This window comes from Paludibacterium purpuratum (assembly GCF_004363805.1).
Lineage (GTDB): Bacteria > Pseudomonadota > Gammaproteobacteria > Burkholderiales > Chromobacteriaceae > Paludibacterium > Paludibacterium purpuratum.
Window position 1 is genome coordinate 1 of record NZ_SNZP01000005.1, and the last position, 112999, is coordinate 112999.

Below are 112999 nucleotides of genomic sequence, written 5' to 3' on the forward strand. Positions count from 1 at the left end.
CGAAGAAACCCGAAGGTTACTTTCTGTCTCTTGCAGTGCAAGTGTCGGCTCTTCCCGGCACTCACACCTATCGGTTGTTCTGTTTGTTAAAGAGCGGTGCTGCGTTTGTTGCTGCAGCGGAGAAGGCGAACTATACGCAAGGAAGAATGCGCCGTCAAGCACATCTTCAGAAAATATCTAGCGCCATGGGAAATAGTCTTGTCGAATGCGCCGGCAGACCGCTACGCTTCGCTTGATATCACTATGGAGCATCGGTTTGCACCCTACCTGGATCTTCGACCTCGACAACACACTACACAATGCCGATTTCGGCATTTTTCCCCACATCAATCGCAGCATGACGGATTACATCATGCGCCAGCTTGGGCTGGACGAATCCGCCGCGCAAGCCTTACGTCACCGCTACTACCAGCGCTACGGCGCCACCATGCACGGCATGCAACGACATCACGCCATCGATCCGGATCTATTTCTCAAAGAAACGCATCGCGTGGCGGAATTGATTCCGCTATTACAGTGGGATCGTCATGTCGGCACGTTGCTCGCGCGCTTGCCGGGCCGAAAAATCCTACTCTCCAACGGGCCACAAACTTACGTGGAGCAAATCACCCGCAAAATGGGCATCGATCGATTGTTCGACGCACTATACGGCGTCGAGCGTGTCGGCTACCGCCCCAAACCGCACTCGCTCCCGTTCGTCACCGTATGCGCACGCGAACGACTGATCCCAGCACGTTGCATCATGGTGGAGGACAGCCTGGACAATCTGCGCACCGCCAAATCGCTCGGCATGCGCACCGTCTGGATCACCCGGCAGCCGCGCCGCCCGGTCTACGTCGACCTGCGCATCGGATCGCTGCGCGATTTGCCGCGCGCAACTTGGCAATAAACGCCAAGCATGAAAAAAGGGCTGCCGAAGCAGCCCTTGTTCAGATCTAACCGATGGATATCGGATTAGAAGCTGTGCGCGAAGGTCAGACCGAAGGTCTTCGCGGTCAGGTCCGAACCGGCTTGGTTTTGCTGAGCCAGGAAGGTACCCTTGCCGAAGTTGATGCGACCATACGACACGCCAGCGGTGGTGCGCTTGGACAGAGCATAGTCAACACCGACGATGTACTGGGTATAGCCCGAGTTGTCGATGGTGTTGCCGTCTTGCTTCAGGTTCCAGCCCTTGGCATAGGTAGCCTTCGGCGTGAACGCGCCGATGGTGTAGGCCACGGACAGAGCGGCTTGGCGAGCCTTCAACTTACCGGCAACCGGGTTCAGGCCATTGTAGGAAGCCTTGGTGCCATCGGTGCTGGCATCATTGGCCATGCCATCGATCCAGTCATAACCGGTCGATTGTTGATAAGCGGCACCGACAAACAGGTTGTTGGCACTGTAATCAACTTCGAAATAGTGACGGGTAGCAGCTTGGTTGCCGGTATCGCCGTTAGCAGCACCCAGCGCACCAGCCGGATTGCTTTCATGCTGATAGGCATAGTGACCAGAGACATCGCCGTAGGTGTAGTTCAAGCCCAGGCCGTAAACATCCGAAGCCTTATTGGAGCTGTTAGCCGCAGCGGTTTGCGTCTTGTTTTCGCCCATACCGTAGAACAGGCTACCTTGGAAACCAGCGAAGGTCGCGGAATCATAACGCAGAGCGTTCTTCAGGCGCTGCCCGCCATTGGTAAAGATGCCCAAACCATTGGCACCACTAGTTTGAGAGGTACCGTAGTTGCTGTTGTATTGCCATTGGTCAACGGCAGCCAGATCGTTTTGGGTGTTGTTGATGTAACCCATGCGGATCACACCCAGGTTGCCGCCATCCAGACCTACGAAGGTTTGACGCGAACCCAGCGTACCGCCAGAAGAACCATCCATGTACAGACGGTTTTCAACTTGCCATACGGTCTTCAGGCCGTTACCCAGGTCTTCGGTACCCTTGAAACCAACGATCGAGGTGTTGTCGTCAACGCGGTTTTGGCTAGCTTGGTTGGAGACGGTGTCGTGCTGCACGGAACCCTTCAGGGCACCGTAGAGGGTCACGTCAGCCATAGCTGCAACCGGCAAAGCAGCCAGTGCGACAGCGATCAGCTTTTTGTTCATCGCTCATTCCTTTCGAAGTCAGTTAAATTTGTCCGTAACGATGATCTGTCCGAACATTTTGTCACCACCGTTACACTTCGGTGGTTTGTGAGCGGAATATAAAGCGCCCGTTGCTAAAATACAAAATAGACATGGGCGACATGACCTTGCCGCAAGATAAAATCGCAACAAAAGCATGTAACACGTTGATTTTAATGAATTTTGCAGAAATCATCGTTTGTTGCCAATTAACAACAAAATAGCCACACCGACGATATAGTGTTGTAAAAACAACAACAGCCCCATCGCCGGCAGCAACGTTTCCTGGGCAAAAATAAAGGAGCGAGCCGCATGTCATGCAGCCCACTCCTTATATTAATATATATATCAAACAGTCATCGACGCGATTCGACGACGGTCGGCCCGGAAACGATCAGATCCGCCTCTAGCTTGCGCACGGTTTTCTCGCCAAAGCCGGGCACCCTGCGCAGATCCTGCGCTGTCGCGAACGGACCGCGTTGCTCACGATATTGGATGATGGCGCGCGCCTTGGCCGGACCGACACCCTTGAGCGTCTCCAATTCCTGCTGACTGGCGGTATTGATATTGACGGCCGCCAGGGCGGCGGCCGACATGAACATCAGAAACACGGTAAGAAAAGGCTTCATGGCCAGCTCCTTCGCTTGAGGGCGGCCAGTCGACGCGGCTAGCCGCGGTGGAGAATCAACTCGAGAACAACCTTGCTGCCGATGTATGCCAACAGCAACGCGACGAACCCGGCCAAGGTCCAGCGAATCGCCACGCGACCGCGCCAACCGTAGCGCTGGCGGCCAAGCAGCAACGCGCCGAACATCAACCAGGAAATTACACCGAAGACTGTCTTGTGAGTAAACGCCGCCGGACGGCCAAGCACCTCTTCGGAAAACACCACGCCGCTGATCAGCGTGGCGGTCAGCAGCACAAACCCAACCGACAGCACCTGGAACATCATGCGTTCCAGCGACAAGAGCGGCGGCAACTGACTGAGCAACCGGGTAGCGCGGCGCGCATGTAGCGCACGTTCGAGCCACAGCATCAAAATGGCCAGCATGGCGCCGATGGCAAACAGGCTATAGGCCAGCATCGACACTAAAATGTGTAAGGCGAACGCAGGATTGAACAAGTCGTGCACGGCATGACTGCCCGGGAACAGCAAGGCAAAAGCCAGCGTCAGGCAGGCAAGCGGCATCATGAACAGCTGCAACCCCTCGACCCGGTAGAAGAATCCGCATGTCCAATAGATGGTCAACATCAGCCACACCACGGCGGCGAGCGCATGCCCGACCCCCAGCGCCACCAACTGGCCTTGCAGCATCGGACCGAACACCGCCACGGCATGCATCAGCAGCATAAGACCCAGCAGCGTATGCTCGGCACGTGCATTACGCGCAAATCGGGCATGGCCTTTCCAGTGGCCGATGAAATGCCAGGACAGGGCGGCGTAGGCCATGATCAGGGTCAGGCTGAGTGCGGGCAGAAAACCGGTCATCGTTGTAATTTCGTCGGCGGCCGGACACGGGGTGGGCCGCTAGTGTAAAATGGACTGTTTGAGAGTCTACACCAAGCCGCCCTCCGTTGGCAGACACAAGGAAGTACCATGCTCGACAACCTTTCCAATCGCCTCTCCGGCGTCGTCAAGAGTTTGCGCGGTCAGGCGCGATTGTCGGAAACCAATATCACCGACGCCCTGCGCGAGGTGCGCATGGCGTTGCTGGAAGCCGACGTGGCGCTTCCGGTCGTCAAGACATTCATCGCCGAGGTCAAGCAACGCGCTCTCGGCCAGGAGGTTATCGGTAGCCTGACGCCGGGCCAGGCGTTGATAGGCGTGGTCAACGAAGAACTGACCCGCCTGATGGGCGAGCACAACGATGCGCTCAACCTGGCGGCCGTCCCCCCGGCCATTATTTTGATGGCCGGCCTGCAGGGTGCAGGCAAAACCACGACCGTCGGCAAGCTGGCCAAGCTGTTAAAAGAGACGCAGAAGAAAAAGGTTCTGGTGGTCTCGGCCGACGTCTACCGCCCCGCAGCCATCGAGCAGCTCAAGATGCTGGCGGAACAGGTCGGCGTCGAGTGGTTCCCGTCCGACGCCAGCCAACAACCGGATGCCATCGCCCGCGCCGCGGTCGATTACGCCAAGCGCCACTATTTCGATGTTTTGATGGTCGACACCGCCGGCCGGCTGGCCATCGACGAAGCGATGATGCAGGAGATCAAAACCCTGCACGCCACGCTCAACCCGATCGAAACGCTGTTCGTCGTCGACGCCATGCAAGGCCAGGACGCCGTGCATACCGCCCAGGCGTTCAACGAAGCCCTACCGCTGACCGGCGTCATTCTCACCAAGATGGATGGCGATGCGCGCGGCGGTGCCGCTCTGTCGGTGCGACACATCACCGGCAAGCCGATTAAGTTCATCGGCGTCGGAGAAAAAACCACCGGTATCGAGCCATTCCATCCCGAGCGGATGGCTAGCCGCATCCTCGGCATGGGCGACGTGCTGTCGCTGATCGAGGACGTGCAAAAAGGCATCGACCAGGAAGAGGCCGCCCGCGTAGCCAAGAAGCTCAAAAGCGGCAAAGGTTTCGACCTGGAGGACTTCAAGGCCCAAATGCAGCAAATGAAGAAAATGGGCGGCATGAGTAACTTGATGGAGAAGATGCCGGGACAGATCGGCCAGATGGCCAAGGGCATCCAAGGCGCAGAGGCGGAGAAGAGCATGGCGCGCATCGAAGCCATCATCAACTCCATGACCCCGCTGGAACGTCGAAAGCCGGAAGTCATCAAGGCAAGCCGCAAGCGTCGCATCGCCGCGGGCTCCGGCACTTCGGTTCAGGAAGTCAATCGCCTGCTCAACCAGTTCGAGCAGACGCAAAAACTCATGAAGCAGTTCTCCAAGGGCGGCTTGATGAAGATGATGCGCGGCATGAAGGGCATGATGCCCGGCATGTAAGCCATCGAAATACCCGGGCGCCACGCGCCCCGATTTGAATCCCAGATTGGAAGCAAGCCATGAATCTGTCGACGATGACCGCACTCTCCCCGCTGGACGGCCGTTACGCCGGGCAAACCGAGCCGTTGCGCAACCTGTTCTCCGAATACGGACTGATGAAAGCCCGCATCAAGGTCGAGCTCGAATGGCTCAAGATGCTTGCCGCGGAACCCGGTATCGAGGAAGTTCCGCCGTTCTCCGCCGCCACCATCGCCGAAATCGACGACATCATCCTGCACTTCAGCGAAGCCCATGCCCAAGCGGTCAAGGCCATCGAAGCGCGCACCAACCATGACGTCAAGGCGATCGAGTATTGGTTGAAGGAGCGCCTGTCCGACAACCCCGAGGTCATGAGCGCCAGCGAGTTCATCCACTTCGCCTGCACCTCCGAAGACATCAATAACCTGTCGCATGCGCTAATGCTCAAGACCGCGCGCAACACCGTCATGTTGCCGGCGCTTGACGCACTGATCGCCCGCTTGAGCAATCTCGCTCACGAACTGGCCGACGCGCCGATGATGTGCCGCACGCACGGGCAGCCGGCCACCCCCTCCTCGATGGGCAAGGAATTGGCCAACGTCGTCTACCGCCTAGAGCGCCAGCGCGAACAGCTGATGAACCAGGAGATTCTCGGCAAAATCAATGGTGCGGTCGGCAATTACAACGCCCATCTTGCCGCCTATCCGGACATCGACTGGGAAAGTCTGTGCGGCCGCTTTGTCGCCAGCCTGGGCCTGACGTTCAATCCGTACACCATCCAGATCGAGCCGCACGATTACATGGCCGAGCTGTTCCAGACGCTGTCGCGCGCCAACACGGTGCTGGTCGACCTGAATCGGGATATCTGGGGCTACATTTCGCTGGGATACTTCAAACAGAAGGTCAAGGCTGGCGAAGTCGGTAGCTCGACCATGCCGCACAAGGTCAACCCGATCGACTTTGAAAACGCCGAAGGCAACTTGGGTTTGGCCAATGCTTTGTTGGCGCACCTGGCGGAAAAACTGCCGATTTCGCGCTGGCAGCGCGATCTGACCGACTCCACGGTACTGCGCAACATGGGCGTAGCCATGGGCTACACCCTGCTCGGTTTCAGTGCCTGCCTACGCGGACTGAATAAACTGGAAGCCAACCGACCGGCCATGGCGGCGGATCTCGACCGCAGTTGGGAACTGCTGGCGGAGCCAATCCAGACGGTAATGCGCCGCTACGGCATCGCCAACCCGTACGAACAACTCAAGGAACTGACGCGCGGCAAAGAAGGCATTACACGCGAAACACTGGCCGCCTTCATCCGCTCCTTGGATCTGCCAGACGCCGAAAAGACCCGCCTGCTTGCCCTGACACCGGCCAGCTACATCGGCAAAGCAACCGAGCTGGCCCAACGCATCTAAGCAACGGGGCACTCACCATCAAAAGGGACGGAGACGTCCCTTTTTGCATGTCGGCGTCCCCATAAAAAGAAAAGCCATGCCGCCTGGCATGGCCAAAAACATGACTCTAAGGAACGCGCTCAACCAGCTGAAGATGAACGCGAGCTAACGCGGCACAAGCAAACAGCCAGAGCCACTATTTAAAATGGCTCTGGCTAGAATTCTTGGTTGCGGGGGCAGGATTTGAACCTACGACCTTCGGGTTATGAGCCCGACGAGCTACCAGACTGCTCCACCCCGCGTCCGTTAGAGAGACGCATATTAGCGCGATCTTTTGATCATGTCAACAAATTCAGTTCGACCAAACCACCCAGCCGTAATGCCAACTCGCCAGGATCGCCAAACCAAAGACGATGCGATACCAAGCAAAGACATTGAACGAATGGTGCGAAACATAGCGAATCAGGCCACGCACCGCCAGCAAGGCACTGAAGAAGGCCGCGACGAAGCCGATGGCAAAAACCGGCAGGTCCGCCAGCGAGAACAGTTTGTAATGCTTATAGACGTCGTAGAGCGTCGCGGCGAACATGGTCGGCACCGCCAGGAAGAAGGAGAACTCCGTCGCCACCCGTCGCTCCAGCCCAAACAACATGCCACCAATGATGGTGGCACCGGAACGCGAAGTGCCGGGCACCAATGCCAACACTTGCGCCAACCCGACCTTCAGGGCATCTTTCCAGCCCATGCTGTCCACCGAGCGCACTCTGATCGTCCGTGGGCGGCGCTCGACCCAGAGAATCACCAGGCCCCCTAACACCAGGGCCACCGCAACACTCGGGGCATTGAACAGCCACTGCTTAATCCCTTTTGCCGCCACAAGCCCGACGATGGCGGCCGGCAGGAACGCCAAGAATAGGTGGCCCGCAAAGCGCTGCTGCTCGCGCTGAACCAACATGCCACGTGCCAGATCGGCAAAGCGCTGACGATAGACCCATAGCACAGCCAGGATTGCGCCCAACTGTATCACCACTTCAAACACCTTCGCCGTGGCACCATCGAATCCGATCAGATCCGCGGCGACGATCAGATGCCCGGTGCTGGAAATTGGGAAAAACTCAGTCACTCCTTCAACCACACCAAGCAAGAAGGCCTTACCTAGCAGCAATGCGTCCATGCGCTCCCCCAAAAAAGAATCGGGCGCCATATAGCGCCCGCCAAAGATGAATTCGATTGACTTACTTCAGCTTGCCGCCATGTACCACCGCCACCATTTCGCTCAGATGTTGCAGCAGTAGATCCGGCTTGACCGGCTGCAGGGCGAACTTGCCGTTAATGACCAGTGTCGGCGTGCCCTGGATAGCATAATCGCGCGTCATCCGCTGAGCACTCGACGCCTGGGAGCTGATGCCGAAAGACTTGTAGGTTTGCATAAAGCGATTGACGTCGATACCGGGTTGGCTCTTGAGCCAGGCCGTCAATTGGCTCTCGTCACCCAAATTGATGCGCTTATCCACCATAGCGACGAACGCCGGATGATGCAGCTTTTCGGTCAGGTTCAGCGCATTCATGGTGGCAAACAACTTGGCGAACGGGACGAACTGTGGTCCCCATACGATTTGTACCCGCTTGAAATCGACGTAGGCAGGCTTGTTCTTGACCCACTGGCTCAGGGCGACATCCAGGTCATAACAATGGATGCAGGTGTACGAGAAGAACTCGATGACTTCCACCTTCTTGGCATTGGCCACCGGCTGGGGCGTCGCCAGCCTGGTGTAATCCTTGCCATCACCTTCCACCAGCGCCGCATGGGCGAAACCGGCGACCGTCAACAGTACAGCAAATAGCCACTTCTTCATGCTTTCTCCTGAAACCGGGTTATCACGTGCGGATAGCGCCGGCCCCCGGCCGGCGCCAGTTCTCGTCAGTTGGCCGGGCGCGCGCCCAGCTCAATGCCATTTTGCTTGAGCAGGCTGCGAATGCGGTCTGCATCGGCTTGGGTCGCGAACGGGCCGACGCGCACGCGATGGACAATACCCTTGCCCGGCACGTCCGCCGACTGGATCGTCGCCTCAACGCCGATCAAGGCCAGCTTGGCCTTGAGGTTGTCGGCATCGTCCTGATTCTGGAAGGCCCCGAGCTGCAGGTAAGGCTTCTTGATGCCATTGTCGGCGTGCGCTCCGGCAGGCGCATTACCGTCCGCCGTCACCGCCTCGACCTGTCCCGGCAGTATCTTATAGAAGTCGAAGCGCTGTCCGCTCTTATCCTTGCCATTGGCCGATGCCGCCGGCTTGGCAGGCGTCGTTGCCGACGGCGCCGCGGCGGATGGCGCCGGTTGCGAGGCGGCCTGCTGCCGAGCCGGTTGTGCCGGGGGTGCCTCGACAGGGCCATCGGCACTACTGGCATCGTTGAGGGTAATGCCCGGGGAAAGAATCTGCGTCGGCGTGGACGAAGCCGTGCCGCTCGCCGTGCGTTCCAGTTTCTGCAAATTAGTAAACGGCGTGCCGGCCTTGCTGAAATACATGACGACGCCAACGACGGCTGCCACACCGACAATCAGGCCGATGATGACCCCCATCATGACGCCGCCTCCGCCGCTCTGTTTGCGAGAGGCGCTGGCGCGTGCCGGCCGGGAAGAATTCTTCAAATCGCGATGACCCATCTAAAGACATACCAGGTTGATTGACCCAGGCATTATCCAACGTAACGCCCGTATGGACTACTGCCGCGCAAAAGCCTGCCTCCTCAGTTGCACCGCTTGCAACACATGCGCCCGCCCGATCCGCCCGGCCTCGGCCAGATCGGCAATCGTCTGCGACAAGCGCAAGATACGATGCAGAGCACGGGCCGATAAGCGCAAACGCGCCAGTAGCTCGGATAAAAATTCGAGCAAACCGGGTTCGACTTGGCAAATTTGCTCAAGTTCTCCCACCCTCAATAGGGCATTGACTTTCCCTTGGCGGGCACATTGCCGTTCGCGCGCCGCCATGACGCGTTGCAAGATCGCGCTGGAAGATTCCGGCACCGGCGAGCGCAACAGTTCGGCTGAGGAGTGCGAGGCCATTTCCACCTGCATGTCGATACGATCCAGCAGGGGGCCGGAGATTTTACCGCGATACCGTGAAATTTGCTCGGGCGTACATTGACAACGGCCGGTTTCATCGCCGGCATAGCCGCAGGGACAAGGATTCATGGCCGCCACCAGCTGGAACCGTGCCGGGTAGCTGACGCGGCGTGTCGCACGCGCCAGGTGCACCTGTCCGGTCTCCAGCGGCTCGCGCAAGGCCTCGAGCGCACGACGTTCGAATTCCGGCATTTCGTCGAGAAACAGCACCCCGTGATGCGCCAAACTGATCTCGCCGGGCTGAGGGACACTCCCACCGCCGACCAATGCAGCTACCGACGACCCATGGTGCGGCGCCCTGAACGGCGGCTGGCGCCAGCAGGCCGGATCGAAGCCCTGGGCACTCAACGAGTGCAATGCCGCGCACTCGAGCGCTTCGTCGTCGCCAAGCGGCGGCAAGATCCCCGGCAGACGCGACGCCAGCATGCTCTTGCCGGTGCCCGGCGCACCGATCATCAACAGGCTGTGTCCTCCCGCCGCCGCCAATTCCAGCGCATGGCGCGCGCTGGCCTGGCCCTTGACCTCCGACATGTCCGGCATGGGCCACATCGCTCGCGCCTCGTCCGATTCGGCGATGGGCAGCGGCTGCCGGCCATTCAGGTGGGCACAGACTTGCAGCAGCGAGTCGGCCTGCAGCACCGTCACGGAGGACACCAGCGCCGCTTCGCGTGCGCTGGCGGTCGGCAGAATCAGCACCCGGCCGGCGTGTCGCGCCCGCCAGGCCATGGCAAGCGCGCCGCGCACCGACCGAAGCCCGCCGGACAAGGCCAATTCGCCGGCGAACTCGCACTGCGTCAACGGCTCGCTGGCAACTTGGCCGGAGGCGGCGAGAATACCCAGCGCGATCGGCAGATCGAAACGACCTGAGGCTTTGGGTAAATCGGCGGGAGCGAGACTGACGATGATCTTGCGGGCGGGGAACTCGAAACCGGAGGTTTGGATAGCACTACGTACTCGATCGCGGCTTTCCTTCACCTCGGTATCCGGCAATCCGACGATGTGGAAGGCGGGCAGCCCGGTACCAAGATGAACCTCGACCGCCACCTCCGGCGCGGCGGCGCCATCGAGCGCGCGGCTATGAACGACGGCCAGGTTCATCCGCCGAGTCAAGAATGACCTTGGACGGCCTGCTCGTCGTCGCCTGGCGCAGCTGCCGGTCCACCCTCTAGACGAGCCAGACGGTCCTCCAGGCGCGCCAGCTGCTCGCGCGTGCGTGCCAGCACCTCTTGTTGGACGTCGAACTCTTCACGGGTCACCAGATCCAGTTTACTGAAGGTCGAGGCCAGCATTGCACGGATATTTTTCTCCACATCGCGCACGGGGCTGGCGGCAATGGTTTCACTGATCTTGTGGCTCAATTCTTCGAAGATTTTCTGGCTCAGCATGGCGCGCCCTTTGTTCATGGTCGATCGGAAGGAAATCCGGCATTGCAGTGTAGCAAAAACCGCCTGTCGTCGCAGCGGGCGTGGTCATGCACCATGCGCGCTCCTGTCGCACCAATATAGTGCGCCAACTTGCCCCATCATCGCGCTGCGCTGCAACATCCGGCGATTGCCCGGGCTATATTTGCATTGGGCAAAAAAAGACAACCCGTCTAAAGATCCGTTCGGTAAGGCTTCCTCACTGATAGTACGCATTTTTTTGCCTCAGCCATGACATCTGGCACGCTTTCTGCAATGCAGCATGCGAAGTCAACAAATCCAGCAAGAACAGGGACAGCAAAGGAGAGGTCATGAAATTGGTCACAGCGATTATCAAGCCGTTCAAGCTTGACGAAGTACGCGAGGCCCTCTCGGCCATCGGCGTGCAAGGTATCACGGTCTCCGAGGTCAAGGGTTTCGGCCGTCAGAAAGGACACACTGAACTCTATCGCGGCGCGGAGTATGTAGTGGACTTTCTGCCCAAGGTCAAACTGGAAATCGCCATCGACGACGCACTGCTCGATCAGGTGGTGGAAGCCATCGAAAAATCGGCCCGCACCGGCAAGATCGGCGACGGCAAGATCTTTGTCGTCGACCTACTGCAGGTCGTGCGGATCCGCACCGGCGAAACGGGCGTGGATGCGGTCTGACATATTTGACAGGGGGAAGAGAGATGAAAAAAGCAATGACTGCGCTGGGCCTCGTCGGGCTATTCCTTGCCCTGCCGGCGCTGGCGGATGTACCGGCGGGACCGGCACTGCAAGACTTCAAAGTCATCAATTCGGGCGACACCGCCTGGATGCTGACGTCGACCGCACTGGTATTGTTCATGACCATTCCTGGTCTGGCATTGTTTTACGGCGGCATGGTACGCAAGAAAAACGTATTGGCCACGCTGATGCAAAGCTTCGCCATCACCGCGCTGGTCACCATCCTCTGGGCGGTCATCGGTTATAGCCTGGCCTTCACCGTCGGCAACCCGTACATCGGCGATCTGAGCCGGCTGCTCCTCAACGGCATGGATTACATCCAGGACAGCAAAAAGTTGTCCGTGCATCCGAGCGCCGGCACGATTCCCGAGTCGGTCTTCATGATGTTCCAGATGACCTTCGCCATCATCACGCCGGCGCTGATCACCGGCGCCTTCGCCGAGCGCATGAAGTTCTCGGCCATGCTGGTCTTCATGTCGCTGTGGTCGATCCTGGTCTATGCACCGATTGCGCACTGGGTATGGGCGCCGGGCGGCTGGATGGCCGACAAGGGTGTGCTGGATTTCGCCGGCGGCACGGTCGTGCACATTAACGCCGGTGTAGCCGGCCTGGTCTGCGCCTTGGTTCTGGGCAAGCGCGTGGGGTTCGGCAAAGAAGCCATGCCACCGCATAACCTGGTACTGACCCTGATCGGCGCCTCGATGCTGTGGGTCGGCTGGTTCGGCTTCAACGCGGGTTCCGCCGCGGCCTCCGATGGCCGCGCCGGTATGGCCATGGTCACCACGCAAATCGCCACCGCCGCCGCGGCACTCGCCTGGATGTTCGCCGAATGGCTCACCAAGAAGAAGCCGTCGGTACTGGGGATCGCCTCGGGCGCCGTCGCCGGCCTGGTCGCCATCACCCCCGCCTCCGGCTTCGTGGATGCGCACGGCGCGTTGATCATCGGTCTGGCAGCGGGTGTGGTCTGCTTCTGGGGCGCTACCGGTCTCAAGCACATGATGGGCTATGACGACTCGCTCGACGCCTTCGGGGTGCATGGCGTAGGCGGCATTCTCGGTGCGCTCTTGACCGGCGTCTTCGCCGTCAAGCATATCGGCGGTGCCGACGGCAGCCTGGCCACCCAGGCGCTGGGCGTCGGTGTGACCGTGGTCTACTGCGCAGCGATCACCTTCGTCCTGCTGAAGATTATCGACCTGGTGATCGGCCTGCGCGTCGCGGAAGAAGAAGAGCGCGAAGGCCTGGACGTGGTGCTGCACGGCGAGCGCATCGAATAAACGACGAATTCGTGGTAAGGGACTTTGGGGCGCGACAAGCGCCCCTTTTTTTAGCCAAAATAAAAACGGGAGCCTAAGCTCCCGTTTCCATCAACTACTTGACGATGCGCAGGCTGGGCGGCCCCTTGGGCTTATCGGACGATTCGGGCTCGTTGCCTTTCTCGCCCGGCATGGCTGCAGGAGCATGATCCACCGCATGCAAGTGCTCGGTATTGGCCAGTTCGACGTCGAACCCCATCCCCTCGCCGGTTTCGCGCGCAAAGATCGACATGATATTGCCGATCGGTACGAACACCTGGCGCGCCACCCCGGCAAAACGAGCCGAGAAGGTGATCAGATCGTTGTCGATGCGCAGCTCCTTGGTGGCATCGATGCTGATATTCAGCACGATCTCGTTGTTTTGCACATACTCGCGCGGCACATCGGTCCGCTCGTTGACCCAGACGACGATATAAGGCGTATGGCCATTGTCGGTGCACCACTGGTGCAGGGCACGGAGCAGATAGGGCTTGGTGCTGGTGGTCATGAAAAATCCCTCTTACTTGCGCATGGCCTTTTCGGACGGCGTCAGCGAGTCGATGAAAGACTGGCGCTGGAAAATACGCTCGGCATACTTGAGGATCGGCGCCGCATTCTTGCCAAGGTCGATGTTGTAGTGCTCGAGGCGCCACATCAGCGGCGCGATGGCCACATCGATCATCGAGAAGTCGTCGGCCAGCATGAATTTCTGTTTGGCGAAGATCGGCGCGATAGTCGTCAAACCGTCACGGATGGCTTCGCGCGCCTTGGTCGCTTCCTTACCGCTCGCACCGGCTTCCAGCGTCTTGACGTGGTTGAACAGTTCTTTCTCGAAGCGGAACAGGAACAACCGGGCACGAGCGCGCATTACCGGATCGGCCGGCATCAGTTGCGGATGCGGGAACCGTTCGTCGATATATTCGTTGATGATGTCGGATTCATGCAAGATCAAATCGCGTTCGATCAGCACCGGCACCTCATTATACGGATTCATCACTGCGAGATCTTCCGGCTTGTTGTGGATATCCACGTCGATGATCTCGAAGTCCATCCCCTTCTCGTATAGCACGATGCGGCAACGGTGGCTGAAGGGGCAGGTAATGCCGGAGTACAGGGTCATCATGGCTTGGCACTAATCCTTGACAGGTCGGGTTGGAAAATTGCATCGATTCTAGCATTTTCCCACACCCTGTTTCCAGTTATTCAATCTAAGTCATTGACATAAAAAGAAAAAAGGCAAGGTTCCCACCTTGCCTTTTGCCAGTTGCAATCGCCGATCAATGCACGTCGCGCCAGAATTCCTTTTTCAGGAAATAGGCCAACGGCAGCAGCAACAGCGCTAGGAACATCAGTACGCCGTAGCCGATCTGCAGGCGCTTCACTTGCGCCGGTTCCGACATATAGACCAGGTAGTTGGTCAGGTCGGCCATGCGCTGATCGAACTCCACGGTATTGGCGCGACCATTGTCGAGCTTAGTCATGGTGCCCGGCTTCACCAGCACCAGCTTCTGCTCTACCACGCCCTCGCTGTTCTTCACACTCTGCAGTTGTTGTTCGCCCTGCCATTGCCACAGCACATGCGGCATCGCCACTTTGTCGAACACCTGGTTATTCCAGCCGGTAGGCCGCGTGTCGTCGCGGTAGAAACCGCGCAGATAGGCATACAGCCAATCGGCACCGCGGGCGCGCGCCTCGACCGACAGATCCGGCGGATTGTTGCCCAGCCAAGTCTTGGCATCCTGGGACGTCATCGCCACATGCATGGTGTCGCCGATCTTGTCGCTGGCGAACATCAGGTTCTTTTTGATCTGATCTTCCGACAGACCGATATCGGTCAGCCGGTTATAGCGCATGGCCGTGGCCGAATGGCACGACAGACAGTAGTTGACGAAAATCTGCGCGCCGCGCTGCAGCGATTCGGTGTCTTGAATATCGATCGGCGCCTTCGGCAGCACCGGGCCTTCCTCGGCGGCGGCCGCCAGCGGCAGTACCAGCACCAGCGCCGCGAGCAGATGACGGATTTGCTTTTTCATGATGGTCATCCCTTCGGTCAGATATGCTTGGCAAACACGGCCGCGGCCACGATCAGCACCGCCCACAGTACGAAAAACAGTACTTTGCCGCGCGTCGTCGACTCGGTCACGCGGCTCGGTACCGGCGTGCGGCCGACATCGTTCTTGGTGTAGAACGGCATGCCGAGGAAGAAGACGAAATAAATCACCGACAGCGTGCGCGCCACAAAGGTGCGCAGATCGGTCGGCGGCAATGCGCCGAGAATCCCCAGACCGACGAAAGCGATCACGAACAGCGTCAGCATGATCTTGAACTTCGGGCCGCGGTAACGCACCGATTTGATCGGAGAGCGGTCAAGCCACGGCAAGAAGGCGATCAACACCACCGCAGCGCCCATGGCCAGCACGCCCCAGACCTGAGTACCCAGGAACGACGGCACTGCGCGCAAAATGGCGTAGAACGGCGTGAAGTACCATACCGGCGCGATATGCGGAGGGGTCTTCAGCGGGTCGGCCGGGAAGAAGTTATTGGCCTCCAGGAAGTAGCCGCCCATATCCGGCATGAAGAATACGATGGCGGAGAATACGATCAGGAACACCGCCACACCCAACACATCCTTCACCGTGTAATACGGATGGAACGGGATGCCGTCCAGCGGCAGATGGGTCTCGGGATCCTTGAGCGCCTTGATCTCGACACCGTCCGGGTTGTTGGAGCCGACCTCATGCAGCGCCATCAAGTGCGCCACGACCAGCGCCAGCAGCACCAGCGGCACGGCAATCACATGCAACGCGAAGAAGCGATTGAGCGTCGCACCCGACACCACGAAATCGCCACGAATGAAGACCGACAGATCCGGCCCGATCACCGGGATCGAGCTGAACAGGTTGACGATGACCTGCGCGCCCCAGAACGACATCTGGCCCCACGGCAGCAGGTAGCCCAGAAACGCCTCCGCCATCAGGCACAGGAAAATCAACATACCGAAAATCCACACCAGCTCGCGCGGCTGCTTGTACGAGCCGTAGATCAGACCGCGGAACATATGCAGATAGACGACGATGAAGAACATGGACGCGCCGGTGGAGTGCATATAGCGAATGATCCAGCCGCCGCTGACGTCGCGCATGATGTACTCGACCGACGAGAACGCCACCGACATCTTGGTACCGGGCACCAGCGAGGCGTCCGGCATGTAGTTCATGGTCAGAAAGATCCCGGTCAACAACTGCATCACCAGCACCAACAGAGCCAGCGAGCCGAAGAAGTACCAGAAATTGAAGTTTTTGGGCGCGTAATACTCGGTTACGTGCTCCTTGAGCATCGACGTCAGCGGAAAACGCGCGTCGACCCAGTCCAGCAACTTTTGTCCCTTGCTCATGGTTTCGCCCTCGGCTTATTTATCGTCGCCGACCAGGATGCGCGTGTCGGACAGGTATTTGTGGGGGGGAATCAATAGATTCTTCGGCGCAGGCATACTCTTGTACACGCGCGCGGCCAAGTCGTACTTGGAGCCATGGCACGGGCAGTAGAAGCCACCTTGCCAGTCGGGCCCGAGATCCGCCGGCGCGAGATCCGGTCGATAGGTTGGCGAACAGCCCAAATGGGTACAGATGCCGACGGTCACCAACAAGTTCGGTTTGATCGAGCGATGACGATTCTTACAGTAGTCCGGCTGTTGATCCATGTCGGACGTCGGGTCGGCCATCTGATCGTCGAGCTTGGCCAGATTCTTCACCTGGACGTCGGTGCGCGACAGCACCCACACCGGTTTGCCCTGCCATTCGATGTTGATCATTTGTCCCGGCTCGATCTTGCTGATATCCACCTCTACCGGCGCACCCGCAGCCTTGGCACGCTCCGAAGGCAGGAAACTCAGCACAAACGGCGTGGCAATGCCGACCGCCGCGACTCCCCCTACCGCGCTGGTTGCCACCGTCAGAAAACGACGGCGCCCTGCATCGACTTGTTGTTCACTCATTACAGTCATCCTCAATCATGGAAACTCGAGCGTCTATCCCCGCAAATTCTACCTGATTACCCATATTTCCTAGAAGGGTTTATGCAAATAAATTGCCACTACCCACAATGATTATCTTTATACCGGATTTTCCAGATCGACAAAGGCCACCTCAATGCCAAAGTCATCTTTCACGCAGCGACCAAGCGCCTTGATACCGAAGCGCTCGGTGGCATGATGCCCGGCGGCGACGAATACACAGCCAGACTCCATCGCCATATGCTGATTTTTCTCGGAAACCTCGCCTGTTAAAAAAGCATCCACGCCCATGGCGATCGCGGCATCGAAGAAATCTTGTGCGCCGCCAGTGCACCAGGCTACGCGCCGGATCGGCTTATGGGCGTCGCCCAACAGCAATGCCTGACGCCCCAAGCGCCGCGAAACATCCTCGCACCAAGCACCTGCGGTCATCTGCAATGCCAGTTTGCCGTGCCACAGCAGATCTTGCTCGCCCCCCTGCCCGTCCACACGTAGATCCAGCACTTCGGCCAGTTGGGCGTTGTTGCCTACGAGCGGATGCGCATCCAGCGGCAAGTGATATGCCAGCAGACTGATGTCGTTGCTCAGCAAAGCCTGCAAACGACGCTTCTTCAACCCCACCACCCGGCTATCCTCGCCTTTCCAGAAATAACCGTGGTGCACCAGGATGGCATCCGCCTTTTGGCGCAGCGCCTCGTCGATCAACGCCTGCGAGGCGGTCACCCCGCAAATCACACGCTGCACTTCCGCGCGGCCCTCCACTTGCAGGCCGTTGGGCGCATAGTCCTTAAAACGCCAGGGCTCCAGCATGCCATCGAGGTAACCCACCAATGCCGTCAATAGCATATCAACCTCGAAATTTGAAAATTCCTGTCATTAAAGCCTACCCCGGGCAGAAACGAAAGCTCGCTCCTCCCGGACGCGCCCCGATTTAACACAAAGAAAAAGCGCACCCACGGTGCGCTCGACGTCTGTCGGCATGGCGATTAGAACTTGGTGCCGATACCGATACCGTAAACCCACGGGTTGAGGGTCAGGGTGCCGATCGGCGCACCGCCCAGGCGAACATCGGTCTTGACGTACAGTTTCTTGACGTCGACGTTGACGTACCAGTCCTTGCTGACCGCATAATCGGCACCGACTTGCAGCGCGCCGCCCCAGCTATTCTTGTCCACGTCCACCGTGGTGCCGCCAAGCTGCAGGCCATTGTTATAGAAACGGGTATAGTTGACACCGGCACCGACATACGGGCGGAAGGTACCTTGCGGGTTGAAATGGTATTGCAGCGTCAGGGTTGGCGGCAGCACGCTCACCTTACCCAGGCTGGTGCTGCCCAGCTTCACTTCGTGGCGCGAGGTGCCCAGGATCAGCTCGGCGCCGATGTTGTTGGTGAGCATGTAAGTGAAGTCGACTTCCGGCACCACGTCGTTGTTGACCGAAGCATTCAGGCCACTCAGCGTACCACTGGTCGACACTTCGGGGTGAACGTCGATGACGCGGAAACGCGCCAGGATGTCGCCTTGGTCGGCGAAAGCGGAAGCGGACAACAGGCCGGCCACAGCAACAAAAGCGATCTTTCTCATTATGTTTTCTCCTGGAATACAATAGTTGGAATCCCGCCACGCCTGTTCTCAACCGGATCATGCATCGGGCTGCGCAGCGTTCACGAGCAATGTAGTGAACGTACAAAATTAAGACTTTGTCCTAGATCATGAGAGCGTCATGAAATACACGGATCTACGTGATTTTGTTGCACAACTTGAACAACAAGGGGAATTGCGGCGAATCAGTCAGCCGGTTTCACCCCATCTCGAAATGACTGAAATCGGCGACCGCGTGTTAAAAGCCGGCGGTCCCGCGCTGCTATTCGAGCATCCGCGAAACGGCGATCGCACTTACGATTTTCCGGTGTTGACCAATCTTTTCGGCACACCGCGCCGGGTTGCCATGGGCATGGGCGCGAACGATGTGATGGCTTTGCGCGAAATCGGTCAGTTGCTCGCTTATCTGAAGGAGCCCGAACCGCCTCGGGGCTGGCGAGATGCCTGGGACAAGCTGCCATTGCTTAAGCAAGTGCTGAGCATGGCGCCCAAGGAAGTCAGCAAGGCGCCATGCCAGCAGATCGTCTGGGAGGGCGACGAGGTCGATCTGTCGCGCTTGCCGATCCAGCACTGCTGGCCGGGCGATGTAGCGCCGCTGATCACCTGGGGTTTGACCGTCACGCAAGGGCCGAACAAGAAGCGACAAAATCTCGGCATCTACCGTCAGCAAGTCATCGATAAGAACCGTGTCATCATGCGCTGGCTGGCTCATCGCGGCGGCGCGTTGGACTTCCGCGACTTCCAACTCGCGCACCCCGGCCAGCCGTTCCCGGTGGCCGTCGTGCTTGGCTGTGACCCTGCCACGATCCTGGGCGCCGTCACCCCGGTTCCAGACGCTTTGTCCGAATATCAATTCGCCGGCCTACTGCGCGGCGCACGCACCGAGCTGACCCAATGTATCGGATCGGCGTTGCGCGTGCCGGCGCGAGCGGAAATTGTGCTAGAAGGCAACATTCATCCAAATGACATGGCGCTGGAAGGCCCTTATGGCGACCACACGGGTTACTACAACGAGCAGGATCGCTTTCCGGTCTTTACCATCGACCGCATGACGATGCGCGAGAATCCGGTCTACCACAGCACCTACACCGGCAAGCCGCCAGATGAGCCGGCCGTGCTGGGCGTGGCGCTGAACGAGGTTTTTGTGCCGATCCTGCAGAAGCAGTTTCCGGAGATCGTCGACTTCTATCTGCCGCCGGAAGGCTGCAGCTACCGTATGGCGGTGGTCAGCATCAAGAAGCAGTACCCCGGCCACGCGCGGCGAATCATGATGGGCTGCTGGAGTTTCCTGCGGCAATTCATGTACACCAAGTTCATCGTGGTCGTGGATGACGACGTCGACACGCGCGACTGGAAGGAAGTCATCTGGGCCATCACGACACGCATGGATCCGGTGCGCGACACCATGCTGGTGGAAAACACCCCGATCGACTACCTGGACTTCGCGAGCCCGATTTCAGGGCTGGGCGGCAAGATGGGGCTTGATGCCACCAACAAGATGCCGGGCGAGACCTCGCGCGAATGGGGGACGCCTATCGTCATGGATCGAGCCGTCAAGGCGCGTGTCGACGCCATGTGGCAAGAGCTGGGACTTTGACCCGTAGGCGTGGGAAGGCTGGTATGATTCGCGCATCGTCAAACTGGAGTGCACCATGCGAAAAACCCGCAACCCATCCCTGTCCAGCCACGTCAAGCGCATGAGTCCGCGCTTGCGCAAGAAACTGCGCGTCGGCGAATTCCGCGAATTGGGCTTCAGTCTGAAAGCCGCCATCGCCGCCGATCTGGACATAGCGGCACAGGACGACCTGCTTGAAGCCTGGCTCGGGGTGGTCGACGACCACGGCGTCAGCTTCGGCGGTCAATTCGATGCGCGCGGTGCGTTGGAAGGCGTGGTATTCCCGATTGGCGGCCAGCCGGTCACAACCGCCGTGCGCACGGCTTTGCTCGACTGGCTCAAGGCGCGCGCCGAGGTCGGCGATCTGCAAGCCAGCGAGCTGTACGACATCTGGCACAGCGCTTAACCGGTCTATGCGCGCCTGCGCCCCAAATTCACCGACAAGGCTGCCAGCCGCCATCTGGCTGCTCGGCTTGGTCAGCATGCTGATGGACATCTCTTCCGAGATGATCCACAGCCTTCTGCCGCTGTTCATGGTGACCTCCCTGGGGGCCAGCGCCCTGGTCGTCGGTTTGGTCGAGGGTTTGGCCGAATCCACCGCATTGATCGTCAAAATCTTTTCCGGCATGCTCAGCGACTACTTGGGACGGCGTAAAGGGTTGGCGCTTTTCGGCTACTTGCTCGCCGCGCTGACCAAACCGCTGTTCGCCATCGCGTCATCCGCCGGCATCGTATTGACCGCTCGCTTGCTTGACCGCATCGGCAAAGGCGTGCGCGGCGCCCCGCGCGATGCCCTGGTGGCCGATATCACACCGGCGCCAATGCGCGGGGCGGCATTCGGCTTGCGTCAGTCGCTCGACACGGTGGGCGCGTTCCTCGGCCCATTGTTGGCCACCGGCCTGATGTTGCTGTGGCACGACCGATTCCGCGCCGTGTTCTGGGTCGCTGTGGTACCCGGTATGGCCGCCGTCGCGCTATTGGCGTTCGGATTGCGCGAACCGACCCCCACCGCCGCCGGCAAACGCGCCAATCCTATCCGGCGCGACAATCTGCGCCGGCTGCATGCGCCGTATTGGTGGGTGGTCGGCGTCGGTACGCTGTTCACGCTGGCGCGGTTCAGCGAAGCCTTTTTGGTACTGCGTGCGCAACAAGCCGGCATACCCATCGCCCTGGTGCCGCTGGTCATGGTCGCCATGAATGCGATCTATGCGCTGGCCGCCTACCCATTCGGCAAACTCTCCGATCGCATGAGCCATCGCCGACTGCTGGCGCTCGGCCTCCTGGTGCTCCTCGTCGCCGACCTGATGTTGGCGTCTACCCCCCATTGGCCGCTGCTGCTGGCCGGCGTCACACTGTGGGGCGTCCATATGGGCATGACTCAAGGCTTATTGGCGACGATGGTGGCCGACACCGCCCCCGCCAACTTGCGCGGTACCGCATTCGGCCTCTTCAACTTAGCCAGCGGCCTGGCCATGCTGTTCGCCAGCGTGATCGCAGGCTTTCTGTGGGATCGGGTCGGTGCCGGTGCCACCTTCCATGCCGGAGCCCTCTTTTGCATGATCACCCTGGCGGGGTTGGCGTGCATACCATCGAAATCCCGCGAAAATTAAATCGCCCATGTCACAGCGATAAGGCTTTGCAGAACCCGCTCAAGATCTTGTTTCTCTATGGGTTTGTATAGCACTTCGTCAAATAAATGACTTCCATTTTCATCGACAAATGATTGTGGGAATGCAGTAATGGCAATAACCGGGATATTGAATTGTTGCATCACGCGAATTTTTTTCGCCAATTCGTACCCATTCATAACTGGCATCTGAATGTCGGTCACGATGGCCGCGTAATTATTTTGCTCAATCAGGTTCAATGCCTCCTGACCATTACTGGCCGTATGGCATTCATAGCCCATATCTTTGACCAATAGGGACATCACCATCCGCAAAGCAGCATCATCGTCGACAAGCAAAATACGGAGAGAGTCGCTAGCGTGCGCAGTCGACAGCGTTTCGCAAACAAGGGGTAATGATCTTGCTGTTTCTTCAACTGGAATCTCCACAGGCACACTGACGCAAAAAACACTTCCCGTACCCAAATGGGAGGTCATAGAGATTGTGCCATGCGCCAGCCTGACCAAATTCGCGACAATAGCCAACCCAAGACCCATGCCATCTTTTGAAGTTTCAAATTTACTTAATTGTGTAAATGGTTCAAATATCGCATCGGCATCGACATCCGCAACGCCGCATCCCGTGTCGGACACTTTGAGCAGCAATAAACCTTGGCGCGGCGGAAGTTCCATAACGAACGAATACTCCACCTTAACGAAACCCACGTCGGTAAATTTAATTGCATTAAGTACGAGATTAGAAACAATCTGACTTAGACGTTCACGATCAAATATTATTTGATCAGGCACATTTTCACTACAAGAATAAAATTCCAGTTTTTTCAGTTCGGCATGAGGCCGCAAAGATTCAAAAATCGACATGCGCCAATCAAAAAACACAAACGGCGCCATATTCAATTTCAGCTGCCTATTCTCCAACCCACTCAGATCAATCAAATCATCGACCAATTTTTTAAGTTGGCAACTTGACTCTTTGATAACACCGACAATGGATGAATGCTGGTTCGCCATCGCCGTATTTTCCAATAGACTGACCGCACCCAGTACGGCCTGCAAAGGGCTGCGTAACTCATGGCTAACAGTTGCCAAAAACTGACTTTTAGCTTTACTAGTGCTTTCAGCAATACATTTTGCTTTTTCGGCCAACTCAAGACATCTTGTTTGCTCCTTTGTCTTTTTCTGTTGCCATCTAAGCTTCAAAACAGAAATAACGAGAAATGCAAAGCAGCATATCACTGAAAACTGCATCAAGCGCAGCTGATTTTCTCTATATCTATCATTGGCCCGACTAATCTCAGCATAGCGAACTGCCAATTTCCTTCCTATGATATTTATTTGATTGACTTGGTTTTTTATTGAAAAAAGCGCATGACTCACGGCCTGCAATGCGGACTTATCAAACTTTTTCAAGCCATGAACCTGAGATTCCAATTTATTTCTTGTGCTAATTATTTTATTTATTGCATCTGAAAAACCTTCGTTTGCAGTCAGCTCTTTAGCGTATTTTGTATCGGCCACCAACATATCCACACGAGACAAAAAAATTCCAATTTTCAAATCCACACTTGAAACATCTATATTTTCGTCAATCATTTCTTTCTGAACGGCAACCAGCAATTTTTCATAGCTAATCAACAATTGCGATGTTTGCCAGTAGTAGCTTTCATGTGCATCGACCACAAATTTTCTAGAGCGATTATTTTCAAAATAAAGCAGAGACATTAAAAACAACATAGCCATAATAATAGAAATCAAGAAGGCAATGATTAAATAATGAAATCTATGGCTCATGACTCCTCCTTGAATCAACGCACAAAGATTTGATTGACATACCATATCATTTTTGAATCGGTATTCATTGTCTGCAATTCTTTGAATTGTTCCATAGGGTAAACCACCCTTACCGGGCCTTTTTCTCTAACAGTCAGCGGCTTACCATTCTTTTTTATCGCCAGAATGACTTGGTATTTATTGAAATCGGAGACAGGAATTGTGACACTATAATCATCGTATGCAGAAAAAATCACGGCTTGGCCGTGCGCACCGACCCACTCCAACACATCCTTTAGCAGCGGGCCCGTATAGGAGGCGCGTGCTGCCCAAGGCGTTCTGGTCGTAATAGTGTGCATAGGCAGTGCATTTAGCGCATCAATTCTAATGACGACCGGTCTTGCCACATTGCCACCAATGGTCAGCATCAGCGGTGATTTAGGTTCAGCAAAACATATTGATTGGATAAATAAGCAACAAAGAATAAATTTATTTTTCATCGAACTTAACCCTAACTAACATATACCTAAAACCTGCTGTCGCACTCATATTTTTTCGTTGTAATCGACACACAAGCCGATAGCTTTGATAGTGCGCAATTGGCATTATTTACAGCATAGAGATATTAAAATCTGATTCGCAGTTAAAACATTTAGGTTGGACTATTTTTAATAAAACAGTTCATTAGGCATGGCCATACCTGTCCGGTGGCCACCTAGACCACGACAAGCAGTACAACGTGTCAGTACACGGCGGTTATTGCGGTGAAATCCTGCGGAGATGAAGTACTTTGAGCTTGCGGCCGAGAGTCGGCCATTGATGACGGCCCATGCCGTGTCTTTGAGCGGCACGCCGTCAGGCCAGCATCATTGGACTTGGCCTGGTGGCGCGGGGAGAACGATTAGAGGCAGCCGGCAGTCAAGAGGCCATGCGGAAAATGCGGTAACCGACATACAACCAGGTTTCACGCGACAAGAAGGCGATGCGCGCCGACAAGGTGCGATAGCGCGTCGAGCGGGTGGGCGACGGTGTCGCGGCCAAGCCGAGATCGCGCGCCATGAGTACGGCGCGACGCATGTGCCAAGGATCGCTGACCAACAGGTAGGTATGAATGCCGAACGGCTCAGCCAGCTGCTTGGCGTTTTGCAGATTTTCCCAAGTCGTGCGCGAATCGGGCTCGGCCAGCATTGCCGTCATCGGCACCCCTGCCTTGAGGGCGTACTCGCGGCCGACATCGGCCTCGGAAGGATAGCCCGGTACCGGCGTTCCGCCGGTGAATACGATCCAGTGAACCTGCCCCGCCTTGTACAGCTCGACCGCATGGCGGATACGCTCGCGAAAGACCGGCGACGGCTTATCGCCCCACGCTGCGGCGCCAAGCACCAGCGCCGCATCGGCTTTGGCAGGGTAATCCGGCGGTTCCCCATCGCTGACGATGCTCCACGCCACGCCGCCCATTGCCAGCAGCACCAGCAGGAAGGCCAGCAACACGCCTTTGAGCACCAACCACAGATAATGCATTCTCGACTCGTTCCGCTAAACACGCGGATATTATAAACGGCTTACCCGCCCTCCGGGTCGATTCCTCCCGCCGGTGTGCACAGCAGGCATCGACCGACATCGACCAAACCATCCAGCGACTGCCGCTGACTTCGCTCGACAGCTTCTAGCCATGGCCACCACTCGGGTACATCGACAGCCTGCATACGCCGACAGCCGAGACGCTGCGTTTCGCCCCAGTCATACAACAGGGACAGAACATCGCCGAGCCAACGCCGCTGGATACGCGCGAACTTATCGGACATGGGCGCAGCGCCGAACGCGGTTCGACCATTGAAGAACCACTGCGAACGCAGAAACACCTGCTGGCGGCGCAGACAATCGAGCTGACAGGAGAAAGCAATCGGCCATGTGTTGGCCAGGAGACGAAGAATAGGCATGGCAAACTCCTATGTTGCACTGCACCATAGGAGTTTAAAATGGCGTTAGCCAAGAAACAAGTGCGACCTAACGTGTCTGTGCCAGGCAAACCCAGTCCTGGGTTCGCTCGGCGGCATTGAATTCCTGCACCGCTTCCCGCATCAGCGCGAATGCGCTTTCGGCATCCAGTCGATCGCAGGTTGCCTTGAGCCGGTCGAGCAGCGCGCGCAAGTCGGCCTCGGGAATCAACGACTCCTGGGCGCGCAAGATGCGCTCGTGATCGGTATCCAGCACGTTGTCGCCGATCAGCAATTCTTCGTACAGTTTCTCGCCGGGGCGCAGACCGGTGTAACGAATTTCGATATCGCCCAGCGGCCGGTTGCCGTCTTTCACCTCCAACCCGGAAAGATGCACCATGCGGCGTGCCAAATCGGCAATCCGTACCGGTTGCCCCATATCGAGCACGAACACGTCGCCGCCTAGCCCCATCGCGCCGGCTTGGATCACCAGCTGTGCCGCCTCGGGAATGGTCATGAAGTAGCGGGTGATGTCAGGGTGCGTCACGGTCACCGGCCCGCCCAGCTTGATCTGCTGCTTGAATAGCGGCACCACCGAGCCGGATGAGCCCAGCACGTTACCGAAGCGCACCATGACGAAACGCGTGCGACTACCTCGCGCGTGGCGGGCCTGCAGCACCAGCTCGGCCAAACGCTTGGTGGCCCCCATGACATTGGTCGGCCGCACCGCCTTATCGGTGGAAATCAGCACGAAGGTATCGACGCCGCACTCCTCGGCAGCCTGGGCCGCCGTATCGGTGCCGAACGCGTTATTAAGAATACCCGACACCGGATTATGCTCGACCAGCGGTACATGCTTGTAGGCCGCGGCATGGTATACCGTCTCGACGCCGAACGTGCGCATCACCTGGGTCAGACGCGCATGATCGGCTACCGACCCCAGCAATGCCACGCGCGGGCAATCCGGCGCCTTACTCGCCAACGACTGGTCGATGGCATACAGGTTGTACTCGGCCTGTTCGAACAACACCAAAAGCTTCGGCCGACATTGCGCGATCTGGCGTACCAGCTCGGAACCGATCGAGCCGCCGGCGCCGGTCACCATCACCACACGATTTTCGATATTGGCGGACATCAGCTCGCGGCGCGGCGGCACCGGTTCGCGGCCGAGCAAATCCTCAATGTCGACTTCCTTCAACTCCTCGACCCGCACCTCGCCGGAAACCAAATCGGCCATGCCCGGCAAACGCTTGATCGGCACCCGCAGAGACTCCAGACTCTCCAGAATCTCACGTTGACGCGCACGGTTGACGGACGGCAGCGCCAGCAAAATCAGCTTGGCGCCGGTCTCCTTGACCAGAATCGGCAGCTCTTGCGGGCCATGCACCGCGACGCCGCGGAAAGTGCGGCGCCACAGGGAGGGGTTATCGTCGACGAATGCCATCGGCCGATATTCCCGTCCGGCCTGCAACGCCAACATCAACTGCACCCCGGCGCGGCCGGCGCCGTAGATGATGACGTGTTCGCGCGGCGCATCCACCGCGTCGATGCGACGCACTAGCCCACGCAGCAGGAAACGGCTCCCGCCGATATAGGCCATGGCGAACACCCAGAAAATGACGATCGACGAACGCGGGAACGGATGCATGCCGGCCAGCGCGATCACGGCGGTCAAAACCAGTACCGCCAACGTCACGCCGGAGAGCACGGTGTAGACGATCTTATCGTCCAGGTACTTGAGCACCGCACGGTAAAGCCCGAGATGGATGAAAATCGGAAGCACCCAGAACGGCGGGACGAAGAAGATCCACAGATAGGGATTGAGTTTGGGATCCCAACTGCCGCCCAAACGCAGGATTACGGCGCTCCACAGCGCTAGCGGCAGCAGCACGGCGTCGAGCAACATCAATAGCGCCATCTTATTGTGGCGCGAGAACGAGAGCATTTTTTCCAGCATGTCGGTCAGCGTGAAACGATTTTCATCATAGTGGCGAAGATGATGCGGATATCCTCAAACAGCGTGTGACTATCGGCATACTTCGCATAATAGGCCAGCTTCTCGGGCAGCACCTGCTCGATATAGGCCCGCTCCGGATCCTCGGCCCGGCCGAGGATCTCGTTTTCGTCGATCATACGAATCGACGCCCAATCCGTGATACCCGGCCGTAGCGCCAACACTTTGGCGCGCAAGTCACCCGGATAATACGCGACATAGCGCGGCACTTCCGGGCGCGGCCCGACCAGGCTCATCCGCCCCAACACCACGTCGAGTAACTGCGGCAGCTCGTCGAGCTTGGTTTTGCGCAACCAGCGGCCGGCGCCGGTCACGCGGACATCCGTCCCAACGGTCAACTGCCCTTGGCGCTCGGCATCGACACGCATGGTGCGGAATTTGTGAATACGGAACGGCACGCCGAAGCGCCCTACCCGCTCCTGGCGGAAAAACACCGGGCCGGGCGAATCGAGCCGTACCCACAAAGCCAACAGCAACAGCAGCGGCGACAATAGCGCCAGCCCCATGCCGGCGGCCAACAAATCGAAGCCTCGCTTGACCCGGTCCGAGCCGGGTGCGCGGCTGGCGCTACCTACCGCCATCACGCACCCAGAATCTGGCGGATGGCAGCGATGACCCGAGTCTGATCCGCCTCGGTCATGCGGGTATACAGCGGCAGCGAAACCTCGGCTTCGAACGCCTGTTGCGCATGCGGGAATTGCGCCGGCGACAGTTGATAGCTATCGCGCCAGATCGGATGCAAGTGTAGCGGGATGAAGTGCACCGAACAGCCGATCCCCAGATCGGCCATGCGCTGGATGAACTCGCCACGTTCGACGCCGGCTTCCGGCTTGAGGCGCACCGGGTACAGGTGCCAGGCGTGGGCGTCGCCGACGTGCGGCTTGGCCGGGAGGATCAACGGCAGATCGGCCAACTCGATGTCGTAGCGCTCGGCCATGTCCATGCGCGCCAAGTGGAAGCGACGCAACTTCTTCAACTGGTGCAGCCCCAGCGCGGCGGCGATGTCCGGCATGTTGTACTTGAAGCCCGGCTCGATCACTTCGTAGAACCAGGCCGGCGACTTGGATACATACCGGTCGAATGCATCGCGGCTGATACCGTGCAGGCGCATCACCTTGCAGCGCTTGATCAGATCGGGGTTCTTCGACACCACCATGCCGCCCTCGCCGGTGGTCATGGTTTTGTTGGCATAAAAGCTGAATACGGTGGCATCGGTGTCCAGCGTGCCGATCAGCTTGCCGTTGTAACTGGTGGGCAGCGAATGGGCGGCATCCTCGACCACCTTCAGGCCATGCTCGCGCGCAATCGCGATGATCTCGTCCATCTCGCAGGCCAGGCCGGCGAAGTGCACCGGCACGATGGCGCGGGTCTTGTCGGTGATGGCGCGGCGGATCGCCTGCGGGTCGATGTTGAGCGTCTGCGGATCGACGTCCACCAGGACCGGGTGCGCGCCCAGATAGCGCACGACCTCGGCCGTCGTGGTGAAGGTATACGTCGGCACGATCACCTCGTCGCCCGGACCGATTCCCACGGCCTCCAGCGCCAGGTGTAGGCCGGAAGTGGCCGAATTCACGGCAATGGCCTCGACGTCATCGCCGATGAAGGCGGCGAAGTCGGCCTCGAACTGCTTGGTCTTCGGGCCGGTCGTCACCCAACCGGAGCGCAAGGCATCGACGACTTCGTTGATCTCTTCCTCGCCGATTTCCGGCAAGGCAAACGGTAAGAATTTCTCGCTCATGATTTTCGTTATCCCAGATATGCGATCATATCTCGCGTAAGTTGGCTATCCGTTGCTTCCTATGCGCTACTTGGCCGCGTTCGCCTTGAACAGCTTCTGAAAACGTTTGGCCAGTACGCGGTAATCGTGGTTTTCCAGCACGTAACGCTTGCCGTTCTCCCCCAGCCGCTGACGGTCTTCCGGGGTCATCGCCATCAGTTGACGCACCGCCTCGGCAATCGCCGCCGGATCTTCCGCCGCGACAGACAAGCCGGCATCGGCCTCGCGCACGCTGTCGTTGCCGGCGTCGACCGAATGGATCACCGGCCGAGCCGACATCATGTAATCGAATAGCTTGTTGGGGTTGATACCGAAGCGGTAGATCGGCAGCTTGCGCCAGCCGATGAACAGCGCATCCATGCGCGACAGCAGCGCCGGCACGGCCGCCTTGCTCACCGCCGGCAAGAAATGGACATGGTCGAGCCCCAAATCGCGCGCCATCTGCTCAAGCGCCATCTTGTCCGGGCCATCGCCCACGAGCACGAACGACACCGGAGCGTCGCGCAGCCAATCGGCGGCCTTGAGCAATTCCTGCAGCGCATTGGCCAAGCCATGACCGCCGGCATAACCGACCAGGAAGCGCCCTTCGCTCTTCAAGCGCTCAATCAGGGCTGCATGCTCGTCCGGCAGCGTGGCTGTCGCATTCTCCCACTCGGACACCACGATGCCATTGGGTACATAGTGGAACTTTTCCGGCGCCATGCCGTGCGCCACCATATGCTCCTTGGCACAAGGCAGCATCGAAACCACCGCATCCGATACTTTGTAGGCGAAATTCTCCGCCTTCTGCAACAGCCATATCCACGGATGCCGCGGCGACATGCCGCCCACTTCGACCGGCGTCAACGGCCACAGATCGTGCACCTCGAAAATCAACCGTGCCTTGGCGTGCTTGGCGATGAAGCGTGCAGGATAGATATCCAGCGGATAGGTGCTGGAGGCGATCACCACATCCGGCGTCCACTTATTGACGAAGAAGCGGCTCATATTCCACACCTGGAAGAGATAGGCGAAGATGTTGAGTACGCGCTTGATGCCGTTGCCGGCATACTTCGGGGTGGCATACCAGGAATAGATAATGCCGTCGATTTCCTCTTCGCCAAACAGGCCGGGCAGATCGCGCGGGTTGTTTTGGCGCAGATGCGAAAAACTGGCCGCCAGGATGTTGACCTTGTCGCCGGACTTCAACCACTCGCGCGACAGATAATACGGACGGTATTCCATGCCATGCTTCGGCGAGCCGGCATAATGATTCAGATAGAGAATGCGCATATTCAACCCGGTTGCGGGATTCGGGATCAGCTACCCGGGAATAGTACTCCCGACCGTACGCTGCCTCTATCCCAATAAAATCAAACGACTTTCAATGACTAGGTGCCGGACGTCCGGCCTCCAACTGTTGGTACAACCCCACCAGTTTTTCCCCTTCGGCCTGCCAGCTATATTTCGCCAACACCGCGCGTTGCCCGCTGGCGCCCATGGCGGCGGCGCTCTCGTTATCCGCTAGCAACGTGCGCAGTGCGGCGGCGATTGCGGCCGGATCCTGCGGGTCGACCAGCACACCGCAACCGGCGTCCTCGACGATGGCGCGCCAGACAGGAAAATCCGAGGCCACCACCGGCAGACCGGCGGCCATGTATTCGAACAGCTTGATCGGTAGGGCATCGACGTAATTGGGCGTCGGGAATAAGGTCACCAACCCGACCTTGGAGCGCGCCAGCACATCGGCCACACCCGCCCGATCCAGCACGCCCAGGTCGTTGACCTTGCCCCAGCCGGGCGCGGCAGCCAACTCTTCCCGCAGGCCGGATTCGCCCCAGATGCCGGCAAGGTTCAGGCGGGCCGGTACATCCGGCATGGCGTCGACAATCGGACCGATACCGCGGATACGCGTAATTCCGCCCAGATAGCAAACCTCGTTCTTGCGGCTGTCCCATGCGGTATCGCGCACCAGTTCGGACAAAATCGGAAAATTGCAGACATCGAGCGCGCGCGCATTGACCGCGGCGAAGCGGGTTCGGATGTGCGGCGTCGAGGTCACGATGGCATCGAAGCGGCTGGCGACACGGTTCTCCAGCAACTCGAACACGCGCGACACCAGCGGCCGCATCAAACCCGGGATCCAGTGCTTGGCCAGCAACTGCCGCGGCAGATCCTCATGGACATCGTAGATCACGCGGATGCCGGCATTCTTCAGTTTTAGCGCAGCCAGCATCAGCTCGGGATCGTGAAAATGCGCCACATCGGGCTTGAGCTTCAACGCAGCCTGAATCACGCGGTCGACCGTCTTGGTCATGCGGCGCAAACGTCCGCCGGTTTTGGCACCGACGTCGTGGATGCGCACGCCGTCGCGGATCTCTTCGCCCTGCCCGTCGGCGACGATCAAGGTCACGTCATGGCCGGCGCGGGCCAAGGTGCCGCATTCCTTGATGAAAATGCGGATATCGTGGCGCGGATGGGCGCTGGTCAGGTGGGCAACTCTCATTTTTTCTTCTTGGCGTTCTGTTTTGGGCCAGCTTGCAGTGTCCGGGTATAAAGCTCGGCGAAGCGGCGCATATTGTCGGCATGCAATGCCTTCTGCGTCACCAATTGACGGTTGATATCGGCGACGAACTGCAGCCGCTGATCATCTGCCGCCTGCTGCATCGCCGCCACGAGGTTGTCCGACAAGCGACTCATATCCTCGGCGATGCAACCATTAAGCCCATCGATGATCCATTCGCCATTGGCCGGCAGATTCGACAACACCGGCAGGCAGCCATGGCCCATGGCCTCCAGCAGGCTGATACTGGTGGCATCGGAACGCGGGACGCTGATGAACACCCGGCTCTTGCGATACAACTCGGCCAGTTCGTGCCCCGGGATAAAACCAGGGAAATCGACACGCCGCAATGCGAGCGTTTCGGCCAAGCGCTTGAGTTCCGGCGTCTGATCGCCGCTGGCGGCCACCGTCAGACGCCAATCGGGAAAACGGCCGCTGGCCTCAACCGCCGCCCAGGCATGCAAAATGGCATCGATGCGATACAGCGGCTTATGCAGCCGGCAGGACAGCACGCGCTTCTCCTTGGCGGCAAGATCCGGCGTGAGCGGCAAGGCATCCATACCATAATTGAGCAATTCGATTCGGCAATCGTCGCCGGCCAGTTCGCGAATGCGCGCCGCCATATAAAGCGAATCGGACGTGATCACGTCGGCCGACTGCAAATTGCTGCGCACCATGCGGCCGAACAAGGCATTGGAAGCGGGCAATAGCAGAATATCCGACCCCCAGGCTGTCAGCACCTGCGGGATAGCCAGGCCGCGCATCGCACGGCTGGCATGCCAGGCAACGCTGTTGGCCTGATGCACATGCACCAGCTCCGGCTTGATGGCTTTGATCCAACCTCGCAGCCGCCCGGAGGCCACCAGAGAAGACAAGCGAAAGTCGATACGTTGAAAGCCGGCCAGATTGGCCGGCCGATATTGCTCCGGGGCGTCGCGGTTGCTGGCCAGCCAGACCTCGCCCACATAGGGGGCGATGCCAGCCAGGTAACGCCAGGTATGCACCGAGGCCGACCCGACGATCAAGAGACGCGACGCAACCTGCTCAGTCACGATCCCACTCCTCGTAAAGCGCCATCAATTCCGGATGGGCACTCAGCCACTCCTGATCCATCGTACGGGTATCGCCCACAACTTGGGCCGGGTTACCGGCCAGCACGGCATAATCCGGATAGTCGCCCGCCGCGACAAAACTATAAGCAGAAACCAACGACCCTTTACCCAACCGTGTTCCCGGCATCAGTACCGAATGCGGGCCGATAAAGCTGTAACGGCCGATCACCGACGACTTGCGCAGATAGCCGGCATGATTGCGGTGATCGAGGTAATGCCGGCCATACAGCCGGATGGCAATATGGCTGGAATGAGTCAGAATCGATACATAGTTGGTGATCTGGCACCCCTCGCCGATGGTCAGCCCACCAGAGGCATCGACAAAGTTGAAATGGCCGATATAGACGTTATCGCCGATATCCAAGCGATGTGCATGCTCTACCCGCGTCAGATTTGACAAACGGGTTCTGCGCAAATACACCCCATCATAGCGACGGAAGCCGTACACCATGCGAGGCTGGATCCAGGCCGATAGTCGGAAACGCAGACGGTTCAGTAGTTTGGTAAAAATCATTTATTAGCTGCGTGATATAGCCAGGTGAAATAGAAAATAAAATACCCGACCATCACCCAGGAAACCAGTCGAAACGCGCGAACCGGATCGTCCCAGAGGTGGAACCCGGACCACAATGCACCGACGAACAGCGCGGTTTGCACCAAGGAAAGCAGGAAAGCCGTGCGTTGGCGCTCGATGACCAACGGCACCATCGCCAACGGCGACGCAATAAAATGAAACAAAATAAATGGCGACATGGCCTCGGCGTAACGTCCGGCTGTGCGCCATGTCTGGCCCAGCACCAGCCCGAACAACGGCTCGCCGGCGAGTTGGATCACCAGAAACGGCACCAGCGCCATGCCACCCAGGGCGAATGCCATGCGCTTGATGATCGGCCGCAGTGGCCGACCGGCATTACGCGCCTCGGCAAGCTCCCGATAAGCGACTTGCGCCACCGCCTGGCCGATCAAGGCCGCCGGCAGCTTCAATAGCCGCATCATCATGCCGTAAAAACCCACCGTGGCCGTGCCGGACAAGGCGCCCAACAGAGACAGCGTCAGCGAGTCCTGCAAGGCGGTGACGAACGCATGCGGCGTATTGACCTTGGGGAACTCGGAATAGTCGCATGCCACCTGCTTCATCGAGGCGCGATCCACCTCATGCCGCCAGGCGAAACGACGCTTGAAGTCTTCTCGCGCTTGCGCCAGCAACGACGAGACCTGGCCGGCGAACTGCCCCAGAATCAGGCCGCCCGGACCGGCGTGCAGCATGCCGCCCGCCAACTGCGTCACCGACATGCCCAGCGATTGACTCATGCGGCCAGAGGCATTGGCGCGATAGCGGGAATGGCGGTTGTTCCAGTTGGTCCACGCCTGCATCATCCCCGCCAGCCATAACGACAGCGGCAACAGGTACAGCCAGAGCGCGATATCGTGCTCGCTACCGGCATCGCCCATCAGCTTGAGCAACCAATGGTTGACCCCGAGCAACTGCGCCACCAGCACCAGCACGGCCAACGCCGTGGCGAAGCACATCGACAATGCCATCAGGTTGCTGGCGCGGCGCTCCTCGGCCGGCAGCACGATGGCCAATTCGTAACGTGCCGTCGCCAACACCGCCAAGTTCGACATCAGCGCCACGTACAACGACAACACGCCAAAGGCATGCGGCGTATACAGGCGCGTCAGAATCGGCTGCGCCAACAGCGGCACGATCTGGGCGAGCGCCGCACCGGTGGCCAACGTCACGATGTGGCGCACGAACCCGGAGCGAACAAAGCGCTGGTACGAGGCAGCCAGCGCCGAGGGCCGAAGATTAGCCAATGGCACGCTTTACCGCCTCGACAACCGCGTCTTGGGTCGCCTCGTCCAGGAATGGGTGCATCGGCAGGCTCATCACACGTTGCGCCGCCGCTTCCGAGCGCGGGAAGCTACCGGCCGGCTGGTTCAGATGCGCAAAGGCCGGCTGCAGATTCAGCGGCACCGGGTAATGCACCGCGGTCGGCACGCCAGCCTCTTTAAGCGCCGCCTGCACCGCTTCGCGTCGGTCGACTTCGATGGTGTACTGGGCATAGACGCAATCGCAACCCTCTGCCAATCGCTGCGTACGCACCACACCGCCCAGCAATTGGTTGTAACGGGCACCGATGCGCGCGCGTGCCGCCAGCTCCTGCTCGAAGGTCGGCAGCTTGGCCAGCAGCACCGCCGCCTGCAGCGTATCCAAACGGCCATTGATGCCGATGACCGGGTGATGGTAGCGACGATCCTGGCCATGCACACGGATCTGGCGCATCTTGCGCGCCAATTCGTCGTCATTGGTGAAGCAAGCGCCGCCGTCGCCGTAGCATCCCAGCGGCTTGGAAGGGAAGAAACTGGTGGTGGCGATCGTCGTGGCGCCACAGGAACGGCGATCCTTATAACGAGCGCCGAAGCTTTGTGCGCCATCCTCGATCACCGCCAGGCCATGACGCTCGGCCACGGCGTTGATCGCGTCGAAATCGGCGCACTGCCCGTACAGGCTGACCGGGATGATGGCGCGCGTGCGCGGCGTGATGGCCGCCTCGATCAGTGCCGGATCCAGGTTGTAGGTATCCGGATCGATGTCGACGAACACCGGCGTCGCGCCCAAAAGCGCGATCATTTCGCCCGTGGCGATGAAGGTGAACGGCGTGGTGATGACCTCGTCGCCCGGGCCGACGCCCAGCGCCATCAGCGCCACCTGCAGCGCAGTGGTACCGTCGGACACGCCGATCGCGTGCTTGACGCCGACGAAGGCGGCCAACTGCGCCTCCAACTCCGCCACTTCCGGCCCCATGATGTATTGCCCGTGATCAAGCACCGACTGGATGCGGGCGTCGATCGCCGGTTTCAGATGTTGGTATTGCGCTTTCAGATCGATGAATTGAATGCTCATTACATGTCCTCAGGCCAACGGCGTGCAGTGGTTGCCGCCGATTTCAAAACGTTGCGCACAAACCGGGCAGGTATGCTCGCCAATCTGGGTCGGCAGGCGTTCGCCACACTGGCACATCCAGCCCAAGCGGCGCGCCGGCGTACCGACCATCAACGCATACGGCTGCACGTCGCGCGTCACCACGCTGCCGGCGCCGATGAACGCGTATTCGCCCACCGTATGGCCGCAGACCACGGTGGCATTGGCGCCGATGGTGGCTCCGCGCTTGACGATCGTGCGACGATATTCATGCTTGCGAGAGACATGGCTGCGGGGATTGTTGACGTTGGTGAACACCATGCTCGGCCCGCAGAACACGTCGTCCTCGAGCGTGACCGCATCGTAGATCGACACGTTGTTCTGCACCTTGACGTTATTGCCGATGATCACGTCGTTGCCGACGAACACGTTCTGGCCGAACGAGCAACGCTCGCCGATCTGCGCGCCGGCGCAAATATGGCTCCAGTGCCAGACCCGGCTATCGGCGCCGATCACGGCGCCCTGGTCGACGATGGCGGTTTCATGCACGGTGTAGTTCATGACGTGCCTCTCAGTAGTCCAACGGCAACGACACGCGACGGCCGTCGCGCGCCGACAGGTACATGGCGATCAACAGTTCCAGCGACTTCAGGCCTTCGCGCCCGTCGGTCTCCGGCTCGGCCGTACCCTGCATGACGTTCAACACGTTGTCGTAGTACATCGGATGGCCAAAGCCGTACACACTGGTGGTGGCGTAACTGGCGTTGTTGATGTCCTCATCCATCGGATGCGGCTCGGCGAACTCCCAGTGCTGGATCTCGTTGACGGCCATGCCGCCGACCCGCACCGAACCCTTCTCGCCCAGAATGGTGATCGAACCTTCCAGATTCTTCGGATAGGTCAGCATGGTCACATTCATGCTGCCCAAGCAGCCAGAGCGCCATTTAAGGCTGACCACGCCAGTATCTTCCACTTCGATATTGCGTTCCAGCGTGGCGGTATAGGCCTGTACGCTCTCCACCGGGCCGACCAGCCAGTCGAGTAGGTCGACATAGTGGCTGGCCTGGTTCATGAACGCGCCGCCGTCGAATTCCCAGGTACCGCGCCAGGCAGCCGAATCGTAGTAAGCCTGCGGCCGGGTCCAGAACACGTTGACGTTGACCATGAACAAACGGCCGAAACGGCCTTCCTGCATGGCGCGTTTGAGCAGTTGCAGCGTCGCGTTGCGACGGTTCTGCTTGACCACGAACAGCCGCTTGCCGGCGCGGTCGCAGGCCTTGACCATTTCCAAACCATCCTGCCAGCGAGTGGCCATCGGCTTTTCGGTCATTACATGGAAACCGGCTTCCGCGCACTCGATGGCCTGTTGCGGGTGCAGGCCGGACGGCGTGGTCAGGATCACGATATCGGCCGTGCTTGCCGCCAACATGGCGGTCAGGCTGCTATGGCCACGGGCGCCGGTACGTTCTACCGCGGCGGCCAGCGCGGCGGGATCGATATCGCACACGTCGACCAACTCGGCACGGTCGGCATGCTTTTCCAGCGAACCGAAATGGTTGGCGGCGATACGGCCACAACCGGCTAACGCAAAGCGGATCTTGCGGCCGGTGATGGGGGAATGTTGGACGGTTTGCATGGTAACGGCCTCGGTAAATGGCAAAAGGCGACCCCATAGGTCGCCTCGTTCAGCGTTAAACGGTTATGCCTTAACGATATGTTCGGCAGGTTCGAGGAACTTGCCGCGCGAGTCGACGATCAACTTCGCCGCTTGCTGGAGCAAGGGATAATCGAACTTGTCGTGATCAGTCGCCAGTACCACGCAATCGTAGCTGGCCAAGGTCTCAGCATTGAACGGCACGCTCTTCAGATCGAACTTGTGTTCGCGCATTTTCGGGAACACCGGCACATGCGGATCGGAATAAGCGACAGCAGCGCCCAAATCGCGTAGCTTTTCCATCAACATGACCGACGGGCTTTCGCGCATATCGTCGACATTCTTCTTGTAAGCGATCCCCAACACCAAGACACGGCTGCCATTGATCGCCTTTTGGCGCTTGTTGAGCGCGGCGGCCACCTTGCCGACCACGTAATCCGGCATATTGGAGTTCACTTCGCCGGCCAGTTCGATGAACCGGGTGTTGACGCCGTATTCGCGCGCCTTCCAGGTCAGATAGAACGGGTCGATCGGAATGCAGTGGCCGCCCAGGCCAGGGCCCGGATAGTAGGGAACGAAGCCGAACGGCTTGGTGGCGGCGGCGCGAATCACTTCATGGATATCGATACCCATGCGATCGGCGACGATCTTCATCTCGTTCACCAGACCGATGTTGACCGCGCGGTGGATATTTTCCAGCAGCTTGGTCATTTCCGCCGCGCGCGTCGACGACACCGGCACCACCTTGTCGATCACCGCCGAATACAGCGCGACGCCGACTTCCTGGCAGGCCGGCGTCACGCCGCCACACACCTTGGGAATGGTACGGGTGGTGAAGTTGGGATTGCCCGGATCTTCGCGCTCGGGCGAGAACACCAGGAACGCATCCTGACCGACCTTCAGACCGCGCGACTCGATACGCGGCAGCAACTCTTCGTCGGTGGTACCCGGATAGGTGGTGGATTCCAGCGAGACCAGATGCCCCGGACGCAGGTGAGGCACCAGCGAGTCGATGGTATTCAGCACAAAGGACAGATCCGGCTCGCGGTATTTATTGAGCGGCGTCGGCACGCACATGATCAGCGCATCGGCCTCGGGCGCGCGCGCAAAATCGGTGGTGGCCTCGAAGCCGCGGCCACGAGCCTCGGCGATCGACTCGGCCGAAATGTGCTCGATGTAGGATTTGCCGGCCATCAGGGCATCGACCTTGCTGTCGTCGATATCGAAACCCAGCACCTTGTAGCCGACTTCGGCGAAACGCAGCATCAGCGGCAGGCCGACATAGCCCAGACCGACGATACCGATCACCGCGGACTTGTCCGCAACCCGGTTGAGTACTTGCTGCTTGATCACAATGACTTTCCTTAATAAAAATCCGAGGACTCCCACCTCCACGCGGCAAAAGCCCATCAATCTGAAGGCGTTTAGTCTGACGCAAGGTCCGTCGTCGGCTGCTGATCTTGCTCAACACCCTGACGGATTAAAAAACGGGCATTATACGCCGCATTAGCGCTACGCATAACGCCTTGTGCTAATACATGCTCACCAACTAATAACCAAGGCAATGTTCGCCTTGCGGATTCATCAGCCGCATGCGCGCCACAAACTCGCCGAACTCCAGCCCGAAACGCTCTTCCATCGCCTCCGCTCGCTTCTCAAGCAAGGCCCAACGCGTGAGCTTGGGCGTGCGGTTGAACGCCATCACCGCCACATTGCCGTGACTGGCCGACGGCAGCTCCAGCACCCGCCCTTCGAACACGCCGAGCAGACGCTCGAGGAAGCTCATGTAGCGCTTGTCGCCGCTCCACCAGTTGGTGACGAAGATCCCGTCCTCGGTCAACGCGCGGCGACAATCCTCGAAGAAGTCCTCGGTGGTCAGCGCGTCGACAATCTGCAGGCCATCGAAGCCATCGACCAGGATCACATCGGTGGAGTCGCGGAAGATCTTCACATAGTCGGCGCCATCGGCCTCGACAATTTCAAAGCGTTCTCCCTCTTGCGGCAACTCGAAGAAAGCACGGGCCACGGCGATGACCTGAGGGTTGATATCCACCGCGACGCTCTTCGCGTCGCGCAGGTAGAAATCGATGAAACGCGACAACGAACCGCCGCCAAGGCCGATTTGCAGCACATGCGCTGGCGCGTCGTTGAACAACAGGAATCCCATCATCGCCCGGCTGTATGACAGCACCAAGTCGGTCGGGTCGTCCAGGTTCATCGAACTTTGCACAGTTTCCGAGCCCAGGTGCAGCGAGCGAATACCGTCGGCCTCGCTGATCTCCACCTCAGGCATGGCGTCCACGCCCGGCCGCACCCGGCGCCGGAACGGATGTCGTGCCTTACTCGCCACAGACGGACTCCTTCGGGCGCGAATCGAGGATGCTGATGCTCTTGGGCGGCTGGAACTCCTCGCGATCGAACGCCAGATCGCCACCGCCGGCCGGTACCTCGCCCAACTGCAGCCCGGCGAAGTTGTACAACCCGGTGTCGGCCAGGTGCGACGGCACAACGTTCTGCAGTGCGCTGAACATGGTTTCCGCACGTCCTGGGAAACGTTTTTCCCAATCCTGGATCATTTGCTTGACCGCTTGCCGTTGCAAATTGGGCTGCGAGCCGCACAGATTGCACGGAATGATCGGGAAGGCGCGCAGCGCCGCATAGCGCTCAAGATCGCTTTCCCGGCAATAAGCCAACGGACGGATCACCATGTGACGCCCGTCGTCCGACACCAGCTTGGGCGGCATGGCCTTGAGCTTGCCGCCATAGAACATATTGAGGAACAGCGTTTCCAGAATGTCGTCGCGGTGGTGGCCCAATGCGATCTTGGTGGCGCCCAACTCGTCGGCCACGCGGTACAGAATGCCGCGACGCAGGCGCGAACACAGCCCACAAGTCGTCTTGCCCTCGGGGATCACCCGCTTGACGATGGAGTAGGTATCTTCTTCGATGATGCGATATTCGACGCCGAGATCGGCCAGATAAGTCGGCAGCACGTCGCCCGGGAACCCCGGCTGTTTCTGGTCCAGATTGACCGCCACCAGGGAAAAATCGATCGGAGCCGACTTCTGCAGGCCCAGCAGAATATCCAGCAGGGCGTAGCTATCCTTGCCGCCGGACAGGCAAACCATGATGCGGTCGCCCTGCTCGATCATGTTGAAATCGTTGATGGCATCGCCAACGTAATGACGCAGCCGCTTGGTCAGTTTGCCGGCCTCGAAGGCCGCCTTTTTCGCCTTGGCGTCCGCATCGGAAACGGGAGTTTGCATGGTCGCGCGTAACAGATTGAAAAACGGGAGATTTTAGCGCAAAAAAACCTGACTAGGCCAGAAAAACGGGCAAGAAGGGGTCAACAGGTAAGCCAATGCCTTACAACACCACGCTACGCCCACCGTCCACCGCCAGCACCTGGCCGGTCACATAGGCGGCCTCCGGCGACAACAACCAGGCCACCGCGCGCGCCAAATCCGCCGGCGAGCCGACCCGCCCAAGCGGAATCGACGCCTCGATCGCCGCACGCGCGTCGACAGAGAAGTGCGCACCGCCTTCGGGCCAAATATTGGCGCCCGGCGCCACGCCATTGACCCGTACCCGCGGCGCCAGCTCCAACGCCAGGGCGCGGATCAACTGTGCGTGCCCGGCCTTGGCCAGACTGTAAACCAGAAAATCCTTCAGCGGCCGTTCGGCATGGATGTCGACGATACCGACAATCGCCCCGCCGTTGGCCGCCAGATGCGGGGCGGCCGCCTGTGACAGCAGCATCGGCACCAGGAGGTTGCTGCCCATCAGATCCTGCCAGGCGGCAAGGTCGATCTTACCCAGCGGCGTCGCGAAAAAACTGGAGGCATTGTTGACCAGTCCGTCGAGGCGGCCAAAGCGGCGCACACAGGCATCGACCAACTCGGGCAGGCACGCGGTGTCGAGCAGATCGGCCTCGACGGTATCGACCGAATCCGGCCGCTGGCTGTTGAGATCGGCAGCCAGCGCCGACGCCTCGGCGGCGGAGTGGCGATAGTGCAGCATCAATCGGGCGCCGCGCCCATGCAACTCGCGCGCGATCTGGGCCCCGACCCGCCGCGCCGCGCCGGTAATCAACACGACTTTATTCTGCATCGCTGGCCACCTTTTTCTGACCGGCAACCGCGTCGCTGCACGGCGCCAGAACGTCGCGCATCACAGAAACATCGGCGGGGAAGACGAAGCGCGCTTCCAGATTACCCTGCCCGCGACGCAAGCCGTCGAGCACGATCAACGCGCCATCGTTCTGGCGCGCCAGTCGCGACAGCAACGCCTCGTTCGGCTGCCAACTGAACATGAAGCTGGCGTTCTCGCCATCGATACCGGTAAAACGGGGGCGATCCAGCACCCGGCGATTGGACGCCATCACCGTCAGGAATCGACGCCGCGGCGCCATGTTGGTAGCGGCGCTGTCATAGGCATGGAAATCCCAGTCGGCCACCATGCTCGGCACGCGCAACACCACACGCGGCACCCCGGCAGCGGGATGGCAGGAAAACTCCAGCGATACCGGGAAGGTATTGCCCGACACCGTCCCCTCGCCCGTCAGCACCGCCACCTTGAGCGGGTTGTCCTGAAACGGCGTCGCGACGCGCCACTGCGTCTGCGCAAAACCCCAATCCGACAGCGCCAATAGCGCCGCCCCCCCGGCCAGCGCCATGCGGAAAAATCGGCCCACCCTCTTCTCCTTATTCTCGCTTTCGCCCACAATCGCGTGTCATTGTAGCAGGACACCGATGATGAACACTTTACCCGAACCCGCCGCCGACGCGTTGATCATTAGTCAACGTTTGCAGGCGGCTCTCCGTCAGGCCATCGGCGAGCGCGGTGGCTGGATACCCTTTTCGTATTATATGGAACAGGCGCTTTATGCGCCCGGACTCGGCTACTACGCCGCCGGCAGCCACAAACTCGGCGGCGCCGGCGACTTCACCACCGCGCCGGAAATGACCCCCTTGTTCGGCGCCGCGCTGGCGCGCCAACTGGCGGAACTGCTACCGCAAACCGCCGGCGACCTATACGAATTCGGCGCCGGCAGCGGCCGCCTGGCCGTCGACCTGCTGGCCGAACTCGAACGACTCGACGCGCTACCCGAGCACTACTATATCGTCGACCTGTCGCCCGATCTGATCGCACGCCAGCGCGACACCCTGACGCGCGAAATGCCGCATCTGCTAGAGCGCATCGTCTGGCTGTCCGCCCTGCCCGAGCGAATCGACGGCATCGTCATCGGCAACGAAGTGCTCGATGCCATGCCCTGCGAGCTGATCCATTGGACCCCCGAGCCCATGCAACGCGGCGTGTCGCTCGGCGAAAACGGTTTCGAATGGCAGGATCGCCCGATCGACGACCCGGCACTGCGGGCACAGGTCGAAGCGCTCGGCATCGCCGAGCCGGGCTATCTGTCGGAGATCAGTCGGAGCAACCAAGCCTTCATCCGCACCCTGGCCGGCCGGCTCGCACGCGGCGCCATCTTGCTGATCGACTACGGCTTCCCGGCGCGCGAGTACTACCACCCGCAACGCCACATGGGCACGCTGATCGGCCACTACCGCCACCACACCGTCGACGACCCGTTCTACCTGCCGGGCCTGATGGATCTGACCTGTCATGTCGACTTCAGCGCCGTCGCGCAAGCCGGCATCGACGCCGGGCTCGACCTGATCGGCTACACCGCCCAGGCGCAATTCCTGGTCAACTGCGGCATCGCCGACGTCATGCAGCGCCTCGACCCGACCGACGTTCGCCAATGGGCGCCAGAGGCCTCCGCAGTGCAGAAGTTGATCTCCCCGGCGGAAATGGGCGAACTGTTCAAAGCCATCGGCTTCGGCAAGAACGTCGCCATCGACTGGCAGGGCTTCGCTCAAGGGGATCGCTGCCACACCCTGTAAAAAATCGCAGCAAGGGTGTTGACAGTAAAAAAGGGGCACGGCATAATTCGCCCCACTTCGCGATTTCGCGAGGAAACAAGTGGCGAATTAGCTCAGTTGGTTAGAGCGACGGAATCATAATCCGCAGGTCCCGTGTTCGAGTCACGGATTCGCCACCAAAGAATTTTAAGCCCTTGATCTGACGATCAAGGGCTTTTTTCATTTCTGCACATTCCTGCGCGCATCTAACAGACGCACAGACTATTCCTCCTCTCCCTTTCAGCTGTGAACGACATCAACCTTGGTCAGTCGAACACGCGATGCATCCGCACCAGCCCACCCCTGATGCCGAATACAAGCGCAGAAAACGAGCTATCGCAGCTGAAGCAAAAACAGGCAAACGAAAAAGGTGAACCGCATGGCACTGACACGCGACTTCAAGCAAACCATGGTCGAGCGCGTCGAGCGCGACCCCGCATTTGCCAAAGCACTACTCGATGAAACCGCAACGCTCTTTCTTAATGGAGAACCGGAAACCGCACGCTTGATCTTGCGCGATCTTGTCGATGAGGAGCGCACGTAAGGTGGGTTCGCCGCAGGCACTCCGCCAACAGCACTCCGCTAGAGGTGCTTGGTGCGTTGCTGCGCGAACGCACCCTACGGTTCCTGTTCGTCAAACTGACTGCGGTATTTGACGAACCCCTTCTTTGCCGATCCGAGAAAGCCCACCTTTTCAAAGAAGCGATGTGCCTCGCTCCGTTCGGCAGCGCTGAGCAGCATGATCTTGGAACACTGCGCAGACCGGGCATAATGCTCGACCTCCCGCATCAGTGCTGCCCCCACCCCCAACCCGCGGCAGCGAGGCATCACGATAATGTTCTCGACAACGGCGAATGGCTGATTTTGGAACATGACGTCCAAGCACAACGAGACATGCGCCGTTGCCGCCACGGCACCGTCGAGCTCCGCGACAAATAGTGCGGCGTTCGCGCTTTGCGCGACTTCGGCAATGCGCTCAGGCAATACGCAGACAGCGGGATTGGCGACCAGCTCTCGATATAAGGCTTGAATCGCCGCCGCGTCTGCGGCCACGGCGCGCCTGATCATCACTTGCGGCATCGGATTTTTTCCCAGAACTTGCCCATCAATCGACGATAAACAGCTTTGCCCCGATGGCGGTGAATGAGCGATGCGGCTCGGCATGATCGGCGACTTGATAGCTCATGCCGGGCTTAAGCACAAATTGCCGGCCATCTTCCAGCTCGGTATGCAACTCCCCTTCGAGGCAGAGCAAGATATGCCCTTTGACGCACCAGTGGTCGGCCAAATATCCCGGGGTGTACTCCACCATGCGAACGCGAACGTCGCCAAAATGTTTGGTGCGCCAATAAGCGCAGCCGGTCTCTCCTTGATGCTCGGTTTTTTCAACCAAAGACCAATCCGTGGTACCGAAAGGAATGTCATTCATCTGCATCATCATGCTCCCCAATATTTGACGCTGGCTTATGGGTCAACATGCTAACCCATTGGCATGGCACAGAGAGATTTGCCGTTCGCGGGTTGGTGCGTTGCCTTCGGCGAACGCACCCTACGCAGAATTTCGGCATTTTCTGACGGTCACGCACTGTTGTCAGTGGCAGGGGGGCTCGGATAAGGTTGTGGCGCGGCGCTTGCCGCATGAGGCGCGGGCCCGGGGTGATTCCAGCACCACCGAACCCGCTGACCACACCAACTCTCCACCGGAGCTAGTATGGCTATTTGCGATAGTAATGCACCCCTTGTCTTTTTTCCAAACCAGGACTCCCGCCAGCAGCGTCTCTTTTCGCTGATTGCCCAGCAGTGCGTGCCGCGCGGCAGTCGTCCAAATTCCGACGAATGCCGCCTGATCGTCGATAGCCGCTTGTCTTGGGCGTTCGAGCCGATCGATGCCGACACCTCGTGGCTCTATCTACCCGAGGCCGCGCAAGCGCGTCATATTGCCGGTTGCCTGGTGCTAACGGCCCACTAAGGCCTTCACATGGAGGCGGAGGGCGCGGCCCTCCGACTCGTTCCGGGCCTAGCCGGTTTTCTCCTCAGTGGATCGGACAAATCCGCTTCGCGTCGCCGTTCGTGCGCCACAGCGACCGTTCGATCGCCCATTCTGCCGTTCGGAACATTCTCAATTTTTGTAGATAAAACCTGACTACACTTCGCGGCGTCAGAAATCCACACAAGACGACCACTGAATCATCAGGGAGAGAAAAATGTCTTCGACAACCGAAGTAATTCAAGACGGCAGTGCGGTACGCACCGCAGCCGCACAGGGCTGGAGTTCCCACGACACCAGTTGGGTACTGGGCCTGTTTGCCACCGCCATCGGCGCGGGCACGCTGTTTTTGCCGATCAACGCCGGGCTCGGCGGTATCTGGCCGCTGCTGGTCATGACCGTGCTGGCCTTCCCGATGACCTATCTGGCCCACCGCGGGCTGATCCGCTTCATTCTGTCTTCGTCCAAGCCCGGTAGCGACATCACCGAAGTGGTGGGCGAGCATTTCGGCGCCACCGCCGGCAAGCTGATCACGCTGCTGTATTTCTTCACCATTTTGCCGATCCTGTTCCTGTACGGCGTCGGCCTGACCAATACGGTCGAAAGCTTCGTCACGCACCAACTGGCGATGCAAGCCCTGCCGCGCGCGCCGTTGGCCTTCGTGCTGACCGCCATGCTGATCGCCATCGTCGCCAGCAGCGAACAGATGGTCGTCCGTGTCATGGGCTGGCTGGTTTATCCGTTCATCTTCGTGTTGCTCGGCCTGGCGTTGTACCTGACCAAATCGTGGAACGGCGCCGTGCTGCAAGGCGGCGTACCGAGCGCCGGCAAGTTCAGCTACACCCTGTGGCTCAGCATTCCGGTTCTGGTGTTTGCCTTCAACCACTCGCCGGTGATCTCGCGCTTCGCCGTGGCTCAGCAGGAGCGCTATGGCAAGCAAGCCGTCGGCAAAGCCCAGCAGATCGAAAAATATGCGGTGATGATGATGGTCGCCGTGGTGCTGTTCTTCGTCTTCAGCTGCGTTTTCGCGCTGTCGCCGGCTGATCTGGCGCTGGCCAAGTCGCAGAACATCTCGATCCTGTCCTACCTCGGCAACAAGTTCCAAACCCCGGTCATCGCCTGGGTCGCTCCGGCCGTGGCTTTCGTCGCCATGTCCAAGTCGTTCCTCGGCCATTATCTGGGGGCACGCGAAGGCCTGCATGGTCTGATCAGCCAACAAATCGGCGCCGAGAAGGTCGACCGTCAGGCCAAGAACATCAACCGCGGCATCATGGCGTTCCTGTTCCTGTCGATCTGGGGCGTGGCCACGGTCAACCCGAGCATCCTGGATATGATCGACTCGCTGTGCGGCCCGATCATCGCCGCCATGCTGTTCATCATGCCGATGTACGCCATCCGCAAGGTGCCGGCAATGCGCAAGTACGCCAATCAGCCGGGTAACGTACTGGTGACCTTTATCGGTGCCGTCGCCATGTCGGCCATCCTCTACAAGCTGCTCGGTCTCTAAGCCTCGTCTCGCGCGTCGCCCGGCTCCGGTATGCGCCCTGTGCGTCCGGAGCGCCCGGTCGGCGCGCGAAATGCATAAGGAAATCCAATCATGATCAGCATGTTCCAACTGTATAAAGTCGGTATCGGCCCCTCCAGCTCGCACACGCTCGGCCCGATGAATGCCGCGCGCCGCTTTGTCGACGACCTGCGCGCCCGCGGCCTGTTGTCCCGAGCCAGCGCGCTGCGGATCGACGTCTTCGGTTCTCTGGCCCTGACCGGGCTCGGACACAAGACCGATGTGGCGCTGCTGCTGGGACTGATGGGCGAATTGCCCGATACCGTGGATGTCACCGCCATTCCCGGGCTGATTCAGCAAGTGCGCAAAACCGAGCGGATCCGTTTGGGCCATGACGGACCCGAAGTGATGTTCGCCCACTCGGCCATGACCTTTCATCGCTCCAATCTGCCGCGGCACGAAAACGGGCTCACGATCAAAGCCTTTGCCGGCGATGAGCTGTTGCTGGACAAGAATTACTACTCCATCGGCGGCGGTTTCGTGATCGAAGATGGCGATGGCGCGGCCGCGGAGGACAGCAGCGGCGAAGGACCATACCCGTACGCCAGCGCAGCCGGCCTGCTGGCACATTGCCACAGCAGCGGCCTGTCTTTGTCCGGCCTGGTACATGCCAACGAACGGCATCTGCACTCGCAAGAGGAAATCAACGGCTATTTCGGCCATATCTGGCAGACCATGCAGGAATGCATGGCACGCGGCATGAAAGCCGAAGGGGTGCTGCCCGGGCCATTCCGTGTGCCGCGCCGTGCATCCGCGCTGCACCGCCGGTTGACGACTGGGGGATCGCTTACGCGCGATCCGATGAACATCGTCGACTGGGTGAATATGTTCGCCCTGGCCGTGGCGGAAGAAAACGCCGCCGGGGGACGGGTCGTGACGGCACCGACCAATGGCGCCTGCGGCATCGTGCCGGCGGTCCTGGCTTACTATAATCAATTCATCACCCCGCTGGACGAAGAAAGCTGTGTCCGCTTCTTCCTGGCGTCGGCCGCCATCGGCACGCTGTTCAAGACCAATGCGTCGATCTCGGGCGCGGAAGTCGGCTGCCAGGGAGAAATCGGCGTCGCGTGCTCGATGGCCGCAGCCGGGCTGGCAGAGCTGCTTGGCGGCTCGGCAGAGCAGGTATGCATTGCTGCTGAAATTGCCATGGAGCATAATCTTGGCCTCACCTGCGACCCGGTCGGCGGTCAAGTGCAGATACCCTGCATCGAGCGCAATGCCATGGGTGCCGTCAAGGCGATCAACGCCGCGCGCATGGCCCTGGCCCGCACCAGCGCCCCTATCGTCCCCCTCGACAAGGTCATCGAAGTCATGCTGGAAGTCGGCAAGGACATGAGCGCCAAGTACCGGGAAACCTCTTGCGGCGGTCTCGCCATCAAGCTGGCCGCGCCGACGCCGGCCTCTGCGGCGGAAAACGAGGAAGAATGCGTTTGCTGGGCACCGTAAGGCCCCGGTAAACACCAGCCAGACGCACGCATCCGGCGGCGGGCGGCGATCGAATCAAGGGAAGGGAATAGGACAGGATGGATTTGCACTCGGTGATCACGCTATCGGTGATGCTGTTGCAGCAGATGTGCGTGTACCTGGCCGTGGCGTATGCCCTCAGCCGGACCAAGCTGTTCATCCCCCTCACCCGCGCCACCATCCGCTGGCCGCACCGCCTGGCGTGCTACGTGATTTTCACGGCGTTCTGCATTATGGGGACGCTGCTTGGCTTTCCGGTGGTCAGCGGCAATGCCATCGCCAACACCCCGGCGATCGGGGCGGTGTTGGGCGGCCTGCTGGGCGGTCCGGTCGTCGGCCTGGCGGTCGGCGTCACCGGCGGCATTCACCGTTATTTCCTCGGTGGTTCGTTCGGACTGGCGGCGGCGCTCGACATCGTCATGCAGGGGCTGATCGGCGGTTTCACCCACCGCTATCTGATACGGCGCGGCAAGACCCGCCTGCTGTTTAGCCCCCTCTTGGCCGGTGGACTGACCTTCGTCTCCATCGTGCTGGAAATGGGCATCGACCTGGCGTTGTCACGACCGCTGACCCAGGCCTTACATATCGTTTCCCTGATCGCGCTGCCGGAACTGATCGCCAATACGGCCGGCGCCGCAATTTTCGCCAAGATTCTGCTCGATCGGCGCGATAGCCTGGAGCAGCACTCGCGCGCCTTTTCCGCCAAAGCGCTGGAGATCGCCGCCCATGTCGACGGCGTGTTGCGCGATGGCTTCGATCAGGAAAACAGCATGCGGGTGGCTCGCATCATCTATGACCAAACCGGGGTCGGCGCCGTGGCGATCACCGATTGCCACAAGATCCTGGCGTTTATCGGCATCGGCGCCGATCACCATCTGCCCGGCACCCCCATTACCTCGCCCCACACCCTGTATGCCATTGCCAACAACGAGGTGTTTTTCGCCGATGGCAACGAGATCCCCTACCAATGCTCGCTCAATCCGCACTGCAAGCTCGGTTCGTCGCTGGTGATTCCGCTGGTGGGCGAAGACCGGCAAGTGATTGGCACCATCAAACTGTACGAACCGAAAACGCGGATCTTCTCCACCATCAACCGCACCCTGGGCGAGGGGATCGCCAAGCTTCTGTCCAACCAGATTCTCGACGGCCGTTACGAGCGCCAGAAAAGCCTGCTCTTGCAATCGGAGCTCAAACTGCTGCACGCGCAGATCAACCCGCACTTCCTGTTCAATACGCTGAACACCATCATCGCGGTCACCCATGACGACGTCGCTCAGGCGCGCGCGCTGCTGACCGATCTGGCGGTCTATCTGCGCAAAAACCTCAAGCGCCCGGCCGAGGACGTACAACTTTCGGACGAAATCGAACATATCGATGCCTACCTGCGCATCCAGCTGGCGCGCTTTGCCGATCGCTTATCGGTCGTGTTCGATATCCCGCCACCGTTGCTGGGCATCCGCCTGCCGGCCTTCACCTTGCAGCCACTGGTCGAAAATGCCATCAAGCACGGCACGTCGCAGATGATCCGGCCCGGCCAGATCCGGATTAGCGCCAGCCAGGATGAGCAGGGCGTCCAACTGGTGGTGGAAGACAACGCCGGGCTGTACGATGCCGACAACGGAGGCGGGCTGGGCATGAATATCGTCGATCGGCGAATCAAAAACCGCTATGGCGAATCGTTTGGCGTCACCATGAGCTGCGAAAGCAATGTTGTCACCCGGGCAACGGTCCGGATTCCTTTGGAGGCGACGAGCTGAAATGATCACCGCATTGATTGTCGACGACGAAGTCCACGCTCGTCTGGCGCTGCGCCGCGCCCTGGAGCCTGCCCGCGATATTCACATCCTGGCCGAGTGCGGCAATGCGCTGGAAGCATTGGTGCGGATCCGGGCCGACAAACCGGATGTGGTCTTCCTGGACATTCAAATGCCGCAGGTCACGGGCCTGGAAATGCTGAGCATGCTCGACCCCAAGGACATGCCCTCCATTGTGTTTCTGACCGCTTACGACGAATACGCCGTCAGTGCATTCGAGAAAAACGCCTTCGACTATCTATTGAAACCGGTTACACCCGATCGCCTGGAACTGACCTTGGAACGCCTGCGCCATAGCCAGTTCCACCCGGATTTCAGCGTCCTGCCCGAAGTCAATCACTTGCGGCAGATCCCTTGCTTCAGCTCGCAATCGATCGTGTTTCTCAAACTGGATCAGGTCGAATACATCGAATCGCGGGCCAGCGGCGTCTATGTCGTGGATACGTTGGGCCGGGAGCATCTCACCAGTTTGCGCCTCAACGTGCTGCAACTGCGCACGCCGTTGATGCGCTGCCACCGCCAATACCTGGTGAACGTCGACCAGGTGGCGAAATTGCAGTATATCGACAGCGGGCTGGCCGAATTCGTCACCCATAGCGGGCGCATCCTGCCGATCAGCCGTCGCTTGCTGCCGGAGATCAAAGAGCAGCTGGGAATCGCCTGACTTCCTGCTCCTGGCATTGCAAGGCCAAGCATTTCCCCTTAGCCCAACAGGCATTAGGCCCCCTCATCACCCGCTCTCGGCGGGGGCTGTTTCATGGCATCGACATGAATCGGATTTGGATTATCCATTTTCAAAATTACACATCCATAAAATGAGCGAACCATCCAGATTCTCTCGTTCAGGGCGCCGCGTCATCGGCCCACAAACGAAGAAAATACCCGATGTTTCGTTCACTCCAGTTCTAGAGGTAATGCCATGCCCAAAGATCGAAACCCCGCTGAGTTACAAAGAGAGTTAGCCAAAACCAGACTTGAGTTAATGTCCGCCCATAACAAACGCGTCCATGGTGTCGAGCAGGAAATGCAGACGGCGGCGGCACTTGCCGCCGCCAAGGCGGAATGGGCGGACGAAATCGCGGCCGAGAATAAAGAACTGCGCTACACGGATCGCATGGACGCCATTTATGGCGTCATCCACTTTCTCAAGAACCGTTCAGCCTCAACCGGCCAGAGCTATCAGTCGTTTAAAACCCAAGCCACGCAGTTGAAGCGGCAGAACGCGGGAAACACCTTCGACTATATCGACAAGCATGGCAGACCCGCGTTGCCGCTTAGAGCACTGGGCACCGTAGCCAAGGGGCTGCCCATCGTCGCCAACCCGGCGGGTGCGGCGCTGGAATACATCGCCGGTAAAGTGAAGTCCCTGGCCAAGATCGCCAATGTTGCCAGCACAGGGGTCAACACCCTCGGCGCGGGCATCACAGTGGCCTCCCCGGTTTTGGGCATCGCCGGCATCGCCCCGCCCTCGGTAACGGGGGCGATCGATGGGATTCCCTTGGGCCCTATCGATCTCGCCGACAATATCTTCGACGGCTCCGGTGCGCATCAAGAGCCGTCGATCATCGCCGGCACATTGCTCGCCCATCTGGTTTTGACCGCAGATTACGAGGTGCCGCGCCTGGACAGCAAGCTGCACGGTATCTATGAGATGCTATGCAACTGGTATGGCGTGCCACACGCCGATCCTTATGCCGCCGATAGCATAAAAAACGCGGTGTGCCCCTGCGTATCGCAGGCGCTGCCTTGGCTGATCGATCGGCAAAAAGAACGCGCATTTGGCGCGGGCTCCAGCCTCAATGGGCATTATGCTTCGACCACGACCCTGATCGGCGCGGGCAGTATGGCCGTGGAGGGCGTGCGGGGCATCGCGCACAAGGCCGCCCATCGGCTGGGACTTAGCGCGCCGCGTTCAACCGGACAACGGGCGTTGGCCCCCAATGAACAAGCTGCGCAAATTCTCTGGGAGGGGGCCAACGGCATTGCTCAGCACCGCCCGCCCATGCGCCTGTCCTTCCTCGCCCAGGTGCAGGAAAAAGAGACGATTCAAACGCAGTGGCGTAACCACTGCCCCAGTGCGTTGATGATTTTGTCGGTATTGGCCAACAGCGACGGCCGCAACGGTCTGGGCAACGCCTGCATGACTGCGTCGCTCTTGGCGCTGTGCGACCGCGATAGTGCGATGGAAAAGATCGTCAAAATGATCAAATAAGCTCGGCGCGGGGCCGGCCCTACCGTCGCTGGCCCGCCAGAGCTAATATGGCGGTTCCGATCCGCCATGGAGAAGCTTAGATGTCCGATACCGCATTGCTTGTCATTGATATGCAGGTTGGGGTTGTCGAGGGCGAGTTGCGCGCAGCCAGACTCGACGCTGTGCTCGACAACCTGAATGCCGCCATCGCCAAGGCCCGTCAGCGCGGCTACCCCGTTATCTTTATCCAGCACGAGGATGAAGAGCTCGAACGTGGCTCAGCCAGTTGGCAGCTTCACGCCAAGCTCGCCGACCAAGAGGGCGATGCCCGCATTGGCAAACGTTACGGCGACAGCTTCTGCGAAACCGAGCTTGCCGGGCTTCTGGCAGACAAGGGGATCGATAAGCTCTGGATAGGCGGCTGCGCAACCGATTTTTGTGTCGACAGCACCTTGCGTAACGCCGTGTCGCGCGGCTATCAGGTCACCGTCGTCAGCGATGCGCACACGACGCTCAGTGCGTTCGAGCTTAGCGGCGAACAAGTGATCGATCACTTCAATGCGGCATGGCACGCCACAGGGGCCACGCCGAAACCGCTACGCGTCATTCCCGCAGCGGAACTCTGATTGATTGGTCGAAAGCGGTGCCGCTGCGGGGCATCGACCTGGGTCACAGCCGGAATCGCGCAGTGATGTCCTGCAGGTTGTTGGACAGCGCACTGAGCTGGCTTGAGGTGGTGGCCAGTTCCTCGACCGTGGCGCTGTTGCTTTCGGCCATTTGCGAAACTTTCTCCATGTTCTGCGCCAGGCTTTGGCTGGCGATGCGCTGTTCGCCGAGTGCCGCCGTGATGTTGCCGATGGATTGCTCGATGGCAAGGGTGCTACGACCAATGCGTTCGATGGTTTGCGAGGCCTGCTCGGTGCTGCCGGAGACAGCCTCGACACTCTCCAAACTGGCCCCCATGCTATCCACGACCCGTTCAACGCCTTGCTGGATCGAGTGGATCATCTGGGTAATTTCCAGTGCCGAGGCAGTGGTACGCTCCGCCAATTTACGCACCTCGTCGGCAACCACGGCAAAGCCGCGTCCGGTCTCGCCGGCGCGCGCCGCTTCTATCGCAGCGTTGAGCGCCAGCAGATTGGTCTGATCCGCCACCTCGCGGATCACGGTGACGATACTGCCAATCTGCCGAATTTCATCGGTCAGCATATTCATCTGCGTCGAGGTACCGCTAACGGAATGGCTGACGTCCTGAATCCGGGCGACGGAATCGATCACTTCCTTGCCGCCATGACGCGCCAGACTGCCGGTGTCCTGCGCCTGCCGGGAGGCTTCGCCCGAATTGTCCGCGACGTGATTGATGCTGACAGTCAGTTGTTCGATCGTCGCAGCCGCTTCCGAGGTGGCTTCCGCTTGCTGTTGCGCACTGCCGGCGACGCCTTCGGCCATACCGGACAGCTCGTGCGCAGAGTCCGAGACATTGTGCGCATTCAACTGGATCGCTTGCACGATGCTACGTAGGCCGCTGCGCATCTCCTGGATGCCGCGGGTAATTTCCAGGGCTTCGTCGCGCGCGGGCGGAATGACCTCATCGGCACCGGACAGATCGCCATTCTGGATATTCCGCACTAACATGGCCGACTTCTGCAGCGGCACGGAAATCAGGCGGGCAATCCACAACGCACTGCCCGCAGCCAGAACAATGGCAATGCCCGACACCAGCATCATATTGATAATGGCCTGGTGGGAGGAGTCTTCCGCATCGGCGATCCCCTTGTGCATCTGCTCTTCCTGATAGTCGGTGAACGCCTGCAGGCTAGCCATGTAGCGATTGTTGGCCGGGGCGATCTTCTGCTTGACCACTTGGGCCGCCTCAGCCATTTTATGGCTCCGGATCAGCGGGTAGGATTCCGCCAGTGCCGCACGCAATACACCGCTCTTTTCTCGTACGTCGGCAAACAGTTCCTTACCCCTGGGCGCGAACAGCAGCGTTTCCATCCTATCCATATCGGTGGTTTGAGCGGCCAGCAGGTTATCCACTTTAGTCAGGTACTCCTCGGTGTCGCCGGCACTAAAAATCACCGCGCTACGTATCTGTCGGCCGATATCCATCGACTTGACGGTAATGCTGCTCGCGAGAGCGATTTTGGGGTAGCGCCCCTGCGTCATATCGTGGATCTTGCCATTGACGTTCTGCATATTGTTAATGGCGGCCAACAACAGAAGCAGCAACAGCAGAATGACGAATGAAAAGCTGGCCAACAGCTTCTGTCTAATCGTGAATCTATGGAGCATCGTCGTTCCTAGGCGCTAAGTTCCGAGGGAAGGCCATGACCGCGGGCGGAGAAACACTCGATCATGTGCTAGCGCATCGGTCGTCGCATTCAAACCGGGCTGGTTTTCTTTAGATAGAAGACAAACGACAGGAGTGCAAGCGAGCTGTCGGACAACCCGGCCGCCGCCGGGAAAGACCTGACGCGATCTCCCGATCCCAGCCACAAGGCGATGGGCGCTGTGCCATGGCCCAGCGCGAAATACGCGCCCTATACTGCGAAGCCACGGTCGATTCGGCAGTGCGGAATATCGCGCAAGCCATCCGATGCCATCGCCACCCGTCGTTGGTCAACCTCTGGAATTGAACATGGCAGAACCCATCACAACCATGGTCGTCTCGGCAGGAGCCGGCGCGAGCCTTTTGACGCTGATCCCCGGCACGGATGCCAGCACCGTATTGGGCGCCTTCGCCGGAGCATCGATATTCGTCATGTCGAGCCGCGAATTAGGCCCATTCAAGAAATTGGTCTTTCTGATCTTGGCCTTCGTCGCCGGCCTGATCGCGGCACCGATGTCGGCCGAATTATTGTCGGCTCTGCTACCTCAGCATGTGCAGGTCTCGCTTGCGGTCGGCGCGCTGCTCGCCTCTGCGCTGGTGATCAGGGTGCTGACCCGGTTGATCGCCCGGGCGGAGAACCCGTCTACGCTGCTGTCCGGCCTCAAGGATGACAAAGAATGAACCTCCTCGATCTGATCAACGACCTGCTGTGCGGCGCCTGCTGCCTGCGGCTGATCCTTTTCACCCGCAGCGAGCCCTCCCGCCATCGGCCTTGGGCCAGCGCACTGGCCTACCTGCTGATTGTCGCCTTCTGCGCCATCGTCATCCTGCCCTGGCTGGATCGATCCATCGGCATCGGCGTGGCCCAGCTACTGCTCAACGGCGTACTGGTCGCGGCGCTTTTCTCCAGCGGCGGCAATGTGACGAGGTTGTTCCAACCGCGCATCGGCGACAGGCCATCGATCTTTTCACGCGTACTGGAGCGCAAAACCTGGCTTTGATCCCGGGCGCGCCCAAGGCTCGCATGTCATTTCGTTCGGCGCCGACTCATGGCTTACACTGAAGCCATGAAGACGCCTCCTGCCCAAGACCGCTCCGATTTCTTCCGCGCCGACGACATCGGCCGACTCGAATGCCTCGATGCCAGCTATCGTGCGCGGATTTTCCCGCCGCACTTTCACGAGGAGTACGTGGTCAATGCGTTGACGCAGGGCGCCCAATCGTATCGTTATCGCGGCGGCACGCATCTGGCGGGGGTGGGGGCGCTGGTGCTGATCAACCCAGGAGAAGTGCATACCGGCGAAACGGCACACGAGCAGGGTTGGGCCTACCGCGGTTATTACCCCGAGGCGGCGCTGCTGCGGCAATTGACGCAAGATATCTGCGGCCAGACTGGCGCCACGCCCTATTTCCGCCAGACCGTGGTCGAGGATCTGCCACTGGCCCGACGGCTTAACCAGCTCCATCTATTGTTACGCAGCAGCCAGGATCGACTGCTGCGGGAAGCGGCACTGCAAGCGGTTTTCGCCCAGGTGCTGCAACGACACATGGCGGTACGTCCGCGCGATGAAGCCTCCGCCGCCAATGCGGTCGCGCGGGTACAGCAAATGCTCGCGGACTGTTTGAGCGACAATTTGTCGCTACAGACACTAGCGAGTGCGGTGGGGCTGTCGCCTTGGCAGTTGTGCCGCCAATTCAAACGGCAAGTCGGACTCTCGCCGGTCGCCTGGCGCAACCAACTGCGCGTCAGCCGCGCACGCGGCCTGCTCGCATCGGGCATGCCGCCCGGAGAGGTCGCGCTGGCCCTGGGCTTTGCCGACCAACCCCATCTGACTCGAGCCTTTCGGCTGATCGTCGGCGCACCGCCCGCCAGCTATCAACGCGCCATGCGGCCACGCGCGGCATAACGCGCAAAATCGTTCAAGACATCTCCCGACTCGGCCGTCAGACTGGTCAAGCATGTGTCGCAACCCCACACATGGGCAAGCAAGGAGATCTCCCCATGAATTCGCTTTCTGCTCGTAGCGCGCTAATGCAAGGTGCGCGGGACACGCTGCCGATGATGATCGGCGCGGCGCCGTTCGGTACCATTTTCGGCACCTTTGCCATCGCGATGGGGTTATCGCCCACGGTGACGCTGGCCATGTCCGCGCTGGTCTTCGCCGGCTCGTCGCAATTCATCGCCATCAGCCTGCTCGGCACGGGCGCCGCGCTGCCGGTGATCTGGTTCACCACCTTGGTGGTGAATCTGCGGCATATGCTCTACAGCGCCACCCTGCTGCCTTATGCCCGCCACTGGTCGTTAGCCTGGCGCGGGTCGCTGGCCTTTTGGCTGACCGACGAAACGTTCGCGGTGGTGGAGCACCGCTTACGCACCCATGGTGCGCAAGCCGGCCAGTGGTATTGGCTCGGCTCGTCGCTCGCCATGTACTTCAACTGGCTGATCTGGACACTGGCCGGCGTACTGCTAGGCCGCGCGGTGCCGAACTTGGCGCACTGGGGGCTGGATTTCGCCATGGTCGGCACCTTCTCAGCCATCGTCGCCCCGCAGTTGAAGCGGTTCCCCTATTTGATGGCCGCCATAGCGGCCGGTAGCGTCGCACTGCTGGCCCGCGGTCTGCCTTATAAACTCGACCTGATGCTGGCGGCGGCAGCGGGCATTGCCGCCGGCATGCTAAGCCAAGCCAAGGAGATGCCGCGATGACGAACTGGTGGATGATTTTGGGTATGCTGCTGGTCACCCAGGCGGCACGGACCAGCTTTTTGGTTTTCGGCGGCAAAGTGACCTTCCCCGACTGGCTAAACCGCGGGCTGCATTTCGTACCAGTGGCCGTCCTCACCGCGCTGATCGTCCCCATGGCGCTGGCACCGCAAGGCCGCATCGATGTTTCGCCGCACAATGCCTATCTGCTGGGCACACTGGTCTCGATCGCGATCGCACTGCCGCGCGGCAAGATTTTGCCTGCCATCATGCTGAGTTTCTGTGTCTACGGGCTTGTGCGCTGGCTGATCTAGTCAAGTTGCTAGAACGCCAGCAAACACATGCCCTTGCCCAGCGCCCAGTTTATTGGCGCATGCCCACGCCCAGCCGGTTGAAGGCATTCATCAACGAGATGGCGAAGGTCAGGTCGGAGATCTCCTGATCGGAGAAATGCGCCAACAGCGGCGTATAATCGGCGTCCGCCGCGTGGGAGGTCGGCAGCGCGGTCAGCGACTCGGCCCACTGCAGCGCAGCGCGTTCCTTTTCACTGAATAGTCCGTTGCTATGCCAACCGGCCAACACGTCCAACTTGGCCTGCGGCACATCGCGCTGTCGTAGTGCCTTGCTGTGCATATCCAGACAATAGCTACAGCCGTTGATCTGTGAGACGCGCAGATAAACCAGCTCGATCAGTTCCAAACCCAACGGGCTTTGCTCCAGCGCTTGCTTGGCCTGGCGAAAACCGGCCAAGACTTGCGGCGACAGGGTGAAATAGCTTTGGCGAAGTGTTGTCATGATGATTTCCTTGTTGAAGCGAGATTGATACGCAGCAGATGCTGCGTGGCTTGCTGCACCCAGGGTGCCAGCAGAACCACCGCGACGAAGGCCGCCGGCCACGCTCGGAGAAAAGCATGCAGCCAACGCGCCAGGAAGTCCGGGCGCAGACCGAGATTGAGCCAGGTGATCCAACCGCACATCAGCACGGACATGATCGCGGACATCAAAAAGCCGAAGGTCAGTCGGTATCGCAGGGATGGAGACATGCCGTTTTCTCGCTAGTGGTTCTGGACGACAAGATAACTTGCTGCATATTTCAAAAAAAGCGCTAAAATTTCAGAATTAAATTGCAAAAATGGAATCATGCTCGACGATTTGGCTTTATTTGTTTGCATTGTGGAGAACGGCAGCCTGAACGCGGCCGCCGCCAAGCTCGACATGCCGGCGGCGACCCTGACGCGGCGTCTACAGAAGTTGGAACAGGCGCTGGGTTGTCGCCTGCTGCATCGGAGCGCACGCCGCCTGATCCCTACCGGCGAAGGTTGGCAGTACTTCGAGCGCTGCCGCCCGCTCTTGGCCTCGCTACAGCAGGCCACCGCCTCGCTCGACGCCGAACTGAACCGACCGGCCGGCACAGTGCGCGTACTGGCGCCGATCACCCTGGCCGGCATCATGTATCGCGATGCCTGGGCGAGTTTCCTGGCGCGCTATCCGGAAATCCAGCTGGAATTGCGGCTCGCCAACGAGCGGGAGGATTTGCTGACGCAGGGGGCGGATCTGGCGCTACGTGTCGGAGAGCTGGACGACCCGCTGTTCGGGCAACGCCTCTTGGGCTGGGGTCATACCACGCTGGTTGCATCGCCAGACTACCTGGCTCGCCACCCGGTTTTGCGCGCACCCAACGACCTGAGCGGCCATACCCTACTCATGGCCGAGCCGCTTACCTCGTGGCGCTTGCAGCATGAAAGTAGCGGCGAGCGGATGACGATCCAGCCGGATGGGCCGGTTCGCTTGCGCGTCAACGATATGCAGTTGGCCATCGAAATGGCGGTCGCCGGGCAGGGAATTCTTTACTGTCCCTTGCGCGCCGCCGAAGCGGCGCTCGCCGACGACCGGCTACGCAACCCGCTACCGGGCTGGCGCGGCATCTCGCTACCGGTCTATGCCCTGTGGCCGCCGCAGCGCACCCTGCCCGCCCGGGTTCGGGTACTGCTCGATCACCTGCTGGCCTACTCGGCCGGCAGCGAACGCCTGATCTAACCGTAAAACGGCGCAGCCCGGAACGCCGGCAATGCTTCCGCCGTCTCGCTCCATTGCGACAGCGCCGGGAAGCGCTGCCATTCGAAACATTGCGGCAGCCGCTCTCGCGCGAAACGCCAGGCCACCGCCGCGGTAATGCCGGCCTGATCGAGCGCGCCGGCATCCAGGGGCTGTGCCGCCAGTTCGATTTCCAACAGCGCAAAGGCAGCCGCCGCTTGCTCGACGATACGCTCGAGCCAAGGTTCGTGCTGTTTATCGCTCGGACGCAGGTTCTGCTCGTAGTAGATTTGCACGCTCTTCTCCGCTGCGATCAGGGCCAGGCCGATAACGCGCAGGGCATGCCGCCGCGCCGACAACTCGTGCGGCATTAGGCTCTTGCCGGTCTGCGCCTCGACAGCATCCAGAATCAGCGTCGAGTCCATCAGCACCGTACCGTCGTCGCAGACCCATGTCGGCACTTTGATCACCGGGTTGATCTGGCGAAACAGATCCATGTCGCGAAAGACAGAAATGGCACGGTGTTCGAACGTGCACTGCAGTTGATGCAGTGAAATGGCCACACGGCGGACGAATGGCGAATCGAGCATACCGATCAATTGCATTGAAAACCCTCCTTGGCGATTAGGCCCCACCGGGCCGAGCACGGATCATGTCGCGCACAATGACATATACATACACCATTCACACTTTTGCTGCTATCACGATTCCAACCAAGCCGACTTGAAATCGAACCAACCCAAACTGTTCAGACGCACCCCCTGCATCCGCTGACTCCCCTGCAAGCGGAACCAATGGTGAAACAACGGCAGCAGCCAGCCTTGGCGCACCACTTCGGCAGCCAGTTGCTGCGCCGTCATTTCGCCGCTACGCCAGGCCGCGTGCCATTGTGTCACCGGCAAGGCCGAGGACGAGTCCAGGCAATGCCGCACCAGCGGCGTGCCCAACAGCCAGGCCGATACCGCGTAGTCGGGGTTGCCGGAAAAATTGATCGAGCCTTGCCACAAGTCGAAATCGCCGAGGCCCTGATCCCAATCGGCGTAGGAAATGCAATGACACTCCAGCAGAACACCGCGCTCGGCCAGACGCCGGGCCATCGCGTCGACAACCAGCGGATAGTCGGGCTGATCGGCATGGTAGGCCAAGCGTAGCGTCAGTCCATGCTCCTGCGTACCGACGGCCGCGGGTGGCGGCGTATGGAACCATTGCGGCAGCAGACTGGTCGCCGGGGTCCAATAACGCCGTACCGCCGGCGACAAATCGGCGATCAAGTTCTGCGGCGCCAATTCGCGGCTCAGCCACTGACGTAGCGCCGGCGAGCGCATCCGCGAGGAACGGGCATCGAACAACAGGAAGTGGCAGCCCTGCTCGCTGACCATTTCGTCAGGCGCCAGATTGTCCGTACCGGATTGAACCAGTACTTGCAGTTCGCAAGAGGAGCGCCGCTCGTGCAGCGCATCGCCAGCCAGGTCCGGCACGATCAGGATGTCCACTTCATCCAGTTGCGCGCGATAACCGAAATAATCGTCGAAAGCCTGCAGCCGCAGTTGGTAACGGTCGTTGGCCAGCACCCGATAGGGGCCTGTGCCGATCGGCAGGCTGGACAGCGACTCGCGTACGATCATGGCGTTGGCATCGGCCACCAGCCAGGGCAGCCAAGCGTCGGGCTCGGCCAAATCGATGGCTAGACTACGCGGCGAGAGCGCACGCACCCCGCGCCAGTGCCGATATAGCGGCCAACGCCGCAACCGTTGCAACGAAGCCACCACCTGCTCGACCGTCAGCAAGGTGCCGTCATGCCATCGCACGGCGGGACGTAGATGGAAATGCCATTCAGTCGGAGAAACCTGGCGCCAATGATGCGCCAGGTCAGCCTCTATTTCCCCTTTTTCCTCGTTATGCCGCAGCAGTCCGTTGAAGATCTGGCTGGCCAGATGGCGCTCGGTACGGCGTAGCGGCTGGCCGGGCTGTAGATCCGGCAGTTGCCGGTAATAGGGCACGGTCAAGACCTGCCGCCCCTGCTCCCAGCGTTGACCGAGGCGCGACAACAGCAAGGCGGACAAGGCGTCGCGATCGTCGATCAGGTCGACCGCCTGGTCGATGCGCCCCTGTGTCAGCAAGTGCTCGGCCCGCTCGCGCTGCAGGCTGTCGACCGAACGCAGGAACGTCAACCGCGAACGCCCGCCGCGCCCAGGCGTCGCCTGCCAGTCGATCCAGCCGTGCGTCTGCATTTGCTGCAGCAGATTGCGCATATGGCGCCGGGTACAGTGCAAGGTGTCGGCCAAGGTCTGCAAAGACGTCTGCACCGATGGCTCGGGCATGGCCTGGCGCAAGCGGGTGTACTGTTGAGTCAATCGTGGCTGGGGCATAAAGGGGAAATTCCTTGCAAGTAAGTCAGCAATTTTTCTTGCCTCTTTTATCGGCAAAAATAGCGCATCATCACTGCAGGCGTCCACCATGCAAATACAAACGCAAACGCTACTCGGCGATTACGCCGACACTCTGAGCCGGCACTTGCCGCGCTTCGGCATCCGTGCCGATGACGTTCAAGCACTGTTGCGCGACCTGATCGCCGGCCAGGCCAAGGAACCCTCGGCCACAGTCTCTCCCCTTCAACCCGCTTCCCGCAGGAAATAATCAGATGCAATGGCCAATCGAGATGTCCCTGAATGCCCGTGCCCTACTGTTCGATATGGACGGCACCTTGGTCGATTCGACCGCCGTGGTGGAGAAAATTTGGCGTCGCTTCGCGCAGCGCCACGGCATCGATGTCGACCAACTACTGGCCAATATCCATGGTCGCAAGACCGAGGACAGCGTTGCGGCCTTCGCGCCCCCGGGGTTGGACGTCGCCGCCGAAGCCGCGCGCCTGACGGCAGAGGAAGTCGCCGATACCGAGGGCGTGGTTGAAATTGCCGGCGCATCGGCGCTGCTATCGTCACTGCCGCCAGAACGTTGGGCGCTGGTCACCTCGGCACCGCGCGCGCTGGCCGAGGCTCGGCTTGCGGCAGCCGGCCTGCCGCTGCCTGCGGTGTTGATTTCCGGCGAGGACGTGACGCGCGGCAAGCCCGATCCGCAAGGTTATCTGGCGGCGGCACGTCGGCTTGGCGTCGATCCGGCCGATTGCGTGGTGTTCGAAGATGCGCCGGTCGGCTTGCAGGCCGGCCACGCCGCGGGCATGCAGGTGGTGGCATTGGCCACCACCTTACCGACCGAAGCGCTCGGACAGGAGTATTGGCTGTACGACTACCGCTCGCTGCGCATAGACGCCGAGCACAGCCGGCTGAGGCTAGACGTCGGGCTCGACCAGGCGCGCAGTCCGGCTAGCGCGACACATCCTGGCCAAAGTATTTGAGCGAGATGCGCCGATAGGTGCCGTCTGCGCGAATTTGCGCCAGTGCCCGGTTGACGGCATCGAGTAGCCCCGGGTTGCCCTTGCGCAGCACGATGCCGGCCGATTCGGCATGTTGCTCGTAGGCGACCGCCTTCAACGGCGCTGTCGGTTGATGGCGCTTGAAATCGAGGAAAGACAGGCTGTCGTTGATGGTGGCGTCGGCACGGCCGGACACCAAGAACTCGACGCTTTCGTTGAATCCCTGCACCGGGATCACCTCGGCGCCGTTATCCTTAGCTAGCTTGGCGAAATTACTGGTCAGCGAGTTGGGCGACTTCTTGCCCTTCAAATCGGCGAACGACTTGATACTGGTGTTATCGTTGCGCACGATCAGCGCGGCGCGCGAGACGATGTACGGTTGGGAAAAATCGTACTTTGCCTGGCGCGCCGCGCTGATCGACACCTCATTGACCACCACATCGTAGCGCGCCACATCCAGTCCGGCGATCAATCCATCCCACCGGCCTTCGACGAATTGCGCCTTGACGCCCAACTGCTGCGCCACGGCCTGCGCCAATTCGACATCGAAGCCGACCAGTTGGCCCGCCGCGTCGTGATAGGTGAACGGCGGGTAGTCGCCTTCGGTGCCGATTTTCAGCACGCCGGCCGTCCGGATCTGTGCCAGTGCCTCCTGGGCCGAAACCGGCAGAGCGAGAGCCAGCAGCAAGAAGGCGAGTAGACGTGTCATATGCAACTCCTATGCAATAGTGGTCAACAGTAATGACATCAATCTACCAGCCGATTTATATTATGATAAATAATCAAAATATCCTCTGTTATACCATCAGAGAATATGACAACAGCCGGCGCCAGCGGATGAATTACGCTAAGATAACCGTCCAACCGTTTTCGCGGATCGCCGCACCATGCGCTTTCCTGCCTACCGTCCCGCCAAGCTCGCTTACCTACTGAGCTTCCTTGGGCTCGTGATCGCCTGCGCCGCCATCACCGACAAGCTAGTACTCAAGCGCGAAGTCGAGACTCTGCGCAATGACGGCGATCAGCGCCTGGCGCAATACAGCAGCACCCTGGCTCGCGATATCGGGCAGTACGCGGTGCTGCCCAAAACGGTCAGCCTCGATCCGCGCATCGCCGCCTTGCTGACCGATCCGAACAACCGCGCACGTTTGCGGCAAGTCGACGACTATCTACAAACCTTGAACGACCAGGTCGGCACGCTCGACATTTACCTGATCGCCCATGACGGCCACGTGCTGGCCAGCAGCAACTGGAACCAGCCCGACAGTTTTATCGGCCGCGATCTATCCTACCGGCTCTATTTCCGCGAGGCCCAGCCAGGCAAAGTGGCCGAGTTTTACGGCATCGGAACCACACACAATACCCCCGGCTATTACCTGTCGAGCGCAGTCAGCGTCGCCGGCCAACCGCTGGGCGTGGTCGCGGTCAAGGTCAGCTTGGATCAGTTGGAGAAATCCTGGCTGCAGGCCGAATCGCCGGCGCTGTTGTCGGACGAGAACGGGGTGATCGTGCTGTCCTCGGTGACGGGTTGGAAATACAGCACGCTGCGGCCGCTGAGCCCGACTTTGCAACGTCAGCTGGACGACACGCAGCAATACAACCGCCGCCGGCTGCAGCCTCTGGGCCTGATCACCCGGCAGACGCTGGACGACAACACGCATATCGTCGAACTGCGCAACATTCAGACTCAGCCCCCCGCCTTCGCCACCACCGGCCTGTTCCTGACCAAAACGCACGCCATCAAAGGGACCCCCTGGCAGCTGACCGTGTTCTACGACCTGGCTATCAGTCGCAATCTGGCGCATACCAGCGCCGCCTTGGCCGCGGCCGGTGTGGCACTGCTATTGGCCGGCTCGCTGTTGATCGCCGCGCGTCGGCGCGCGCGGCGCACGGCTTTACGTAACGTCGAATTGAGTGCCAGCAATACCCGTCTACAGCAGGAAATCCGCGAACGGCGCGAGGCGGAGCGCCATCTTAAAGCCGCACAGGATGAGCTGATCCAGGCCAGCAAGCTGGCGGTGATCGGTCAAATGGCCGCCGGTGTCGCTCACGAAATCAATCAGCCGCTGGCGGCGCTTGGCACGCTGTCCGACAACGCGCGCGAATTTCTGCAACGCGGAGACAGCCAGACGGCACAGTTCAACCTGGAACGCATTTCACAGTTGGTGCTACGCCTGGGTAACATCACGGGCCAATTGCGCAGCTTCGCCAAACGCGCCGGCACGGAGCTCGGCGCCGTGGATCTGGCCGTAGCGGTCGAGCACGCGCTCTCCCTCCTGGATAGCCGACTGCGTAAAACATCGGTGGTGCTGCGCCGCACGGCGCCGGACGAAACGCTCTATGTGCACGGCAATGCCCTGCGGCTGGAACAAGTGCTGATCAATCTGCTGGGCAATGCCCTCGATGCTTGCCAGGATCATCCATCCGGCAGCATCGACATTGGCTGGCAATGTACGGGCGCGCGGGTACGCCTGTGGGTCGCCGACAATGGCCCGGGACTCAGCGATGAGGCGTTGTCGCACCTGTTTGAACCGTTTTTCACCAGCAAGCCGCAAGGACTGGGACTGGGGCTGGCCATCTCGGCCAGTATCGTGCGGGATTTCGGCGGCAGCCTGACAGCCGGCAACCGGCCGCAAGGCGGCGCCGAATTTGAATTGGATCTGCCTGTGGGGAATCAGCATGAAGCCCATTGACGTACTGGTCATCGAAGACGACCCCGATGTGATGTTGGGCTGTTTGCAAGCCTTGGCGCTGGCAGGTATCGGCGCGCATGGCGTTGACTCGGTGGAAGCGGCGCGCCAATGGCTGACCGATGACTTCGACGGCGTACTGGTCAGCGACATCCGCCTGCCGGGCATGGACGGCCTGACCTTCCTGCGCGAACAAACGGCCGTGGCGCCGCAACGCGCGGTGATTCTGATCACCGGCCACGGCGACATCGCCATGGCCGTGCAGGCGATGCGCGACGGTGCCTGGGATTTCATCGAGAAACCCTTTCTATCGCCGCACTTGGTCGAAGTGGTCAAGCGCGCACTGGAGAAATGCCAGCTGAGCCGGGAAGTGCGTAATCTGCGCCGCCAAGTCGCGGCACAGGGCGGCTTGGCGGCGCGGTTGATCGGCAACACCGAACCGATGACCCGGCTACGCAAACAGATCGAACACATCAGCAAAACCTCGGCTGACGTGCTGATCCAGGGAGAAACCGGCACCGGCAAGGAATTGGTCGCGCGCTGCCTGCACGACCTGAGCGGTCGCAGCGGGCCGTTCGTGGCCCTCAATTGCGCCGGCCTGCCGGAAACGCTGTTCGACAGCGAAATGTTCGGCCACGAGGCCGGGGCCTTCTCCGGCGCCAGCAAACGGCGCATCGGCAAAATCGAGTTCGCCGACCACGGCACCCTGTTTCTGGACGAAATCGAAAGCATGCCGCTGAGCTTTCAGGTCAAGCTGCTGCGGGTATTGCAAGAACGAACGCTGGAAAGGCTGGGCGGCAACCAGAGCATCGCCGTCGATTTCCGCGTCATCGCCGCCAGCAAGGAAGATCTGCTGGCCGCCAGCGATGCCGGCCGGTTCCGGCGCGACCTCTATTACCGGCTCAACGTCGTCACCTTGCGGCTGCCGACCCTGCGCAGCCGGCGCGAGGACATTGCGCTACTGTTCGACCATTTCACGCGGCAGTTCGCACTACGTCATGACTGCCCGCCGCCTACGCCGAACGCGACGGTCATCGCCGACCTGATGCTGCACGACTGGCCGGGCAATGTGCGCGAGCTGCGCAACATGGCCGAACGCTACTTGCTGGGGCTGGACTTGCAACTAGACGACGAGACGCCCGTCAAGCGGGCGCCGCTGGCCGAAGCCGTCGATGCCTTCGAGCGTATGCTGATCGAGCAGGCGCTGCGGCAGCACAACGGCAACTTGTCGCGTGCCGCCGAAGCGCTGGCCGTGGCGCGCACCACGCTGCACGACAAGATCCGTAAGCACGGGTTGGATGGCAAGGACGGCTGACGCCGTCCATTTCACAAAACGTGCAATTGCGTCAAGCAGGCTGGAGGAGCCCTCTAGTGGACTCACATTGGTCTCGGAGGAGCAAAAGAGGAAAGTTACCCACAACATCAACAGTATGCCAACTAAAAAAATACCGGTCAGTGTTGGTAAGGCCGTTGCGCGAGAAACATAAACTGCTAGAATCGAACCACAGCGTATCTGGTATCAAGACCTGCAATGATCTTTTGAAACCTGAGACGCATATGCATGTCACAGTGGTCGTAGCTAGGGCATGTACACATGCTACTTGGGTTTTTGCGTTACTGGAGCTAATCCATGGTGTTCACTCGTAGACCAAATGAAGAAACGCAAAAACTTGTCGCAATGCTCGACAAAAGCACTGGCGTGCATATCAATAAATCCAATGGCAAAATGAGTCTCAACCTTTCCGATCCAGAAGCCCGCCAGAAAATTCTCAACTCTGCCCACGCATTTTACAAAACAGTACAGAAGACAGCTTAATGGCCGCAATAGCATTATTGATTGTCGTCATTTGTGGCCATCTGTTTGTTGGAAGGCGGCCACTTTCACGTTTTAAGCAAGCCAAATCATCTGGGTGGGATGCATATTTCCACGTCGGTGCCTGGGGAATCCTTTTCTCGATGCTGGCTGGCCTTCTTGTGTTGGCAGGGGCATGGATTATCGATGCGCTGGGCTACGGCCCAATGAAAACGGCCAAAGGGTTTAGTCCAATCGTTGCCGAGGCAATAAAACCTGAATGGTTGGCACTTTTCTACTGGGCCATTCTCTCATGCATCCTTGGCTGGATTTGTGGATTGGCAGCCAATACGCAAAGACAAATCAAACTTGCCATTGTCAATGTCACCCTGGAAGACGAGCTTGAGACAATTTTATATATCTCTATAACTAGTACTATTCCTATTCAAATAACAACGAAATCACGGAAAATATACATTGGCTTTGCCATGACTCAAATCACGAGGGATGATTTCTCCAGGCGAGAATATACATCAATCCTCCCTCTTCTGAGCGGCTATCGAGATAAAGACACAATGAAAATCATGCTCACAAACGATTATCAGGAATTCTATAAAAATACTGATAATGTTGACTTGGGCCAATTCAGAGTTGTGATTCCGGTATCAGAAATAACCAATGTTGCATTCTTTGACCATGCGGCCCATTCTTACATTTCGCGAGCGGATCAACCAATTTTCACAGAGCTCTCGGAAGAAATTCTTGAAACGCCATAGCAACCCACGTTGAAATACATGGCCAGCTTTTAAGGAATAGGGCTAACACCGTTCTTGATCGGGGGATGGCTACGCCATCCCCTTTGCATATCTACTAATATTCAAGCCAGCGCGTAAGGTTGATATACCGGCTGCCATTGGGTGGCGTCGATGGCTTCGGCGATCTGCCGATCGGTCATCGTCGGCATCGCCCCTTCCGCCCGGGCTTGGTGCGCCACCGCCAGCGCCACGTGGCGCGACACTTGGCGCATATCGGCCAGATCCGGCAGCAGCTTACCGCCCGGTTCATGCATGGCCGGCGACAATTCGGCCACCGCGCGCGAGGCGGCGATGAACATCTCGTCGCTGATGCGGCACGCACCGACGGCGATCACGCCCAGCCCGACCCCGGGGAAGATATACGAGTTATTGCACTGGGCGAAATAGTGGCGCGTGCCCCGATAATCGAACGGCTCGAATGGACTGCCGGTTGCGACGATGGCGCGCCCCTCGGTCCACTCGACGATATCCGACGGCAACGCCTCGACGCAGGAAGTCGGGTTCGACAGCGGGAACACGATCGGCCGCTCGCAATGGCGCGCCATTTCGCGGATGACCGCTTCCGGGAAGGCGCCCGACTGGCCCGACACCCCCACCAACACCGTCGGCCGGACATTGCGCACCACATCGAGCAACATCGCTGGTCCCGGCCGATCCAGCGTCCAGGCACCGAGCTGTGCGCTATCTTGCGCCCAGGCTTGCTGGAACGGCTCGAGGCCGGTGGTCTGCTCGGTCACCAGACCGCGGCTGCCCACCACATAGAATCGGCGACGCGCCTCGGCTTCCGTCAGCCCTTCCTGCATCATGGTGCGCTTGATCAGCTCGGCGATGCCGATACCGGCCGAACCGCCGCCGAGAATCGCAATGCGTTGCTCGGTCAGCGACGCGCCGATCTGGCGCACCGCGGCGAGCAAGGCACCGGCGGCGATCGAGGCCGTTCCCTGCACGTCGTCGTTGAAGGTACATAAGCGATCGCGGTACTTCTCCAATAGGCGGGTGGCATTGTTTTTGTGGAAATCCTCCCACTGCAGCAACACGTTCGGCCAGCGCTTGTTCACCGCGCGCACGAAGGCCTCGATGAAATCGTCGTAGGCCGCCCCGCGCGCCCGTTCGTGGCGCTCGCCCAGATAAAGCGGATCGGCCAGCCGTTCCGGATTGTTGGTGCCGGTATCGAGCATGATCGGCAAGGTGGTGGCGGGGTCGATGCCGCCGCAGGCGGTGTAGATCGCCAGTTTACCGATGGGGATACCCATGCCGCCGGTCCCCTGATCGCCTAGGCCGAGAATGCGTTCGCCATCGGTCACCACGATGCAACGCACGGCATCCAACCTGGGGCTGGCGAAGATCTCGTCCAGCCGGTCCTGATCGGCCATGCTCAAGAACAAGCCGCGCGGCCGGCGGAACAGATGGCTGAACTGCTGGCAGCCGGCGCCGACGGTCGGGGTATAGATCAGCGGTAATATGCCGTACAGGTCGCGCGACACCACGGCGTAGTACAGCGTTTCGTTGATGTCCATCAGACTGCGCAGATAAACGTAGCCCGCCAGCGGGTCGGGCTGGGCGCGCAAAGTCTGCAGCGCCCGCTCGACCTGTTCTTGCAGCGTTTCCACCCGCGCAGGCAGCATGCCGTTGAGCCCCAGCATGTCGCGCTCTTCCTGGGTGAAGGCGGTGCCTTTGTTCAGTAACGGGTGTTCCAGCAGTTCATGCCCGGTGATCCGAACCTGCTTCACTTTCACGGTAGTGTTCATTTTTCAAACCTCGTTCTAAAACTTGCAGACACGCCCTCAGACACCGACCAGCATCATGCACACGGTCAGGGTCAGGAAGGACAGGATGGTGCCGAGAATCGCGGTGCTGGTGCTTTCCATCTGCAGCGTGTCGTACTTCAACGCGAACATGGTGGTCATGGTGGCCGTCGGCATGGCGGTCAGCAGGAAGGCTTGCTTGGCGAAGGTGCCGCTCAGGCCGAACAACAGGATCAAACCCATCATCAGCGCCGGATGGACGATGTTCTTCAGCAGGATGTTGATGCCGACCAGCCGGGTGAACTTGATGGTGAAGCTCGACATGATCAGGCCCAAGGCGAACAGCGAGACACCGGAAGTCGCACTGCTGATCAGGGTCAGCGAACGCTTGAGCATTTCCGGCAGCGGGAAGCCTGCCAGCGAGAACAGAATGCCGAGCACCGGCGCGAACACCAGCGGCTTACTGACCACCTTCCACAGCAACTTGCCCAGGCTCTCCTGTTCGGCGCCGCGCGCATTCATGAACCAAGTCACCACCGGGATCATGATCAGACTAGTGCAGATATTGCCGATGGCCACCGAGAGCACGGCCTCCTTGCCCAAAAGCGCGGTGAAGATCGGAATGCCCATGAACGCCATATCAGGGAAAGAACAAACGAAGGCACCCTGCGCGCTTTCGTGGCTCTGGCGGCCCAGCAGGAACTTGTAGATCAGGAAACTGATGGCGTACATCCCCATCAGGCCGAGCCAGAACGCCAGCACGAAGCTACCGTTGAACAACTGTGCCGGCTTGCTGCCGGCGGTCAGCAGAAACAACCCGCACGGGAAACTGAAATTCATCACATAGGTCGCCAGGCTGCTACTGTGTTTGTTGTCGATAATTTTCTTGTAGCCGGCGAGCCAGCCGAGCACGATGACGAAAGTCACCGGAATCAGCGATAGAAAGATCTGGTTAAGAGAGGCAAACATGGGTCACGCTCCTGTTTTGTGCTGTGTGTTGTGGCGAACAAGTACAACTTGCCCACTTGCATACAGCACGGCGCATGCCAGCTGACACACACCAAACAGAAACAATGCAACCCATTGATACCAATGCGTTTTATATAAAAACGAATTGTATACCTGGCTACCCGATGACGGATTCCCGACAATACGCACTTGCGGGTGTCGGATTCCCGATAATCGGGGCGACACTACCCCGGCAGCGACAATGCAAATATCATAGAGCTTTGACCGTTCGCTAAAGACCGCACAGAAACATGCCAACGCCCGTAATCGTCCGCCCAGCCAGCGAGCATGACTGGCCGGTGCTCGAGCTCATTTTTCAACTGTCGCGCCAGGCGGCTTTCCACTGGCAATCGTCTGCCGACTTCATCCAGGGACAACTACGCGCGCAAAGCGAGGGAGAGTGTATCTGGGTGGCAGAGGAGAACGATGGCAGGATTGTCGGGTTCGTCAGCGTCTGGCCCGCCAACGACTTCATCCACCACCTATACACCGCGCCCGACCGCCAGGGTCTCGGCATCGGCCCCGCGTTATTGCGGGCGCTACCGGATTGGGGACAGCGCCGCTATACGCTCAAATGCCTAGCGCTAAATCTGCCGGCACGGCGCTTCTACGATCGACAAGGCTTTCAAGCCCTGGAACTCGGAGATGGCGAGGATGGGCCGTACTGGCTGTTGGCCCATCCCGCGTAGGGAGGGTTCGCCGGAGGCAACCCGCCATCGACGGTGGTGGGTTGGTGCGTTGCTTCGCGAACGCACCCTACGACCGTTTTAGCTCGCGCACCGCCTCCGGCGCGAGCTGCAGCCGTAGCCAGGAAACACGGCCGTCCGCCTCTTCGGCGCGCCCCACGCTCAAGACACCCGTCAACTGGATTGGGCCCGACGTGTACGGCACCAGATGGTGCGCCTGCGACGGGTCGAGATGCACCATGACCCAAGTCGGCGGGAGGTCGTCGGCAGCGCCGTCCGAGTCTTCGCTCATCTGCACCGGACGCGGGGTCAACATAAAGCCGCCGGCCGGCGGCGACTCCTGTTTGACCATATAGCCGACCAGTTGCACGGAGCGACCGTCGGCCGCCAAGAGCGCCGGACTCCAGCGGATTCCCTCGCGCCCCATGGGCGCGGCGAGGAAGTCGCGGAAATCCAGCCGGATCGCAGGGTCGTCGCCAGCCTGCGCCGCCCCTAGCCACAGCCCTGCCGACAAGAGCAACCACGCACGCCTATGTATCTTCCTATTCAAATCAGCCTCCGCTGCTTCAGTTTGTTCAGCTCCTTGCGCACGGCGTCCAGACCGCCGTTGCTGTAGAGGATGAACAAACGCTCGGCCGACAAATAGCTCAATACCGGATGACGATAGGCGAAGAGGTAGTCGGCGTCCTGCGGCGTATGGCCGTACTCCGGCGCCAGGCGGTCGATCACCTGGCCGACGGCGGCCGCGGCCGGGCCGGTGAAGTTGAAGTCGGCATCCGACAGGTTATGCAGGATGTACTCGACCAAGACGTTGGGTTGCGTCTTCGGCGCGGCATTCAGATCGACTTCGCCCAGCGCGCGCACGGCGGGCAGGCGTGGCACCCCCAGGGCGTCGCGTCGCAGATAGCCCCGCGCGTAGGGATCGATGCCGGCCAGGATGGCCGCCGCGCGTAGCCAGTTGACCACCTTGTACTCGCCGCCGTAAGTGGGTACGGCATGCGCGCTAGCCACGGTCACCACGAAGTCGGGCGGCATGCCGCGCTTCATCGCCTCGGCCAAACCCAGGATGTGGTGGGCACCGGTCTTGCTATTGCCCTCCTGCCCCTGGTTGTCGGTTTTGCCGTTGCCGCCGAAATTCAGCTCGGGGAATTCCGTGCCGTCGGCGTTCCATTGGAACACCAGCGTCTTGGCCCAGTCGTGCCAGATCGGCGCGGCGGCGACGATATCGCTATCGATGACAAAAGCGCCTCGGTTCACCCCGCGACTCGGTGTGCGCCGGCCGCGCACCACGATCGGCAAGCCGTCGGGACCGAGCTGACCGTACACGGCGTCATAGTTGTCGGCCAACGACAGGGCGCTCAGATCGTTGAAGGCCTCATGCACCGGCAGGCCGCCCGGCTCGGAATGGTGGCCGCCGTTGGCGCCGCCCGGTGCGGCATAGAACGGCTGCGGCATGCGCGGACAACGGCTACCGTCTTGCGACACCGGCGGGAAGATACCGGCCATCAAACCGCCGGGAAAGGCCGCCCCCTCGGCCTCGTCCACCAGGCCGGCCGCTTTGAGCGCGTCGACGATGCGTTGTTTGTCGGCTTCACCCAGTCCGGCGCGATGGCGAATGCACGCCCGTTCCGCATGCATCAATTCGTCGAGCTCGGCCCTGAGCGTGGTCGAACGCAGCGATTTGAGCCGCTCTTGCAGCATATCCATGGCGGACATGACCAGCGGCGACGAGTGCGCCAACGTCGCGGCGCGGGCATTGCCGGCACCGGGTTGGGGCATGTCCGCCGCCGTCGCCGGCCGGCAGACGAGTAGCAGCGCCAAAACCGTCAGGCTGGCGCCGAGAGTCGATCGTTTCATCCGGTTTGTTCCTTTAGTCATCGAAAGAGGCCAGCGGGCATCACCACGCCGCGCGTGGCCTGCACCAACTTGAAAAACACATCGGTATTGTCCTGTACCCCGGTGAACGACCAAGCGCCCGGCCCATAAGCCGACAGCGGAATATCGGTGGCGGTGTGCACCGCGCTTTCACCCGGCACTTGCCCAATCAACAGCAGCTTGCCCTCCAGGTCGCGCTCGCGCGCCGAGGCCGGATAAGTCGCCAGCGGCGTCTGTTTGACGAAGGGTTGCTGTGAATCCTGCAACGGGCGATCGTTGGTGCGATAGTCCTCATGGCGGTCGGCGTTGGCGCCATAACCGACCAACAGCCGATAGTCGATATCGGTGGTTTCCGGATAACCGTCCGCGGCAATACGGTATTTGGGGAAGCCCGCCTGTTCATAGACGCCGACCACCTTGTCGCGCAACGTCGTGCCGCCCCCCTCTCGCACCAGCGCCTGCAAGCGGGCATCGGTCACGCGCGATGCACCGATCAGCGAGGCGCCGGCGCATTCATGATCGGCCGTCACGATGACCAGGGTGTCGCCGCGCTGCGCGGCGAAATCCTTGACCCGGCGGATGGCGCGGTCGAATTCGAGGGTTTCCAGAATCCAGCGCTCGGTATCCATGTTGTGCGCCTGCTTGTCGATCGACGCGCCCTCCACCATCAGCACGAAGCCCTGCGGTTGCCGCGCCAGAACGGCCAGTGCCTTATCGGTCATCTCGTCCAGCATCGGCTGATCCGGAAAACCATAGTCGTCCACCACTGAGCCGGTCGCACCGCGTGCCTTATCGCGGCGGCCCGCGATCTTATCCAGCGCCACATTCATGTTGGACAGCGCGAACAGGCCGAGCAAGCGGTCGGTCTTGGTCGGATCGATGCGATCCAGGGCGGTTTTGTCGGGGGCGTAGGCGAAACCGGCCGATTGGAACTCGCCCAACAGATCGCGCGCCGGATTGCGCGTGCCCGGCGCAGCGCCCCAGCGACGGACGATTTCCGCGGTATGCGCGTCGCTGGCGGAAAACGCGTAGCCATTCTTTTCGCTACGTGCCGACCCCGGCATGCTCGACGGCAGGAACCACTTGCGCCCCCCGCCCATCAGCACCGTCAGACCGGTCAGCCCGCGGTCGTCGAAGAATTGGTCGACGATACCGGTACCGGCGCCGCGGTTGCTGGTATGCACTGCGTTGCCGGCCGGGGTGGCATCGAATACGTCGGCGGTGGTCACCAGCCCCAGCGCCTTGCCCTGCGTGCGATGCAGGTATTCGCTCAAATATTCGATACGCGGATTGTCGAACGGGTCGACGGTATCGTCCGGAAACACGCCCTCTTCGTTATTGTTGTTCTTGTTGCCGGAGACGTAGCTGGTCATGCCGGGGGAAGAGTCGGTCACCACCGAGTTGAGCGAGGCGGTCTTGACCATGCCGGTCACCGGGAAGCTATCCATGGCCAAGGGCCGGATGGTCTTGCCCTGCGCATAACCGCCACCGACGATGCGCGCCGCGGTTCGCTGGGACGCGCCCATGCCGTCGCCCAACATGATGATGATGTTCTTGACCTTGCGGCCACCGGTCGTCAAGGGAACGACCTCGAAGTTACCCCGGGCCGTCACGGTCTGACCGTCGTTTTGCGTGGCCGTCAGGGTCAACGTATGCCGGCCGGGCGCCGTCACGCTGACGGCCCGGAGGGTGGCGATGGTGGCATTGGCCGGCATACCGGCCACGCAACCGCTGTCGCAAGTCTTGTAGGCGACGCGCAATGGCAGCTTCTGGCCATCGATGGCGAAATCGGCCTGGATAATCGATTTGCCGGCGGCATCCGGCCGGATGGTGGCCTGCAGATCGAAACGCTGACCCGGCAGGAAGCGGGCCACTACCGGGTCGCTCTGGCCGCTGGCGAACAGTTCGCTTGGCGGCGTCAGGCGCGAAATGACCGGGGCGGCGTTCGCACCGGCGAGCCATCCGCTCGTCAGCGCCGCCAATATCAAGGTGCAAAGAGAGTTATCGTTATTCATGGACATCCCATCCTGAGTCGTCGAAGGGGCACCATGATAAATACATAAACATGACCGCCAGATGGCGATTACTTTTCAGAGACGTTTCATATCGCATGTTCGGTCATTCCACCGAACGTCGCGCTTTGTTAGCATGGCGCTTTAACTTGCCGGCATATCATGCTGTCTCAAGCCATTTCCCCGCGCCGTGCGCTTGATGCGGCCACCGTCGCCGCGCTGCTGTTGATCCTGTTCAACCCCTTGGGCATCGATCTTTATCTGTCGGCCTTACCGGCGATCGAGCGGCATTTCCAGGCCAACGTCTCGGCCAGCATCAGCGTATTCGTCTTTAGTCTCGGACTGGGCCAGTTGCTGTTCGGCCCGCTAGCCGATCGCTTCGGCCGACGCCCGGTCGCATTGCTTGGGCTGGTGCTGTATGCCGCCAGCGCTGGGCTCGCCAGTCTAACGACACATCTGAGCGCCTTTCTGTTATTGCGTCTGGCACAGGGGCTGGGCGCCAGCGCCAGCTCGGTCTGCGCCTTCGCGGTGATCCGCGACCGTTTCGCGGGCGATGCCGCGGCACGGCGCTACAACTTACTCAATGGCGCGCTCAACATCGTACCGGCGCTCGCACCGGTACTGGGCGGCTGGCTGAGCCTGCAATTGGGTTGGCAGTCCTGCTTCTGGTTGCTGACGGTGTCCGCGCTAGCCGCGGCCGGCCTGCTCGCCTGGCAGATGCCGGAGACCCGAATCGAGCAGCCGGGGAATCGGGCGCCACTGCCACTGATCAAAGTACTGGCCCACCCGGCCATGCTGCGACATGGTTTCTGCTGCTGTACCTCGCTGGGATTGATCATCAGCTACGTCACGCTGGCGCCGACCGTACTGATCGCACGCGGCGGAGTGGGTACCACCGATTTCGGCTTGCTATTCGGCGGCAATGCTTTGCTGATCATGGCGGCGAGCTTCGTCAGCCTGCGCACCATCGGCCGTTTCAAGCTGCGCCATGTGTTACGAACCGGTCTGGCATGCATGCTGCTGGCAGGGGGGGTGATGCTGGCGCTGTCGGGTCAGGCGGGTGCCTGGCATTACATGCTGCCGGTGGGAATCTTGGGGATAGGGTTCGCCTGTACCCTTGGACCGGCCGGTAGCCTGGCCATGGCCCCCTTCGGCGCCATGGCCGGCCGAGCCGCTGCCGTACTGGGCTGTAGTCAGATGCTGTTCGCCTCGGCATTATCGGCCACACTGGCGGCGCTGCCGCTGCCGCCCGAATGGGCGTTGGGCGGGGCCATCATCCTGCTGGTCGGAACAAACCTGCTGCTACAGGCGACGGATCACGCCTGAGCCCGCATCAGCTCGGCGGGCGCGGCAAGGGCTGGACTTGGCGCAAACGCAGCGCAGCCGCCAGCGCCGCCAGTTGCACCAGCGCCAACAGTCCGATGACGCCGTGCCAGCCGTACATGCCGAAAGCCACACCGGAAGCCGATCCGACGATGCTGCCGCCCAAGTAGTAACAGGCCAAATACAAGGCGGAAGCCAATGCCCTGCCCTGGCGGGCGCGCAAGCCAACCCAACTGCTGGCCACCGAATGACCGGCGAAGAAACCCACGGTACACAAGGTCAGCCCGGCGACGATCGCGACCAAGGGGACCGCCAAGGTCAATCCCAGGCCAGTCAATACGATACATTGCGTCAGCCACAGCACGTTGCGCCGCCCGAGCCGATCGGACAACCGCCCACCCCACGCCGAGGCTAAAGAGCCGACCATGTACAGGGCGAACACCAGGCCGATGGTACCCGGACTCAACGAATAGGGCGGCGCCGCCAGCCGGTAGCCCAGATAGTTGTAGACACTGACGAAGCAGCCCATCAGCGCGAAAGAAGTGAAAAATAGCCAAGGCAGACCGGCGTCGCCGGCATGCGCCCGCGCATCGCGCCACATGCCCCCCAGGGAGCCGCGCAGCGGCCGAAAGTGGCGCGACGGCGCCAAATTGCGCCAGAACACCAACGCCGTCAGCACCCCGAGCACCCCGATCAACACCAGGGCGACGCGCCAGCTATAACGCTCAACCACCAGCGCGGCCAGCAGGCGCCCACCCATACCGCCCAGCGCATTGCCGCCGACGTACAGTCCCATCACCCGGCCTAGCGAGGCGGGCTCCATTTCTTCGGCCAGATAGGCCATGGCGGTGGCGGGCAAGCCAGCCAACGCCAACCCGACCAAGGCGCGCAACACCAACAATTGACCGAAGCTGGAAGCCAGCGCACATCCCAGCGTCAGTAGCGCCGACAAGCTCAATGCCGCCACCATCAGCGGTTTGCGTCCGACGCGGTCGGCCAGCCAACTGGCGGGCAGCAATCCCAGCGCCAAGCTGGCGGTAGAGGCAGACACCACGCCACTGGCCTGGGCGGCGCTGACGCCGAATGCCTGGCTGAATTGCGGCATCAGCGGTTGCAAGCAATAGAGCATGGCGAAGGTGCCGAAACCGCCGGCGAACATGCCGCGCGCGCTGCGCCAAAATGCCGGCGAACCGGCCACGAGTTTGCTACTGGTCGAGGATGAAGAGGGGGTGGTCATGACAAGGCGACGGCTAGCGAAACACTGTCATTGTACTCGCATATGCGCCAGGCCACGCGCTGTAGCGGCTTGAGCCGCGATTCCTCCCGGTCCGCTATTCGCGGCTAAAGCTGCTCCTACAGAGTAATGGTGGGCGCACAATTTCAGCATTTTCTGACGGCCGCGCTTGGTTGTCAGTTGGTGTGCGGCTGGGTAGGCTACCGGTGCGGCATTTGCCGTATGAGGCGCGAACCCGGGGTGCGGTAACACCGCCGGATCCGCTGACCAAACCAACTCACACAAGGAGTTAGCGTGGCTACTCGAAATGTTAATCCAGTCCCTGTCTTTTCTCAAAATCAGGATTCCCACCCGCAGCAGTTGTTTTCGCTGTTTTCCATGTTGAGCTTGCCGCGTCGGAGTCGTCCAAATTCCGACAAGTGTCGTTTGATCGTCGATAACCGGTTGTTTTGGGCGTTCGAGCCGATCGATGCCAACATGTCGTGGATGTTTCTGCCCGAGGGCGCGCATGTGCGCCGGCTGGCGAATTGCCTGATTCTAACGGCCGACTAACGGCCTTCAACCAGAGGCGGAGGGCTCAGCCCTCCGGCCGGGTGCGCTCGCACCACCCCATGACATATTCATGACAGCCATTGCATTGCCCAGCATAATGAGGCCTGACCTAACAGGGACCCCATGTGAGCAAATACGGCGAATTGGTTCAGCACCTGATCCACAGTATCGAACACGGCGATTACCTACCCGGCGAACTGATCCCCTCCTTGCGCCATTGCGAACAACGTTTTGCCGTCAGCCTGAATACCGCGCGCCGCGCTTACGAGGAGCTGGAGCGACTCGGCTATGTCGAGGCGCGGCCGCGCAGCGGTTATGTGGTCGCGCATGGCGCGGCCGGCGCGAACGATCATCTGGCGGCGCCGCTGGGCGCGCCTTTCATCAATCCGCAACTGCACGATACCCGCGTACTGACCCACGCTTTTTTCAATGCCATGCGCCACTACCAGCGTGTGCTGGCCGACCCGGCGCTGGCTGGTCTGCCGGCGCTGCGACGTCAGATCGCCCGGCTAGCGCACGATGAGGGCTGGGAGGTTCACGCCAATGAGGTGCTGGTGACGTGCGGCGGCATGGAGGCGCTGTCGCTCGCCATCTCGGCGGTCACGCAGGGACAGGCGCACCCCGGGGTGGCCGTGCTGCTGCCCGCCTTCCCCGGCCTGCTCAGCAGGCTCTCCGAACAAGGGGTGCGCATCTGGCCGTTCGACTTGCAGCCTGACGGCATGCCGGCGCTGGACAGCCTCGAACAGGCGCTGGCGCAAGGGCGCATCCAGGCCATCGCCCTGATGAGCACCTACGGTCATCCGCATGGGCTGACTCTCGGGCCGATGGCACGGCAGGCGTTGCTGCAATTGGCCGAGCGACACGACGTGGCGATCATCGAGGACGACGCTTACCGCTGGCTCGGCTTTCACTCTGCGACGCCGGTACCGCTCAAGGCCGCCGACCGGGACGGCCGCGTATTGCTGTGCGCAACCTTTTCCAAGACCTTGACGCCGGGTTACCGGCTGGGCTGGTTGCTGCCGGGACGCTACGCCGATATCTGCCGCCGGCTGAAACTGGCGCAGACGCTGGCCTCTCCCCTACCGAATCAGATGGCACTGGCCGAGCTGCTGGCGCAGGGCAAGCAGCGCCCGCTGCTCGATGCGCTGACCAGCAAATTGGCGGGCAAGGTGCACCACCTGGAAAGCCTGCTGTCGAGCCACCTGCCTTGGCTGCGCCATACGCCGGCACAGGGGGGCTACTTCGTCTGGCTGCGCGACCTGCCGGTCGACACCACGGCGCTCGCCGCCCAGGCGCAGCAACACGGCATTCAACTGGCACCGGGATATTGGTGCCAGCCGAACGAGGCAGGACAACGCGCATTGCGCATCAATGCCAGTTATTACGACCCGGCGCAGCAAGCCGGCGCCTTCGACTGGTTGATCCAAGCGTTAGGGTCTGCGCCGCTCAGGGCATCAGCAGGCGACCCGGCTCGCTGACGCGATGTTGCGGTTCGCTCAAGTCGACCAGTTCGAAGGTCAAGCGATGGCTGCCGCGCGCCAGAATCGACGGATCGGCGGCCACCGCCAATTGCACGCTGGCGGTCCCGTCGGCCGGCGCCAGCAACGGCTGGCGCAAGTCGGTGCGCACCACCCCCTCCCCTTGCACCTTGAGTGCGTAACGCCGCGCTTGCGGCCGCGTGTTCTGAATGCGCAGGGTATACAGGTTTTCGATCAGGCCATCGTCGGTCTCGCGCGCCATCACCGCCCGGTCGCGCAAGACATCCACTCGGAAGGGCTCGCGCACCGCCAATCCCCAGACCATCAACAGCACCAGCACACTCATCGAGCCGCTGTACACCGCCACGCGCGGCCGGCGCCAAAGCGGCTTGGCTTCGGCTTGTGCCGCCGGGGCCAGGCGATCAAGCCGGATCAGCCCGCGCGGCTGGCCGATCTTGTCCATCACTTGGTCGCAAGCATCGATACAGGCGGCACAGCCGATGCATTCGTATTGCAGCCCCTGCCGGATATCGATGCCGGTCGGACAGACCTGGACGCAAATTCCGCAGTCGATGCACGCGCCGCCAGCCTGCCGGCGCAGACTGCCGCGCGGCTCGCCGCGCTCGGCGTCATAGGTCACCAACAAGGTGTCGGCATCGAACATGGCGCTCTGGAAACGGGCATACGGGCACATGTGCTTGCACACGCTTTCGCGCAGGTGGCCGCCCAGCAGCCAGGTGAAGCCGGCGTAGCCGAGCGCGAACATCGCTTCCCATTGCCCGGGGGCCCCGTTCAATAGCCGCGGCGCCAGTTCGCGCACCGGCGTGAAATAGCCCACCAGCGTCCAACCGGTCGCGAGCGAAAAGGCGATCATCACACCCTGGGTCAGTCCCTTGCGGCCTAACTTGCTTAAGCGCCAGGGCGCGGCATCCAGTTTGCGTCGCGCATTGGGCGGCCCCTCGATCCAACGTTCGATCCACAGCATGATCTGGCTATAGACGGTCTGCGGACAGGAGAAACCGCACCACAACCGACCGGCCAGCGCGGTCCAAAGGAACAGGCCGAGCGCGCACAAGATCAGCGTGCCGGCCAGGTAGATCAGATCACCCGGCAGCAAGGTCAACCCGAACAGGTAACCGCGCATGCTGGAGAAATCGAAGCGCACCGCCTGGCGGCCCTGCCAGTCGATCCACGGCAACAGAAAAAAAACCGCTTGGGTCGACAGCACGAAGCCGACGCGCCAGCGGTTGTAACGGCCGGTGGTCAGCCGCGGATAAAGCTTGATGGACTGGAATTGCAATGGCGTGGCCATCGGGATCTGCCTCTGGTGAAAAGACTCCCGAGGGTAGGCAATCCCGCCAATGGCAGACAGGCACAGTTTGCGAAAAATGACGGATACAGCGTGAGGATCGCTAACGCCCCTGCGCGTCACCGTCCAGCGGCTCGGTCAGATGGACGCGATTGGCGGGGGCCGGATAGGGCTCGGGCCAATACTCGACCAAACGCACGATCAGTCCGTCTTCGACGGTAAAAAAGGAAATCGCGCGCGCATGCTGTACGCCGTCGGTAATGCTGACATCGCTGACCACTTCGTGCTCGCTGCCGATCAGCCGATTGAGGGTAAAACGCCAAGGTCCGTGCGCAGGATATTCCTGGTTCATGCGCGCAAAGCGCTCGCCGCCGCGGATACGCTCGTTGGATTGCGGCCACTCCAGGACGAAACCGGCGGCCAACAGCGTGCGCACCGAATTGAAGTCGTTGCTGGCCATGCGGCGCCAGAAGTCGCGCACGAGATTGAGGGCGGCGGCCTGGGTCATGGCATGCTCCGGGGAAAAGGAATACGCCATTCTGGCACCATGCCGTTAGCATGGCAATGCACGGGAAATTACGTCCGCTTACAGTGTCAGCGCAGAGAGCGTTTCCTGCCCGTCCGGCTCGCGCCAGCGCCGCAGCGGCTGCGCCAGCACCGCGAAGGCCTGATCGACCGTCAACGCCAACAGGCCAACCATCAACGCGCCCTGCACCACATAAGGTGTATTGAACCCGCTCAGTCCGATGATGATCGGTAACCCCAGTGTTTTCACGCCGACGGTGGAGGCCAGCGCGGCAGTGCCGATGTTGATGGTGACCGAGGTGCGGATGCCGGCAAGGATCACCGGGGAAGCCAGCGGCAACTCGACATGCCGCAGGATCTGCGCCGGCGTCATGCCAAGCCCGCACGCCACTTCGCGCGCGCTGGCCGGCACCGAGTCCAGGCCGGCCAGGGTTCCTTGGGCAATCGGCAGCAGTCCGTACAGGAATAAGGCAATCAGCGCCGGCAGCGGACCGAAGCCGATCAGCGGAGTGGCCACCGCCAGCACCGCCACCGGGGGCAGCGCCTGGCTGATGGCTAGCAGCGTCTCCAACAGCGGGCGGAACGCCCGCCCCCACGCGCGCCTCACCGCCAGCGCCACACCGACGCCGGCCAGCGCGGCAAGCCCGCTGGAGACACCGACGATCCACAGGTGTGCCACGAGCAGATCGACGAAGGTGTCCTGGCGATAAATCAACCGATCCCGACCAGGAAACAGCACCGCGAACACCGGTTCGGCACGCGGCAGCCAGTACGCCAACCCCAGTAGCGCCAGCAGGCAAAACGATAAAGCGCGTTGCGTCCGACTCATCGTCGAGGATCCCCTTACCGCTCCAACAAATCGTCGAAGCATAATGCGCCGGCGGGCCGCCCCTGCTCGTCGACCACCGGCAAACGATCCACCCGTCGCGCCACGAAAGCCGACAAGGCCTCGCGTAACGACAACTCGGCGGAGATCGGTTCGCCGGCCGCCCGCTCCCCGGGACGCAGACGGCTGGCCACGCGGTCGAGCGCCAAGAGCCGGATACCGATCTCGGTGCGGCCGACGAAGTCGTGCACGAAGGTGTTGGCCGGGTGGCGCAACAGATCGATCGGCCGGCCTTGCTGCACGATCCGTCCGTGGTTCATCAGCACGATTCGACTGCCCAGCTGCAACGCCTCGTCGATATCGTGCGTCACCAACACCACGGTCTTGCCGGACAGGGCATGGATGCGCAACAACTCAGCTTGCAAGGTGGCACGGGTCACCGGGTCGAGGGCGCCGAACGGCTCGTCCATCAACAGCACATCCGGGTCGGCGGCCAATGCCCGCGCCACACCGACACGCTGCTGCTGCCCACCGGAGAGTTGATGTGGATAACGGCCGCGAAACGCGTCCGGATCGAGATGCAGCAACGTCAACAACTCGTCGATCCGATCGGCGACGCGCGCCTTCGACCATTTCAACAACTGCGGTACGGTGGCGATGTTCTGCGCCACGGTCCAGTGCGGAAACAAGCCAGTCGACTGGATGGCGTATCCCATGCGTCGACGCAGTGCCTCCGGCTTGATCTGGCGGATATCGACGCCGGCAAAGCGGATACTGCCGCGATCGGGTTCGACCAGCCGGTTGATCATGCGCAAGGTGGTGGACTTGCCGGAACCCGAGGCACCGATCAGCACCACGAATTCGCCGGTCGCAATATGCAAGCTCAGGTCGTCCACCGCCGGCCCCGCACTGCCGAAGGTCTTGCTGACTTGCGAGATATCAATCATGGCGTGCCACCCCAGCACTGATGAGCTTGAAGAGCAAATCGACCGCGATCGCCATGGCCACCACCGGGATCACCCCGAGCAGCACTAGGTCGAGTGCGCTGCCGGAAAGCCCCTGGAACATGATGGTGCCGAAGCCGCCGGCGCCGATCAGCGCGGCCACGACGGCCAGTCCGACCGCCTGCACGGCGGTGATACGCACACCCGCCAGAAATACCGGCAAAGCCAGCGGCAGTTCGACGCGCCACAGGATCTGCCGTGGACTCATGCCCATGCCGCGCGCCGCGTCGACGGCCGCCGCCGGCACTTGTTGCAGCCCGGCCAGCGTGCCGCGAGTGATGGGCAATAGCGAATACAGCATCAGCGCCAACAGCGCCGGCGCCATGCCGATGCCAGCAATGCCCGAAGCGGGCAGCCGCTCGCCGAGCCAGGCCAATGGCGCCAACAGCAGGCCGAACAGGGCGATCGACGGCAAGGTCTGGATCAGATTGAGCACGGCGAACAGCGGACCTTGCAAACGGTTGTGGCGGGCCGCGGCCATGCCAAGCAACGCGCCCAGCACAACAGCCGGCAGCACGGAAAACACCACTAGACGGATGTGCTGACCGAAGGCCAGTTCGAAGGCATCCTGATGATTGCCGTACTCCCGCAATAGCGATAAATCATCGAGCGCACCGACGAGCCCTTCGCCGACCAGCAGCAAGATCGTCGCCCCCCAGATCAGCCCCCGACGCCAGAGCGGCCAACCGGCTTCACGCAAGCGCTCGCTCAGCAGTAACGCGGCCAATCCCCAAGACAACCAAAATCCGGCGCCGAGCGAAACGCGCGCCAGACTGTCGGCATCGGGCACCCATTGCCGGGCTGTCGTGCCGGCCAGCCATGGCAGCAACAGTAACCACAGCACGGCGACCAGCATATCCGCGCCGCGCGCGAAACGATTCCCGGGCCACCGTGCCGACAGCAGCCATCCGAGCGGCAGCACGCAGGCCCAGTGCCCAGGCCCCAATGGCGCCTGCCACCAAGACAACCCCTCGCCGGTCAACAGGCGATTCGGCGCAAAGCGTAGAAACGGCAAGCCGAACAGGGACATCAAGATACAAAGCGCCAACACCCCTTGCACCGGTGCGTACCGTTTCATCGGCCGTTCATTTCACGAATCCGCGGGCCTTCAGGTAGTCGGCCGCCACGCGACCGGCATCCTGGCCATCCAAAGCGATCTTGGCATTGAGGCTTTGCAGGGTCGGGCCGGTCAGCGACTGGAACACCGGGCGCAGCCAATCGCGGATTTTTGGCTGCCGAGCCAAGGCCGCTTCGCGGATGATCGGCGTCGGCGCATAGATCGGCTGAACGCCCTTGACGTCTTCGAGCACCACCAGGCCCAACGCCGCCAAGGGGCCGTCGGTACCGTAGGCCATGGCGGCATTGACGCCCGAGGTCTTCTCGGCGGCCGCTTTGATGGTCACCGCCGTGTCGCCGCCGGCCAACGACAGCAATTGATCCGGTTTCAGCGTGAAACCATAAGCCTGCTGGAAAGCCGGCAATGCATCCGGCCGCTCGATAAATTCGGCCGAAGCTGCCAGCTTAAAAACACCGCCCGACTTCAGATAGCGGCCAAGATCGGCCAGGCTCTTCAAATGCCGGCTCTGCGCCAAATCCTGTCGTACCGCGATCGCCCAGGTATTGTTGGCCGGTGCCGGGTCGAGCCAGACAATGCGGTTGACGCGCCAGTCGAGCGACTTGACTCTGTCGTAGCCGGCTTGTGCGTTTTTCCAAGCCGGGTCTTTCTCGACATTGAAGAAAAAGGCGCCGTTGCCGGTGTATTCGGGGTAGATATCGATCTGACCGGCAATCAGGCCCTTGCGTACCACCTGGGTATTGCCGATCTGTAGTTTGTTGACGGTATTCACTCCGTGGGCTTGGAGTACCTTCAAAATGATATTACCCAACAACGCGCCTTCGGTATCGATCTTGGAGCCGACGGTAATGGTGTCGGCAGCCTGGGCCGCCGAGCCGACAAACAAAAGAGCCAACAGCAGGCGGCGCGGCTGCCAGCGCTGCAATCTCGTCATAGGGATTCCTTTGCAAAAGGGGACTGAAATCGTTGGCGCCGACTAGGCCACGCGCACTAATCATCGCCGAGGCGGTGGCCATATCATGACAGTGGGTTAAGCATAAGCAACAACAGGGGGGCATGCAACGCTTACGCCGCAGTTGGCCGATCGTGGGACACGATAGAGGTATATATAGAGAGAACGCTCGCGGCAGGAGAGGCGCCGCGAGCGTTACGACGGAAATCAGAGAGACAAACCGCCCGCGAACACCAGAGCACCGGCCAGAATCCCCAACACCACGATCAACATGCACACACCACTCTCGAAACTGTTATCGAACAGCTTGTCGCTACGCGCCAGCTTGGCGCGAGCGAAAAACAGCAAACCCGGCGCATACAACACCATCGACAACATCAGATATTTCAGACCCGCGGCATAGATCAACCATAAGCCATAGCAAACGGCGACCAGGTTGAGCATACGCGCCATGAAACTGGCCGATGGCATCTGGTTCGACAAACGCAAACCAAAACCGGCACACAATAGATAAGGAATCAATGCCATCGAGGTCGACAGCTGCACCAGCGCGTTATAACCATTCTCATTGAAGTAGGTGAGAATCAGCATCACCGTGATGGCGACGTTGGTCAGCGTCATCGCATGCGTCGGCGCGCCGTTGTCGTTGACGTGACCGAAGATCGCCGGAATGGTGTTGTCGTCGCCGCGGCTGGCCAGGTACAGCATTTCGCCCCCCAGCATGGTCCAGGCCAACAAGGCGCCGCCGACCGCCACAATCAGGCTGATATTGATGATGTCGGCACCGACCGGACCCAGTACCCGGGCCAACACCCAGGCCATGGACGGGTTCTTCATATGCGCCAGTTCGCTTTGCGGGATGACGCCCAGCGACAGCACCGATACGCACACCAGCAGCACCATGGTCAGCGCGAAACCGATCAGCGTCGCCCGGCCGACGTCCGCCATTTTCTTGGCGCGCGAGGCGTAGATCGCCGCACTCTCGATACCCAGGAACACCCAGACCGTGAACAGCATGGTCGACTTCACCTGCTCCATCACGCTGCCCAGCGCCGGGGTGCCCCAGAAGTCACGGTTGAAGGTATGGACATTGAAGGCCAGCACCACGCACAGAATGAACAAGCCAAGCGGTACGATTTTCGCCACCGTCACCAAGGTATTGATCAACGCCGCGGAACGCACGCCTTGCAACACCATCAGATGCAACATCCATAGAATGGCGATTTCGCACACAATGGCCGCCGGGGTAGTGCCATTGCCGAAAATCGAGAACATCGGGAAGGCACCCAATGCGCTGAACATCACCACCAAGTAACCGGCGTTGCCGATCCACACCGAAACCCAATACCCCCAAGCCGCATTGAAGCCCAGGTATTCGCCGAAACCGTGTTTAGCGTAACCGTACAGGCCATCCTCGATTTCCGGCGCGTTGGTCGACAGCCACTGAAACGTCTGGGATAGCGCAAACATCCCGACAAAGGTAATCCCCCAGGCAATCAACATGGCGCCTGCGCCGGCGCCCTGGGCCATGTTTTGCGGCAAACTGAAAATGCCGCTGCCGATGATGGCGCCGACGATCAGTGATACCAGCGAAAATAATCCAAGCTGCTTTTCGTTTTCCATTGTCTACCCTTCGCTCTCGAACCGGCGTCCCGGCCCGCACCACACAACCAGCGGCTCGCACCGCTCTGCTCTTTAATTTATTTGGTCAACCTCAACTGGCTTAATTGCCCGGCGATGCTTTGAAAGTATTTCTTCAAATCCGCATTGCTCGGCGCGAAATAAGCCTGCTCGCTCACACAGCTCTGCAGCATCGGCATCGAGGCCGAGACGTCGGACCAATTGCCGAAGGCGATCGCCCAGATCTTGATACCCTGCGCTTTGGCCGCGTTACAGGCCGCCAAGGTCAGCGAATTCAGCGACGCGGTAGTACGCGGGTCGACCCCCGAATACGCGTGCGGATAGTAGGGACCGTACGGCTGATAATTGGCGGCATAGTTGCCGATCACATCCTGGGCGCTTTGACTGACGATTTCGCCGCTATAGGTCGTCAACTGACCGGTACCGGGCGAATTGAAAGTGTCGTAGCCGGGCGGATCGTTGACACCGTCGGTGATGATGATCATCGCTTTGGTCAAATAGGCGGTGCTGTCTTGCGGCAAGGTCGGGCTACCCCAGCCGAGTGCCGTGTTGGCGTTGCGCCAGCTCGGCGCCAGCATGCGCCATCCCCACAATACGCCGGAGGCGATATTGGTCCCGCCGTTCGGCGTCATCGAATTGATGCTGCTCTTGAGCGTCGAGGTATCCGACGTCAAGAAGGTCGTCGGCGTACGCGTGCAACCACTCTGTGCAAAGTCGCGATACATGATCCGGCCGTACCAGCTGTAACGGCTCACGTTGGTATCGTAATAAGCCGAGAACGGTCGACTTGACGGGTTAAGGAGGGCAGGCGGTCGCGACAACTGACCGCCTGTGCGCGGCTCGGTCATGCAGCCGGCCCAACTACTGCCGAACGGCAGCGAATTGTTGAGCCAGTTGAAGGGCACATCGCCGTTGGCGTCGCGAACCTTGACCGTATAGGTAAACGGCACGATGCCGATGTTGACGCTGGAGCCGCTCGCCGATCCCGACTGCAGATCGTCGATCAAGGAAGTGGCCGCGCCTTTGAGCGCCGACATCTTGCTCGCGCCGCCGCTGATCGCATCGTTCATCGAACCGGTGTTGTCGAGCACCAGCGAGAGTTCGAGATTGTTTTTCGGGATGCGGATGGCTTCGTTAGAGCCCGCTACCGGCAAGTCTTTTCTGACCATAAAGCCCGACACCAATAGCGGCAGTTTGCCGGTGGCATGCATGCTGATGGTCTGATGCGACGGCGCGTTAGCACTGGCCGGCGCATAGCTGACATCGATCTGGACATCCTTAGGATCCAGGATGCTGCCCATGTAGTCGGTCGGCAGATTGGCGGTGAAATAGCCCATGGCGTCGACCTTCCAGGCCGCCAGCTGATCCGGCGTCGGGTTGGTGGAAAGGTTGCTCAGATTGCGTCCGCCGGCCAATACGGCCGCATCCATGGCATCTTGTAGCCGTCCCTGTACCGTGGCCCAGCGCATGACGTCGATGGCACCCATCAAGGCCAGCAACAGTCCACCGGTGCTCAGCACGAAGGTCATGGAAACCAGACCGCGGTCATTGAAAAAGAGGTTGTTACGCATTGTCGATCCTACGGAGCTTGCAAGGTGTCGATGTTCTGGAAACGCGGACGGAAGTACACGCGCCGGTAAAACACCTGATTGACCGGTGCCGAGGGCCAAAAAGTGCGCGCGGCATTGAACGGACTGAAGTGGTAGAACACTTCGACGATCACGGTGTTGTCGTCTTTATTAAAAGAGAACCCCGCCGGCAGCGGATTGCCAGGGGCGACGCGGCTGACGTCCCCCGCCCCCCAACTGGGCTTGCGCTGCCAGGCAATGACCGGCGTGGGCGAAGCGCCGCCGCCATCCTTGACCACCGTGACAATCACCGTTCCCCGATGCTGGATATCCAACGGCTGCGCCACTTGCGGCGCAACGCTCCAGAACACGCCGATATCGTTGCTATCGGTACCGCTGGCGTTGTCGATCAGCACGGCCTTTTCCGCCACCAGATTGCCGAGCGAATAGGCGGTACGGTCGATCACGCTGGCGGTGCGGCAGTATTCGTACGCCTCGACCATGCCCAATAGCAGTAGCAAGTAGATCGGCAGCCAGATCACCAGTTCCAGCGTGGCGACGCCCCGGCGATCGGCGATGAATGTGCGAAGAAATGGATTCATGACTCGTTCTGTACCACGATGGTGCGTTGCAGACTGTACTGCTTGATATTCAAAAAGGCGGGAATCCCGGTGAAGGTCGGGCGCGTGATCTTGACCTGGTAGCGCACGATAGCGCCGTAGCCCCCCGCTCCACTGGCGCCCATGTCGCGATCCCAATGACCGTTGCCGTTGATATCGGTAAAAGGGCCGGTACAGGTGCCGGTCTTGGCATACGAGTCGTCGCCGCACGGTTCGGGCTGGCCGATGCTGCTGTAATTCGGATAGGTCATGGTCGACACCGTCAATTGCGACGGGCTCTGCAGAAATTGGCCGACCGTGCCCCAGATCGCGTTGTAGATCGCCTGATCGCGATCGACGCCCGCCGGCACCACCACGGTCACGCCGATACGCGATGCCGCGGAAGCGCCTCGATCCAGCGCAGCGTCCATGAAGGTTTCCAGGGCGACGTCGATCGCCCCCACCGTGACCACCAGCAGAAACGGAAAGATCAGCGCGAACTCCAACGCCGCCACCCCGCGCTGATTGCGCCAGAATGCCTTCATGGGCGAACCTCTTTGTTCGACTGCGCGGCGCTGTTGGCCAGGCGTTCGCGGACGGTTTGGTAGAACTGCAGATTGCGTTGTACCTGAGCCTCCGGCAATTCCATCTTCAACACCCGTTCGGCGGCATCGGTATTGCCCAGCAGGCCATAGCCCAGCGCCAGGTTCTGCTTGGTCTGCGCCGGCGCCGATGGGGTATCGACGATCTTCATCAATTCGGCGATGCCGGCCCGATACTGGCGCGACAGAATCAAGGACAGGCCCAGATCGTTGCGCAAGCCCAGATCCTCCGGATGCATCATCAGCCCTTGCGTATAAGTCTGTTGCGCCAGCTTGTAATGACCTTGCAGGTCGTAGGCCACACCCAGCCCCGTCATGGCGCGCAGATCGTCCGGTGAGCGTTTGAGGACGATTTGATAATGGGCAATGGCCTGATCGAGGTCGTGCTGCCGGATCGCCACCCGCGCCAATCCGATCTCGGCCACATCGCTGTTCGGCACTACGCGCGCCAGTTGCTCGAAGGTCAGCTGCGCGCGTTGCAACTCATTACTCTGGAACAGCGCCTCTCCCATGCCGGCCAGGGCATCCGGCGAGTTGGGATCTTTTTCCAGCATTTTCTGGTAGAGCGACTGCGCCATATCCAGGCTGCCGCTTTGCAGCGCGCCATCCGCCAAGCGTTGCTCGGTATCCCCCGGGCGCCCGCCAATCCGGCTGACCGGCGTCACGTTGAGCGGCGCCTGTGCACAGGCGGTCATCAGCCCCAGACTGGCCAACACTAGCGGCAGTCGCAGGGTACGAAAAAATCTCGGTGTATTCATTATTGATGCCCCGTCATGGCCATGAGGTTCATGATTGCCGGCCCGGCGGCGATCAACACCACGGCGGGAAGAATCATCAAAACCATCGGTATGGTGATCTTGGTCGACAACTTGGCGGCGCGCTCTTCCAGCCGCATCATGCGCGCGGTGCGCTCCGACTTGGCTAATTGGCGCAGCGCTTGGGAAATCGGCGTGCCGTACTGCTGCGACTGCAGCAAGGTCACCACCAGGCTACGCAACGACAGGCTGCCGACGCGCTCGCCGAGATGGCGTAAGGCCTCGCCCACATCGCCGCTCAATTGCAACTCGCCTTGGGTCACCGAAAACTCGTCGGCAAGCGGCGGGCAGATTTTTTCCAGCTCGCGCGACGCACGCAGCAAGCTGTTGCCCAGGCTATAACCGGCATTAGTACAGATCACCATCAAGTCCAGCGCATCCGGCAAGGCATGTTCGATTTTCTCTTGACGGTGAGTACCGACGTTTTGCGCATACAGTTCCGGCAGAATCATGCCCAGCATGAACATCCCCAGGAAAAGCAGCGAATGGGCGGTCATGGAGTTGTATTTTTCCGGCAGCGTGGACAAGAGCGACAACAGCGCCAGACAACCGCCACAAGCCAGCTTGCTACCGATCAGCACCGGCACCGCCATCGGCGAGCGCCAGCCGCCGCGCACTAGCATCTTGGCCATGTTTCTCTGTTGTTGCGCGCTGAACAACGGCAGCTTGTTTCCCAGTTGCATCAGGAATTGAGTCAGCGCCGGCTGCTCGGCGTCGTCGGTATCGACGCGATCCGGTTTGATTTCCACCGCATCGTTGACCACCTGTTGCAAACGTTCGCTGATGCGCCGGCCATCGGGTTTCATGCGCTGGCGCAAATACAGCAGCGCAGCCACCCAGACCAGCACCGCCAACAAGATATCGTTCAGGGTGAATGACATAGCGTTAGACCTTCAGATTCGACAAATGACTGATGAGGAACAGGCCTCCGGCCACCAGTACAATGGCAAGTTTTAAGATCACCAGGCCCGAGGCCGTGACGAACAGCGGCAGGATGTAGTCGGGATTGATGTACCAGAGCATGCCCATCACCAAGAACGGGATCACCCCGATCACCTTACTGGCTGCACGCGCTTCGCCGGTCAACGCGCGCGCCTTCATGCCCATATCGCAACGCACGCGAATGATCTGCGCCAGGTTTTCCAAGGTCTCGGTCAGCTGGCCGCCGGTTTCGCGCTGCAACAATAGGCAAACGCAAAAGAAGGAGAAGTCGGGCACCTCGATACGCGCCTCGGCCTCGTTCAGCACCTCCTGCAGATCGACCCCCAACTGCAGCGCATCCCCCATCAAGCAAAACTCGGTGCCCAAGGGTGCATCGAACTCCTTGCCGGCGGCGGTGATGGCCTGATTGGCCGGCACCCCGGCACGCACCGCGCGGATGATCAGATCCAGCGCGTCGGGAAACTGTTTCAGAAAGCGCTTTTGGTAACGCCCGATCATCCAGCGATAACAGAACATCAGCAGCAACACCGGATCGATCAGCAACAGCACGGGCCAACCCCAAGTCGACAGCGGCAACAACCAGGCTAGGCACAGGCCCAGCACCACAGCCAGCGTCAGCACCACCGCCACGAAAATCTGCGGCTTGCCGCCGCTGACGGTCAGCAGCCGTTCGCGTCGTTCCGCCAGCCAGGCGGCGATCGGGCTCTCGCCGCGCCGCAGGTCGCCGAACAAGGCGGCGTTGCTTTCCGGCGCCGGCTCGGGCGCCGCCTTGGGGGCTTCATCCAGACCCAACATGGTATTGAGGTGACCGCGCACCCGGTTGGCCGGCGTGTTGTCTTGCTGCTCACGCAGCCGGATCACCACGAACCCCACCAGCAGGGCGCCGAAGAAAGTCAGCGCGGTCCACAGATTGATCATCATTGAATTCATTGAGACATGGCCCTTATCAACAGATCCAGCAGCCACCAGTAGCTCTTACGCGGCTTGAAAGCCGGCCATTGGCACCAGCTTTTTGATGCGCGCGAAGGCAATGGCGCGAGATCCTCCACCAATTGCGATTCGGCTTGCACGCATGGGGACGTATCGAGATTCAGCCGCCCCGCGGACGCGTGGCTACGCCTGGCTTGTCGCCAGATCAGCAGCCCCCCCGCCAGCAACACGCCGAAAAAAATCAGGGCAGTCCACACATCGAGCATCATGGCCTTCATTGCTGCATGATCTCCATCAGCACATCCTGCAAGCCGTAATAGGCGGCGCGCGCCATAAAGGCCGGGCGCATGCGCGAGCTATCGAAACTGCCCACCACCTCGTCGCCCTGATGTTTGGCGTCGAGCTGGAAGCGGAAGAGATCCTGGGTGATGATGACCTCGCCTTCCATACCAACCAGTTCGGTGATGTAGGTGATGCGGCGCATACCGTCGCGCATACGCTCGACCTGCACGATCAAATTGACGGCGCTGGAAATCTGGCGACGGATCGAACTGAGCGGCAAACTGCCGTGCGACATCATCACCATACTTTCCAGACGGGTGATGGCATCGCGCGGGGTATTGGCGTGCACCGTGGTCATCGAACCATCGTGGCCGGTGTTCATTGCCTGCAAGACGTCGAAGGCTTCCGAGCCCCGGGTTTCACCCAGAATGATGCGGTCGGGGCGCATCCGCAGCGCGTTCTTCACCAGGTCGCGCTGCGAGACCTGCCCCATACCCTCGGCGTTTTCCGGCCGGGTTTCCAGACGCACCACATGCGGCTGTTGCAGTTGCAATTCCGCCGCGTCCTCGATAGTGATGATGCGTTCGCGCACGCTGATGTGCTGTGACAGCGCATTCAGCAACGTGGTCTTACCCGAACCGGTACCGCCGGAGATCACCACGTTCAGCCGGCAGGCCGAGGCGACCTCCAGCAAACGCGACATGGCCGCCGACATATTCCTCTGTTGCGCCATGCGCGCTAGCGTGATGTTGCGTTTGGAAAACTTACGAATAGCGATACAGGCGCCGTCGATAGCCAGCGGCGGTACTACCACGTTGACCCGGCTGCCATCGGCCAGACGGGCGTCGACCATTGGGCTGCTTTCGTCGACCCGACGGCCGACCGAAGCGGCGATCCGCTGCGCCACGTTCACCACGTGGGTGTTGTCGCGGAACTTCTGCGACACCAGTTCCAGTCGGCCATGACGTTCGACGTAGATCTGATCCGGGCCGTTGACCAGGATATCGGTCACGGTATCGTCCGCCAGCAGCGGTTCGATCGGCCCGACGCCGAACATATCGTTCAGCATTTCCTCGACGATCCGTACCTGATCCTGGCTGTTGAAACGCATGCGCTCGCGGGTGATCAGTTCGGCCACCACGCGTTCGATGTCGGTCTTGACCTGTTCACGCGTTTTGGTCACCGCCACCGAGGCGTTCATCGACCCCAAGACGATCGAACGGATCTGCTGGAACTCCGGCATGCGCACCAGTTGGTCCTGCGCCTCTTTGCGGCCAGTCGCTTGGCGCTCTTGCGCGGGTGCTTTGACCTCGGCGGGTGCACTCTCGGTGGGTGCCGGACTCGACGTGGCCGCGTGAGGCTGACCATGCGTCGGATGCGGTGTCACCGCGTAGTGGCGCGCCTTCTCGGCCTCGCCGGCATTCAGTTTTCGTCCAAACATGGCTTAACGCACCATCCGGCGGACTTTCGTGCCGCCGCCCCACAGTTGCGCACTCTCGGCTTTTTGCTGCACACCGCTCAAGCTGTCGGCCAGACGCGCAATGGCCTTGCCAAACGGCGATTGCGGCTTGACCGGCTCACCCAGGTTTTGCGATAGCGTTAGATTCGAGGCGTCGAAAGGCAGCTCCAGTGCCACCGGGCGCTGTGTGGCGCGGCCAAAGTCCTCAACACTCACCATGGCGGCGTTGGTCGGCCCGGTCTGATTGAGCAATACCGACACCGCGGGCTCGCTCTCGCGCGCCAGCACGTGCCGGGTCAGCCGGGTCACCATGCGCGCGGCATGCACGGTACGGTCGGCCATCAAATAAACTTCGCGCGACTGATCCAGCGCCTCCTCGGTCAATTGCGGGAGCCCGGCCCCAGGCCGGGAGGCATCGATCAGCACATAGTGGAAATGCTGTTTCAAGAGCTTGAGCAGATCGGCCAAATGGCCTTCCGGGATGGCGAAGCGGTCTTGATAGTCCAGTTCGCCGGACAGCACGAACAGGCGCGCACTGGCGCGCACCATGGTGCGCTCCAGATAGGCCTGATCCAGGTGATGCACGTTTTGCAGCACATCGACCAAGCCTTGGTTGGTCTGTTGTCCCAAAATCACATTGACCGCGCCGCCGTATAGATTCAGATCGATCAACGCCACCCGACGCTGCATCACCTCGGCCAAGTGGCGCGCCAAATGGGTGCACACCGTCGATACGCCGACGCCGCCACGCGCACCGACGAAGCTAAGAACCTTGCCGGTGCGCGCGCGTTGCAACGCTTCGGCGGCGCTGGGCGAAGAAGCGTCGCCCAGCGTAGCGGTCAACAAATCCGAGGTCAGCGGTTTGACCAGATAGTCGCGCACCCCCAGTTGCAACAGATTGCGATACAAGCCGACGTCGTTTTTGCTGCCGAGTACATATACCTCGATCGATGGGTCACAAACCTCGGCCAACTGAGCGAGCACCGACAGCGGCGCGTCGACGTCGGAGACGTCGACCAGCAGTTGTGCCGGCGGACGCTCGGCGCGGCGCAGAAAGGCGATGGCATGCGCCACCTTGCCGCGCATCACCAAGGCATTGGGCTGCATGCGATGCGACAAGAACGCCCGCATGGTGGCGGCATTCTGCTCATCGCTGATCACCGCCAGGAATTCGGCATGCGGCTGCGGCGCCTTCTTGCTATCGGTCAGCCCCAGTGAGTCCAGCAGGCTCATTGCCCGCCCCCGCTGACAGCGGTCGTGGTCGAACCGCCCGTCGTCGGCGCCTTGACCTTGTCATCGTAATAACGCTGCACCGCCGCGCCGCTGTTGGTCGCCCCCGGTCCGGGATAGCGCTTCGGATCGACCAGGTCCTGCGGATTGGCGATCATGCGCGCCAGGTTGTTGTAGGTGGCACAACCGAAGGCAACCTCCGGCCGATGCACGGCCTGCAACCAACCATTGTTCAGGTAGGGCTCGTCTTCCAGCTTGTTGCAGTCCGGGCCGATGGCCTGGCCATCGCGTACCGTGATCACCGTGGCATCGGGCATATGTGCGGTCTGATTGACGATGGAGGTGTCGTAAGCACAAGCCGTCAGCATCAGCGGCGCGGCCAGCGTCAGCAGGCGGAAAAAAAGTCGGGATGAAATCATGATGCGCCTCCGGAATCAGTAAACGTGACCGCTATTGCCGGCCAAATGCGGCGTCGCGCTATCGTAGGGGTCCAGCTTGGCTTGCCGCTGCAACGCGCCTTCGACATCGCTCGGATTGATCAGACTATCCAGCGGCGTCTGCAGCGTGCCGGGGCCGACCGGGCGCACCAGGTACGGCGTCACGATCACCACCAATTCGGTCTTGTTGTGTTGATAGTCGGTCGAGGAGAACAATTTGCCCAACACCGGCAGACGCCCAAGGCCCGGCATCTGCGACAACACGTCGCGCGAGTTATCTTGCAACAAGCCACCGAGCACCAGGCTCTGGCCGCTGGCCAATTCCACCGTAGTATCCAGGCGCCGTACGGTCAGCGCCGGAATTGTGGTGCCCAGGAGGGTGATGCTGTTGGCGGGATCCAACTCACTGACTTCCGGGTTGACCTTCAGCGTGATGCGGTCGCTGGCCTGTACCGTCGGGGTGAACTTCAGACCGACACCAAAATCCTTGTATTGCACGGTGATGGTGTTGCTATCGCCGCCTTGCGGCACCGGAATCGGATACTCGCCACCCGCCAGGAAGCTGGCCGGTTCGCCGGAGATGGTCGTCAAGTTTGGCTCGGCCAGGGTGGTTAGCAGGCTTTCGCGATCCAACATATCGATCACGGAAGTGCCGCGGCCATTGCTGTCGCGCAGAAGGCCCATGAACCCCGAATTAGCCGGCAAAAATGCAGTATCTGGCTGTCCGAGTGAGCCGGGCTTGAAGGCAGCCCGGCCACTGAACAATCCCGCGTTCTGCCCCAGCGCGGACCAGTTGACGCCGATCTGCTGCAACACGGTACGACTGACTTCGACCATGCGTACATGCAGGTTGACCTGGGTCGGGCTATTCAGACTGAGGCGATTGACCAGGTTTTCCTTGTCGCCGATATACGGTTTGAGCGTTTCCGTGATCGCCGCGATATCTTCGGCGCGGTTGACCGTGCCGCTCACCATCAGCGAACCCGGCGCGGACTTCAGATCCAGATGCAGGCTGGGGAAGCGTTGCGTCAGCACCTTTTGCAGCTCGGCCACGTTATGGCTGACCACCACACTACGCTGCAATAGCGGCAGGCCGGCGCCATCCAAGGCGAACACCGTGGTCGTACCGACCTTCTTGCCCAACACGAACACTTCGTTGGCGTTCGGCACTTGCACGTCGGCGACATTGGGATCCGACACGAACACCGTGCGCGCGACGCCAGGCAGGTGCAGCAGCTTGCCGGTACCGACGGCCAGGCTCAAATTGCCGTCCTCGTCGAGCTCGGCTTGCTGCATGCCGGCGCCCATGCCGAAAGGCAGCGAGCGCGCCGCCAGGCGGGCAGGCACCATCTTGCTGCCGGCCTTGCCCTTGCCCTTGCCGCTCGACACATCGAACGGCAGCGGATTCGGGTTCGGGCCATCCGCCAAGTCCTGAATCTTTCCCATTTTGCCGCCCTGGCCCTTTGCCAGTTTGCCGGCGCTCTTAGCCTGTGTGGGGGCACTCGCGTTGTTCATCCCGCCGCCAATGGATTTGATCGGCCCACTCTGCGCGACTGCACCGCTGCTATCGGTCTTGGCATGCGCATCGCTCGGTGCCGACGCGGCCTTATTGGTTTTGACGGCACCCTTGGCACCGGGCTTACGCACCTTGCTCGACGCCGCAGCGCCCTCGGAGGCCGTCTTCTTACCCACCGGCAACACAATCGGCTTCTTGAACGAGGCGGAAATCGCTTCGCTCTGGCTAGCCGCCTTGGCGGCTGGCACGGACTTGATGGTTGCCGTGGGGGCTGACGCTGCGCCCGCGCTGGAACCGACGGGCTCGGCATGCGCGGCAGTCATCGCGCTAAAGAGCCCCAGACAAAGAGACGCGGTCGTGAGCGGAATGTTTTTCTTTGCGAACATGAGGAGTACCCGCTTATTGCAGTTTGGTTGGAGCAGAATTGCCAATCGGCATCGCCAGCGGTAATGCCGCTGTCGGCGTCGCCGTCCCTTCGGTCGAGCCGCGCAACACGCGCACGGAACCACCGGTCGCCGACGGCGCCCGGTTAGCAGGTGCCGCGGGCGCAGCCGCCGGCTTTTCCTTCGGTTCGGCGCGTACTGCTTGCGAAATATCGCCAGCCCAGATCGGGCCATCCGACGGCGCGGAAGAGCTCCATTTCTTTTGCGCTTGCTGCATTGGGGCGCTGGCATTGCCATCGGCGGAGGTCTTGGCGAAGCTCTTCAGCGCCAACGACAGATCGCCGAGATGGGAAGCCACGGTCACCGCCTGCGCGGCGATCGGCGTGACTTCGAAGGTGATGGTGCGCGCTTGCAGATTGGCCTGCTGGCTATCGCCCTCCTTCGGGCGTTGGAAACTGGAGCCGACCGCAATCACCCGTAGATCGGTGGCTATGGTTTCGGCTACCACCGAATGCGCCGGCGATTTTTCGTCACGCAGGTTCTGCGTCAGCAACAGATCGACGCGGTCGCCCGGCTGGATCAGACCGGCATTGCCGGAGACATCGGTAATCGCCACCGACACGGCGCGCATCCCCGGTGCCAATGCGGCGGCCAGGAATTCAGGCGCATTCGGGCTGATCACATCGGTACTCAAAATCGGATCGCCTTCCTTGACCGCATTGCGTAGCAGCGCGCCACTCATGGTTTTGGCCGTGTCGCTGCTTTGTTCGACGGCGTTTTTGGGCAATTCGCTGGCGGGAATTTCCTTCCAGCTCAAATCGCTTTGCCGCAGCAGCGTGCCGATAGTCAAATCGCTGTGCGCAACCAGCACCTTGACCGGTGCCGCGACCTGATGCGCGGCGTTGTTGGCCATAAAAATGCGAACGCCGATGGCGGCGACGACCGCCAGTATCAGCAGGAGCAGAATATTTTTCTGGGAGGATTTCATTCGTTTTTTAACCCAACATGGAAGCCGTCATCCGGGGACTTGAATCAGTTCAACTGCGATGCGATCGCGATCAGGCCGCCGCAGGCCAATGCCACGCCATAAGGCAAACCCCGCTTAGCCGTCAGACAGCGCAGCGGTTGGCGCAACCAACGTGGCGTGCCACGCCGTAACCCTTTTTGTGCGGCAAAGCCCAGCAATGCCAGCAACAAGCCAAATTGCGTGATCCAGAACAAAGTGGCCAACGCCCCCTCAGGCCCCGCCCACAGCATGAGCACGCAAATCAGCTTGGCATCGCCGCCGCCCATCAAGCCTCGGGCAGTCAGCACCATAGCGAACAACAAAGTGACCAATCCGACGAGAAGATGCGGCAGCAGAGGGGAAGCCAGCGCTGGCGAAGCCAGCAAATACAAAGCGCCCAAGGCGGCCACCCATTTGTTCGGCAGCCGCCTGTGGCGCAGATCCTGCCAGGCCAAAGTCAGCAACAGCAATGTGCATGCCGCGGCGACCAGAGGAAGCAGGTAGGCGATCAGTCGATCGGCAAGCATAGACATCCGCCTAACAGGATCACGATTGGCAAAGACCGATTACGAACCCGAGGACGGAGTCGTGGCGTTGCTGATCGTGGCGCTGATGTTGGTAAACGCAGTGGTATAGATCTGGGAAATCTTGCCGGACAGACCTGCCACCACAACTACCACCACGCCGGCGATGACGGCGTATTCCAGGGCGGTCACGCCGCGTTCGTTTTTCTTGAACAGTTGGAAGAATTGTTTGAGTTTCATAGGTACCCCTCGATATTGGTTAGTCGTCTTTGCGTCATGCTTCGGGAGCGAAGCCGTGCACTTTGCACTGCTATAAGCTATAAATCGCTACGTCTTTTTCAAGCATGTCTTACAGCCACCCCCTGTGACGGCGCAATTATTCCCCACCCCCCTCCCGGCAACTTGATCTAAGTCAAAAATGCGATGCGCAAAAAAATGAAAAACAAATAATTCAATGTTGTTTTTAATTGAAATTACGTACGTATCACTACTTATTTTGCGCAAAATCATAATTCCATAGGCATTTATTTCGATGCACATATCATGACAAAGTCTTTTGCCATATTCGTAAATATTGATTTTTAAAGGATTTGCTTACTAATTCAGAAATGTGAAATGAGAAAAATGCGAGAAGGTGCAGCCAAAATCCGCCTTCATGCCGGCAACTTCAGCCAACTAGCTGCCATTTTTTGCTTTTGTGACGAAATTGTTGCGCTATTACATCAATTTTGTGAATTCACTGGCCGTTTAAAACATATTCGATATATCGTTCCGCGCTTAATTTAGCTAACTTGCCGGCTTCTAGCGGCCAGTGGCGTGGATAGTGAAGGGATATGTAATGAACATCTGGCGTTTTCATGAGATCTTGCTGCGGGCCTGCGCAGTCTTGGCGGGATCGTGGTTCGTTCATGCCAGTTGGCACCAATGGCGGCTGCAGCCGAACCGTCTATCGCTGCTGCTGCTGATGCTGGGAGAAGGCACCGTTGTGCTGCTATTACTCATCAGCAAGGTGCCCAAACGTCGCGATTGGCATCCAGTCAGCCTGTTTTGCACGTTGGTCGCGACCTATTACTTTCTAGCGGTTCGGCTCACACCGGGCATCCATCTCGTACCGGAATCGATTGGCGTGCTATTGCAATGCACGGGCCTGAGTTGGTCGCTCTATGCAAAATGGTCTTTGCGCCGCGCCTTCGGCCTGCTACCCGCCAATCGCGGCGTTGTGACCACGGGTGCTTACCGCGTCTTGCGCCATCCTATCTACGCCGGCTATCTGTTCAATCATCTTGGGTTTCTACTGGTTTCATACTGCTGGCAAAACCTGCTGGTCTACACGGTGCTTTATAGCGTGCAGATCATCCGCCTGCGGCGGGAGGAGTGCATTTTGCGCGATGACCCGGATTACCGCGATTACTGCGGCCATGTTCGATTCCGTTTGATACCCGGAGTTTTCTGACATGTTCGAAAACACTACCCCTTTTCGTCAGGCCACGCCGTGGCTACTCGGACTATTCATGCTTATCGGCATGGACTACTGGCTGCTGCCGCGCGTCAACTGCAGCATTGAACCCACCGGATTGGCCTGTTTCGCGCTTTACATGGGAGGTTTATTGGCGCTGACGCTGCTCGTTCTCGCGGCGGGAGAGCTACCCAACAGTCTATCCAGACCGTCATCTCGCACATTCTGCAAGGCAATGGTCTTTGCCAAACGCTTTGGCTATTTCCAGCTCGCTGTCATCTATGTCGCCAGTGCTTTCAAAGCAATCGTTGTATTGTCATACGTCAACATCAGGGCAGGGGCACCCGCCATCGACGCAGATCTTGCCCACTGGGATCGGCTCATCCACTTCGATTGGCTTGGCTACTATCGCTTGCTCAACAGCCTCCCCATGCTGCGTGCCGTGCTGAGAGCGACTTACGCAAGCGCGCCGGGCCAGATGTCGCTGCTGATGTTTTTCCTGGCCATAACAGGCCACACGCAGCGGATGAGGGAAATGCTCGCGTTACTATTGATATCCAGCTTCATTTCCGTAGTGACAGTGCGGTTCATGCCGGCACAAGGCACCTACTATTTCTACGAAGTGGCCAACCAATCGGCTCGCGAGTTGACGTCGCAGTTTTTGCCGTTGCGCACCCGCCCTACGTATATCATCGATTTCACGAACTTACAGGGACTCGTCTCGATTCCCTCGTTCCATACCTGTATGGCGATTATATTTTGCTACGCTCTGCGCGGCTGGAAATGGCTATTTCCGGTATCGCTAGCACTCAATGGCGCCATGCTGCTATCGACACCTTACTATGGTGGTCACTATCTGGTAGATATGCTGGCTGGCGCAGTTTTGTGCGCAGTATTGATCTGGCTAAGTCGCCTGTGGTTCAGCACAGCGCCCGAACTGCGGGCGCTCAGGTTTGCTGTTTAGAAGTGAGCAAAGGCGTCGCTGACTAGCGTGGCAATTTGAGCAAAACCATGGGAGAAAATACCCTGAATAAGGGATGATACGCCCACTACAGCCATCACCACCAACCCCGCTATAACGGCATACTCCAGCGCGGTCACACCGCGCTGGTCTTGCAGAAAACCCGCCGGCCACATCCTGTTGCCCTCGCGGCGCTCGATCGATCGGTGCATTGCCCCACCTCGTTGTTTTATCTTGAGGACGCAGTGTAGAAGCCCCCCTGCCAGAGGGTGGTTGATGTAGATCAAACCCTTTCCCCCGCAGCGAGGGGCATTGCCATCAAAGCAGCCTTGCGTGCCGAATACCCAGTCAAGTCAAAGACTTTGTCATTAAAAATGCGCTACGCTAAATGTCTTGCAAGCCTGAAGTGTCTATCTTATCTATGCAGGTCGATTACCAAGCGATTTTAGACGCCATCGCAGAAGAGGTGGCGCCGCTGATGCGGCAAGGACGCGTCGCCGATTACATTCCCTCGCTAGCCCAAGTGCCACTGGCACAATTCGGCATGTGCGTGGTTACGCTGGACGGTCGCTACTATGCGGTGGGCGCTGCCGACAAGCGTTTTTCCATTCAGAGTATTTCCAAGTTGTTCGCGCTGACGCTGGCCTTCCGCCAGCTGGGGGATGGCTTATGGGAGCGCGTCGGCCGCGAACCGTCCGGCAATCCTTTCAATTCCTTGGTGCAACTGGAAAACGAGGCTGGCAAGCCGCGCAATCCCTTTATCAATGCCGGGGCATTGGCGGTCACCGACGTGCTTTGCAGCCATTCGGTCAATGCCCACCTGGCCATTTTGCATTTCCTGCGCCGGCTGAGCGGCCGGAACGATATCAACTTCGACCATGAGGTGGCCGAATCGGAAGCCGCCACCGGGCATCGCAATGCCGCCATGGCCAACTTCATGAAGAGTTTCGGACGGATTCAATCGCCGGTGGAGGTGTTGCTGGATAGCTATTTCCACCAGTGTTCGATCGCCATGAGCTGCCGCGAATTGGCAACGGCGGCATTGTTTCTGGCCAATCGCGGGGTGGTACCGCAAAGCGGTGAGCATCTGCTGACCGCCAGCGAGGCCAAGCGCCTGTGCGCCGTTCTGCTGACCTGCGGCACTTACGATGCGGCGGGCGATTTCGCCTACCGGGTGGGGCTGCCGGCCAAGAGCGGCGTGGGCGGCGGGATTGTGGCGGTGGTGCCGGGCGAGCTGGCGGTCTGCGTCTGGTCGCCCGGACTGGATGCCAACGGCAATTCGCTGGCGGGCGGCATGGCGCTGGAGCGCTTTACCACCCTGGCGGGTAATTCGATTTTCTAGAGCGTGCCCACGGTCTGAGGATCAGACCTTCTTGAGGAAGCAGGCCTTGAGCATGAAACTACCGGCATCCATGCGGCAATCGACCTCGTGGTCGCCGCCGCTCACCAGCCGGATGCTTTTGACCTTGGTGCCCATTTTCAGGGTGATCGAGCTGCCTTTGACCTTCAGATCCTTGATCAGCACGACGGCGTCGCCGTCTTGCAGCACCGTGCCGTTGGCATCGCGCACCGGCGCATCGTCTTCAGTGCCGTCGGCCGCGGCCTGCATTGGCCACTCGTGGCCGCAATCGGCGCAAACATAGTTGTCACCGTCCGGATAGGTATTTTCCATTGCACATTGCGGACAGGCGGGAATCGTAGACATGGCGAGATCCAATCGGAGATAACAAAGCCGGGAGGATACCGGAAGCGTTGACGACATGCGTAATTTTTATATGGAGAACAACATGCACTGCCCTCGAATCACACTACGCCAAGATGGCCCCGAGTTTTCCCGCATCGTCGCCGGCATGTGGCGCCTGGCCGATTGGAATCTGCCGCTGGCCGAGCGCATTCGCTTTATCGAGCAGTGCATCGCGCTAGGCGTGACCACGTTCGATCATGCCGATATTTACGGCAACTACCAGTGCCAGCAATTGTTCGGCGAAGCACTGGCCCAGGCACCCAGCCTCAAGCGCCAGATCCAATTGGTCAGCAAATGCGGCATCAAGCTCGTCTCGCCGCACCGGCCGGAACACCGCATCAAGCATTACGACACCAGCGCGGCGCATATCATCGCCTCGACCGAACGCACGCTGACCGAACTGCAGGTCGATACGCTGGATCTGTTGCTGATCCACCGCCCAGATCCACTGATGGATTATGACGAGATGGCGGGCGCCTTCGAGCGCTTGCGCGCCGATGGCAAAGTAAAGCATTTCGGGGTCTCCAACTTCACGCCGGCGCAATTCGAGGCACTCGACAGCCGCATCGCCCTTGCGACCAACCAACTCGAGTTTTCGCCGCTGCATCTGGCGCCGCTGACCGATGGGCAATTCGATACCTTGCAACGCCACCAGGTGGCGCCGATGATCTGGTCGGCACTGGGCGGCGGGCTGCTATTCACCCGCACGGACAGTGCCAATCCGACGCACGATGTGTTGCTCGAGCTGGCAGCGGAGCTGGGTACGACACCGGCAACCCTGGTGTATGCCTGGATCATGCAGCTGCCCTGCCAGGCCTTGCCGTTGACCGGCAGCGGTCGCATCGACGTCGTGCGCGATGCTGTCGCCGCGACCGCGCTACAACTTGAGCGCCAGCATTGGTATCGCATTCTGTCGGCGGCCAGCGGGCATGAGGTAGCTTGATCGCGGCCGACACTTTGCCAGAATGATTCTCATTGCTAACCACCCATACCGCATGGCAGCATGTGCCTATTATCCAAGGGGAATAGGCATGAGCCACGATCTGTTCGATCAGCAAATCAATGGGCTTAACGGGAATCCGATCGACCCGACCGCCTTGCGCGGCAAGGTGGTGCTCGTGGTGAACACGGCAAGCAAATGTGGATTTACGCCGCAATTTGCCGAGCTGCAAGCGCTGTATGCGCGCTATAGCGAACGCGGTCTGGTGGTGCTGGGCTTCCCCTGCAACCAGTTTGGGAGCCAGGATCCTGGCAGCCCCCAGGACATCGGTGCTTTCTGCCGGAAAAACTATGGGGTGGATTTTCCGATGGCCGAGCGCGTCGAGGTCAACGGCGCCCATGCCCACCCGTTATGGCGCAAGCTTAAGCGGGCCCGGCCAGGGTTGCTGGGCCTCGGCCGCATCCATTGGAATTTCACCAAGTTCCTGATCGATCGCCAAGGCCGGGTGGTGGCACGCTTCGCACCGATGACGCGCCCGGAAAAACTCGCGGCGCGCATCGAGACCTTGCTATAGGGCCAGAGGCGCGTCGTCAAAATGGCATCATGATCCGAACGCGATGGCCATCCGGATCGAGCAATACAAAGCTGCGGCCGTATTCCGTCTCTAGCGGAGGCTGAATAACGATGCATCGCTCCTGGTGCTGTAGTTCATCGTGACGACTATCGACCGCGTCCTCATCGTCGAGCACGATCACCAGTTCGGCGCCGCCGCCGGCAATGGTCGACGCGGGTTCGACGCACTCTCGCGCCCATAAGCCCAACCGCACCCCCTCCTCTTGCTCGAAGAGGACAAACGAGGCGGTGGCGGACACCGGCGCTTCGCCCAGCACTTCCGTATAAAAGGCCGTGCTGGCAGCCAGATCATCGACATACAGCAAGACATGAGAAGGCATCGTCATTGCGAAAGCTCCTCGCGCGACGCGCAATCTGGCACGTGCGCCATGACAAGTGGGATATCGTAAGACGTTATAGTCGATATGACAGGTATTATTAATTAATAAGTTAAGTATATAGAGAGATCGCGATGCCGCCCCGCCGCGTGTTGCTGACAATTTTCTCGCTGTCGCTACTGTTGCACCTGTATATCGGGCAGCGCCTACTGGCATCGCCGAACGGGCCTGGCTGGCAGCTCGCCGTGTTGCTGGTTTCGAGTCTGGCAGTACCTTCGTCGCTACTGCTGCGGGGCATGAAATCGCCCCTTCTGGCCGATGCTTTGTCCTGGGTCGGTCTAGTTTGGCTCGGATTATTTGCCCTGACGTTGAGCTTGACCGCCGCACGCGATGTGCTGCTGGTGTTGACGTGGCCATTCATGCCATCCCGACGGGTCTGGCTGTCTGAGTTCTCGGCACAAAGCGTGCTGTGGCTAGTGCCGATGCTACTCCTCGTCGGCCTATTCAATGCTCGCCGCGTGGCCCGCGTTCGCCGTGTAGATATCGTTCTGCCTGGCCTGCCGTCCGAATTCGACGGCTTCACCCTCGCTCAGCTTAGCGACATTCACGTCGGCCCGACCATCAAGCAAGGTTACCTGGCGCGCATCGTGCGAGCAGCCAACGCGCTCGATGCCGATGTAATTGTCATCACCGGCGACGTGGTGGACGGAAGCGTACGTCGCTTGGCGGCACAGACCCAGCCGCTCGCCGAGCTGACGGCGCGACACGGCGTTCATCTGGTCACAGGCAACCATGAGTATTATTCCGGCGCGCGCGAATGGATCGCCGAATTTCGTCGCCTAGGACTCACCGTGCTGGAAAACAGTCATGTCGTCCTGCGGCGCGGCGCCGCCAGCCTGGTGCTCGCTGGCGTGACGGACTACTCGGCCGGTCACTTCGAGGGCGGGCAGGCCAGCGACCCATGCGCCTCGCTGGCGGGGGCCCCGGCCGAGGCCGCCGTGCGTATCTTGCTGGCTCATCAGCCTAGAAGCGCACCGGCCGCATCGGCAGCCGGCTTCGACCTGCAACTTTCCGGCCATACCCACGGCGGCCAATTCCTGCCATGGAACTGGCTGGTACCGCTACAGCAGCCGTTTGTCGCCGGCCTGCACCGCGTCGGTCGCCTACAAGTCTATACCAGCCGCGGCACCGGGTATTGGGGGCCGCCCATCCGCCTGTTCGCGCCATCGGAGATTACCCTGTTGCGCTTGACGCGCGCATAAATGCTGGCGATTTTACTGGTTTTGACCGTATAATCAGCGGTTTGAATACGCATTCGCCGGAGAGAGGCGCGCCCCGAGGACCCTCTAGACAGCGTCCCTAAGCCCGTTGAGACGGCTCAACGGGCTTTTTGCATCGGACACGCGACTTGCCGGCCAGACAGGCTGGATCGATTGCAATGAAGAAAGTGTTTATCAAGACCTTCGGCTGCCAGATGAACGAGTACGATTCGGACAAGATGCTCGACGTGCTCGGCGCAGCTGAAGGCATGGTCAAGACGGATTCGCCCGAAGACGCCGACGTCATTCTGTTCAATACCTGTTCGGTCCGCGAGAAGGCACAGGAGAAAGTATTCTCCGATCTTGGCCGTATCCGCCAATTGAAGGATCGCAAGCCCGAACTGCTGATCGGCGTCGGCGGCTGTGTCGCGTCCCAAGAAGGCGAAGAGATCATCCGGCGCGCACCCTACGTCGATGTCGTGTTCGGACCGCAAACACTGCACCGTTTACCGGCGCTGATCGATAGCCGCCGTCAGACCGGCAGCGCCCAGGTGGACATCTCCTTTCCGGAAATCGAGAAATTCGATCATTTGCCGCCGGCCAAAGTGACTGGCGGGGCCGCTTTCGTCTCGATCATGGAAGGCTGTTCCAAGTATTGCTCATACTGCGTGGTGCCCTATACCCGTGGCGAAGAGGTCTCGCGACCGTTCGAGGACGTGCTGACCGAAGTGGCGGGCCTGACCCAACAGGGGATCAAGGAAGTAACGCTGCTGGGGCAGAACGTCAACGCCTATCGCGGCGCCATGGCCGACGGCGGCATTGCCGACTTCGCCATGCTGCTGGAGTACGTACACGAAATCCCCGGCGTCGAGCGCATTCGCTTTACCACTAGCCACCCGCGCGAGTTCACCGACCGCCTGGTCGACTGCTTCCGCACGCTACCCAAGCTGGTTTCGCACGTTCACCTGCCGGTCCAAAGCGGCTCCGACCGAATCCTGATGGCGATGAAGCGGGGCTATACGGCCCTGGAATACAAGTCGGTCATCCGCAAGCTGCGTGCCGCGCGGCCTGATCTATGCTTGTCGTCGGACTTCATCGTCGGCTTCCCCGGCGAAACCGAAGCCGATTTCGAGGCCACACTCAAACTGGTGCGCGATCTCGAATTCGACCTGAGCTTCGTGTTCATCTACAGCCCGCGCCCCGGCACGCCGGCGGCCAACCTGTCGGACGATACGCCGCACGAAGAAAAGGTACGCCGGCTCGAAGCGCTCAACGAAGTCATCGAAGCCAAGCACTTCAGCACCAACCGCGCAATGGTCGGCAGCGTCGAACGCGTGCTGGTCGAGGGCCCCGGTAAACGCGAACCGGGGCAACTCTCCGCGCGCACCGCCAACAACCGCGTGGTCAATTTCCCTGGGCCGCTACGGCTCATCAATCAAATGATCGACGTACGCATCGTCGAGGCACTGCCGCATTCGCTACTCGGCGAGGCGGTGATCGCCGAATAATCGCCGGAGGCATAAGGAGTCCGCTATGTTCGTTGTGACGTTGACCTACATCCAACCGCTAACAGAAGTAGACAAGCTGCTGGCAGCCCATGTCGAATGGCTCAAGGGCGGCTATGCCTCGGGGATGGCCATTGCCTCGGGCCGCAAGGTGCCGCGCGACGGCGGCGTGATCCTGGCGCGCGGCGAGCGCGCCGAGCTTGAAGCCTGGCTTGCCCAGGATCCTTTTGCCGTGGGCGGCGTGGCGCGCTACGATATCGTCGAATTCGTGCCGAGCATGGCCGCAAGCGGCTTCGAGGCACTGACAACGGCATAACATGTAGGAGCGGCTAAAGCCGCTCCTACGGGCCGTTCCTGCACGAAATGGAGACCCCCAAAACTTGCACACCGAACCTCTCAGTTTCTCCCCCGTCGACAACCAGCGACTGGCCAATTTGTGCGGGCCGCTGGACGAAAACCTGAAACAGATCGAAATCGGCCTGGACGTCGCCGTCCAGCGCCGGGGCGAACATTTCAAAATCCAGGGCGAGCAGGCGCACGCCGCGGTCTTGGCGCTGACCGAACTCTACCTGCAGGCGGAAAAGCAGCCGCTGGATATCGAAGACGTACAATTGTGCCTAGTGGAAATCCAGCGCCAGGCACCGTCCGCCACCCACGACGAACGCCCGCTACTGCACACCCGTCGCGGCGAACTGCGCGGCCGCACCCCGCGCCAGGCCGACTACATCAAGGCCATCCTCGAACACGACATCACTTTCGGCATCGGCCCGGCCGGCACCGGCAAGACCTACCTGGCGGTCGCCTGCGCCGTGGACGCCATGGAGCGCGACCAGGTGAAGCGCTTGGTACTGGTGCGCCCGGCAGTCGAGGCGGGCGAAAAGCTGGGCTTTTTGCCCGGCGATCTGGCACAGAAAGTCGATCCGTACCTGCGTCCGCTGTACGACGCACTCTACGACCTGATGGGCTTCGACAAGGTGACCCGCATGTTCGAAAAGGGTCTGATCGAGATCGCGCCACTGGCCTATATGCGCGGCCGCACGCTGAACAACAGCTTCATCATTCTCGACGAAGCGCAAAACACCACGCCGGAACAGATGAAGATGTTCTTGACCCGTATCGGCTTCGGTTCGCGCGCGGTCATCACCGGCGACGTCACCCAGATCGACTTGGCACGCCACCAAAAGAGCGGCCTGGTCGAGGTGGAGCGCATACTCGGCAAAATCCGCGGCATTCATTTCCAGCACTTCCAGAGCGAGGATGTGGTGCGCCACCCGCTGGTACAGAAGATCGTCGACGCTTACGAACAATGGCAGGACCAGGATGAAAATCGCCAAGCAAAGAATTAGAACACCCAGAACCGCACGCCTCAATTTGAGTGTGGACGATGTGGCGGCACGGCCCAACACGCCGGATGCGGCCGCCATGCGCCGCTGGGCCGAGGCGGCACTGCTGCCCGAGGTGCAGGCGGCCGAAATCGGTCTGCGCGTGGTGGACGAGGCCGAGGGACGGACACTCAACCGCGACTATCGCGGCAAGGATTACGCCACGAATGTGTTGACGTTCGCACTCAATGAGGGCGAGGATCCGCTGCCCGGCATGCCGCTATTCGGCGACATCGTGCTGACCGCACCGGTCGTCGAGCGCGAAGCGCGCGAACAGGGCAAAACGCTGGATGCGCACTATGCGCACCTGGTGGTACACAGCATGTTGCATCTGCAGGGTTTCGACCATCTCGAGGAAGAAGAGGCCGAAGCCATGGAAGCGCTTGAAACCGTCATCGTCAAGCGGCTAGGATACCCGGATCCCTACGGCGAGGAGCACGCCTAAACATCATGGAAGACCCCAGTAAACCCCGCCCCAACTGGTTGGAACGTTTGTCCGATCTGTTCCAGCACGAGCCGGAAGACCGAGAGGAATTGGTCGAGTTACTGCATGCCGCCTATGCGCGCAATCTCCTCGATGCCGAAGCGCTGGGCATGATCGAAGGGGTGCTGTCGGTCGGCGAACTGACCGTCGGCGATGTCATGATTCAACGCAGCCAGATGGATGTGATCCGCCAAGCCGATCCGATCGAGCGCTTTCTGCCGATGGTGATCGAGAGCGGCCACTCGCGCTTTCCGGTCATCGGCGAGGATCGCGACGACGTCATCGGCATTCTGCTGGCCAAGGATCTGCTGCGCTACTTCCATAACCCGGAAACCTTCGACCTGGCCAAGGTGCTGCGCCCGGTGGTTTTCGTGCCCGAATCCAAACCGCTGAACGTCCTGCTCAAGGATTTTCGCAGCACGCGCAACCACTTGGCGGTGGTGGTGGACGAGTATGGCGGCGTAGCGGGCTTGGTGACCATTGAGGACGTGATCGAGCAAATCGTCGGCGATATCGAAGACGAGACCGATTTCACCGAGACCGAAGAGCAAATCGTGCAGGTGCGCGGTCAGCGATATCGGGTCAGCGCACTGACCGAGATCGAAGTCTTCAACGAATTTTTCGGCTCGCGCTTCGCCAGCGACGACGTCGACACCATCGGCGGCCTGGTGCTGGAGATGTTCGGCCACGTGCCCAAGCGCGGCGACAGCCAGGAATCCGACGGGATGCGTTTTACCGTCATCAAAGCCGACAGCCGGCGCCTGCAAACCCTTTTGGTGGAAAAAGTCCAACGTGACGCCTGAACGTTCCCAAGCCATGCGCCTGGCGCTGTTGTTGATCCTGGCCACCCTGGCCGGCGTTGTGACCGTGTTGGGCTTTGCGCCCTATCGCATCTATTGGATCATGCCGCTGTCGTTGGCGATTCTGGCCAACACGCTGTCCCGCGGCGGCAAGCACGCCTTCTGGCTCGGTTATGCCTGGGGCTTATCGTCCTACTTGTGCAATTTCAACTGGATCTTCATCTCGCTGCACGATGTCGCCGGTATGCCGGCCTGGCTCGCCGTGCCGCTCACCGTGCTGTTGCCGGCCTATCTGGCGCTCTACCCCGGCCTGGCGGCCTGGATGACCATCCGCATCGGCGACAAGTGCGGAGCCGGCGCGGCCGAACGCTGGCTACTGCTGTTTCCGGCGGCCTGGACACTGATGGAATGGTTGCGCGGCTGGATGCTATCCGGCTTCCCTTGGGGCCAGGTCGGCTACTCGCAGATCACGGAAAGCCCGTTGGCCGGTTACGCGCCGGTCGGCGGTATTTTGTTGGTGACCCTGTTGGTGGCGCTCAGCGCAGGCGGGCTGCAATTGGCCGTGTCGAGCGGCAAGTGGCGTCGCGCCTGCCTCGCGGCCGGGCTGATCGCGCTTTGGGGCGGCGGTTTGGCGCTCAAACCGATTGCCTGGACCACCCCTGTGGGTAAGCCGATCACCGTCGCACTGGCACAAGGCAACGTTCCGCAATCGCTAAAGTGGAATCCGATCAGTTTCGAGTCGACATTGCGGTTATATGGCCAGCAAATCGCCGAAACGCGCGCCGATCTGATGATTCTGCCCGAGACCGCGCTACCGGCGCTGCTGAGCGAGCTGCCGCCGAACTATATACAAATCCTGCAAAGCCTGGCCAATCACAACGGCATGGCCGTCGCCGCCGGCGTACCGCGCCGTAGCGACAGCAATCCGAACGGCTATCTGAACTCGGTGGTGGCGCTCACCACGCCCGGCATGCCGTATTACGCCAAAAATCACCTGGTGCCGTTCGGCGAATTCGTGCCGCTGCCGATCCTCACCGGCTGGCTATATCAATGGATGAACATGCCCTTGTCCGGCTTCAGCCGCGGAGGAGACCAGCAGGCGCCATTGGCGCTGGCCGGACAGCAGATCGCCTTCAACGTGTGTTATGAGGATAGTTTCGGCGAAGAATTGATTGGACCGGCCGCGCATTCGACCATGTTGGCCAACGTCAGCAATCTGGCCTGGTTCGGCAAAAGCACGGCGGCGAGCCAACACCTGCAACTGGCACAAGCGCGAGCGCTGGAGACCGGCCGCTTCATGCTACGCTCGACCAATACCGGCATGACCGCCATCATTCGCCCCGACGGTGCCGTGGATGCGATCGCCGCACCGTTCACCCGCCAGGTGCTGCTCGGTTTTGCCGAAGGCCGCACTGGCCTGACGCCCTTCATGCGCTACGGCAACCTGCCGGTATTGCTCGCCGGTGTGCTGATGTTGTTCGCGCCGCTTATCCGCTTGCGCCGTCGGGCGCCAAGCGAACGGCCACGCTACCGCGACCATCTCTAACAGCCTGTTCGCGGCAGCGGGGTCGGCCGCTCACACCTTGAAGCGCGACACCAGGCCACGCAGTTGCTCGGCGTGGCGGTGGATTTCCTCAATGGCTTTCGATGTCTGTTGCGTGGCAGAGGCATTGGTGTCGCTGCTCTCCGCGATTTGATCCACG

At 60.3% G+C, this 112999-nt stretch carries 121 protein-coding genes and 2 tRNA genes (1 of these 123 cut by a window edge); 47 read left to right on the forward strand and 76 right to left on the reverse strand.

Annotation, left to right across the window (positions count from 1 at the left end; genetic code table 11):
• Both DFP86_RS19440 and DFP86_RS06805 read left to right on the forward strand, forming a co-directional pair.
• The coding region (locus DFP86_RS19440) for a hypothetical protein (RefSeq protein WP_208108251.1) at positions 1-236 on the forward strand (236 nt) is incomplete at its 5' end.
• Between the two features lie 20 nt (positions 237-256).
• A complete protein-coding gene (locus DFP86_RS06805) occupies positions 257-889 on the forward strand; it encodes a pyrimidine 5'-nucleotidase (protein WP_243729327.1) in 633 nt (210 codons plus the stop codon).
• A 65-nt stretch (positions 890-954) separates the two neighbouring features.
• On the opposite strand, the gene DFP86_RS06810 is transcribed toward DFP86_RS06805, so the two are convergent.
• The 4 genes from DFP86_RS06810 to DFP86_RS06825 all read right to left on the reverse strand — a co-directional run bounded on the left by DFP86_RS06810 (position 955) and on the right by DFP86_RS06825 (position 3595).
• Positions 955-2088 carry a porin gene (locus DFP86_RS06810; protein WP_133679507.1) on the reverse strand — a complete coding sequence of 378 codons (1134 nt, stop codon included), beginning with the start codon at positions 2086-2088 and terminating at the stop codon, positions 955-957.
• Positions 2089-2158: 70 nt separating this feature from the next.
• Positions 2159-2425 (reverse strand): hypothetical protein, encoded by a 267-nt coding sequence (locus DFP86_RS06815; RefSeq protein ID WP_133679509.1) that lies wholly within the window; start codon positions 2423-2425, stop codon positions 2159-2161.
• 37 nt (positions 2426-2462) lie between these two features.
• Entirely contained in the window at positions 2463-2735 is a 273-nt protein-coding gene (locus tag DFP86_RS06820) for a ComEA family DNA-binding protein (RefSeq protein ID WP_243729328.1), read from the reverse strand.
• Positions 2736-2773: 38 nt separating this feature from the next.
• Positions 2774-3595 carry a cytochrome C assembly family protein gene (locus DFP86_RS06825; protein WP_133679511.1) on the reverse strand — a complete coding sequence of 274 codons (822 nt, stop codon included), beginning with the start codon at positions 3593-3595 and terminating at the stop codon, positions 2774-2776.
• 108 nt (positions 3596-3703) lie between these two features.
• On the opposite strand from DFP86_RS06825, the gene ffh reads away from it, so the two are divergent.
• A complete protein-coding gene (gene ffh, locus DFP86_RS06830; protein ID WP_133679512.1) occupies positions 3704-5056 on the forward strand; it encodes a signal recognition particle protein in 1353 nt (450 codons plus the stop codon).
• Positions 5057-5115: 59 nt separating this feature from the next.
• Positions 5116-6486 (forward strand): adenylosuccinate lyase, encoded by a 1371-nt coding sequence (purB, locus tag DFP86_RS06835; RefSeq protein WP_133679514.1) that lies wholly within the window; start codon positions 5116-5118, stop codon positions 6484-6486.
• Positions 6487-6690: 204 nt separating this feature from the next.
• On the opposite strand, the gene DFP86_RS06840 is transcribed toward purB, so the two are convergent.
• The 6 genes from DFP86_RS06840 to DFP86_RS06865 all read right to left on the reverse strand — a co-directional run bounded on the left by DFP86_RS06840 (position 6691) and on the right by DFP86_RS06865 (position 10971).
• Positions 6691-6767: transfer RNA gene (locus DFP86_RS06840), tRNA-Met, on the reverse strand.
• A 50-nt stretch (positions 6768-6817) separates the two neighbouring features.
• Positions 6818-7639, reverse strand: coding sequence for an undecaprenyl-diphosphate phosphatase (locus DFP86_RS06845; RefSeq protein ID WP_133679516.1), 822 nt, complete (start codon positions 7637-7639; stop codon positions 6818-6820).
• A gap of 61 nt (positions 7640-7700) precedes the next feature.
• The gene (locus tag DFP86_RS06850; RefSeq protein ID WP_133679518.1) at positions 7701-8321 is read right to left on the reverse strand and encodes a thiol:disulfide interchange protein DsbA/DsbL; all 621 of its coding nucleotides are present in this window, start codon (positions 8319-8321) and stop codon (positions 7701-7703) included.
• A 65-nt stretch (positions 8322-8386) separates the two neighbouring features.
• Complete coding sequence (locus tag DFP86_RS06855) at positions 8387-9109, reverse strand: SPOR domain-containing protein (protein WP_243729329.1); 723 nt, start codon at positions 9107-9109, stop codon at positions 8387-8389.
• Positions 9110-9181: 72 nt separating this feature from the next.
• On the reverse strand, positions 9182-10684 hold the full coding sequence (locus DFP86_RS06860; RefSeq protein WP_133679523.1) for a YifB family Mg chelatase-like AAA ATPase: 1503 nt from the start codon (positions 10682-10684) through the stop codon (positions 9182-9184).
• A gap of 8 nt (positions 10685-10692) precedes the next feature.
• The gene (locus DFP86_RS06865; protein ID WP_133679995.1) at positions 10693-10971 is read right to left on the reverse strand and encodes an accessory factor UbiK family protein; all 279 of its coding nucleotides are present in this window, start codon (positions 10969-10971) and stop codon (positions 10693-10695) included.
• 347 nt (positions 10972-11318) lie between these two features.
• Here DFP86_RS06865 and glnK point away from each other — a divergent pair, with 347 nt between their 5' ends.
• Positions 11319-11657 (forward strand): P-II family nitrogen regulator, encoded by a 339-nt coding sequence (gene glnK, locus DFP86_RS06870; RefSeq protein WP_133679525.1) that lies wholly within the window; start codon positions 11319-11321, stop codon positions 11655-11657.
• Positions 11658-11680: 23 nt separating this feature from the next.
• Positions 11681-12991 carry an ammonium transporter gene (locus DFP86_RS06875; protein WP_133679527.1) on the forward strand — a complete coding sequence of 437 codons (1311 nt, stop codon included), beginning with the start codon at positions 11681-11683 and terminating at the stop codon, positions 12989-12991.
• A 94-nt stretch (positions 12992-13085) separates the two neighbouring features.
• Here DFP86_RS06875 and DFP86_RS06880 read toward each other — a convergent pair whose 3' ends face one another.
• The 7 genes from DFP86_RS06880 to DFP86_RS06910 form a co-directional block, all read right to left on the reverse strand.
• Entirely contained in the window at positions 13086-13517 is a 432-nt protein-coding gene (locus tag DFP86_RS06880; protein WP_133679529.1) for a ClpXP protease specificity-enhancing factor, read from the reverse strand.
• Positions 13518-13529: 12 nt separating this feature from the next.
• Entirely contained in the window at positions 13530-14132 is a 603-nt protein-coding gene (locus DFP86_RS06885) for a glutathione S-transferase N-terminal domain-containing protein (RefSeq protein WP_133679531.1), read from the reverse strand.
• A gap of 154 nt (positions 14133-14286) precedes the next feature.
• Positions 14287-15042 carry a cytochrome c1 gene (locus DFP86_RS06890; RefSeq protein ID WP_133679533.1) on the reverse strand — a complete coding sequence of 252 codons (756 nt, stop codon included), beginning with the start codon at positions 15040-15042 and terminating at the stop codon, positions 14287-14289.
• 17 nt (positions 15043-15059) lie between these two features.
• The gene (locus DFP86_RS06895; RefSeq protein ID WP_133679535.1) at positions 15060-16403 is read right to left on the reverse strand and encodes a cytochrome b; all 1344 of its coding nucleotides are present in this window, start codon (positions 16401-16403) and stop codon (positions 15060-15062) included.
• A 15-nt stretch (positions 16404-16418) separates the two neighbouring features.
• Positions 16419-17003, reverse strand: coding sequence for a ubiquinol-cytochrome c reductase iron-sulfur subunit (gene petA, locus DFP86_RS06900; RefSeq protein WP_133679537.1), 585 nt, complete (start codon positions 17001-17003; stop codon positions 16419-16421).
• A gap of 117 nt (positions 17004-17120) precedes the next feature.
• Entirely contained in the window at positions 17121-17867 is a 747-nt protein-coding gene (locus DFP86_RS06905; RefSeq protein WP_133679539.1) for a Nif3-like dinuclear metal center hexameric protein, read from the reverse strand.
• A 140-nt stretch (positions 17868-18007) separates the two neighbouring features.
• Complete coding sequence (locus tag DFP86_RS06910) at positions 18008-18604, reverse strand: OmpW/AlkL family protein (protein ID WP_133679541.1); 597 nt, start codon at positions 18602-18604, stop codon at positions 18008-18010.
• 139 nt (positions 18605-18743) lie between these two features.
• On the opposite strand from DFP86_RS06910, the gene ubiD reads away from it, so the two are divergent.
• The 3 genes from ubiD to DFP86_RS06925 are packed head-to-tail and all read left to right on the forward strand — an operon-like array spanning position 18744 to position 21847.
• Positions 18744-20219, forward strand: a complete 1476-nt coding sequence (ubiD, locus tag DFP86_RS06915; protein WP_133679544.1) for a 4-hydroxy-3-polyprenylbenzoate decarboxylase — start codon at positions 18744-18746, stop codon at positions 20217-20219.
• Between the two features lie 55 nt (positions 20220-20274).
• Positions 20275-20643 (forward strand): 50S ribosome-binding protein YggL, encoded by a 369-nt coding sequence (locus tag DFP86_RS06920; RefSeq protein ID WP_133679546.1) that lies wholly within the window; start codon positions 20275-20277, stop codon positions 20641-20643.
• Between the two features lie 7 nt (positions 20644-20650).
• Entirely contained in the window at positions 20651-21847 is a 1197-nt protein-coding gene (locus DFP86_RS06925) for an MFS transporter (protein WP_133679548.1), read from the forward strand.
• On the opposite strand, the gene DFP86_RS06930 is transcribed toward DFP86_RS06925, so the two are convergent.
• From DFP86_RS06930 to DFP86_RS07025, 20 genes are all read right to left on the reverse strand, one after another.
• Entirely contained in the window at positions 21844-23655 is a 1812-nt protein-coding gene (locus tag DFP86_RS06930) for an ATP-binding response regulator (RefSeq protein WP_166642182.1), read from the reverse strand. The two genes, DFP86_RS06925 and DFP86_RS06930, sit on opposite strands and share 4 nt — an antisense overlap.
• Before the next feature lie 14 nt (positions 23656-23669).
• On the reverse strand, positions 23670-24134 hold the full coding sequence (locus DFP86_RS06935) for a putative pterin-binding protein (protein WP_133679551.1): 465 nt from the start codon (positions 24132-24134) through the stop codon (positions 23670-23672).
• 418 nt (positions 24135-24552) lie between these two features.
• Positions 24553-25155 (reverse strand): YdcF family protein, encoded by a 603-nt coding sequence (locus tag DFP86_RS06940; RefSeq protein ID WP_133679553.1) that lies wholly within the window; start codon positions 25153-25155, stop codon positions 24553-24555.
• Between the two features lie 41 nt (positions 25156-25196).
• Entirely contained in the window at positions 25197-25574 is a 378-nt protein-coding gene (locus DFP86_RS06945) for a hypothetical protein (protein WP_133679555.1), read from the reverse strand.
• Between the two features lie 67 nt (positions 25575-25641).
• Entirely contained in the window at positions 25642-27528 is a 1887-nt protein-coding gene (locus DFP86_RS06950; RefSeq protein ID WP_133679557.1) for a polysaccharide biosynthesis protein, read from the reverse strand.
• A 5-nt stretch (positions 27529-27533) separates the two neighbouring features.
• Positions 27534-28166: a sugar transferase gene (locus DFP86_RS06955; RefSeq protein WP_133679559.1), complete on the reverse strand. Its 633-nt coding sequence runs from the start codon at positions 28164-28166 to the stop codon at positions 27534-27536.
• On the reverse strand, positions 28166-29323 hold the full coding sequence (locus tag DFP86_RS06960) for a DegT/DnrJ/EryC1/StrS family aminotransferase (RefSeq protein WP_133679561.1): 1158 nt from the start codon (positions 29321-29323) through the stop codon (positions 28166-28168). Before DFP86_RS06960 ends, DFP86_RS06955 begins: the two co-directional genes overlap by 1 nt.
• Positions 29324-29389: 66 nt before the next feature.
• The gene (locus DFP86_RS06965) at positions 29390-30634 is read right to left on the reverse strand and encodes a glycosyltransferase family 4 protein (protein WP_133679564.1); all 1245 of its coding nucleotides are present in this window, start codon (positions 30632-30634) and stop codon (positions 29390-29392) included.
• A 91-nt stretch (positions 30635-30725) separates the two neighbouring features.
• Positions 30726-31847 (reverse strand): glycosyltransferase family 4 protein, encoded by a 1122-nt coding sequence (locus DFP86_RS06970; protein WP_133679566.1) that lies wholly within the window; start codon positions 31845-31847, stop codon positions 30726-30728.
• Complete coding sequence (locus DFP86_RS06975) at positions 31844-32956, reverse strand: glycosyltransferase family 4 protein (RefSeq protein WP_133679568.1); 1113 nt, start codon at positions 32954-32956, stop codon at positions 31844-31846. The genes DFP86_RS06970 and DFP86_RS06975 overlap by 4 nt, the downstream gene beginning before the upstream one ends.
• Positions 32949-33530, reverse strand: coding sequence for an acyltransferase (locus DFP86_RS06980; RefSeq protein WP_133679570.1), 582 nt, complete (start codon positions 33528-33530; stop codon positions 32949-32951). Before DFP86_RS06980 ends, DFP86_RS06975 begins: the two co-directional genes overlap by 8 nt.
• On the reverse strand, positions 33527-34834 hold the full coding sequence (locus tag DFP86_RS06985; RefSeq protein WP_208108253.1) for a lipopolysaccharide biosynthesis protein: 1308 nt from the start codon (positions 34832-34834) through the stop codon (positions 33527-33529). Before DFP86_RS06985 ends, DFP86_RS06980 begins: the two co-directional genes overlap by 4 nt.
• Positions 34827-35924: a DegT/DnrJ/EryC1/StrS family aminotransferase gene (locus DFP86_RS06990; RefSeq protein ID WP_133679571.1), complete on the reverse strand. Its 1098-nt coding sequence runs from the start codon at positions 35922-35924 to the stop codon at positions 34827-34829. The genes DFP86_RS06985 and DFP86_RS06990 overlap by 8 nt, the downstream gene beginning before the upstream one ends.
• A 9-nt stretch (positions 35925-35933) precedes the next feature.
• A complete protein-coding gene (locus tag DFP86_RS06995) occupies positions 35934-36503 on the reverse strand; it encodes an acyltransferase (RefSeq protein WP_133679573.1) in 570 nt (189 codons plus the stop codon).
• 10 nt (positions 36504-36513) lie between these two features.
• Positions 36514-37578 (reverse strand): Gfo/Idh/MocA family protein, encoded by a 1065-nt coding sequence (locus DFP86_RS07000; protein ID WP_133679575.1) that lies wholly within the window; start codon positions 37576-37578, stop codon positions 36514-36516.
• Positions 37579-37641: 63 nt separating this feature from the next.
• Positions 37642-38946, reverse strand: a complete 1305-nt coding sequence (locus DFP86_RS07005; protein WP_133679999.1) for a nucleotide sugar dehydrogenase — start codon at positions 38944-38946, stop codon at positions 37642-37644.
• A 199-nt stretch (positions 38947-39145) separates the two neighbouring features.
• A complete protein-coding gene (locus tag DFP86_RS07010) occupies positions 39146-39946 on the reverse strand; it encodes a polyamine aminopropyltransferase (protein WP_133679577.1) in 801 nt (266 codons plus the stop codon).
• The gene (ttcA, locus tag DFP86_RS07015; protein WP_133679580.1) at positions 39936-40862 is read right to left on the reverse strand and encodes a tRNA 2-thiocytidine(32) synthetase TtcA; all 927 of its coding nucleotides are present in this window, start codon (positions 40860-40862) and stop codon (positions 39936-39938) included. Before ttcA ends, DFP86_RS07010 begins: the two co-directional genes overlap by 11 nt.
• A gap of 100 nt (positions 40863-40962) precedes the next feature.
• On the reverse strand, positions 40963-41706 hold the full coding sequence (locus DFP86_RS07020) for a pteridine reductase (RefSeq protein ID WP_133679582.1): 744 nt from the start codon (positions 41704-41706) through the stop codon (positions 40963-40965).
• A complete protein-coding gene (locus DFP86_RS07025) occupies positions 41696-42289 on the reverse strand; it encodes a hypothetical protein (protein WP_133679584.1) in 594 nt (197 codons plus the stop codon). Before DFP86_RS07025 ends, DFP86_RS07020 begins: the two co-directional genes overlap by 11 nt.
• Positions 42290-42350: 61 nt before the next feature.
• On the opposite strand from DFP86_RS07025, the gene DFP86_RS07030 reads away from it, so the two are divergent.
• The 3 genes from DFP86_RS07030 (at position 42351) to DFP86_RS07040 (ending at position 44064) form a co-directional block, all read left to right on the forward strand.
• Positions 42351-43502: a class I SAM-dependent methyltransferase gene (locus DFP86_RS07030; protein WP_133680001.1), complete on the forward strand. Its 1152-nt coding sequence runs from the start codon at positions 42351-42353 to the stop codon at positions 43500-43502.
• A gap of 81 nt (positions 43503-43583) precedes the next feature.
• Positions 43584-43660: transfer RNA gene (locus tag DFP86_RS07035), tRNA-Met, on the forward strand.
• A 239-nt stretch (positions 43661-43899) separates the two neighbouring features.
• Positions 43900-44064 carry a hypothetical protein gene (locus DFP86_RS07040; RefSeq protein WP_208108254.1) on the forward strand — a complete coding sequence of 55 codons (165 nt, stop codon included), beginning with the start codon at positions 43900-43902 and terminating at the stop codon, positions 44062-44064.
• A 74-nt stretch (positions 44065-44138) separates the two neighbouring features.
• Here DFP86_RS07040 and DFP86_RS07045 read toward each other — a convergent pair whose 3' ends face one another.
• Both DFP86_RS07045 and DFP86_RS07050 read right to left on the reverse strand, forming a co-directional pair.
• Positions 44139-44600 carry a GNAT family N-acetyltransferase gene (locus DFP86_RS07045; protein ID WP_133679586.1) on the reverse strand — a complete coding sequence of 154 codons (462 nt, stop codon included), beginning with the start codon at positions 44598-44600 and terminating at the stop codon, positions 44139-44141.
• Between the two features lie 25 nt (positions 44601-44625).
• Positions 44626-44961, reverse strand: a complete 336-nt coding sequence (locus DFP86_RS07050; protein WP_243729331.1) for a DHCW motif cupin fold protein — start codon at positions 44959-44961, stop codon at positions 44626-44628.
• Positions 44962-45231: 270 nt separating this feature from the next.
• Here DFP86_RS07050 and DFP86_RS07055 point away from each other — a divergent pair, with 270 nt between their 5' ends.
• The 7 genes from DFP86_RS07055 to DFP86_RS07085 all read left to right on the forward strand — a co-directional run bounded on the left by DFP86_RS07055 (position 45232) and on the right by DFP86_RS07085 (position 53166).
• Positions 45232-45489, forward strand: a complete 258-nt coding sequence (locus DFP86_RS07055) for a hypothetical protein (protein ID WP_133679588.1) — start codon at positions 45232-45234, stop codon at positions 45487-45489.
• A gap of 235 nt (positions 45490-45724) precedes the next feature.
• A complete protein-coding gene (locus DFP86_RS07060; RefSeq protein WP_133679590.1) occupies positions 45725-47014 on the forward strand; it encodes an SLC5/6 family protein in 1290 nt (429 codons plus the stop codon).
• A 90-nt stretch (positions 47015-47104) separates the two neighbouring features.
• A complete protein-coding gene (locus DFP86_RS07065) occupies positions 47105-48517 on the forward strand; it encodes an L-serine ammonia-lyase (protein WP_133679592.1) in 1413 nt (470 codons plus the stop codon).
• A 77-nt stretch (positions 48518-48594) separates the two neighbouring features.
• Positions 48595-50292: a sensor histidine kinase gene (locus DFP86_RS07070; RefSeq protein WP_133679594.1), complete on the forward strand. Its 1698-nt coding sequence runs from the start codon at positions 48595-48597 to the stop codon at positions 50290-50292.
• A 1-nt stretch (position 50293) separates the two neighbouring features.
• On the forward strand, positions 50294-51013 hold the full coding sequence (btsR, locus tag DFP86_RS07075; protein WP_133679596.1) for a two-component system response regulator BtsR: 720 nt from the start codon (positions 50294-50296) through the stop codon (positions 51011-51013).
• 255 nt (positions 51014-51268) lie between these two features.
• Complete coding sequence (locus tag DFP86_RS07080) at positions 51269-52561, forward strand: hypothetical protein (RefSeq protein WP_133679598.1); 1293 nt, start codon at positions 51269-51271, stop codon at positions 52559-52561.
• Between the two features lie 80 nt (positions 52562-52641).
• Positions 52642-53166 (forward strand): cysteine hydrolase family protein, encoded by a 525-nt coding sequence (locus DFP86_RS07085; RefSeq protein ID WP_133679600.1) that lies wholly within the window; start codon positions 52642-52644, stop codon positions 53164-53166.
• 43 nt (positions 53167-53209) lie between these two features.
• Here the strand turns inward: DFP86_RS07085 and DFP86_RS07090 are convergent, their stop codons facing one another.
• Positions 53210-54835: a methyl-accepting chemotaxis protein gene (locus DFP86_RS07090; RefSeq protein WP_133679602.1), complete on the reverse strand. Its 1626-nt coding sequence runs from the start codon at positions 54833-54835 to the stop codon at positions 53210-53212.
• A 346-nt stretch (positions 54836-55181) separates the two neighbouring features.
• Between DFP86_RS07090 and DFP86_RS07095 the strand changes: the two genes are divergently transcribed.
• The 5 genes from DFP86_RS07095 (at position 55182) to DFP86_RS07115 (ending at position 57887) form a co-directional block, all read left to right on the forward strand.
• Positions 55182-55553 (forward strand): putative holin, encoded by a 372-nt coding sequence (locus tag DFP86_RS07095; protein WP_133679605.1) that lies wholly within the window; start codon positions 55182-55184, stop codon positions 55551-55553.
• Positions 55550-55873 carry a phage holin family protein gene (locus tag DFP86_RS07100; RefSeq protein WP_133679607.1) on the forward strand — a complete coding sequence of 108 codons (324 nt, stop codon included), beginning with the start codon at positions 55550-55552 and terminating at the stop codon, positions 55871-55873. The genes DFP86_RS07095 and DFP86_RS07100 overlap by 4 nt, the downstream gene beginning before the upstream one ends.
• 48 nt (positions 55874-55921) lie before the next feature.
• Positions 55922-56779 carry an AraC family transcriptional regulator gene (locus DFP86_RS07105; RefSeq protein ID WP_243729332.1) on the forward strand — a complete coding sequence of 286 codons (858 nt, stop codon included), beginning with the start codon at positions 55922-55924 and terminating at the stop codon, positions 56777-56779.
• A gap of 95 nt (positions 56780-56874) precedes the next feature.
• Positions 56875-57576, forward strand: coding sequence for an AzlC family ABC transporter permease (locus tag DFP86_RS07110; RefSeq protein WP_133679608.1), 702 nt, complete (start codon positions 56875-56877; stop codon positions 57574-57576).
• On the forward strand, positions 57573-57887 hold the full coding sequence (locus tag DFP86_RS07115; RefSeq protein ID WP_133679610.1) for an AzlD domain-containing protein: 315 nt from the start codon (positions 57573-57575) through the stop codon (positions 57885-57887). The genes DFP86_RS07110 and DFP86_RS07115 overlap by 4 nt, the downstream gene beginning before the upstream one ends.
• A 49-nt stretch (positions 57888-57936) precedes the next feature.
• Here the strand turns inward: DFP86_RS07115 and DFP86_RS07120 are convergent, their stop codons facing one another.
• Together DFP86_RS07120 and DFP86_RS07125 are read right to left on the reverse strand one after the other, a co-directional pair.
• Positions 57937-58368: a carboxymuconolactone decarboxylase family protein gene (locus DFP86_RS07120; protein WP_133679612.1), complete on the reverse strand. Its 432-nt coding sequence runs from the start codon at positions 58366-58368 to the stop codon at positions 57937-57939.
• A complete protein-coding gene (locus DFP86_RS07125; RefSeq protein WP_133679614.1) occupies positions 58365-58616 on the reverse strand; it encodes a DUF2798 domain-containing protein in 252 nt (83 codons plus the stop codon). Before DFP86_RS07125 ends, DFP86_RS07120 begins: the two co-directional genes overlap by 4 nt.
• 97 nt (positions 58617-58713) lie before the next feature.
• On the opposite strand from DFP86_RS07125, the gene DFP86_RS07130 reads away from it, so the two are divergent.
• Positions 58714-59610: a LysR family transcriptional regulator gene (locus tag DFP86_RS07130; RefSeq protein ID WP_133679616.1), complete on the forward strand. Its 897-nt coding sequence runs from the start codon at positions 58714-58716 to the stop codon at positions 59608-59610.
• On the opposite strand, the gene DFP86_RS07135 is transcribed toward DFP86_RS07130, so the two are convergent.
• Both DFP86_RS07135 and sgrR read right to left on the reverse strand, forming a co-directional pair.
• On the reverse strand, positions 59607-60212 hold the full coding sequence (locus tag DFP86_RS07135) for a glutathione S-transferase (protein ID WP_133679618.1): 606 nt from the start codon (positions 60210-60212) through the stop codon (positions 59607-59609). The two genes, DFP86_RS07130 and DFP86_RS07135, sit on opposite strands and share 4 nt — an antisense overlap.
• A 96-nt stretch (positions 60213-60308) precedes the next feature.
• On the reverse strand, positions 60309-61976 hold the full coding sequence (gene sgrR, locus DFP86_RS07140) for an HTH-type transcriptional regulator SgrR (RefSeq protein ID WP_166642183.1): 1668 nt from the start codon (positions 61974-61976) through the stop codon (positions 60309-60311).
• A gap of 88 nt (positions 61977-62064) precedes the next feature.
• Here sgrR and DFP86_RS07145 point away from each other — a divergent pair, with 88 nt between their 5' ends.
• Both DFP86_RS07145 and DFP86_RS07150 read left to right on the forward strand, forming a co-directional pair.
• On the forward strand, positions 62065-62244 hold the full coding sequence (locus DFP86_RS07145) for a hypothetical protein (protein WP_133679622.1): 180 nt from the start codon (positions 62065-62067) through the stop codon (positions 62242-62244).
• A 4-nt stretch (positions 62245-62248) separates the two neighbouring features.
• Positions 62249-62962 carry an HAD family hydrolase gene (locus DFP86_RS07150; RefSeq protein ID WP_243729333.1) on the forward strand — a complete coding sequence of 238 codons (714 nt, stop codon included), beginning with the start codon at positions 62249-62251 and terminating at the stop codon, positions 62960-62962.
• Here DFP86_RS07150 and DFP86_RS07155 read toward each other — a convergent pair.
• Entirely contained in the window at positions 62931-63689 is a 759-nt protein-coding gene (locus DFP86_RS07155; RefSeq protein WP_133679624.1) for an amino acid ABC transporter substrate-binding protein, read from the reverse strand. The two genes, DFP86_RS07150 and DFP86_RS07155, sit on opposite strands and share 32 nt — an antisense overlap.
• A gap of 178 nt (positions 63690-63867) precedes the next feature.
• On the opposite strand from DFP86_RS07155, the gene DFP86_RS07160 reads away from it, so the two are divergent.
• The 4 genes from DFP86_RS07160 to DFP86_RS07175 all read left to right on the forward strand — a co-directional run bounded on the left by DFP86_RS07160 (position 63868) and on the right by DFP86_RS07175 (position 68238).
• Positions 63868-65673, forward strand: coding sequence for a sensor histidine kinase (locus DFP86_RS07160; RefSeq protein WP_133679626.1), 1806 nt, complete (start codon positions 63868-63870; stop codon positions 65671-65673).
• The gene (locus DFP86_RS07165; RefSeq protein WP_133679628.1) at positions 65660-66985 is read left to right on the forward strand and encodes a sigma-54-dependent transcriptional regulator; all 1326 of its coding nucleotides are present in this window, start codon (positions 65660-65662) and stop codon (positions 66983-66985) included. Before DFP86_RS07160 ends, DFP86_RS07165 begins: the two co-directional genes overlap by 14 nt.
• A 315-nt stretch (positions 66986-67300) precedes the next feature.
• Positions 67301-67486 carry a hypothetical protein gene (locus DFP86_RS07170; protein ID WP_133679630.1) on the forward strand — a complete coding sequence of 62 codons (186 nt, stop codon included), beginning with the start codon at positions 67301-67303 and terminating at the stop codon, positions 67484-67486.
• Positions 67486-68238 (forward strand): hypothetical protein, encoded by a 753-nt coding sequence (locus DFP86_RS07175; RefSeq protein WP_133679632.1) that lies wholly within the window; start codon positions 67486-67488, stop codon positions 68236-68238. The genes DFP86_RS07170 and DFP86_RS07175 overlap by 1 nt, the downstream gene beginning before the upstream one ends.
• Positions 68239-68339: 101 nt before the next feature.
• On the opposite strand, the gene DFP86_RS07180 is transcribed toward DFP86_RS07175, so the two are convergent.
• Positions 68340-70025, reverse strand: a complete 1686-nt coding sequence (locus DFP86_RS07180) for an NAD-dependent malic enzyme (protein ID WP_133679634.1) — start codon at positions 70023-70025, stop codon at positions 68340-68342.
• 36 nt (positions 70026-70061) lie between these two features.
• Entirely contained in the window at positions 70062-70991 is a 930-nt protein-coding gene (locus DFP86_RS07185; protein ID WP_133679636.1) for an AEC family transporter, read from the reverse strand.
• A gap of 290 nt (positions 70992-71281) precedes the next feature.
• Between DFP86_RS07185 and DFP86_RS07190 the strand changes: the two genes are divergently transcribed.
• Entirely contained in the window at positions 71282-71719 is a 438-nt protein-coding gene (locus DFP86_RS07190) for a GNAT family N-acetyltransferase (RefSeq protein ID WP_133679637.1), read from the forward strand.
• Positions 71720-71786: 67 nt separating this feature from the next.
• Here DFP86_RS07190 and DFP86_RS07195 read toward each other — a convergent pair whose 3' ends face one another.
• From DFP86_RS07195 to DFP86_RS07205, 3 genes are read right to left on the reverse strand one after another with little or no spacing between them, the layout of a single operon-like run.
• On the reverse strand, positions 71787-72236 hold the full coding sequence (locus DFP86_RS07195; protein WP_133679640.1) for a hypothetical protein: 450 nt from the start codon (positions 72234-72236) through the stop codon (positions 71787-71789).
• Between the two features lie 26 nt (positions 72237-72262).
• Positions 72263-73573 (reverse strand): hypothetical protein, encoded by a 1311-nt coding sequence (locus DFP86_RS07200; protein ID WP_133679642.1) that lies wholly within the window; start codon positions 73571-73573, stop codon positions 72263-72265.
• A 17-nt stretch (positions 73574-73590) separates the two neighbouring features.
• Positions 73591-75606: an alkaline phosphatase gene (locus DFP86_RS07205; protein ID WP_133679644.1), complete on the reverse strand. Its 2016-nt coding sequence runs from the start codon at positions 75604-75606 to the stop codon at positions 73591-73593.
• 159 nt (positions 75607-75765) lie between these two features.
• Here DFP86_RS07205 and DFP86_RS07210 point away from each other — a divergent pair, with 159 nt between their 5' ends.
• Entirely contained in the window at positions 75766-76929 is a 1164-nt protein-coding gene (locus DFP86_RS07210; RefSeq protein WP_133679646.1) for a multidrug effflux MFS transporter, read from the forward strand.
• 7 nt (positions 76930-76936) lie between these two features.
• On the opposite strand, the gene DFP86_RS07215 is transcribed toward DFP86_RS07210, so the two are convergent.
• On the reverse strand, positions 76937-78163 hold the full coding sequence (locus DFP86_RS07215) for an MFS transporter (RefSeq protein ID WP_133679648.1): 1227 nt from the start codon (positions 78161-78163) through the stop codon (positions 76937-76939).
• Positions 78164-78454: 291 nt separating this feature from the next.
• Here DFP86_RS07215 and DFP86_RS07220 point away from each other — a divergent pair, with 291 nt between their 5' ends.
• Entirely contained in the window at positions 78455-78712 is a 258-nt protein-coding gene (locus DFP86_RS07220) for a hypothetical protein (RefSeq protein ID WP_133679650.1), read from the forward strand.
• Between the two features lie 125 nt (positions 78713-78837).
• Positions 78838-80190 carry an aminotransferase-like domain-containing protein gene (locus DFP86_RS07225; RefSeq protein WP_133679652.1) on the forward strand — a complete coding sequence of 451 codons (1353 nt, stop codon included), beginning with the start codon at positions 78838-78840 and terminating at the stop codon, positions 80188-80190.
• Here the strand turns inward: DFP86_RS07225 and ccoG are convergent.
• The 21 genes from ccoG to DFP86_RS07330 all read right to left on the reverse strand — a co-directional run bounded on the left by ccoG (position 80159) and on the right by DFP86_RS07330 (position 100055).
• Complete coding sequence (ccoG, locus tag DFP86_RS07230) at positions 80159-81502, reverse strand: cytochrome c oxidase accessory protein CcoG (protein WP_133679654.1); 1344 nt, start codon at positions 81500-81502, stop codon at positions 80159-80161. The two genes, DFP86_RS07225 and ccoG, sit on opposite strands and share 32 nt — an antisense overlap.
• A gap of 100 nt (positions 81503-81602) precedes the next feature.
• Positions 81603-82007, reverse strand: coding sequence for a nuclear transport factor 2 family protein (locus tag DFP86_RS07235; RefSeq protein ID WP_133679656.1), 405 nt, complete (start codon positions 82005-82007; stop codon positions 81603-81605).
• Between the two features lie 78 nt (positions 82008-82085).
• Positions 82086-82853, reverse strand: a complete 768-nt coding sequence (locus DFP86_RS07240) for an ABC transporter permease (RefSeq protein ID WP_133679658.1) — start codon at positions 82851-82853, stop codon at positions 82086-82088.
• Positions 82854-82867: 14 nt separating this feature from the next.
• On the reverse strand, positions 82868-83797 hold the full coding sequence (locus tag DFP86_RS07245) for an ABC transporter ATP-binding protein (protein WP_133679660.1): 930 nt from the start codon (positions 83795-83797) through the stop codon (positions 82868-82870).
• A complete protein-coding gene (locus DFP86_RS07250) occupies positions 83790-84932 on the reverse strand; it encodes an ABC transporter permease (protein WP_133679662.1) in 1143 nt (380 codons plus the stop codon). Before DFP86_RS07250 ends, DFP86_RS07245 begins: the two co-directional genes overlap by 8 nt.
• 7 nt (positions 84933-84939) lie before the next feature.
• The gene (gene osmF / locus DFP86_RS07255) at positions 84940-85863 is read right to left on the reverse strand and encodes a glycine betaine ABC transporter substrate-binding protein OsmF (protein ID WP_133679664.1); all 924 of its coding nucleotides are present in this window, start codon (positions 85861-85863) and stop codon (positions 84940-84942) included.
• Between the two features lie 225 nt (positions 85864-86088).
• Positions 86089-87504 (reverse strand): basic amino acid/polyamine antiporter, encoded by a 1416-nt coding sequence (locus DFP86_RS07260; RefSeq protein ID WP_133679666.1) that lies wholly within the window; start codon positions 87502-87504, stop codon positions 86089-86091.
• Between the two features lie 77 nt (positions 87505-87581).
• Entirely contained in the window at positions 87582-89093 is a 1512-nt protein-coding gene (locus DFP86_RS07265) for a TadE/TadG family type IV pilus assembly protein (protein ID WP_133679668.1), read from the reverse strand.
• 8 nt (positions 89094-89101) lie between these two features.
• A complete protein-coding gene (locus DFP86_RS07270) occupies positions 89102-89692 on the reverse strand; it encodes a TadE/TadG family type IV pilus assembly protein (protein ID WP_133679670.1) in 591 nt (196 codons plus the stop codon).
• The gene (locus DFP86_RS07275; RefSeq protein ID WP_133679672.1) at positions 89689-90234 is read right to left on the reverse strand and encodes a TadE/TadG family type IV pilus assembly protein; all 546 of its coding nucleotides are present in this window, start codon (positions 90232-90234) and stop codon (positions 89689-89691) included. The genes DFP86_RS07270 and DFP86_RS07275 overlap by 4 nt, the downstream gene beginning before the upstream one ends.
• Positions 90231-91049, reverse strand: coding sequence for a tetratricopeptide repeat protein (locus DFP86_RS07280; RefSeq protein WP_133679674.1), 819 nt, complete (start codon positions 91047-91049; stop codon positions 90231-90233). Before DFP86_RS07280 ends, DFP86_RS07275 begins: the two co-directional genes overlap by 4 nt.
• Complete coding sequence (locus DFP86_RS07285) at positions 91049-91987, reverse strand: type II secretion system F family protein (RefSeq protein ID WP_133679676.1); 939 nt, start codon at positions 91985-91987, stop codon at positions 91049-91051. Before DFP86_RS07285 ends, DFP86_RS07280 begins: the two co-directional genes overlap by 1 nt.
• A gap of 4 nt (positions 91988-91991) precedes the next feature.
• Positions 91992-92969, reverse strand: coding sequence for a type II secretion system F family protein (locus tag DFP86_RS07290; protein WP_166642185.1), 978 nt, complete (start codon positions 92967-92969; stop codon positions 91992-91994).
• A gap of 5 nt (positions 92970-92974) precedes the next feature.
• Complete coding sequence (locus tag DFP86_RS07295; protein ID WP_133679680.1) at positions 92975-93256, reverse strand: hypothetical protein; 282 nt, start codon at positions 93254-93256, stop codon at positions 92975-92977.
• On the reverse strand, positions 93253-94701 hold the full coding sequence (locus DFP86_RS07300; RefSeq protein ID WP_133679682.1) for a TadA family conjugal transfer-associated ATPase: 1449 nt from the start codon (positions 94699-94701) through the stop codon (positions 93253-93255). Before DFP86_RS07300 ends, DFP86_RS07295 begins: the two co-directional genes overlap by 4 nt.
• 3 nt (positions 94702-94704) lie before the next feature.
• On the reverse strand, positions 94705-95952 hold the full coding sequence (locus DFP86_RS07305) for a CpaE/TadZ family protein (RefSeq protein WP_133679683.1): 1248 nt from the start codon (positions 95950-95952) through the stop codon (positions 94705-94707).
• Complete coding sequence (locus DFP86_RS07310; RefSeq protein ID WP_166642186.1) at positions 95949-96368, reverse strand: CpaD family pilus assembly lipoprotein; 420 nt, start codon at positions 96366-96368, stop codon at positions 95949-95951. Before DFP86_RS07310 ends, DFP86_RS07305 begins: the two co-directional genes overlap by 4 nt.
• Before the next feature lie 15 nt (positions 96369-96383).
• A complete protein-coding gene (locus DFP86_RS07315) occupies positions 96384-98288 on the reverse strand; it encodes a pilus assembly protein N-terminal domain-containing protein (RefSeq protein ID WP_208108255.1) in 1905 nt (634 codons plus the stop codon).
• A 13-nt stretch (positions 98289-98301) separates the two neighbouring features.
• Positions 98302-99273, reverse strand: a complete 972-nt coding sequence (gene cpaB, locus DFP86_RS07320; protein WP_133679685.1) for a Flp pilus assembly protein CpaB — start codon at positions 99271-99273, stop codon at positions 98302-98304.
• A gap of 44 nt (positions 99274-99317) precedes the next feature.
• Positions 99318-99818, reverse strand: a complete 501-nt coding sequence (locus DFP86_RS07325; protein ID WP_166642187.1) for an A24 family peptidase — start codon at positions 99816-99818, stop codon at positions 99318-99320.
• A 39-nt stretch (positions 99819-99857) separates the two neighbouring features.
• Positions 99858-100055, reverse strand: a complete 198-nt coding sequence (locus tag DFP86_RS07330; protein ID WP_133679689.1) for a Flp family type IVb pilin — start codon at positions 100053-100055, stop codon at positions 99858-99860.
• Between the two features lie 598 nt (positions 100056-100653).
• Between DFP86_RS07330 and DFP86_RS07335 the strand changes: the two genes are divergently transcribed.
• Together DFP86_RS07335 and DFP86_RS07340 are read left to right on the forward strand one after the other, a co-directional pair.
• Positions 100654-101268 carry a methyltransferase family protein gene (locus DFP86_RS07335; RefSeq protein ID WP_133679691.1) on the forward strand — a complete coding sequence of 205 codons (615 nt, stop codon included), beginning with the start codon at positions 100654-100656 and terminating at the stop codon, positions 101266-101268.
• 1 nt (position 101269) lies between these two features.
• Positions 101270-102235, forward strand: coding sequence for a phosphatase PAP2 family protein (locus tag DFP86_RS07340; RefSeq protein WP_133679693.1), 966 nt, complete (start codon positions 101270-101272; stop codon positions 102233-102235).
• Here DFP86_RS07340 and DFP86_RS07345 read toward each other — a convergent pair.
• Positions 102232-102444, reverse strand: coding sequence for a Flp family type IVb pilin (locus DFP86_RS07345; protein ID WP_133679695.1), 213 nt, complete (start codon positions 102442-102444; stop codon positions 102232-102234). The two genes, DFP86_RS07340 and DFP86_RS07345, sit on opposite strands and share 4 nt — an antisense overlap.
• Before the next feature lie 194 nt (positions 102445-102638).
• Between DFP86_RS07345 and DFP86_RS07350 the strand changes: the two genes are divergently transcribed.
• Positions 102639-103574, forward strand: a complete 936-nt coding sequence (locus DFP86_RS07350; protein ID WP_243729334.1) for a glutaminase — start codon at positions 102639-102641, stop codon at positions 103572-103574.
• Between the two features lie 21 nt (positions 103575-103595).
• On the opposite strand, the gene DFP86_RS07355 is transcribed toward DFP86_RS07350, so the two are convergent.
• Positions 103596-103937: a zinc ribbon domain-containing protein YjdM gene (locus DFP86_RS07355; RefSeq protein ID WP_133679697.1), complete on the reverse strand. Its 342-nt coding sequence runs from the start codon at positions 103935-103937 to the stop codon at positions 103596-103598.
• Between the two features lie 82 nt (positions 103938-104019).
• Here DFP86_RS07355 and DFP86_RS07360 point away from each other — a divergent pair, with 82 nt between their 5' ends.
• On the forward strand, positions 104020-104919 hold the full coding sequence (locus DFP86_RS07360) for an aldo/keto reductase (protein WP_208108256.1): 900 nt from the start codon (positions 104020-104022) through the stop codon (positions 104917-104919).
• An 88-nt stretch (positions 104920-105007) separates the two neighbouring features.
• Positions 105008-105490, forward strand: coding sequence for a glutathione peroxidase (locus DFP86_RS07365; protein ID WP_133679699.1), 483 nt, complete (start codon positions 105008-105010; stop codon positions 105488-105490).
• A 16-nt stretch (positions 105491-105506) separates the two neighbouring features.
• Here DFP86_RS07365 and DFP86_RS19275 read toward each other — a convergent pair whose 3' ends face one another.
• Positions 105507-105875, reverse strand: a complete 369-nt coding sequence (locus DFP86_RS19275; RefSeq protein ID WP_166642188.1) for a VOC family protein — start codon at positions 105873-105875, stop codon at positions 105507-105509.
• Positions 105876-106000: 125 nt separating this feature from the next.
• On the opposite strand from DFP86_RS19275, the gene DFP86_RS07375 reads away from it, so the two are divergent.
• The 7 genes from DFP86_RS07375 (at position 106001) to lnt (ending at position 112842) form a co-directional block, all read left to right on the forward strand.
• A complete protein-coding gene (locus DFP86_RS07375) occupies positions 106001-107128 on the forward strand; it encodes a metallophosphoesterase (protein ID WP_133679703.1) in 1128 nt (375 codons plus the stop codon).
• Between the two features lie 176 nt (positions 107129-107304).
• Positions 107305-108633: a tRNA (N6-isopentenyl adenosine(37)-C2)-methylthiotransferase MiaB gene (gene miaB, locus DFP86_RS07380; protein ID WP_133679705.1), complete on the forward strand. Its 1329-nt coding sequence runs from the start codon at positions 107305-107307 to the stop codon at positions 108631-108633.
• A 25-nt stretch (positions 108634-108658) separates the two neighbouring features.
• Positions 108659-108946, forward strand: a complete 288-nt coding sequence (locus tag DFP86_RS07385) for a YciI family protein (RefSeq protein ID WP_133679707.1) — start codon at positions 108659-108661, stop codon at positions 108944-108946.
• A gap of 64 nt (positions 108947-109010) precedes the next feature.
• Positions 109011-109976 carry a PhoH family protein gene (locus tag DFP86_RS07390; RefSeq protein ID WP_133679709.1) on the forward strand — a complete coding sequence of 322 codons (966 nt, stop codon included), beginning with the start codon at positions 109011-109013 and terminating at the stop codon, positions 109974-109976.
• A complete protein-coding gene (gene ybeY, locus DFP86_RS07395) occupies positions 109951-110457 on the forward strand; it encodes an rRNA maturation RNase YbeY (protein ID WP_133679711.1) in 507 nt (168 codons plus the stop codon). Before DFP86_RS07390 ends, ybeY begins: the two co-directional genes overlap by 26 nt.
• 5 nt (positions 110458-110462) lie before the next feature.
• Entirely contained in the window at positions 110463-111299 is an 837-nt protein-coding gene (locus DFP86_RS07400) for an HlyC/CorC family transporter (RefSeq protein ID WP_133679713.1), read from the forward strand.
• Positions 111289-112842, forward strand: coding sequence for an apolipoprotein N-acyltransferase (gene lnt, locus DFP86_RS07405; RefSeq protein WP_243729335.1), 1554 nt, complete (start codon positions 111289-111291; stop codon positions 112840-112842). The genes DFP86_RS07400 and lnt overlap by 11 nt, the downstream gene beginning before the upstream one ends.
• 30 nt (positions 112843-112872) lie before the next feature.
• Here the strand turns inward: lnt and DFP86_RS07410 are convergent, their stop codons facing one another.
• Positions 112873-112999, reverse strand: the final stretch of a protein-coding gene (locus DFP86_RS07410; protein ID WP_133679715.1) for a methyl-accepting chemotaxis protein. The gene runs 1520 nt beyond the window's last position; the window shows 127 of its 1647 coding nt (coding positions 1521-1647); its start codon lies off the right edge, out of view; it ends in the stop codon at positions 112873-112875.

Coding starts and splice junctions, on each gene's coding strand:
- DFP86_RS07205 (WP_133679644.1), bottom strand. CDS start 75,606: ATGAATAACGATAACTCTCTTTGCACCTTGATATTGGCGGCGCTGACG.
- ybeY (WP_133679711.1), top strand. CDS start 109,951: ATGAAAATCGCCAAGCAAAGAATTAGAACACCCAGAACCGCACGCCTC.
- DFP86_RS07050 (WP_243729331.1), bottom strand. CDS start 44,961: ATGATGATGCAGATGAATGACATTCCTTTCGGTACCACGGATTGGTCT.
- DFP86_RS07325 (WP_166642187.1), bottom strand. CDS start 99,818: ATGCTTGCCGATCGACTGATCGCCTACCTGCTTCCTCTGGTCGCCGCG.
- DFP86_RS06810 (WP_133679507.1), bottom strand. CDS start 2,088: ATGAACAAAAAGCTGATCGCTGTCGCACTGGCTGCTTTGCCGGTTGCA.
- DFP86_RS07315 (WP_208108255.1), bottom strand. CDS start 98,288: ATGTTCGCAAAGAAAAACATTCCGCTCACGACCGCGTCTCTTTGTCTG.
- DFP86_RS07165 (WP_133679628.1), top strand. CDS start 65,660: ATGAAGCCCATTGACGTACTGGTCATCGAAGACGACCCCGATGTGATG.
- DFP86_RS07180 (WP_133679634.1), bottom strand. CDS start 70,025: ATGAACACTACCGTGAAAGTGAAGCAGGTTCGGATCACCGGGCATGAA.
- DFP86_RS07355 (WP_133679697.1), bottom strand. CDS start 103,937: ATGTCTACGATTCCCGCCTGTCCGCAATGTGCAATGGAAAATACCTAT.
- DFP86_RS06865 (WP_133679995.1), bottom strand. CDS start 10,971: ATGCTGAGCCAGAAAATCTTCGAAGAATTGAGCCACAAGATCAGTGAA.
- DFP86_RS07210 (WP_133679646.1), top strand. CDS start 75,766: ATGCTGTCTCAAGCCATTTCCCCGCGCCGTGCGCTTGATGCGGCCACC.
- DFP86_RS06935 (WP_133679551.1), bottom strand. CDS start 24,134: ATGAAAAATAAATTTATTCTTTGTTGCTTATTTATCCAATCAATATGT.
- purB (WP_133679514.1), top strand. CDS start 5,116: ATGAATCTGTCGACGATGACCGCACTCTCCCCGCTGGACGGCCGTTAC.
- DFP86_RS06945 (WP_133679555.1), bottom strand. CDS start 25,574: ATGCCTATTCTTCGTCTCCTGGCCAACACATGGCCGATTGCTTTCTCC.
- DFP86_RS07030 (WP_133680001.1), top strand. CDS start 42,351: ATGAACACTTTACCCGAACCCGCCGCCGACGCGTTGATCATTAGTCAA.
- DFP86_RS07285 (WP_133679676.1), bottom strand. CDS start 91,987: ATGTCATTCACCCTGAACGATATCTTGTTGGCGGTGCTGGTCTGGGTG.
- DFP86_RS07085 (WP_133679600.1), top strand. CDS start 52,642: ATGTCCGATACCGCATTGCTTGTCATTGATATGCAGGTTGGGGTTGTC.
- DFP86_RS07340 (WP_133679693.1), top strand. CDS start 101,270: ATGTTCGAAAACACTACCCCTTTTCGTCAGGCCACGCCGTGGCTACTC.
- DFP86_RS07250 (WP_133679662.1), bottom strand. CDS start 84,932: ATGAAACGGTACGCACCGGTGCAAGGGGTGTTGGCGCTTTGTATCTTG.
- DFP86_RS07115 (WP_133679610.1), top strand. CDS start 57,573: ATGACGAACTGGTGGATGATTTTGGGTATGCTGCTGGTCACCCAGGCG.
- DFP86_RS07130 (WP_133679616.1), top strand. CDS start 58,714: ATGCTCGACGATTTGGCTTTATTTGTTTGCATTGTGGAGAACGGCAGC.
- DFP86_RS06920 (WP_133679546.1), top strand. CDS start 20,275: ATGCGAAAAACCCGCAACCCATCCCTGTCCAGCCACGTCAAGCGCATG.
- DFP86_RS06910 (WP_133679541.1), bottom strand. CDS start 18,604: ATGAGAAAGATCGCTTTTGTTGCTGTGGCCGGCCTGTTGTCCGCTTCC.
- DFP86_RS07100 (WP_133679607.1), top strand. CDS start 55,550: ATGAACCTCCTCGATCTGATCAACGACCTGCTGTGCGGCGCCTGCTGC.
- DFP86_RS07055 (WP_133679588.1), top strand. CDS start 45,232: ATGGCTATTTGCGATAGTAATGCACCCCTTGTCTTTTTTCCAAACCAG.
- DFP86_RS06940 (WP_133679553.1), bottom strand. CDS start 25,155: ATGCATTATCTGTGGTTGGTGCTCAAAGGCGTGTTGCTGGCCTTCCTG.
- ttcA (WP_133679580.1), bottom strand. CDS start 40,862: ATGCAAACTCCCGTTTCCGATGCGGACGCCAAGGCGAAAAAGGCGGCC.
- DFP86_RS07150 (WP_243729333.1), top strand. CDS start 62,249: ATGCAATGGCCAATCGAGATGTCCCTGAATGCCCGTGCCCTACTGTTC.
- DFP86_RS07125 (WP_133679614.1), bottom strand. CDS start 58,616: ATGTCTCCATCCCTGCGATACCGACTGACCTTCGGCTTTTTGATGTCC.
- DFP86_RS06825 (WP_133679511.1), bottom strand. CDS start 3,595: ATGACCGGTTTTCTGCCCGCACTCAGCCTGACCCTGATCATGGCCTAC.
- DFP86_RS06860 (WP_133679523.1), bottom strand. CDS start 10,684: ATGAACCTGGCCGTCGTTCATAGCCGCGCGCTCGATGGCGCCGCCGCG.
- DFP86_RS07235 (WP_133679656.1), bottom strand. CDS start 82,007: ATGACCCAGGCCGCCGCCCTCAATCTCGTGCGCGACTTCTGGCGCCGC.
- DFP86_RS07000 (WP_133679575.1), bottom strand. CDS start 37,578: ATGCAAACCGTCCAACATTCCCCCATCACCGGCCGCAAGATCCGCTTT.
- DFP86_RS06905 (WP_133679539.1), bottom strand. CDS start 17,867: ATGCTATTGACGGCATTGGTGGGTTACCTCGATGGCATGCTGGAGCCC.
- DFP86_RS07045 (WP_133679586.1), bottom strand. CDS start 44,600: ATGCCGCAAGTGATGATCAGGCGCGCCGTGGCCGCAGACGCGGCGGCG.
- DFP86_RS07160 (WP_133679626.1), top strand. CDS start 63,868: ATGCGCTTTCCTGCCTACCGTCCCGCCAAGCTCGCTTACCTACTGAGC.
- ccoG (WP_133679654.1), bottom strand. CDS start 81,502: ATGGCCACGCCATTGCAATTCCAGTCCATCAAGCTTTATCCGCGGCTG.
- DFP86_RS07175 (WP_133679632.1), top strand. CDS start 67,486: ATGGCCGCAATAGCATTATTGATTGTCGTCATTTGTGGCCATCTGTTT.
- DFP86_RS06995 (WP_133679573.1), bottom strand. CDS start 36,503: ATGAACTACACCGTGCATGAAACCGCCATCGTCGACCAGGGCGCCGTG.
- DFP86_RS07300 (WP_133679682.1), bottom strand. CDS start 94,701: ATGTTTGGACGAAAACTGAATGCCGGCGAGGCCGAGAAGGCGCGCCAC.
- DFP86_RS07360 (WP_208108256.1), top strand. CDS start 104,020: ATGCACTGCCCTCGAATCACACTACGCCAAGATGGCCCCGAGTTTTCC.
- DFP86_RS06815 (WP_133679509.1), bottom strand. CDS start 2,425: ATGACATGCGGCTCGCTCCTTTATTTTTGCCCAGGAAACGTTGCTGCC.
- btsR (WP_133679596.1), top strand. CDS start 50,294: ATGATCACCGCATTGATTGTCGACGACGAAGTCCACGCTCGTCTGGCG.
- DFP86_RS07265 (WP_133679668.1), bottom strand. CDS start 89,093: ATGCGTAACAACCTCTTTTTCAATGACCGCGGTCTGGTTTCCATGACC.
- DFP86_RS07110 (WP_133679608.1), top strand. CDS start 56,875: ATGAATTCGCTTTCTGCTCGTAGCGCGCTAATGCAAGGTGCGCGGGAC.
- DFP86_RS07335 (WP_133679691.1), top strand. CDS start 100,654: ATGAACATCTGGCGTTTTCATGAGATCTTGCTGCGGGCCTGCGCAGTC.
- DFP86_RS07145 (WP_133679622.1), top strand. CDS start 62,065: ATGCAAATACAAACGCAAACGCTACTCGGCGATTACGCCGACACTCTG.
- DFP86_RS06820 (WP_243729328.1), bottom strand. CDS start 2,735: ATGAAGCCTTTTCTTACCGTGTTTCTGATGTTCATGTCGGCCGCCGCC.
- DFP86_RS06990 (WP_133679571.1), bottom strand. CDS start 35,924: ATGAGCATTCAATTCATCGATCTGAAAGCGCAATACCAACATCTGAAA.
- sgrR (WP_166642183.1), bottom strand. CDS start 61,976: ATGCCCCAGCCACGATTGACTCAACAGTACACCCGCTTGCGCCAGGCC.
- DFP86_RS07270 (WP_133679670.1), bottom strand. CDS start 89,692: ATGAATCCATTTCTTCGCACATTCATCGCCGATCGCCGGGGCGTCGCC.
- DFP86_RS07090 (WP_133679602.1), bottom strand. CDS start 54,835: ATGCTCCATAGATTCACGATTAGACAGAAGCTGTTGGCCAGCTTTTCA.
- DFP86_RS07295 (WP_133679680.1), bottom strand. CDS start 93,256: ATGAAGGCCATGATGCTCGATGTGTGGACTGCCCTGATTTTTTTCGGC.
- DFP86_RS07365 (WP_133679699.1), top strand. CDS start 105,008: ATGAGCCACGATCTGTTCGATCAGCAAATCAATGGGCTTAACGGGAAT.
- DFP86_RS07385 (WP_133679707.1), top strand. CDS start 108,659: ATGTTCGTTGTGACGTTGACCTACATCCAACCGCTAACAGAAGTAGAC.
- osmF (WP_133679664.1), bottom strand. CDS start 85,863: ATGACGAGATTGCAGCGCTGGCAGCCGCGCCGCCTGCTGTTGGCTCTT.
- DFP86_RS07215 (WP_133679648.1), bottom strand. CDS start 78,163: ATGACCACCCCCTCTTCATCCTCGACCAGTAGCAAACTCGTGGCCGGT.
- DFP86_RS07245 (WP_133679660.1), bottom strand. CDS start 83,797: ATGATTGATATCTCGCAAGTCAGCAAGACCTTCGGCAGTGCGGGGCCG.
- DFP86_RS07305 (WP_133679683.1), bottom strand. CDS start 95,952: ATGAGCCTGCTGGACTCACTGGGGCTGACCGATAGCAAGAAGGCGCCG.
- cpaB (WP_133679685.1), bottom strand. CDS start 99,273: ATGAAATCCTCCCAGAAAAATATTCTGCTCCTGCTGATACTGGCGGTC.
- DFP86_RS07200 (WP_133679642.1), bottom strand. CDS start 73,573: ATGAAACGATCGACTCTCGGCGCCAGCCTGACGGTTTTGGCGCTGCTA.
- DFP86_RS06955 (WP_133679559.1), bottom strand. CDS start 28,166: ATGGCGGTAGGTAGCGCCAGCCGCGCACCCGGCTCGGACCGGGTCAAG.
- DFP86_RS07240 (WP_133679658.1), bottom strand. CDS start 82,853: ATGAGTCGGACGCAACGCGCTTTATCGTTTTGCCTGCTGGCGCTACTG.
- DFP86_RS07190 (WP_133679637.1), top strand. CDS start 71,282: ATGCCAACGCCCGTAATCGTCCGCCCAGCCAGCGAGCATGACTGGCCG.
- DFP86_RS07155 (WP_133679624.1), bottom strand. CDS start 63,689: ATGACACGTCTACTCGCCTTCTTGCTGCTGGCTCTCGCTCTGCCGGTT.
- miaB (WP_133679705.1), top strand. CDS start 107,305: ATGAAGAAAGTGTTTATCAAGACCTTCGGCTGCCAGATGAACGAGTAC.
- DFP86_RS06875 (WP_133679527.1), top strand. CDS start 11,681: ATGAAAAAAGCAATGACTGCGCTGGGCCTCGTCGGGCTATTCCTTGCC.
- DFP86_RS06885 (WP_133679531.1), bottom strand. CDS start 14,132: ATGATGACCCTGTACTCCGGCATTACCTGCCCCTTCAGCCACCGTTGC.
- DFP86_RS06890 (WP_133679533.1), bottom strand. CDS start 15,042: ATGAAAAAGCAAATCCGTCATCTGCTCGCGGCGCTGGTGCTGGTACTG.
- DFP86_RS07310 (WP_166642186.1), bottom strand. CDS start 96,368: ATGATTTCATCCCGACTTTTTTTCCGCCTGCTGACGCTGGCCGCGCCG.
- DFP86_RS07120 (WP_133679612.1), bottom strand. CDS start 58,368: ATGACAACACTTCGCCAAAGCTATTTCACCCTGTCGCCGCAAGTCTTG.
- DFP86_RS07170 (WP_133679630.1), top strand. CDS start 67,301: ATGGTGTTCACTCGTAGACCAAATGAAGAAACGCAAAAACTTGTCGCA.
- DFP86_RS06970 (WP_133679566.1), bottom strand. CDS start 31,847: ATGAGAGTTGCCCACCTGACCAGCGCCCATCCGCGCCACGATATCCGC.
- DFP86_RS06925 (WP_133679548.1), top strand. CDS start 20,651: ATGCGCGCCTGCGCCCCAAATTCACCGACAAGGCTGCCAGCCGCCATC.
- DFP86_RS06980 (WP_133679570.1), bottom strand. CDS start 33,530: ATGATTTTTACCAAACTACTGAACCGTCTGCGTTTCCGACTATCGGCC.
- DFP86_RS07400 (WP_133679713.1), top strand. CDS start 110,463: ATGGAAGACCCCAGTAAACCCCGCCCCAACTGGTTGGAACGTTTGTCC.
- DFP86_RS06960 (WP_133679561.1), bottom strand. CDS start 29,323: ATGAGCGAGAAATTCTTACCGTTTGCCTTGCCGGAAATCGGCGAGGAA.
- ffh (WP_133679512.1), top strand. CDS start 3,704: ATGCTCGACAACCTTTCCAATCGCCTCTCCGGCGTCGTCAAGAGTTTG.
- petA (WP_133679537.1), bottom strand. CDS start 17,003: ATGAGTGAACAACAAGTCGATGCAGGGCGCCGTCGTTTTCTGACGGTG.
- DFP86_RS07135 (WP_133679618.1), bottom strand. CDS start 60,212: ATGCAATTGATCGGTATGCTCGATTCGCCATTCGTCCGCCGTGTGGCC.
- DFP86_RS07065 (WP_133679592.1), top strand. CDS start 47,105: ATGATCAGCATGTTCCAACTGTATAAAGTCGGTATCGGCCCCTCCAGC.
- DFP86_RS07345 (WP_133679695.1), bottom strand. CDS start 102,444: ATGCACCGATCGATCGAGCGCCGCGAGGGCAACAGGATGTGGCCGGCG.
- DFP86_RS07280 (WP_133679674.1), bottom strand. CDS start 91,049: ATGAATACACCGAGATTTTTTCGTACCCTGCGACTGCCGCTAGTGTTG.
- DFP86_RS06850 (WP_133679518.1), bottom strand. CDS start 8,321: ATGAAGAAGTGGCTATTTGCTGTACTGTTGACGGTCGCCGGTTTCGCC.
- DFP86_RS07020 (WP_133679582.1), bottom strand. CDS start 41,706: ATGCAGAATAAAGTCGTGTTGATTACCGGCGCGGCGCGGCGGGTCGGG.
- DFP86_RS19275 (WP_166642188.1), bottom strand. CDS start 105,875: ATGACGATGCCTTCTCATGTCTTGCTGTATGTCGATGATCTGGCTGCC.
- DFP86_RS07105 (WP_243729332.1), top strand. CDS start 55,922: ATGGCTTACACTGAAGCCATGAAGACGCCTCCTGCCCAAGACCGCTCC.
- DFP86_RS06895 (WP_133679535.1), bottom strand. CDS start 16,403: ATGAGCAAGGGACAAAAGTTGCTGGACTGGGTCGACGCGCGTTTTCCG.
- DFP86_RS07275 (WP_133679672.1), bottom strand. CDS start 90,234: ATGAAGGCATTCTGGCGCAATCAGCGCGGGGTGGCGGCGTTGGAGTTC.
- DFP86_RS07060 (WP_133679590.1), top strand. CDS start 45,725: ATGTCTTCGACAACCGAAGTAATTCAAGACGGCAGTGCGGTACGCACC.
- glnK (WP_133679525.1), top strand. CDS start 11,319: ATGAAATTGGTCACAGCGATTATCAAGCCGTTCAAGCTTGACGAAGTA.
- DFP86_RS06930 (WP_166642182.1), bottom strand. CDS start 23,655: ATGAGCCATAGATTTCATTATTTAATCATTGCCTTCTTGATTTCTATT.
- DFP86_RS07040 (WP_208108254.1), top strand. CDS start 43,900: ATGGCACTGACACGCGACTTCAAGCAAACCATGGTCGAGCGCGTCGAG.
- DFP86_RS07095 (WP_133679605.1), top strand. CDS start 55,182: ATGGCAGAACCCATCACAACCATGGTCGTCTCGGCAGGAGCCGGCGCG.
- DFP86_RS06880 (WP_133679529.1), bottom strand. CDS start 13,517: ATGACCACCAGCACCAAGCCCTATCTGCTCCGTGCCCTGCACCAGTGG.
- DFP86_RS07290 (WP_166642185.1), bottom strand. CDS start 92,969: ATGATGATCAATCTGTGGACCGCGCTGACTTTCTTCGGCGCCCTGCTG.
- DFP86_RS07260 (WP_133679666.1), bottom strand. CDS start 87,504: ATGGAAAACGAAAAGCAGCTTGGATTATTTTCGCTGGTATCACTGATC.
- DFP86_RS07080 (WP_133679598.1), top strand. CDS start 51,269: ATGCCCAAAGATCGAAACCCCGCTGAGTTACAAAGAGAGTTAGCCAAA.
- ubiD (WP_133679544.1), top strand. CDS start 18,744: ATGAAATACACGGATCTACGTGATTTTGTTGCACAACTTGAACAACAA.
- DFP86_RS06845 (WP_133679516.1), bottom strand. CDS start 7,639: ATGGACGCATTGCTGCTAGGTAAGGCCTTCTTGCTTGGTGTGGTTGAA.
- DFP86_RS06965 (WP_133679564.1), bottom strand. CDS start 30,634: ATGCGCATTCTCTATCTGAATCATTATGCCGGCTCGCCGAAGCATGGC.
- DFP86_RS07375 (WP_133679703.1), top strand. CDS start 106,001: ATGCCGCCCCGCCGCGTGTTGCTGACAATTTTCTCGCTGTCGCTACTG.
- DFP86_RS07330 (WP_133679689.1), bottom strand. CDS start 100,055: ATGAAACTCAAACAATTCTTCCAACTGTTCAAGAAAAACGAACGCGGC.
- DFP86_RS07185 (WP_133679636.1), bottom strand. CDS start 70,991: ATGTTTGCCTCTCTTAACCAGATCTTTCTATCGCTGATTCCGGTGACT.
- DFP86_RS06950 (WP_133679557.1), bottom strand. CDS start 27,528: ATGCTGGAAAAAATGCTCTCGTTCTCGCGCCACAATAAGATGGCGCTA.
- DFP86_RS07070 (WP_133679594.1), top strand. CDS start 48,595: ATGGATTTGCACTCGGTGATCACGCTATCGGTGATGCTGTTGCAGCAG.